Annotated in this window: 92 protein-coding genes and 1 tRNA gene; 59 read left to right on the forward strand and 34 right to left on the reverse strand. The window is 69.0% G+C overall.

From position 1 onward, the window contains the following. Positions 1-441: 441 nt before the first annotated feature. On the reverse strand, positions 442-984 hold the full coding sequence (locus AC07XP_RS13880; protein WP_159278950.1) for a hypothetical protein: 543 nt from the start codon (positions 982-984) through the stop codon (positions 442-444). Between the two features lie 123 nt (positions 985-1,107). On the opposite strand from AC07XP_RS13880, the gene AC07XP_RS13885 reads away from it, so the two are divergent. Further along, positions 1,108-2,079: a LysR family transcriptional regulator gene (locus AC07XP_RS13885; protein ID WP_062470498.1), complete on the forward strand. Its 972-nt coding sequence runs from the start codon at positions 1,108-1,110 to the stop codon at positions 2,077-2,079. 50 nt (positions 2,080-2,129) lie between these two features. Here AC07XP_RS13885 and AC07XP_RS13890 read toward each other — a convergent pair whose 3' ends face one another. Next, positions 2,130-2,303, reverse strand: coding sequence for a hypothetical protein (locus AC07XP_RS13890; RefSeq protein ID WP_167394953.1), 174 nt, complete (start codon positions 2,301-2,303; stop codon positions 2,130-2,132). Positions 2,304-2,432: 129 nt separating this feature from the next. Here AC07XP_RS13890 and AC07XP_RS13895 point away from each other — a divergent pair, with 129 nt between their 5' ends. Then, on the forward strand, positions 2,433-3,239 hold the full coding sequence (locus AC07XP_RS13895; RefSeq protein WP_495264989.1) for a metallophosphoesterase: 807 nt from the start codon (positions 2,433-2,435) through the stop codon (positions 3,237-3,239). Between the two features lie 16 nt (positions 3,240-3,255). On the opposite strand, the gene AC07XP_RS13900 is transcribed toward AC07XP_RS13895, so the two are convergent. Further along, positions 3,256-3,990 (reverse strand): GntR family transcriptional regulator, encoded by a 735-nt coding sequence (locus AC07XP_RS13900; RefSeq protein ID WP_062470492.1) that lies wholly within the window; start codon positions 3,988-3,990, stop codon positions 3,256-3,258. A gap of 297 nt (positions 3,991-4,287) precedes the next feature. Between AC07XP_RS13900 and AC07XP_RS13905 the strand changes: the two genes are divergently transcribed. From AC07XP_RS13905 to AC07XP_RS13940, 8 genes are all read left to right on the forward strand, one after another. After that, positions 4,288-5,625 carry an aromatic ring-hydroxylating dioxygenase subunit alpha gene (locus AC07XP_RS13905; protein WP_495264990.1) on the forward strand — a complete coding sequence of 446 codons (1,338 nt, stop codon included), beginning with the start codon at positions 4,288-4,290 and terminating at the stop codon, positions 5,623-5,625. A gap of 10 nt (positions 5,626-5,635) precedes the next feature. After that, positions 5,636-7,084 carry a glutamine synthetase family protein gene (locus AC07XP_RS13910; RefSeq protein ID WP_495264991.1) on the forward strand — a complete coding sequence of 483 codons (1,449 nt, stop codon included), beginning with the start codon at positions 5,636-5,638 and terminating at the stop codon, positions 7,082-7,084. Positions 7,085-7,092: 8 nt separating this feature from the next. Further along, entirely contained in the window at positions 7,093-7,416 is a 324-nt protein-coding gene (locus AC07XP_RS13915) for a 2Fe-2S iron-sulfur cluster-binding protein (protein WP_495264992.1), read from the forward strand. A gap of 97 nt (positions 7,417-7,513) precedes the next feature. Further along, positions 7,514-8,713, forward strand: coding sequence for an ABC transporter substrate-binding protein (locus tag AC07XP_RS13920; protein WP_495264993.1), 1,200 nt, complete (start codon positions 7,514-7,516; stop codon positions 8,711-8,713). A gap of 36 nt (positions 8,714-8,749) precedes the next feature. Continuing rightward, positions 8,750-9,610: a branched-chain amino acid ABC transporter permease gene (locus AC07XP_RS13925; protein ID WP_062470478.1), complete on the forward strand. Its 861-nt coding sequence runs from the start codon at positions 8,750-8,752 to the stop codon at positions 9,608-9,610. Continuing rightward, positions 9,607-10,569: a branched-chain amino acid ABC transporter permease gene (locus AC07XP_RS13930; RefSeq protein ID WP_495264994.1), complete on the forward strand. Its 963-nt coding sequence runs from the start codon at positions 9,607-9,609 to the stop codon at positions 10,567-10,569. The genes AC07XP_RS13925 and AC07XP_RS13930 overlap by 4 nt, the downstream gene beginning before the upstream one ends. Further along, positions 10,566-11,333, forward strand: coding sequence for an ABC transporter ATP-binding protein (locus AC07XP_RS13935; RefSeq protein WP_495264995.1), 768 nt, complete (start codon positions 10,566-10,568; stop codon positions 11,331-11,333). Before AC07XP_RS13930 ends, AC07XP_RS13935 begins: the two co-directional genes overlap by 4 nt. Beyond that, a complete protein-coding gene (locus AC07XP_RS13940) occupies positions 11,326-12,054 on the forward strand; it encodes an ABC transporter ATP-binding protein (protein ID WP_495264996.1) in 729 nt (242 codons plus the stop codon). Before AC07XP_RS13935 ends, AC07XP_RS13940 begins: the two co-directional genes overlap by 8 nt. A gap of 4 nt (positions 12,055-12,058) precedes the next feature. On the opposite strand, the gene AC07XP_RS13945 is transcribed toward AC07XP_RS13940, so the two are convergent. The 3 genes from AC07XP_RS13945 to AC07XP_RS13955 all read right to left on the reverse strand — a co-directional run bounded on the left by AC07XP_RS13945 (position 12,059) and on the right by AC07XP_RS13955 (position 15,358). Then, a complete protein-coding gene (locus AC07XP_RS13945; protein WP_495264997.1) occupies positions 12,059-12,409 on the reverse strand; it encodes a hypothetical protein in 351 nt (116 codons plus the stop codon). A gap of 101 nt (positions 12,410-12,510) precedes the next feature. After that, positions 12,511-13,680, reverse strand: coding sequence for an ABC transporter substrate-binding protein (locus AC07XP_RS13950; RefSeq protein WP_495264998.1), 1,170 nt, complete (start codon positions 13,678-13,680; stop codon positions 12,511-12,513). A gap of 85 nt (positions 13,681-13,765) precedes the next feature. Continuing rightward, positions 13,766-15,358, reverse strand: coding sequence for a phospholipase D family protein (locus AC07XP_RS13955; protein ID WP_495264999.1), 1,593 nt, complete (start codon positions 15,356-15,358; stop codon positions 13,766-13,768). A 96-nt stretch (positions 15,359-15,454) separates the two neighbouring features. Here AC07XP_RS13955 and AC07XP_RS13960 point away from each other — a divergent pair, with 96 nt between their 5' ends. After that, positions 15,455-16,684 carry a nucleoside recognition domain-containing protein gene (locus AC07XP_RS13960; RefSeq protein ID WP_495265000.1) on the forward strand — a complete coding sequence of 410 codons (1,230 nt, stop codon included), beginning with the start codon at positions 15,455-15,457 and terminating at the stop codon, positions 16,682-16,684. 6 nt (positions 16,685-16,690) lie between these two features. Here the strand turns inward: AC07XP_RS13960 and AC07XP_RS13965 are convergent, their stop codons facing one another. Continuing rightward, a complete protein-coding gene (locus AC07XP_RS13965) occupies positions 16,691-18,688 on the reverse strand; it encodes an alkyl/aryl-sulfatase (protein WP_495265001.1) in 1,998 nt (665 codons plus the stop codon). A 132-nt stretch (positions 18,689-18,820) separates the two neighbouring features. Between AC07XP_RS13965 and AC07XP_RS13970 the strand changes: the two genes are divergently transcribed. The 5 genes from AC07XP_RS13970 (at position 18,821) to AC07XP_RS13990 (ending at position 22,727) form a co-directional block, all read left to right on the forward strand. Then, complete coding sequence (locus AC07XP_RS13970) at positions 18,821-19,735, forward strand: LysR family transcriptional regulator (protein ID WP_495265002.1); 915 nt, start codon at positions 18,821-18,823, stop codon at positions 19,733-19,735. 50 nt (positions 19,736-19,785) lie between these two features. Continuing rightward, positions 19,786-20,295 carry a flavin reductase family protein gene (locus AC07XP_RS13975; RefSeq protein WP_495265003.1) on the forward strand — a complete coding sequence of 170 codons (510 nt, stop codon included), beginning with the start codon at positions 19,786-19,788 and terminating at the stop codon, positions 20,293-20,295. Next, positions 20,292-20,795 carry a BON domain-containing protein gene (locus AC07XP_RS13980; protein ID WP_495265004.1) on the forward strand — a complete coding sequence of 168 codons (504 nt, stop codon included), beginning with the start codon at positions 20,292-20,294 and terminating at the stop codon, positions 20,793-20,795. Before AC07XP_RS13975 ends, AC07XP_RS13980 begins: the two co-directional genes overlap by 4 nt. An 82-nt stretch (positions 20,796-20,877) precedes the next feature. Further along, positions 20,878-21,786, forward strand: a complete 909-nt coding sequence (locus tag AC07XP_RS13985; RefSeq protein WP_062470449.1) for a DMT family transporter — start codon at positions 20,878-20,880, stop codon at positions 21,784-21,786. Next, positions 21,783-22,727, forward strand: coding sequence for a glutaminase (locus AC07XP_RS13990; protein ID WP_495265005.1), 945 nt, complete (start codon positions 21,783-21,785; stop codon positions 22,725-22,727). Before AC07XP_RS13985 ends, AC07XP_RS13990 begins: the two co-directional genes overlap by 4 nt. Before the next feature lie 7 nt (positions 22,728-22,734). Here the strand turns inward: AC07XP_RS13990 and AC07XP_RS13995 are convergent, their stop codons facing one another. Then, positions 22,735-23,724 (reverse strand): NAD-dependent epimerase/dehydratase family protein, encoded by a 990-nt coding sequence (locus tag AC07XP_RS13995; RefSeq protein ID WP_495265006.1) that lies wholly within the window; start codon positions 23,722-23,724, stop codon positions 22,735-22,737. A 95-nt stretch (positions 23,725-23,819) separates the two neighbouring features. On the opposite strand from AC07XP_RS13995, the gene AC07XP_RS14000 reads away from it, so the two are divergent. Continuing rightward, complete coding sequence (locus AC07XP_RS14000) at positions 23,820-24,776, forward strand: LysR family transcriptional regulator (RefSeq protein ID WP_495265007.1); 957 nt, start codon at positions 23,820-23,822, stop codon at positions 24,774-24,776. Further along, on the forward strand, positions 24,777-25,271 hold the full coding sequence (locus tag AC07XP_RS14005) for a hypothetical protein (protein WP_070061358.1): 495 nt from the start codon (positions 24,777-24,779) through the stop codon (positions 25,269-25,271). Between the two features lie 165 nt (positions 25,272-25,436). Here AC07XP_RS14005 and AC07XP_RS14010 read toward each other — a convergent pair whose 3' ends face one another. Continuing rightward, positions 25,437-25,673, reverse strand: coding sequence for a hypothetical protein (locus tag AC07XP_RS14010; protein ID WP_495265008.1), 237 nt, complete (start codon positions 25,671-25,673; stop codon positions 25,437-25,439). Here AC07XP_RS14010 and urtA point away from each other — a divergent pair. The 11 genes from urtA to AC07XP_RS14065 all read left to right on the forward strand — a co-directional run bounded on the left by urtA (position 25,672) and on the right by AC07XP_RS14065 (position 36,933). Then, complete coding sequence (gene urtA / locus AC07XP_RS14015) at positions 25,672-26,865, forward strand: urea ABC transporter substrate-binding protein (protein ID WP_495265009.1); 1,194 nt, start codon at positions 25,672-25,674, stop codon at positions 26,863-26,865. The genes AC07XP_RS14010 and urtA overlap by 2 nt on opposite strands. Before the next feature lie 5 nt (positions 26,866-26,870). After that, the gene (gene urtB, locus AC07XP_RS14020) at positions 26,871-27,773 is read left to right on the forward strand and encodes an urea ABC transporter permease subunit UrtB (RefSeq protein ID WP_062470432.1); all 903 of its coding nucleotides are present in this window, start codon (positions 26,871-26,873) and stop codon (positions 27,771-27,773) included. Between the two features lie 3 nt (positions 27,774-27,776). Beyond that, positions 27,777-28,829: an urea ABC transporter permease subunit UrtC gene (urtC, locus tag AC07XP_RS14025; RefSeq protein WP_495265010.1), complete on the forward strand. Its 1,053-nt coding sequence runs from the start codon at positions 27,777-27,779 to the stop codon at positions 28,827-28,829. A 14-nt stretch (positions 28,830-28,843) separates the two neighbouring features. Further along, positions 28,844-29,626 carry an urea ABC transporter ATP-binding protein UrtD gene (urtD, locus tag AC07XP_RS14030; protein WP_495265052.1) on the forward strand — a complete coding sequence of 261 codons (783 nt, stop codon included), beginning with the start codon at positions 28,844-28,846 and terminating at the stop codon, positions 29,624-29,626. A gap of 17 nt (positions 29,627-29,643) precedes the next feature. Then, complete coding sequence (gene urtE, locus AC07XP_RS14035; protein ID WP_495265011.1) at positions 29,644-30,333, forward strand: urea ABC transporter ATP-binding subunit UrtE; 690 nt, start codon at positions 29,644-29,646, stop codon at positions 30,331-30,333. A 42-nt stretch (positions 30,334-30,375) separates the two neighbouring features. Then, positions 30,376-31,413 carry an aliphatic amidase gene (locus AC07XP_RS14040; RefSeq protein ID WP_095743110.1) on the forward strand — a complete coding sequence of 346 codons (1,038 nt, stop codon included), beginning with the start codon at positions 30,376-30,378 and terminating at the stop codon, positions 31,411-31,413. An 11-nt stretch (positions 31,414-31,424) separates the two neighbouring features. Beyond that, positions 31,425-32,435 carry an alpha/beta fold hydrolase gene (locus tag AC07XP_RS14045; protein WP_495265012.1) on the forward strand — a complete coding sequence of 337 codons (1,011 nt, stop codon included), beginning with the start codon at positions 31,425-31,427 and terminating at the stop codon, positions 32,433-32,435. Beyond that, positions 32,432-33,250 carry a CbbQ/NirQ/NorQ/GpvN family protein gene (locus AC07XP_RS14050; protein ID WP_495265013.1) on the forward strand — a complete coding sequence of 273 codons (819 nt, stop codon included), beginning with the start codon at positions 32,432-32,434 and terminating at the stop codon, positions 33,248-33,250. Before AC07XP_RS14045 ends, AC07XP_RS14050 begins: the two co-directional genes overlap by 4 nt. Further along, the gene (locus AC07XP_RS14055; protein ID WP_495265014.1) at positions 33,247-34,875 is read left to right on the forward strand and encodes a nitric oxide reductase activation protein NorD; all 1,629 of its coding nucleotides are present in this window, start codon (positions 33,247-33,249) and stop codon (positions 34,873-34,875) included. Before AC07XP_RS14050 ends, AC07XP_RS14055 begins: the two co-directional genes overlap by 4 nt. 66 nt (positions 34,876-34,941) lie before the next feature. After that, positions 34,942-36,096: a transporter substrate-binding domain-containing protein gene (locus AC07XP_RS14060; RefSeq protein ID WP_062470403.1), complete on the forward strand. Its 1,155-nt coding sequence runs from the start codon at positions 34,942-34,944 to the stop codon at positions 36,094-36,096. Between the two features lie 183 nt (positions 36,097-36,279). Further along, complete coding sequence (locus AC07XP_RS14065) at positions 36,280-36,933, forward strand: ANTAR domain-containing response regulator (protein WP_095948498.1); 654 nt, start codon at positions 36,280-36,282, stop codon at positions 36,931-36,933. A 6-nt stretch (positions 36,934-36,939) separates the two neighbouring features. Here the strand turns inward: AC07XP_RS14065 and AC07XP_RS14070 are convergent, their stop codons facing one another. Next, entirely contained in the window at positions 36,940-37,830 is an 891-nt protein-coding gene (locus AC07XP_RS14070) for a LysR family transcriptional regulator (RefSeq protein WP_095948497.1), read from the reverse strand. Positions 37,831-37,920: 90 nt separating this feature from the next. On the opposite strand from AC07XP_RS14070, the gene AC07XP_RS14075 reads away from it, so the two are divergent. Together AC07XP_RS14075 and AC07XP_RS14080 are read left to right on the forward strand one after the other, a co-directional pair. Then, positions 37,921-38,115, forward strand: coding sequence for a YjiS-like domain-containing protein (locus tag AC07XP_RS14075; RefSeq protein ID WP_062470397.1), 195 nt, complete (start codon positions 37,921-37,923; stop codon positions 38,113-38,115). 64 nt (positions 38,116-38,179) lie between these two features. Next, positions 38,180-39,847, forward strand: coding sequence for a hypothetical protein (locus tag AC07XP_RS14080; protein WP_495265015.1), 1,668 nt, complete (start codon positions 38,180-38,182; stop codon positions 39,845-39,847). Here AC07XP_RS14080 and AC07XP_RS14085 read toward each other — a convergent pair. From AC07XP_RS14085 to AC07XP_RS14110, 6 genes are all read right to left on the reverse strand, one after another. After that, the gene (locus AC07XP_RS14085; protein WP_495265016.1) at positions 39,828-40,412 is read right to left on the reverse strand and encodes a uracil-DNA glycosylase family protein; all 585 of its coding nucleotides are present in this window, start codon (positions 40,410-40,412) and stop codon (positions 39,828-39,830) included. The genes AC07XP_RS14080 and AC07XP_RS14085 overlap by 20 nt on opposite strands. A gap of 10 nt (positions 40,413-40,422) precedes the next feature. Next, positions 40,423-41,253, reverse strand: coding sequence for an isocitrate lyase/PEP mutase family protein (locus AC07XP_RS14090; protein WP_495265018.1), 831 nt, complete (start codon positions 41,251-41,253; stop codon positions 40,423-40,425). A gap of 25 nt (positions 41,254-41,278) precedes the next feature. Then, positions 41,279-42,376 carry a serine hydrolase domain-containing protein gene (locus AC07XP_RS14095; RefSeq protein ID WP_495265019.1) on the reverse strand — a complete coding sequence of 366 codons (1,098 nt, stop codon included), beginning with the start codon at positions 42,374-42,376 and terminating at the stop codon, positions 41,279-41,281. A 115-nt stretch (positions 42,377-42,491) separates the two neighbouring features. After that, positions 42,492-43,877 carry an L-serine ammonia-lyase gene (locus tag AC07XP_RS14100; RefSeq protein WP_495265053.1) on the reverse strand — a complete coding sequence of 462 codons (1,386 nt, stop codon included), beginning with the start codon at positions 43,875-43,877 and terminating at the stop codon, positions 42,492-42,494. Positions 43,878-43,881: 4 nt separating this feature from the next. After that, positions 43,882-45,051 carry a M20 aminoacylase family protein gene (locus AC07XP_RS14105; protein WP_495265020.1) on the reverse strand — a complete coding sequence of 390 codons (1,170 nt, stop codon included), beginning with the start codon at positions 45,049-45,051 and terminating at the stop codon, positions 43,882-43,884. A gap of 25 nt (positions 45,052-45,076) precedes the next feature. Then, complete coding sequence (locus tag AC07XP_RS14110; RefSeq protein ID WP_495265021.1) at positions 45,077-46,426, reverse strand: DUF3100 domain-containing protein; 1,350 nt, start codon at positions 46,424-46,426, stop codon at positions 45,077-45,079. Positions 46,427-46,539: 113 nt separating this feature from the next. Here AC07XP_RS14110 and AC07XP_RS14115 point away from each other — a divergent pair, with 113 nt between their 5' ends. Both AC07XP_RS14115 and AC07XP_RS14120 read left to right on the forward strand, forming a co-directional pair. After that, positions 46,540-47,517 (forward strand): LysR family transcriptional regulator, encoded by a 978-nt coding sequence (locus AC07XP_RS14115; RefSeq protein WP_495265022.1) that lies wholly within the window; start codon positions 46,540-46,542, stop codon positions 47,515-47,517. Between the two features lie 56 nt (positions 47,518-47,573). Beyond that, complete coding sequence (locus AC07XP_RS14120; RefSeq protein ID WP_495265023.1) at positions 47,574-48,032, forward strand: CopD family protein; 459 nt, start codon at positions 47,574-47,576, stop codon at positions 48,030-48,032. Here AC07XP_RS14120 and AC07XP_RS14125 read toward each other — a convergent pair. The 3 genes from AC07XP_RS14125 to AC07XP_RS14135 are packed head-to-tail and all read right to left on the reverse strand — an operon-like array spanning position 48,029 to position 50,950. Next, positions 48,029-48,490, reverse strand: a complete 462-nt coding sequence (locus AC07XP_RS14125; protein ID WP_495265024.1) for a VOC family protein — start codon at positions 48,488-48,490, stop codon at positions 48,029-48,031. The genes AC07XP_RS14120 and AC07XP_RS14125 overlap by 4 nt on opposite strands. 13 nt (positions 48,491-48,503) lie before the next feature. Then, positions 48,504-49,742, reverse strand: a complete 1,239-nt coding sequence (locus tag AC07XP_RS14130; protein WP_495265025.1) for a CaiB/BaiF CoA transferase family protein — start codon at positions 49,740-49,742, stop codon at positions 48,504-48,506. An 8-nt stretch (positions 49,743-49,750) separates the two neighbouring features. Then, positions 49,751-50,950 (reverse strand): acyl-CoA dehydrogenase, encoded by a 1,200-nt coding sequence (locus AC07XP_RS14135; RefSeq protein WP_093057036.1) that lies wholly within the window; start codon positions 50,948-50,950, stop codon positions 49,751-49,753. 184 nt (positions 50,951-51,134) lie between these two features. Here AC07XP_RS14135 and AC07XP_RS14140 point away from each other — a divergent pair, with 184 nt between their 5' ends. The 4 genes from AC07XP_RS14140 (at position 51,135) to AC07XP_RS14155 (ending at position 54,353) form a co-directional block, all read left to right on the forward strand. Then, the gene (locus AC07XP_RS14140) at positions 51,135-52,037 is read left to right on the forward strand and encodes a LysR substrate-binding domain-containing protein (protein ID WP_159279000.1); all 903 of its coding nucleotides are present in this window, start codon (positions 51,135-51,137) and stop codon (positions 52,035-52,037) included. Positions 52,038-52,124: 87 nt separating this feature from the next. After that, complete coding sequence (locus AC07XP_RS14145) at positions 52,125-52,595, forward strand: helix-turn-helix domain-containing protein (RefSeq protein ID WP_495265026.1); 471 nt, start codon at positions 52,125-52,127, stop codon at positions 52,593-52,595. Then, positions 52,588-53,325, forward strand: a complete 738-nt coding sequence (locus AC07XP_RS14150; protein WP_495265027.1) for a nucleotidyl transferase AbiEii/AbiGii toxin family protein — start codon at positions 52,588-52,590, stop codon at positions 53,323-53,325. The genes AC07XP_RS14145 and AC07XP_RS14150 overlap by 8 nt, the downstream gene beginning before the upstream one ends. A gap of 95 nt (positions 53,326-53,420) precedes the next feature. Beyond that, entirely contained in the window at positions 53,421-54,353 is a 933-nt protein-coding gene (locus AC07XP_RS14155) for an AraC family transcriptional regulator (RefSeq protein ID WP_495265028.1), read from the forward strand. Between the two features lie 35 nt (positions 54,354-54,388). Here the strand turns inward: AC07XP_RS14155 and AC07XP_RS14160 are convergent, their stop codons facing one another. Then, positions 54,389-54,895 (reverse strand): GFA family protein, encoded by a 507-nt coding sequence (locus AC07XP_RS14160; RefSeq protein ID WP_495265029.1) that lies wholly within the window; start codon positions 54,893-54,895, stop codon positions 54,389-54,391. A 114-nt stretch (positions 54,896-55,009) separates the two neighbouring features. Here AC07XP_RS14160 and AC07XP_RS14165 point away from each other — a divergent pair, with 114 nt between their 5' ends. After that, positions 55,010-55,723, forward strand: coding sequence for a 2OG-Fe(II) oxygenase (locus tag AC07XP_RS14165; protein ID WP_495265030.1), 714 nt, complete (start codon positions 55,010-55,012; stop codon positions 55,721-55,723). Positions 55,724-55,949: 226 nt separating this feature from the next. Further along, positions 55,950-57,914 (forward strand): adenylate/guanylate cyclase domain-containing protein, encoded by a 1,965-nt coding sequence (locus AC07XP_RS14170; RefSeq protein ID WP_495265031.1) that lies wholly within the window; start codon positions 55,950-55,952, stop codon positions 57,912-57,914. Between the two features lie 31 nt (positions 57,915-57,945). On the opposite strand, the gene AC07XP_RS14175 is transcribed toward AC07XP_RS14170, so the two are convergent. Together AC07XP_RS14175 and AC07XP_RS14180 are read right to left on the reverse strand one after the other, a co-directional pair. Continuing rightward, the gene (locus AC07XP_RS14175; protein ID WP_354346118.1) at positions 57,946-58,413 is read right to left on the reverse strand and encodes a YbaY family lipoprotein; all 468 of its coding nucleotides are present in this window, start codon (positions 58,411-58,413) and stop codon (positions 57,946-57,948) included. 7 nt (positions 58,414-58,420) lie between these two features. Then, positions 58,421-60,415 carry an acetoacetate--CoA ligase gene (locus tag AC07XP_RS14180; protein ID WP_495265032.1) on the reverse strand — a complete coding sequence of 665 codons (1,995 nt, stop codon included), beginning with the start codon at positions 60,413-60,415 and terminating at the stop codon, positions 58,421-58,423. Between the two features lie 100 nt (positions 60,416-60,515). Here AC07XP_RS14180 and AC07XP_RS14185 point away from each other — a divergent pair, with 100 nt between their 5' ends. Genes AC07XP_RS14185 through fahA form a run of 7 tightly spaced genes read left to right on the forward strand, consistent with a single transcriptional unit; the run spans position 60,516 to position 66,753 of the window. Continuing rightward, positions 60,516-61,295: a TetR/AcrR family transcriptional regulator gene (locus AC07XP_RS14185; protein WP_495265033.1), complete on the forward strand. Its 780-nt coding sequence runs from the start codon at positions 60,516-60,518 to the stop codon at positions 61,293-61,295. Continuing rightward, a complete protein-coding gene (locus tag AC07XP_RS14190) occupies positions 61,292-62,239 on the forward strand; it encodes an ABC transporter substrate-binding protein (protein WP_495265034.1) in 948 nt (315 codons plus the stop codon). The genes AC07XP_RS14185 and AC07XP_RS14190 overlap by 4 nt, the downstream gene beginning before the upstream one ends. Beyond that, a complete protein-coding gene (locus AC07XP_RS14195; protein ID WP_495265035.1) occupies positions 62,236-63,021 on the forward strand; it encodes an ABC transporter ATP-binding protein in 786 nt (261 codons plus the stop codon). Before AC07XP_RS14190 ends, AC07XP_RS14195 begins: the two co-directional genes overlap by 4 nt. Then, on the forward strand, positions 63,014-63,784 hold the full coding sequence (locus tag AC07XP_RS14200) for an ABC transporter permease (RefSeq protein WP_159274292.1): 771 nt from the start codon (positions 63,014-63,016) through the stop codon (positions 63,782-63,784). The genes AC07XP_RS14195 and AC07XP_RS14200 overlap by 8 nt, the downstream gene beginning before the upstream one ends. Then, positions 63,781-64,572 carry an ABC transporter permease gene (locus AC07XP_RS14205; protein ID WP_495265036.1) on the forward strand — a complete coding sequence of 264 codons (792 nt, stop codon included), beginning with the start codon at positions 63,781-63,783 and terminating at the stop codon, positions 64,570-64,572. The genes AC07XP_RS14200 and AC07XP_RS14205 overlap by 4 nt, the downstream gene beginning before the upstream one ends. A gap of 49 nt (positions 64,573-64,621) precedes the next feature. Continuing rightward, positions 64,622-65,428 carry a cyclase family protein gene (locus AC07XP_RS14210; protein WP_062470343.1) on the forward strand — a complete coding sequence of 269 codons (807 nt, stop codon included), beginning with the start codon at positions 64,622-64,624 and terminating at the stop codon, positions 65,426-65,428. Between the two features lie 2 nt (positions 65,429-65,430). Continuing rightward, the gene (gene fahA, locus AC07XP_RS14215) at positions 65,431-66,753 is read left to right on the forward strand and encodes a fumarylacetoacetase (RefSeq protein WP_495265037.1); all 1,323 of its coding nucleotides are present in this window, start codon (positions 65,431-65,433) and stop codon (positions 66,751-66,753) included. Positions 66,754-66,808: 55 nt separating this feature from the next. Here the strand turns inward: fahA and AC07XP_RS14220 are convergent. The 3 genes from AC07XP_RS14220 to AC07XP_RS14230 form a co-directional block, all read right to left on the reverse strand. Further along, positions 66,809-66,884 (reverse strand) — tRNA-Gly (locus AC07XP_RS14220). A 63-nt stretch (positions 66,885-66,947) separates the two neighbouring features. Further along, positions 66,948-67,850, reverse strand: a complete 903-nt coding sequence (locus AC07XP_RS14225; RefSeq protein ID WP_495265038.1) for an NAD(P)/FAD-dependent oxidoreductase — start codon at positions 67,848-67,850, stop codon at positions 66,948-66,950. Beyond that, a complete protein-coding gene (locus AC07XP_RS14230) occupies positions 67,840-68,301 on the reverse strand; it encodes an RrF2 family transcriptional regulator (protein ID WP_495265039.1) in 462 nt (153 codons plus the stop codon). Before AC07XP_RS14230 ends, AC07XP_RS14225 begins: the two co-directional genes overlap by 11 nt. 249 nt (positions 68,302-68,550) lie before the next feature. Between AC07XP_RS14230 and AC07XP_RS14235 the strand changes: the two genes are divergently transcribed. After that, the gene (locus AC07XP_RS14235; protein WP_159279020.1) at positions 68,551-69,027 is read left to right on the forward strand and encodes an adhesin; all 477 of its coding nucleotides are present in this window, start codon (positions 68,551-68,553) and stop codon (positions 69,025-69,027) included. Positions 69,028-69,124: 97 nt separating this feature from the next. On the opposite strand, the gene AC07XP_RS14240 is transcribed toward AC07XP_RS14235, so the two are convergent. The 5 genes from AC07XP_RS14240 to AC07XP_RS14260 form a co-directional block, all read right to left on the reverse strand. Next, positions 69,125-69,571 (reverse strand): MaoC family dehydratase, encoded by a 447-nt coding sequence (locus AC07XP_RS14240; protein ID WP_062470325.1) that lies wholly within the window; start codon positions 69,569-69,571, stop codon positions 69,125-69,127. Positions 69,572-69,581: 10 nt separating this feature from the next. Then, the gene (boxA, locus tag AC07XP_RS14245; RefSeq protein ID WP_095948536.1) at positions 69,582-70,862 is read right to left on the reverse strand and encodes a benzoyl-CoA 2,3-epoxidase subunit BoxA; all 1,281 of its coding nucleotides are present in this window, start codon (positions 70,860-70,862) and stop codon (positions 69,582-69,584) included. Between the two features lie 137 nt (positions 70,863-70,999). Next, entirely contained in the window at positions 71,000-72,427 is a 1,428-nt protein-coding gene (boxB, locus tag AC07XP_RS14250) for a benzoyl-CoA 2,3-epoxidase subunit BoxB (protein ID WP_062470322.1), read from the reverse strand. 34 nt (positions 72,428-72,461) lie between these two features. Further along, the gene (boxC, locus tag AC07XP_RS14255) at positions 72,462-74,135 is read right to left on the reverse strand and encodes a 2,3-epoxybenzoyl-CoA dihydrolase (protein WP_495265040.1); all 1,674 of its coding nucleotides are present in this window, start codon (positions 74,133-74,135) and stop codon (positions 72,462-72,464) included. Positions 74,136-74,571: 436 nt separating this feature from the next. Continuing rightward, positions 74,572-75,519, reverse strand: a complete 948-nt coding sequence (locus AC07XP_RS14260; RefSeq protein ID WP_095743079.1) for a helix-turn-helix transcriptional regulator — start codon at positions 75,517-75,519, stop codon at positions 74,572-74,574. A gap of 168 nt (positions 75,520-75,687) precedes the next feature. Here AC07XP_RS14260 and AC07XP_RS14265 point away from each other — a divergent pair, with 168 nt between their 5' ends. The 9 genes from AC07XP_RS14265 (at position 75,688) to AC07XP_RS14305 (ending at position 84,800) form a co-directional block, all read left to right on the forward strand. Further along, on the forward strand, positions 75,688-76,182 hold the full coding sequence (locus AC07XP_RS14265; protein ID WP_307582583.1) for a 4-hydroxylaminobenzoate lyase: 495 nt from the start codon (positions 75,688-75,690) through the stop codon (positions 76,180-76,182). Further along, positions 76,179-77,729 (forward strand): 3,4-dehydroadipyl-CoA semialdehyde dehydrogenase, encoded by a 1,551-nt coding sequence (locus tag AC07XP_RS14270; protein WP_495265041.1) that lies wholly within the window; start codon positions 76,179-76,181, stop codon positions 77,727-77,729. The genes AC07XP_RS14265 and AC07XP_RS14270 overlap by 4 nt, the downstream gene beginning before the upstream one ends. A 30-nt stretch (positions 77,730-77,759) precedes the next feature. Next, positions 77,760-79,313, forward strand: coding sequence for a benzoate-CoA ligase family protein (locus tag AC07XP_RS14275; RefSeq protein ID WP_495265042.1), 1,554 nt, complete (start codon positions 77,760-77,762; stop codon positions 79,311-79,313). After that, entirely contained in the window at positions 79,310-80,134 is an 825-nt protein-coding gene (locus AC07XP_RS14280; protein WP_495265043.1) for an alpha/beta fold hydrolase, read from the forward strand. Before AC07XP_RS14275 ends, AC07XP_RS14280 begins: the two co-directional genes overlap by 4 nt. Continuing rightward, a complete protein-coding gene (locus AC07XP_RS14285) occupies positions 80,131-81,306 on the forward strand; it encodes an ABC transporter substrate-binding protein (protein ID WP_062470303.1) in 1,176 nt (391 codons plus the stop codon). The genes AC07XP_RS14280 and AC07XP_RS14285 overlap by 4 nt, the downstream gene beginning before the upstream one ends. Positions 81,307-81,411: 105 nt before the next feature. After that, positions 81,412-82,284, forward strand: a complete 873-nt coding sequence (locus AC07XP_RS14290) for a branched-chain amino acid ABC transporter permease (RefSeq protein WP_062470301.1) — start codon at positions 81,412-81,414, stop codon at positions 82,282-82,284. Next, a complete protein-coding gene (locus AC07XP_RS14295) occupies positions 82,281-83,264 on the forward strand; it encodes a branched-chain amino acid ABC transporter permease (RefSeq protein WP_307582574.1) in 984 nt (327 codons plus the stop codon). The genes AC07XP_RS14290 and AC07XP_RS14295 overlap by 4 nt, the downstream gene beginning before the upstream one ends. Beyond that, a complete protein-coding gene (locus tag AC07XP_RS14300) occupies positions 83,261-84,013 on the forward strand; it encodes an ABC transporter ATP-binding protein (RefSeq protein WP_495265044.1) in 753 nt (250 codons plus the stop codon). Before AC07XP_RS14295 ends, AC07XP_RS14300 begins: the two co-directional genes overlap by 4 nt. 85 nt (positions 84,014-84,098) lie before the next feature. Beyond that, on the forward strand, positions 84,099-84,800 hold the full coding sequence (locus AC07XP_RS14305) for an ABC transporter ATP-binding protein (RefSeq protein WP_495265045.1): 702 nt from the start codon (positions 84,099-84,101) through the stop codon (positions 84,798-84,800). Positions 84,801-84,816: 16 nt separating this feature from the next. On the opposite strand, the gene AC07XP_RS14310 is transcribed toward AC07XP_RS14305, so the two are convergent. Beyond that, positions 84,817-85,728: a LysR family transcriptional regulator gene (locus tag AC07XP_RS14310; protein ID WP_495265046.1), complete on the reverse strand. Its 912-nt coding sequence runs from the start codon at positions 85,726-85,728 to the stop codon at positions 84,817-84,819. Between the two features lie 107 nt (positions 85,729-85,835). Between AC07XP_RS14310 and AC07XP_RS14315 the strand changes: the two genes are divergently transcribed. The 3 genes from AC07XP_RS14315 to AC07XP_RS14325 all read left to right on the forward strand — a co-directional run bounded on the left by AC07XP_RS14315 (position 85,836) and on the right by AC07XP_RS14325 (position 88,947). Continuing rightward, positions 85,836-86,576, forward strand: coding sequence for an SDR family NAD(P)-dependent oxidoreductase (locus AC07XP_RS14315; protein ID WP_495265047.1), 741 nt, complete (start codon positions 85,836-85,838; stop codon positions 86,574-86,576). 31 nt (positions 86,577-86,607) lie between these two features. Beyond that, positions 86,608-86,832: a tautomerase family protein gene (locus AC07XP_RS14320; protein WP_070061404.1), complete on the forward strand. Its 225-nt coding sequence runs from the start codon at positions 86,608-86,610 to the stop codon at positions 86,830-86,832. A 162-nt stretch (positions 86,833-86,994) separates the two neighbouring features. Continuing rightward, positions 86,995-88,947: a sigma-54-dependent Fis family transcriptional regulator gene (locus tag AC07XP_RS14325; protein WP_495265048.1), complete on the forward strand. Its 1,953-nt coding sequence runs from the start codon at positions 86,995-86,997 to the stop codon at positions 88,945-88,947. Here AC07XP_RS14325 and AC07XP_RS14330 read toward each other — a convergent pair. The 3 genes from AC07XP_RS14330 to AC07XP_RS14340 all read right to left on the reverse strand — a co-directional run. Next, entirely contained in the window at positions 88,944-90,158 is a 1,215-nt protein-coding gene (locus AC07XP_RS14330; protein WP_495265049.1) for a glycosyltransferase, read from the reverse strand. The two genes, AC07XP_RS14325 and AC07XP_RS14330, sit on opposite strands and share 4 nt — an antisense overlap. Then, entirely contained in the window at positions 90,155-90,802 is a 648-nt protein-coding gene (locus tag AC07XP_RS14335) for a TetR/AcrR family transcriptional regulator (RefSeq protein WP_495265050.1), read from the reverse strand. Before AC07XP_RS14335 ends, AC07XP_RS14330 begins: the two co-directional genes overlap by 4 nt. 134 nt (positions 90,803-90,936) lie before the next feature. Continuing rightward, the coding region (locus AC07XP_RS14340; RefSeq protein WP_495265051.1) for a hypothetical protein at positions 90,937-92,189 on the reverse strand (1,253 nt) is incomplete at its 5' end.

Here is a 92,189-nt window from a genome sequence, read left to right on the forward strand (position 1 = left end):
TTTCAAACCGCGTCAACTTTCGAAGACTTTCTTCACCACCCACAACCAACGCTCCTGAGAGCACCAGTCGCTTCGAAAACCAGAGGTGTTCAGCAGCGAAGCCTGCCAGTGTATGTCATTTTGGGTGCCGAAGCCAACACGAGATGAAAAGAATCTTGCAGTGAGACCGCTCCACAGCTTGCCGCGCCTTCAGGCACCGCTTGATCTCACTGCGCTCCCCAGTAGCGACTCCATCCGCCCCCTTATATATATAGAGAGGCGTACGCTCCCCTAACGAGGGTGCCATCGAGCAACTCCTGCAGCGCCTCCATGACAGCAGAGACATTCGCCAACCTGCATCGACTCAGCCCCCAATGAAAAATGCCCGTCGAGCATACGTCCGACGGGCATTTGACCCAACTCAGCTACAACCGAGCACTTCGGTGCCCGGCCCAGCCTTGCTTAGTAGTAACGCGAGCTGTTCATGCGGCGCATCGCTTCGTACAGCGTGGGCATGCGCACCTCTTGCGAACGGCGGTTCATGCGGGCCAGGGCGTCGACCTTGGCGACGGCCTGAACCGACACGACGTCCTCCGACTGCTGGCGCCACACCGCGGCTTGCAGCTCTTGCATGATGCGCGGATCGCTCTGGGCGGTCGCCAGGAAGCGGGCGTCTGCACGCGCTTGCGCACGGCGCTCTGCAGCTTCGCGCCACAGGGTGGCCAGGCTGCTCTTGCGGACCGAGCCGACGAAGAGTGCGAACAGGGCGATGGCGGCGACGCAGAACACGGTCCATGCGGCGAGCAGCGCGCCTTCGTCCCAGTTGGAGACGATCTTGTCGGCGACCACGAGCACGGCGGCCGCGAGGGCCAGCACGAACAGTGCGATCAGCGGACGGGCGCCATGGGCACCGGCGCGGGCGGCCTGGATCTGGCCGAAGAGAACTTCGGCGCGACGGACGCCGGGATGTTCGGTGGGTTGGTCAACGTGGACAAAGCTGGTCATGATGCATCCCTCCTGGGGACAAGTGGTAATCAGTGGTGGCGAACAAGGCCGATGACCTGATATTAGGGATTACCCCAGTGTTCCGCCACTTTATCTTTCTGATGTTTATCATTCATATCACTGATGGACGTCAATTTCCGCACATTCGACCTCAACCTGCTGCGCGTCTTCGATGAGGTGATGGCGGAGCGCAACCTCACGCGCGCCGCCCGCAACCTCGCGATCACCCAGCCGGCCGTGAGCAACTCGCTGCGCCGTCTGCGCGAGCTCTTGGGCGACGAGCTGGTGCGGCGTTCCGGTGCGGGCGTGGAACCCACGCCGCGCGCGCAAGCCCTCTGGCCGACGGTGCGCGACGCCTTGCGCCAGCTGCAGCACACGCTGGCGCCCGGCGAGTTCGATGCCGGCACCGCCGACACGACCTTCCTGCTGGCCATGGCCGATGCCACGGCCGCCGAACTCATGCCGGGCCTGGTGAAGATTGCGGAAGAAGAAGCCCCGGCCATCTCGCTGCGCGTGCTGCCGCTGACCACGCGCGACCCGCGCCGCATGCTGGAGCACGAAGAAGTCGACATGGCGATCGGCTACTTTCCCGCCGTGATCGCGAGCCTGGCGGCGCGCGGTCAGTCGGGGGTGGGGGTGCCGTTCGAGACCCAGCGGCTCTACCTGGGCCAATATGTCTGTGTGATGCGGCGCGGCCATCCACTGGCCAGCGCACCGCTGACGCTCGACAGCTACTGCACAGCGCGGCACCTGCTGGTGAGTTTTTCGGGGCGGCCGTACGGCTTCATCGACCAGACGCTGGGCGCCATGGGGCGCGAGCGGCGGATCGCGGTGACGGTGAACCAGTTCTTCACCGCCGGGCGCGTGGTCGCGAATTCGGACCTGCTGGCGGTGCTGCCGCGTCACTTCGTGAGCGTGACGGGCATCGAGAATCAACTGGTGGTGCGGGACCTGCCCTTCGACCAGCCGCCGGTGCACGTGGATGCCATCTGGCACCGGCGCGCCCAGCATGGGCATTCGCACGAGTGGCTGCGCACGGCGCTGTTGCGCTCGGCGGCCGCGGCGTTTGCGGGCTCGGTCCACGGGCAGGCGTGACCTGCCCTTGGATCCCGGGTGCGCCGCACGGGGCGGCGCGCGTCAGCGAATTACCTGACGACGCTGAGCCAGGCGGAAGCCGCCGCACGCAGCTCCTGCGCGTGGTGCGCACCGCGACCGGCACGGCTGTCGGCGCTTTCCATCAGCGCAGCGGCGTGGCTGGCGGGGGTCTGGCTCGGCGACGAACGGAAGAAACGGGCCACTTGGGCAAGAAGACTGAACATGACGGTGCGCGGCTTGTGGCTGCGACGGGGTTGATTAACGATGGATGTAGATTAAGGGTAATCCCTAGTAAAGCAAGCCCCAGGTTATGCATCTCACGCATAGTGCGATTCACCTAGACTGACCCGACGATGAAGCTGCAACTGCTCTCCGACCTCCACCTGGAATCCCATCCGCGTTTCCACGCCGACCCCATCCCGGGCGCCGACCTGCTCGTGCTCGGGGGCGACATCGGCTCCTACCAGGAAGGCTCCCGCCTGGCGGACACCGACTTCGGCCTGGGCCGCTTCTCGCCGCGCAAGGGCTGGCCGACGCCGGTGGTCTACGTGCCGGGCAACCACGAGTACGACAACCTCGACTTCGACGCGACGCATGCGCGCCTGCGGGCGCTGTGCGACGAGCTCGGCATCCTCTGGCTGGAGCGCGAGACGCTGGTCATCGAAGGCATCCGCTTCATCGGCACCACGCTGTGGGCCGATTTCGACGCGCTGGTCGAGCCCCGCGACGGCCTCACCGAGGCGCTCAAGAAGCGCGGCAAGGCGATGCGCGCGGCCGATTTCTACCTCGAGAAAATGGCCGGCACGCGCAACGGCAAGCCCTTCATGTCAGCCGAAATGAGAGAGCAAGCGCTCACCTGTCAGGCCTGGTTGCGTGATGCGCTGGCCCAGCCTTACGACGGCACGACAGTGGCCATCACCCATTTCGCGCCCAGCCTCGCCAGCGCCGATCCGCGCTACGGACTCACCCCCGGCACCGCGGGCTTCTGCAATTCACTCGACGAATTGCTGCCGCACGCACAGCTGTGGCTGCATGGCCATCTGCATTGCCCGTTCGATTACGTGAAGGACGGCTGCCGCGTGGTCGCCAACCCGCTGGGCTACCGCAGCAACGGCGAACAAGAGGGCTACCAGCCCCAGCTGCTGATCGAGATCCGCTGACCGGCCGTTTCGCCGGTCAGGCGGTGCGCCCCTTGGCCACGAGCCGGATGCCCGGCATGAGCTCGGCCGCGAGCTCGGGCCGCTCCAGCGCGTAGTCGAGGTTCATGCGCGCGATCTCGACGTGCTCCTCGCCGAGCGCCTGCGCCCGCGAGCCCTGGCCGCGCTCGATGGCCTGCACCATCGCGTGGTGCGTGCGGTGCGCCTGGCGCATCCACTGCTGGCCCTCCTCCATCGACGACTGCATGGGCAGCATGGCGCTGGGGGCGGCGAAGGGCTGGCCGCCGAGCATGTCCATCACGCGCTTGAGCGCTAGGTTGCCGCAGCCTTCGAGGATCAGCCGGTGGAAGCGGTCGTTCATCTCGACGTAGGCCGCGTAGTCGTCGATCTCCATGCTGGGCTTGTTGACGGCGCGGTCGCCGTCTTCCAGGCAGTCCTTCAGGTCGCGCAGCAGCTGGCGCGACACGCCGTCTTCCGCCAGCAGGCGGGCGGCAAAGCCCTCGATCACGCCGCGCACGCGGATGGCGTCGGCCACTTCCTGCGAGGTGAAGCGGCGCATCTGGTAGCCGCCGCTGGGCGACTGCTCGATGAGCCCTTCGTGCTCGAGGCTGGCCAGCGCCAGGCGCACCGGCGTGCGCGAGGCCCCGAGCTTCTCGGCCAGCGGGATCTCGGCCAGCCGCTCTCCGGGCACGAATTCGCCCTTGAGGATCAGGTCGCGCAGTTGCACGAGCACGCGGGATTGTTGGGAGTCCATCGGGAGGCGCCAGGGCAACAAGGAGAGGGATGAATGGGCGGATTCTAGGAGACCCGCCCGCCACTGCACGCAGCATAGCCAAACGGGCGCGGTTGTTGCATGCACTGCAAACAGAAGTGTGTCAAAAACACACAATCACCTCAGAGTTAACCCTATATATGACCGCTTCAAGCCCCAAAACAGGGCGAATTGGCCGATGAAAGTTTGACCTTTGTCAAAAATCACCAAGACAATGCATACAACTGCATGCAATGCCTGCAGGCCTTCTGACAAAGACCTCTCGATGGAGCCCGCACGATGATCAGCGCCGAGCAAAACGATTTCATCACCCGCGTCGGACCCGGCGCGCCCGCCGGCAAGCTGCTGCGCCGCTACTGGCAGCCGGTGGCCCTGGCCGACGAACTGGCGGGCCCGCGCCCGGTCAAGCCCGTGAAGCTCATGGGCCAGGACTTCGTGCTGTTCCGCGACGAGAGCGGCCAGCTCGGCATGCTCGACCGCGACTGCCCGCACCGCGGCGCCGACCTGGCCTTCGGCCGGCTGGAAAACGGCGGCATCCGCTGCGCCTTCCACGGCTGGCTGTTCGACGCCAAGGGCAACTGCCTGGAGACCCCGGCCGAGCCCGCCACCAGCAAGCTGTGCAGCCGCATCAAGCAGTCGGCCTATCCGGTGGTCGAGAAGGCCGGCATCGTCTTCGCGTACATCGGCGAGGGCGAGCCCCCGGCCTTCCCCGACTTCGACTGCTTCGTCGCGCCCGACACCCACACCTTCGCGTTCAAGGGCCTCTTCGAATGCAACTGGCTGCAGGCGCTCGAAGTGGGCATCGACCCCGCGCACGCCTCGTACCTGCACCGCTTCTTCGAGGACGAAGACACCTCCGAGAGCTACGGCAAGCAGTTCCGCGGCGCTTCGGCCGACTCCGACATGCCCATCACCAAGGTGCTGCGCGAGTACGACCGCCCCGACATCAGCGTGGAGCCCACCGACTACGGCTTCCGCCTGAAGGCGCTGCGCAAGCTGTCGGAAGACACCACCCACGTGCGCGTGACCAACGTGGTGTTCCCGCAGGCCTTCGTGATCCCGATGAGCGCCGAGATGACCATCTCGCAGTGGCACGTGCCCGTGGACGACACGCACTGCTACTGGTATGCCGTGTTCACCAGCTTCACGGGCCCGGTCGACAAACAGCAGATGCGCGACCAGCGCCTGAAGCTGTACGAGCTGCCCGACTACACCTCGCGCAAGAACAAGCGCAACAACTACGGCTACAGCATCGAGGAGCAGCTGACCGAGACCTACACCGGCATGGGCGACGACATCAACGTGCACGACCAGTGGGCGGTGGAGTCGCAAGGCGCCATCCAGGACCGCACGCGCGAGCACCTGGGCAGCACCGACAAGGGCATCATTGCCTACCGCCGCGTGCTGGTGAAGGCCATCGAGGCCACGCTCGCCGGCGAAACCGCGCCGATGCTCATCGACGCCGCGCAGGCCAGCGCCATGACCGGCCCGCCGTCGATCGACGGCATCGGCAAGGTGGTCGACGAAGCCGCCACCGAGGCCTACTGGCAGGACGCCGACCGCGCGCGCCGCCTGAAGTCCGACTGGGCGTCCGCACGCCTGGCCGCTACGGCCTGAGCACGCCGCCATGAGCAGCACCAACACCTTCGTCGACCGCTTCGGTCTCTGGTCGGCCGACCAGCATGCGCAGGCGCGCGAACTCGTGCGCCGCATCGACAGCGGCGAGGTGGACACCGTCCGCTTCGCCTGGCCCGACCAGCACGGCCTGCTGCGCGGCAAGACCCTGGTCGCGGGCGAGGCGCGCTCGGCCCTGTGGGAGGGCGTGAACCTCACGTCCACGCTGCTGGCCAAGGACACCTCGCACAAGACCGTGTTCCCCGTGTTCACCCAAGGCGGCGGCTTCGCCATCGAGGGCCTGCAGGGCGGCGCCGACTTCACCATCGTGGCCGACCCCGCCACCTTCAAGGTGCTGCCCTGGGCGCCGCGCACCGGCTGGATCCTGTGCGACGCCTACATGGCCGACGGCCGGCCCTGCCCCTTCGCCACGCGGCAGATCCTGCAGCGCGCGGTGACGCAGCTCGACGAACTCGGGCTGGACTTCATCGCCGGCCTCGAGGTCGAGTTCCACGTCTTCAAGCTCGAAGACGCGCGCATGGACCTGCCCGACTCGGGCCAGCCCGGCGAACCGCCGCGCGTGTCGCTGCTGTCGCATGGCCACCAGTACCTGACCGAGCTGCGCTACGACCGCGTCGACGGCCTCATGGAGCTGCTGCGCTCGCAGCTCGTGGCGCTCGGCCTGCCGCTGCGCTCGCTGGAGATCGAGTTCGGCCCGAGCCAGTTCGAGCTCACCTTCGGCCCCACGGCCGGCGTGACGCCCGCCGACACCATGGTGCTGCTGCGCAGCGCCATCAAGCAGATCTGCCAGCGCGCCGGCCTGCACGCCACCTTCATGTGCCGCCCGAAGATCCCGAACGTGATGTCCAGCGGCTGGCACCTGCACCAGTCGCTGCGCCGCAAGAGCGACGGCGTGAACGCCTTCATGCCCGAGCCCGGCGGGCGTGACCTCAGCGAGCTCGGCATGCACTACCTCGGCGGCCTGAAGGCGCACGCCTGCGGTGCGGCCGCGCTCGCCAGCCCGACGATCAACGGCTACCGCCGCTACCGCCCCTTCTCGCTCGCGCCCGACCGCGCGATCTGGGCGCGCGACAACCGCGGCGCGATGCTGCGGGTGCTCGGCGGCCCGGGCCAGAACGCCTCGCGCATCGAGAACCGCGTGGGCGAGCCGACGGCCAACCCGTACCTGTACCTCGCGTCGCAGCTGTTCTCAGGCCTGGATGGCATCCGCAACAAGACCAACCCAGGCCCCTCGGCCGATGCGCCGTACGAAACACCGGCGGAGCAACTGCCGCGCTCGCTCGGCGACGCCCTCGCCTGCCTGCGCCGCGACGAAATGCTCAACACGCAGATGGGCAAGACCTTCGTCGACTACCTGTGCCACATCAAGGAAGCGGAAATCGCCCGCTTCAACCTCGAAGTCAGCGAGTGGGAACACCGCGAGTACTTCGACATGTTCTGAGCCATTCAATGCCCACGATCCACTACATCCTCAAGGACGGCACCACGCGCGAGGTCGACGCCAAGGTCGGCGCCAGCGTGATGGAGACCGCCATCCGCGGCAACGTGCGCGGCATCGACGCCGAGTGCGGCGGCTGCTGCTCGTGCGCGACCTGCCACGTCTACGTCGACGACGCGTTCCTCGAACGGCTGCCGCCGCCCGACGACATGGAAAGCGCGCTGCTCGACGCCGTCGCGTCCGAGCGCCGGCCCGGTTCGCGCCTGAGTTGCCAGCTCAACGTGAGCACCGCCCTCGATGGCCTCACGGTGCGTGTGCCCGATACACAGGTCTGACCAACGCGTCGGGCATCATCGCCCGCTGCCAAACATCCGGTTACAAGCCAGCGGCGCCCGTGCGGCGCATTCCACTCCCACTGAAAGGCGTTTTTTCATGACGACGATGACCAAGCGAACCCTCCTCTCGACCCTGCTGCTCGCCGGCCTCGGCATGGCGGGCGCGGCCCAGGCCCAGACCACGGAGCCGCTGCGCATCGGCCTCATCGCGACCTACTCCGGCCCCTACGCCGACTACGGCCGCCAGTTCGACGCCGGCATCGCGCTCTATCTGAAGGAGCACGGCGGCAAGGTGGGCGGGCGCGCCGTGGAAATCATCAAGAAGGACACCGCCGGCCCGGCGCCCGACGCCGCCAAGCGCATCGCGCAGGAACTCATCGTGCGCGACAAGGTGAGCATCCTCACCGGCCTGGACTTCAGCCCCAACGCCTACGCCGTGGGCGCCATCGCCACGCAGGCCAAGATCCCCACGCTGGTGATGAACGCCGCCTCCTCGGCCATCACCACCAGCTCGCCCTACGTGGCGCGCCTGTCGTTCACCGTGCAGCAGGTCACCGACCCGATGGCGCGCTACATGCTCAAGCAGGGCGTGAAGGACGCCTACACCGTGGTCGCCGACTACGCCTCGGGCGTCGACGCCGAGACCGCGTTCAAGAAGGCCTTCACCGCCGGCGGCGGCAAGGTCTCGGGCGAGGTGCGCACGCCGATGAACAACCCCGACTTCTCGGCCTACGTGCAGCGCATCAAGGACGCCAAGCCCCAAGCCGTGTTCTTCTTCTTCCCCTCGGGCGTGATGCCGCCGGCCTTCCTCAAGGTGTGGAAGGAGCGCGGCATGGAGCAGGCCGGCATCAAGCTGTTCGCCACCGGCGAAGCCACAGACGACAGCTACCTGGACGCCACCGGCGACGTGGCGCTCGGCCTGGTCACCAGCCACCACTACTCGTTCGCGCACAACTCGCCGAAGAACCAGAAGTTCGTGAAGGACTTCGCCGCCGACAACGGCACCAAGCTGCGCCCCAGCTACTTCGCCGTGACCGCCTACGACACCATGGCCGCCATCGACCTGGCGCTGGCCAAGACCAAGGGCGACACCGCCGGCGACAAGTTCATGGACGCGCTCAAGGGCCTGAGCTTCGAGAGCCCGCGCGGCCCGATCGAGATCGACGCGGCCACGCGCGACATCGTGCAGACCGTCTACATCCGCAAGACCGAGCGCGCCAACGGCCAGCTGGTGAACGTGGAGTTCGACAAGTTCGAGCGCGTCAAGGACCCGGCCAAGGAAGCCGCTCCCAAGTAAGCCAACGCCAGCCAGCACGCAGCAAGCAGGAAATTCATGGGCATCGTGATCTTCGATGGAGTGGCCTACGGCATGCTCCTGTTTCTCATCGGCGTGGGCCTGTCCATCACGATGGGACTCATGAATTTCGTCAACCTCGCGCACGGCAGTTTCGCGATGGTGGGCGGCTACGCGGCCAGCGTGCTCATGAACCAGTGGGGCCTGGGCTTCGGGCTCTCGCTGGCGGCCGCCTTCGTGGCGGCGGCGGTGGTGGGCGCGGTGCTGGAGTTCGTGTTCTACCGGCGGCTGTACCGCGCGCACCCGCTGGACCAGGTGCTGCTGTCGATCGGCGTGGTGTTCGTCTCGATCGCCGCGTTCACCTACTTCTTCGGCCCGACGATGCAACCCTTCACGCTGCCGAAGGCGCTCGAGGGCCAGGTGTCGTTGCTGGGCCTCGAAGTGGGCCGCTACCGCCTGTTCCTGATCGGCTGCGGCGTGGCCGTGCTGGTCGCGCTGCTGCTGGGCCTGGGCAAGACGCGCTACGGCGCGATGGTGCGCGCCGCCGTCGACAACCAGCGCGTGGCGGGCGGCACGGGCATCCACGTGCAGCGCCTGTTCTTTCTGACCTTCTCGCTGGGCTGCGGCCTGGCGGGCCTGGGCGGCGCGCTGAGCCTGGGCATGCTGGGGCTGGAGCCGTCGTTCCCGCTCAAGTACCTCGTCTACTTCCTGATGGTGGTGTGCGTGGGCGGTGCGGGCACCGTCACCGGCCCGTTCATCGCGGCGCTGCTGGTCGGCATCGTCGACGTGGCGGGCAAGTACTACCTGCCTGAAACGGGCGCCTTTCTCATCTACGTGTTCATGATCGTCATGCTGCTGGTGCGCCCGAACGGCATCGTCGCCAAGAAGGGGCTCGCATGAAGCCGCTGAGCCTGTCCCCCGCGCAACTGCGCGTGGCCGAAATCGCCTTCTGGCTCGCGCTCGCCTCGAGCTTCTTCCTCCTGCCCGACAAGCTCACGCTGATGAGCCAGATCATGATCTTCGGGCTCTTCGCCGTGTCGCTGGACATGGCGCTGGGCTACGCAGGCATCCTCACCGTGGGCCACGCCGCCTTCTTCGGCGCGGGCGCCTATGCGGCCGGCCTGCTCGCCAAGTACGGCTGGAGCGAGCCCTTCACCGGCCTGGCGTTCGCGCTCGCCGTGTGCGGCCTGCTGGGCTACGTGCTGAGCTACCTCGTGGTGCGCGGCGCGGACCTCACGCGGCTGATGATCACCATCGGCGTGTGCGTGCTGCTGTTCGAGCTGGCCAACCGGCTCTCGGGCATCACGGGCGGCACCGACGGCCTGCAGGGCGTGGTGATCGCGCCGGTGCTCGGCCTGTTCGACTTCGACCTCTACGGCAAGACCGCGTTCGGCTATGCCTTCGGCGTGGTGCTCGCGATGTTCCTGCTCGTGCGGCTGGTGCTGCGCTCGCCCTTCGGCCTGGCGCTGCGCGGCATCCACGACAGCCGCAAGCGCATGACGGCCATCGGCTCGCCGGTGGAAGCGCGCCTGCGCATGGCCTACGCGATGTCGGCCGCGGTGGCCGGCGTGGCGGGCGCGCTGCTGGCGCAGACCACGCAGTTCGTGGGCATCGAATCGATCAGCTTCAACCGCTCGGCCGAGGTGCTGATCATCCTCGTGCTCGGCGGCACCGGGCGGCTGTACGGCGGCCTCATCGGCGCCATCGTCTACATGCTGGTGCACGACTGGTTCGCCGACATGAACCCGCAGTACTGGATGTTCTGGCTCGGCATCTTCCTGATCGCGGCCGTCATGCTCGGACGCGGCGGGATCATGGGCGCGCTCTCGCGCGTGGTGCGCACGGGGAAGGCGCAATGACCTCGACCACCACGCACGCGCTGCGCACGCAGAACCTGGGCATCCGCTTCGGCGCCTTCCAGGCCGTGAGCGAGGTCAACCTGTCGCTCGAACCCGGTGCGCGGCAGGCGCTGATCGGGCCCAACGGCGCCGGCAAGACCACGCTCATCAACCTGCTCACGGGCGTGTTCAAGCCCACCAGCGGCCAGATCCACCTGGGCCCGCGCGACATCACGCGCCTGCCCGGCGACAAGCGCGCCCGCATGGGGCTGGCGCGCACCTTCCAGATCAACACGCTGTTCCCCAGCCTCACGCCGCTCCTGTCGGTGGTGCTGGCCATCAGCGAGCGCGAAGGCCTGGGCGCCACCTGGTGGCGGCCGCTCAAGGGCTGCACCGCCGTGTTCGACGAAGCGCATGCGCTGCTGGCCACGCTGAAGCTCGACGCCCTGGCCGACGTGCCCGTGGCCGAGCTGGCCTACGGCAAGCAGCGGCTGCTCGAGATCGCGCTGGCGCTCGCCGCCAAGCCCCGCATCCTGCTGCTCGACGAGCCCGCCGCCGGCGTGCCGGAGGACGAGAGCGGCGAACTCTTCGAAGCCATCGCGGCGCTGCCGGCGGACATCAGCGTGCTCTTCATCGAGCACGACATGAAGCTCGTGTTCCGCTTTGCGCGCCGCATCTCGGTGCTGGTGGGCGGACGCATCCTCACCGAAGGCACGCCCGCCGAAATCGGCGCCGACCCGCGCGTGCGCGAGGTCTACCTCGGAAGCTCGCACCACCATGGCTGAATCCGCCGCACTGGCCTTCGACCGCGTCACCGCCGGCTACGGCAACGCCGTGGTCCTCGACCGCCTCGACTTCTCGCTGCGGCCCGGCGAAAGCCTGGCCATCCTCGGGCGCAACGGCGTGGGCAAGACCACGCTGCTCGAAACGCTGATGGGCAACACCCGCGTGATGCAAGGCGCGATCCGCTGGCAGGGCGCCGACATCACGCGCTGGCCCGCGCACCAGCGCGTGCGCGCGGGGCTGGGCTGGGTGCCGCAGGAGCGCGAGGTGTTCCCCTCGCTCACGGTGGAAGAAAACCTCACGGTGATCGCCCGCCCCGGCAGCTGGACCTTGCAACGGGTTTATGAGTTCTTTCCGCGCCTGCGCGAGCGGCGCGGCAACTACGGCAACCAGCTCTCGGGCGGCGAGCAGCAGATGCTCGCCATCGGCCGCGCGCTCATGACCAACCCGAAGCTGCTGCTGCTCGACGAGCCCATGGAAGGCCTCGCGCCGATCATCGTGGAAGAGCTGGCCGCGGCGATCCGGCGCCTGTGCGAGTCGGAAGGCCTGGCCTCGATCGTGGTGGAGCAGCACCCGGTGCTGGCCCTGGACATGACGCACCAGGCGATCGTGCTGGAGCGCGGCACCGTCGTGCATGCGGGCCCGAGCGCGGCGCTGGCGGCCGACAAGGACTTGCTCGAAGGCCTGCTGGGCGTCGACATCGCCGAGGCGCCGGCCGGCTGAACCGTCAGGCCAGCAGGCCGATCCGCCGGGCACCGACAAAGAAACGCCACGACGCCAGCCCCCCGGCGATGAGGCTCACGCCCCACGACAGCCACACGCAGGTGTACAGGATGAAGGCCAGGCCGACGTCCACCACGGGCGCCAGGAAGGTCGTGTCCTTGCCGAACAGCACGTGGGTGCCCAGGCCCCACCACACGAAGTACGGCAGCGCGGCCAGGCACAGGCCGTAGACGAGGCTGGCCACCAGCGGGCCGAGATGCTCGCGCAGCACGGCCCAGCGCACGAGGAAGAACAGGGCCAGGTCCAGCAGCACCAGGGCCAGCAGGCCGAGGCCCAGGATGAGTTCGAGGGTCATGGCCGCACTGTAAGCATGCCGGCCCGCGACAGGGCCGTGCGCGCGCCGGCGTACCGGCAGGCGCTACCGCGCGCCGCAGCACGCGGTACGCCTCGACCGCATCAGCTCAGCATCTGCCCGCGGCTGCCGATCACGGCCACGTCCACGAACTGGCCGCCTTCGCGGTTGGAGCGGCCGTAGTTGATCTTCACGCCGCCCAGGTCGAAGTTCTCGATGCTCGCCATGCCGCCGAGCACGGCGGCGCGCGTCGGCGCGGGGCCGGCGCGGCGCAGGCCCTCGGCCAGCACGGCGGCGTTCATGTAGCCCTCCAGGCTGGTGAGCGAAAAATCCTTGGTGCCGTTGGCCACCATGTCGGCCTGGTAGCGGCGCACGATCTCGAACTTGGTCGAGTACGGCGACGGCACCACGATCACGAAGCCCAGGCCGCGTGCCAGGTCGCCCATGGCCGACAGCGCGCTGGCCGTGATCGACAGGCCGTAGGCCGAGCTGCTGTTGCCCGCGCCGCGCAGCGCCTTCAAAAACACCGGCGCCGTGCCGGCCAGGCCGACCACCACCACCTGCGGCTTGGCCTTGGCGATGGCCTCGGCGGCCGGGCCCACTTCCATGCTCGTGGTGTTGGGCGTGGTGGCGATCACCGCCGGCTCCAGCTTGGCCTTGGTCAGCGCGTTCTTGAACGCCGCCAGCACCGACTGGCCCAGTGGGTCGTTCGAATGCACGAGGCCGATGCGGGTCTGGCCCAGCACGGCGGCCGTGCTCACCAGCTTGTCGACCTCCTGGTCGTAGTTGGCGCGCACCCAGAAGGTGTTGGGCGAGGTCTTCTTGCGCAGCGCGATGGTGCCGGTGATCGGGCCGACCACGGCCATGCCGGGCACCGCGTCCATCACCTCGGCGGTCTGGCGCGTGCCCAGCGGGTGCACCAGCGCGAGCACCGAGCCGTCTTTTTCGAAGGCCAGCGCGTTGGCCTTGGCCACCTCGGGCTTGAAGGTGTCGTCGGCCATCACGAGCTCGACCTTGCTGCCGTGGATGCCGCCGGCCTTGTTCAGCGCGTTGAAGAACGCGGTGGAGCCCTGGTACAGCCCCTGGCCGTTGGCCTTTTCGACGCTGCTGTTGTCGAAGGTCGTCCCGATGCGGATCGCACGGTTCTGCGCGAACGCCGGAAATCCCAGCCCGACGCCGGCCGCGGCGGCCGTCGTGGCGGCCAGCCCGGAAAGAGCGCGGCGGCGGCTGGTGGAAAGCGGCGCGGTCGACTCGCGCGGCACGGGGACGGTCATGATCAAAGCCTCCAATAGTCGGTGACAAAAGTTCACATTTCAAACAGAAATGTAACGCACCTCACTGGATCGGTCATGACAAACCCTAGAGCAGCTCCTCGCCCACGATGGGTAAAAGCAACCAGTTCTTGAAGCGCAGCCAGAGGAATTCGCCCGGTTCGTCCTCGTGCACGATGTCCCCGCCGGCATCGTCGTATTCGAGCCACTGCACGCGCCGACCGCCCGGCGCGAGCCGCAGCCGGTAGCCCAGGTTGACGCGCTCGCCGTTCATGAGCTTGTCGTAGTCCTGCACCAGCCGCGGGCTGTCGATCACCAGCCCCATCTCGGTGTTGACGGCGGCCGAGCGGTGGTCGAGGTTCATCGAGCCGACGAAGAAGCGCTCGTCGTCCACGATGGCCAGCTTGGCATGCAGCCGGCTGATCGACTTGCCGAAGTCGCCGAAGCGCCCCGAACGCCCGGTGAGCGTAGGCGCAATCTCGTAGATGGTGACGCCGATCTTCAGCATGTCGGCGCGGTAGCGCTCGTAGCCCGCATAGGCCAGCGGTTCGTCGGTGGCGCCCAGCGAGTTGGTGACCACCGTGATGCGCCCGCCGCGCTCGATGGTCGCCTTCATCATCGCCATGCCGCGCGCGCCCGGAATGAAGTACGGCGAGCCGATCTTCACTTCGTGCTTCGCCGCCTGGATCACGCCGAGCGCGCCCTCGGTCACGCTGCCGCCGTAGGCCGCCTCGGCCTTGCGCGTGATCTTGTCGGGGTCGTCCACGAACAGCGTGGCCGGGGCCCAGTAGCGGTCGATGCGGCCGGTGGTGAGCTGCTCGCCGAGCGGCGACTTGTTCAGGATGTCGCGCTGGCGCATGGGCACGTCGGGCACGGCCGCGCGCGCCAGGGTGTCGAAGCGCCGCTGGGCTTCTTCCACCGGCACGCGCCGCGGCGCGATGCGCTCGATGGGCCAGGCGTGCTCGCTGTTCCAGTAGCGGTCGAAGCCCTCGGACATGCGGCGCACGATCGGCCCGCTGGAGAGCACGTCCATGTCGATGAAGTTCGCCGCCGTGCTGCGCATGAAGTACTCGTTGGCGATGTTGCGCCCGCCCGAGACGGCGAAGCTGTTGTCGGCCACCAGCAGCTTGTTGTGCATGCGGTGGTTGATGCGCCCGAAGTCGCCCAGCGAGAACAGCAGCCGCGCAGCCAGCGAGCCGGCGCGCGAAGGCAGCGGGTTGAACAGCCGCACCTCGATGTTCGGGAAGGCCGAGAGGCTGCTGAACACCTCGTCCTCGCCCGCCGTGTACAGGTCGTCCACCAGCAGCCGCACGCGCACGCCGCGCGCGGCGGCCTCGCGCAGTTCCTTGAGGAACAGCAGGCCGACGTCGTCGTTGCTGATCAGGTAGTACTGCACGTCGAGCGACTTCTGCGCGTGCCGCGCCAACGAGATGCGCGCGTCGAACGCAAACGCCGCCTCGGGCAGCAGCCGGAAGCCCGACAGCCCCGCCGCCCCGCCCGGCAGCGCGTCCTGGGCGGCCAGCCGGCCCAGGTCGGTGTCGGCCACGTCGGTGATCGCGTTCGTGAGCACCGGGTGCGGCGGCGGCGGCGGCAGGCTGGCGCAGCCCGCGAGCCAGGCGAGGGCCAGCCCGCTCGACACCAGGGCGACGAAGCGACGAAGGCGGAACAGGGCGGCGGCCATGGGTCGCACTGTAGCGCCGCAGAGCCCGGCCGGGGCGGCATGCCGCCCTATGATCAACGGCACACACGGCAGCCAACGAAAAGAAGGAAAAAACGCGTGCTCAATGGGTTGTGGCTGGGGTTCTTCGGGATGGCGGCGCTCGCAGCGCTGGGACGGTGGCTCGTCGGCGGCGACCCGACCGTGTTCGCGGCGCTGGTCGAAAGCCTGTTCGCGATGGCGCGGCTGGCCGTCGAGGTGATGGTGCTGCTGTTCGGCACGCTCACGCTGTGGCTGGGCTTCCTGCGCATCGCCGAAACCGCCGGCCTCGTCGGCTGGCTCGCGCGCCTGCTCGGGCCGCTGTTCCGGCGGCTGATGCCGGGCGTGCCGGCCGGGCACCCCGCACTCGGGCTCATCACGATGAACTTCGCGGCCAATGCGCTGGGGCTGGACAACGCCGCCACGCCGATCGGCCTGAAAGCCATGCGCGAGCTGCAGCGCCTGAACCCCGACCCCGTGACGGCCACCAACGCGCAGATCCTGTTCCTGGTGCTCAACGCCTCGTCACTGACCTTGCTTCCCGTCACCATCTTCATGTACCGGGCGCAGCAGGGCGCGAGCGACCCGACGCTGGTGTTCCTGCCGATCCTGCTGGCCACGAGCGCCTCGACGCTGGTGGGCCTGCTGTCGGTGGCGGCGGTGCAGCGCCTGCGGCTGTGGGACCCGGTGGTGCTGGCCTACCTGGTGCCCGGTGCGCTGCTGCTGGGCGGCTTCATGGCGCTCTTGGGCACGCTGTCGGCGGCGGCCATCGCCTCGCTGTCGTCGCTGCTGGGCAACCTCACGCTGTTCGGCGTGATCATCGTGTTCCTGGCGGCCGGCGCGATCCGGCGCGTGAAGGTCTACGAGGCCTTTGTCGAAGGCGCGAAGGAAGGCTTCGACATCGCGAAGCACCTGCTGCCCTACCTCGTCGCGATGCTGTGCGCGGTGGGCGTGCTGCGCGCCTCGGGCGCGCTCGACTTCGCGCTCGACGGCCTGCGCTGGCTGGTGCAGGCGGGCGGCTGGGACGCGCGCTTCGTCGACGCCATGCCCACGGCGCTCGTCAAGCCCTTCTCGGGCAGCGCGGCCCGCGCCATGCTCATCGAGACCATGAAGACCCAGGGCGTCGACAGCTTCCCCGCGCTGGTGGCCGCCACCATCCAGGGCAGCACCGAAACCACGTTCTACGTGCTGGCGGTGTACTTCGGCGCCGTGGGTATCCAGCGCGCGCGGCACACCGTGGCCTGCGCGTTGCTGGCGGAGCTGGCGGGGGTGGTGGCTGCGATTGCGGTCTGCTACTGGTTCTTCGGCTGAGCCTGCTTACTTGCGGGGCTCGACCACCGGGAACATCAGGTCGAAGTTGTCGAGCATCCCGAACAGCTCGCCCAGCTTCGCCCGGTTGCCGTCGATCTTCACGAGCCCCGACTGCACGGCCTCCGGAAAGGTCGTCTGCTTCAATGTGATCGCATCGAGCGTCGCCCGACTCAATGTGACGGTGGCGTCCGCACCCGCCGCCTGCTGGTTCTTCACGTGCGTGAGCGCCGAGTTCTCCAGCGTCAGCACGAACTTCTGGTTCGAATCGGTGAAGTTCCAGTTGACCACCATCGTCTTGCCCTCCGCCTTGGCCGCGTCGAGCCGCACGCCGAGGTAGTCGAAGAAAAGTTCGTTGCTCACGGCCTTGAGCGTGTCGCCGTTCGCGCTGCTGCCGCCCGGGATCTTCGGCACGCCGTTGCGCAGTTCCATCGCGCCCACCAGGTAGGCGCTGCGCCATGTGCCCGCTTCCGACTGGTAGCCCAGCTGTTCGAGCGCGTCAGCGCCGAGTTCGCGCGCCGCGCGGTTGGCCGGGTCGGCGTACACCACCTGGCTCATCGCGCTGGCCACCCAGCGGTACTCGCCCTTCTTGAAGTCTTCGCGGGCGCGCGCCACCACCGCGTCGGCGCCGCCCATGTACTCGACCGTCTTCTTCGCCTGCGCCACCGGCGGCAGCGGGTTCAGGTTGGCCGGGTTGGCGTCGTACCAGCCCAGGTACTTCTGGTAGACCGCCTTCGCGTTGTGGCGCAGCGTGCCGTAGTAGCCGCGCGTGGACCACTCCTGCTCCAGGCTCGCGGGCATGCGCAGCGTCTCGGCGATCTCGGACGCCGTGTAGCCATGGTTCAGCAGGCGCAGCGACTGGTCGTTGATGAACTTGTACATGTCGCGCTGCTTCTTCAGCAGGTCGACGATGCGTTCGCGCCCCGTGGTGGGCCAGTGGTGCTGCGCGATGAGCACGTCGGTCCTGTCGCCGAAGGCCACGCGGGCCTCGTCGATGTACTTGGCCCACAGGTTGCCGTCGCGGACCTCGGCGCCGCGGATCGTGTACAGGTTGTGCATGTTGTGCGTCACGTCCTCGGCCATGTTGAGCACACGGAACTGCGGCATGTACATGAGCATCTCGGACGGCGCCTCCGAGCCCGGCACCAGCTGGAACACGATCTGCACGCCGTCGATGGTGCGCTCCTCGGTGGTCTTCTCGATGGTCGAGGTGGGCGCGATCAGCGTCACGCTGCCGCGCGCCAGCGCCTTGCCCAGGCCGGTGTCGACCTGCCCGCGCGCGCCCGGCGGCAGCAACGTGCCGAACTGGTACTGCGAGCGCCGGTTCATGGCGTTGCCCGCCAGGATGTTCTCGGCCACCGCCGACTCCATGAAGCCCGAGGGAGCGATCACCTGCACCTTGCCCGCGGCCACGTCGGCCTCGCTGACCACGCCCTTCACGCCGCCGAAGTGGTCGGCGTGGCCGTGCGTGTAGATCACCGTGCCGACCGGCTTCTTCGGTCGGTGCTGGTAGTACAGCTCGAGCGCGGCGCGCGCGGTCTCGGCGGCCAGCAGCGGATCGATCACGATCAGCGAGGTGTCGCCTTCGACGATGGTGACGTTCGCCAGGTCGAAGCCGCGCACCTGGTAGACGCGGTCGGTCACCTTGAACAGGCCGTGGATGGCATTGAGCTGCGCCTGCCGCCACAGGCTCGGGTTGACCGTGTCGGCCGCCTCGTTCGCCTTCAGGAAATCGTAGGGCTTCATGTTCCAGACCGGGCGCGGGCCGCTGCCGCTCACGAGGGCGTCGGGCACGGTGCCGATGAAGCCGCGCATCGCGTCCTCGAAGTCCTGCCTGTTCGCGAAGGGCAGCGCCTTCGCCATGTCGGCGTTGGCCTTCAGCGTGACGGGCTCGGCCGCCTTGGGCGCGACCACCGGCTGCGCGGTGGCGGTGAAGGCACAGGCCCAGGCGACGAGGGCCAGGGAGAAGCGGGCGGAAGGCGCGGAAGCAGAAGCAATGCGGGTCATCGATGTCTCGGGGTTGTTGTCTGTCGAACGACGGGGCACGGGAAAGCACGGGGAGGCCGTGGCCGATTCTCGGAAGCACCCAACCCATTGGCAAATGCAAAATGTGCGCTTGCTTTTGAACCAAAACGCAAAATGCAGCTGCGCCACCTTCAGCACCTGATCGCCCTCGCCGAGCAAGGCAGCTTCGGGCGTGCCGCGCAGGCCGTGCACCTGTCGCAGCCCGCGCTCTCGCGCAGCATCGACGCGCTGGAGCAGGCGCTGAAGGCGCGCCTGGTCGACCGCGCCTACGGCACCGTGCGCTTCACCCAGGCCGGCGAGCTGGTGCTGGCGCGGGCCCGCGAGCTGGTCGCCGACGCGCGGCAGATCCAGCGCGAGGTGCAGCAGCTCGAAGGCCTCACGCTCGGCAGCCTCAATGTGGGCCTGGGCCCCTTCGCGGCCGGCCTGCTGGGGCGCGCGGCGCTGTCGCTCATGACGCAACGCCACCCGCAGCTGCTGATGCGCATGGAAGTGGCCGACACCCCCACCCTGAGCGAGCGCCTGCACCGGCGCCAGATCGACCTGTTCATTGCAGACACCCGCGACCTGAAGAAGCAGCCCGGCCTGAAGCTGGCGCGGCTGCCCAACGTGCCGGTGTCCTTCTTCGTGCGGCCCCGGCATCCGCTGCTCAGGCAGCCGGCGCCGGTCACGCTCGAGCAGCTCATGGACTACCCGGTGGCCGGCCCCAACCTGCCGGCCGAGGTGGCCGCGCATTTCGACCGGCAGATCCGCCGCACCGACCGCGGCGTGTTCAACGTGACCTGCGACGACGCCGACACGCTGCGGCACCTCGCGCTCACGGCCCACGCGGTGATCCTCGCGCCCCACGCGCCCGGCCTCACGCCCGAGACTGCCGCGCTCGCGCCGCTGGCCGTGGCGGGCCTGTCGCGCATGCGCACCCACTACAGCCTGGTGACGCTGGCGGGCCGCACGCCCTCGGCCGCCGCCACGGTCTATACCCGGCTGGTGACCGAGTTGCTCGGGCCGGTTCAGCAGCCCGCCAGAGCCTGAGCCAAAATGGCCCCTTCTCCGCCGTTCACCGCCTTGCCGTCCGTTCTCCCGTGACCACCTCCCGCCGGGCCCAGCCCCCCACCTTCTCGCCCGGCGAATTCCGCAAGGCACTCGGCATGTTCGCCACCGGCGTGACCATCGTCACCGCGCGCGCGGCCGACGGCAGCCTGGTCGGCCTCACGGCCAACTCGTTCAACTCGGTGTCGCTCGCGCCGCCGCTGGTGCTGTGGAGCCTGGCGCGCGCGGCGGCGTCGATGTCGGCGCTGCGCGCCGGCTCGCACTACGCGGTCAACATCCTGGCCGCCAACCAGAAGGCGCTGGCGGAGCGCTTCGCCACCAAGAACATCGACCGCTGGGCCGACGTGGCCTACACCGACGGCCTGGGCGGCGCGCCGGTGCTGCAGGGCGCGGCGGCCAGCTTCGAGTGCTTCAACCGCAGCCGCTACGACGAAGGCGACCACGTGATCTTCGTGGGCGAGGTGGAGCGCTGCATGCACGACCCCGACGCCTCGCCGCTGCTGTTCCACGGCGGGCGCTTCTACACCGAGCACCCGTTGTGAAACGCCCCGCGCTGCTGGCCGTCCTGCTGCTCGCCGCGCGGATCGCCACGGCGCAGGGCACCACTGAGCCATCGCCGCTGCGGCAGAACTGGTTCGACGACCCCTTCTTCCAGGTCACCGCGGGCCTGCCGGCCTGCCCCATGCCGCAGGGCCCCTACTACACCGCCGAGGAACGCCGCGCGCAGACCCACTCGCGGCTGGAGCGCGGCACCAGCTGCTGGCTCGCGGGCAAGTGCACCGACAGCAACGCCTACCGCTACGACAAGCCGCTCGCGCCGAAGGTGCGCGCCGCGCTGCTCGCGGTGCCGGGCGTGCGCCGCAGCAGCGTGTGGGTCACGGTGCAGCGCCGCTGGGTCTACCTTCAGGGCTGCGTGCCCGACGCGGCCCTGGCCCGCAAGCTCGAACGCGCGGCGCGCACCGTGGCCGAGGTCGAGACCGTGGTGCCCGACCTGATGGTGGGCACGCGCGGCAAGCCGCCCTACCCGCTGGCCGGGCACTGAGCGGCGCCGCACGGGTTCTTCGCCGGCGCGATACGATCATCGGATGAATTCCGCGGCCCGTGCCGCCACCGATTGACCGCGAATGATCCAGCGCAAGACCCACCTCGACTCCCTGGCCATCGGCCTGCTCATCGTCTGCTGCGCGTTCTGGGGCCTGCAGCAGATCCTCATCAAGACCACCGTGACCGAGGTGCCGCCGCTGTGGCAGGCCACGGTGCGCATGGTCGGCGCGGTGGCGCTGCTGTGGCTGTGGTGCGCGGTGCGGCGCGTGCCGCTGTTCGAGCGCGACGGCACGCTGTGGCCCGGGCTGCTGGCCGGCCTGCTGTTCGCGGGCGAATTTGCCGGCATCTACCTGGGCCTGCAGCACACCAGCGCCTCACGGCTCACGGTGTTCCTGTACACCGCGCCCTTCTGGGTCTCGCTGCTGCTGCCGCGCTGGGTGCCGGCGGAGCGGCTGCGCGGCTTCCAGTGGCTGGGCCTGTTCATCGCGTTCGCGGGCGTGGTGCTGGCCTTCAGCGAAGGCTTCGGCCACATGAGTTCGTCGCAGCTCATCGGCGACGGCATGGCGCTGGCGGCCGGCATGCTCTGGGGCCTGACCACGCTCACGCTGCGCACCACGCGCCTGGCCACGGCCAGCGCCGAGAAAACGCTCTTCTACCAAGTGGCCGTGACCGCCGCCGTCTGCCCCCTGCTGTCGCTCGCGCTGGGCGAAACCTGGGGCTTCTCGTACTCCGCCTGGGCCTGGACCTCCATCGGCCTGCAGACGGTGGTGGGCGCCTTCGCCAGCTACCTCACCTGGATGTGGCTGCTGCGGCACTACCCGGCGACGCAGATGTCGTCCTTCACCTTTCTCACGCCGCTGTTCGCGCTGATCTTCGGCGTGGCGCTGCTGAAGGAGCCGCTCACGCTGCAGCTGGTGGTGGCGCTGATCGGCGTGGCGCTGGGCATCGTGCTGGTGAACCGGCGGCCTGCGGTACAACGCCCGGCATGAGCAAGAAACTCCACCGATTCCAGCCCGTCCTCGACGAGATCGTCGCCACCCTGCGCCTGCAGCTCGGCCAGGGCGGCACCGTGGCCAGCTACATCCCGGCGCTGGCGCGCGTCGATGCGCGGCAGTTCGGCATTGCGCTGCGCACCTGCGACGGCGAGGAAGCCGGCGCGGGCGACTTCGAGACGCCCTTCTCCATTCAAAGCGTGTCCAAGCTCTTCACGCTCACGCTCGCCATGCAGCGCATGGGCGACGCGCTGTGGGAGCGCATCGGGCGCGAGCCCTCGGGCAACCCCTTCAACTCGCTGGTGCAGCTGGAGAACGAGCAGGGCAAGCCGCGCAACCCCTTCATCAATGCCGGCGCCATCGCGGTGGCCGACCGGCTCGTGAGCCAGGCCAAGGCCAAGGGCGGCAGCGCCAAGGCCGACATCCTCGCGCTCATGAGCAGCCTGTGCGGTGAGCGCATCGGCTTCGACGATGAAGTGGCGCAGTCGGAGGCCGACACGGGCTTTCGCAACGTCGCGCTGGCCAACTTCATGAAGAGCTTCGGCAAGATCGACAACGATGTGGCCGAGGTGCTCGACACCTACTTCCACCAGTGCGCGCTGCGCATGAGCTGCCGCCAGCTCGCACGCGCCGCCGCCTTCCTGTGCCGCGACGGCGCGCACCCGATCGCCGGCGAGCCCGAGGTCACGGGCGAGCGGCAGACGCGCCGCATCAACTCGCTGATGCTCACCTGCGGCACCTACGACGCGGCCGGCGACGTGGCCTTTTCGATCGGCCTGCCCTGCAAGAGCGGCGTGGGCGGCGGCATCGTCGCGGTGGTGCCCGACACGCTCACGCTGTGCGTGTGGTCGCCGGCGCTCGATGCGACCGGCAACTCGCTGCTGGGCATGAAGGCGCTGGAGATGTTCGTGGCGCGCACCGGGCTGTCGGTGTTCTGACGCACGTTCAGGCCGCGACGGCCACCGGCGCCACGGGCAGGCAGCCCATGCCGCCGAGCGCGGCCTCCACGGCTTCCTCGAGCGGCGTGTGCGGCTCGCGCCCCAGGAAGGCCACCAGCTTCGCGTTGTCCATGCCCACGGGCGTGCGCCACAGGTAGCGCATCTCGCGCAGTTCGCGAAAGGTGACGACGAAGGGCGAGGCCAGCGCCAGCAGCCACCACGGAAAGGCCGACACGCGCACCTGGGCGCCGGTGCGCCGGGCCACCACCTTGCGGATCGCGTCGCTCATGCGCGTGCCGTCGGCGTCCCAATGGCCGGCCATGTGAAAGCGCGCGAAGGGCGCGAGCCGGTCGCGCCGCGCCAGCAGCTCGACCATGGTGCGGGCCACGTCCGGCAGGTACGACCACTGGTGGCCCACACCGGGGTCGCCGGGGCAGCTGACGGCCCGGACGGGCTGGCCCGCCTTCACCAGCCCCTGCGAGAACCAGTTGTTGCCCGCCTTCGGGCCGAAGAAGTCGCCGGCGCGCACGATCAGCACGCGCGCGCCCTCGCGGCTGGCGTCTTCGAGGCGCTTTTCCATCTCGACGCGGATCGCGCCCTTGGCGGTGAGCGGACGCTGCGGCGAATCTTCGGCCAGCAGCGGGAAGGCATCGGGGCCGAAGTTGTAGACCGTGCCGGGCAGCACGACGGTCGCGCCCTCGGCCTTCGCGGCGGCGAGGGTGCTGTCGAGCATCGGCAGCACCAGCTCCGACCAGCCGCGGTAGCCCGGCGGGTTGACCGCATGCACGATGACCGAACAGCCCTTCGCGGCCCGCCGCACGGCCTGCGCGTCCATCGCATCGCCGGCCAGCCAGGTGATGCCCTCGCGCTTTCCTTCGACCGCGCCGCGCTTCAGGGCGCGCACCTCCCAGCCCGCATCGCACAGCTGGCGGGCCACCTCGCCGCCGATGCCGCCCGTGGCGCCGAGCACCAGAACCGTGTTGTCGTTGCGTGCCATGAAATGCTCCTGAACAGTGATCGATGGATGAATTCTGGGCAGGATGGGGTTCGAATGGAATTGCCGAACATGCACCACCGGCCATACATTTCCGTATGACCTGGAACATCAGCTGGGAGCTGTACCGCTCCTTCCTCGGCGTGCTGCGCGAAGGCTCGCTCTCGGGCGCGGCGCGCGCACTCGGCATCACGCAACCCACCGTCGGACGCCACGTGGCGGCGCTCGAAGAAGCGCTCGGCGTGGTGCTCTTCACCCGCTCGCAGGTGGGCCTGCTGCCCACCGAAGTGGCGCTCGCCCTGCGCACGCACGCCGAGGCCATGGAAAGCACCGCCGCCTCGCTGCAGCGCGCGGCCAGCAGCCAGGGCGACGGCGTGCGCGGCGTGGTGCGGGTGTCGGTCAGCGAGGTGGTCGCGGTGGAGGTGCTGCCGCCCGTCGTGGCGCGGCTGCGCGAGGCACACCCGGCGCTGAAGGTCGAGCTGGTGTCGACCAACCGCGTGCAGGACCTGCTGCGGCGCGAAGCCGACATCGCCGTGCGCATGGTGCGGCCCCGGCAGGCGCAGCTGGTGGCGCGCCGCATCGGGAACATCGAGCTGGGCTTCCATGCGCACACCAGCTACCTCGCGCGCCACGGCACGCCGCGCACGCCCGACGACCTGGCGACGCACGCGCTCATCGGCTACGACCAGCCTTCGGCCTTCGTGCGCGAGGCGATCAAGTCGTTCAAGTCGGTCACGGGCTTCACGCGCGATGCCTTTGCGCTGCGCACCGACAGCGACCTCGCGCAGCTGGCCCTCATCCGCGCGGGCGCGGGCATCGGCGTGTGCCAGGTGGGCCTGGCCAAGCGCGACGCCGCGCTGGTGCGCCTGCTGCCGCGCGCGCTCTCGCTGAAGCTCGACACCTGGGTCACGATGCACGAAGACCTGCGCCACAGCCCGCGCTGCCGCGTGGCCTTCGATGCGCTGGTCGAGGGCTTGCAACAGTACGTGGGCGCGGCGGCGGCCCCCGCGCCCCGGGCGACAATGCCCCGCGCAAGACCCAAAGCTTCTCCCTGAATGACGACGACCGATTCCCCCGACCACCTCCCCCTGCAGGAACCCCGCCTCTGGCGCGACGACCTCTGGACCGCCCGCATCATCAAGAACGAGGAAGACGACGGCTGGGCCGTCGAGATGACCCGCCACGGCGACCCCGAGCCCGCGCTCGTCGGCCCCTGGACCATGGGCCGCGACAAGAAGAACCCCAAGCCGCTGGACACCCCCGCCTTCCACACGCTGGTGAAGACCGCCGCCGAGGTGATCCGCCGCCACGAACAGCAGCTGCACGCCACGCTCAACAAGAGCGTGACGGTGACCGCGCGCAACGACCAGCGCGTGCGCGTGGCGCTGTCGATCGTGCCCGACGAAGACAACCCCTCGGCCACGCTCACGGCGTATGACGATGCCGACGACTCGGAACTGGCGAGCGTGAACGTGTCGCCCGCGTTCCGGCTCACGACCTCGAGCGCGACCGCGTGGATCGAGTCGGACTACGCACGCCCGCGCAGCTGATCTGTTCAGGCGCTGCGCGCGAATAGCACACGCGCCGCCCTTTCGCCAATTAGCGAAAGAGCGTATGTTCACGCCGGGGTGAGTTGAGAAGAATCCGCCCCAACGAGCAATCGTTCCCAGTCATACGACGCCCGCTGCCAGTGCTGCCAGCGAGGTGTCGGGCAATTAAGCCCGAATCGGTTTCACCACCGGTTCGGGCTTTTTTGTTTTTTCGGTCGCAACAACGCCTTTTTCAAACGGATGCGCGTCATCCGGTGGCGCAGCTTTGCCCGAAGAAAAAGCACTGGCAGCACAGCGCTCGTTTGCAGGGGCCGCGCGGCGGGAGGAGACACCCAAAACGCGGTTCCGAAGGTCGGATGTTCCTGATGACTCGCACAAAACCAAAGCAAAGGAATTTGACATGACGAACGCTTTCAACCGCCGCCAGATCGTGAAGACCGGCGGCTCGATGATCGTGCTGGGCGCCGCCGGCGGCGTGGCCGGCCTGGCCCGCGCGCAGGACGGCACCACCGTGAAGCTCGGCCTGCTGCACTCGCTCTCGGGCACCATCGCCATCGCCGAGGCCTCGCTGGTCGACGCCGAGAAGCTGGCCATCGAGGAGATCAACGCCGCCGGCGGCGTGATGGGCAAGAAGATCGAGGCCGTGGTCGAGGACGGCGCAAGCGAGAACTCGGTGTTCGCCGAGAAGGCGCGCAAGCTGCTGGAACGCGACAAGGTGGCGGCCATCATCGGCTGCTACACCTCGGCCTCGCGCAAGGCGCTGCTGCCGGTGCTCAACCAGGCCAAGGGCCTGCTGTTCTACCCCACCTACTACGAGGGCCAGGAGCAGGACAAGCGCGTGTTCTACCCCTCGCAGGAAGCCACGCAGTCGGTGATCGCGGCGGTGGAATGGATGGCGCGCGAGAAGGGCAAGAACTTCTTCCTCGTCGGCTCCGACTACATCTACCCGCGCACCTGCAACAAGATCGCCAAGCCCGCCATCGCGAAAGCCGGCGGCAAGGTGCTCGGCGAGGAGTACGCGCCGCTGGGCCACACCGAGTTCTCGTCGATCATCAACAAGATCAAGGCCGCCAAGCCCGACTGCATCTACAGCACGGTGGTGGGCGGCTCCAACGTGGCCTTCTACAAGCAGCTGCGCGCGGCGGGACTCGATGGCGCCAAGCAGGTGCTGCTCTCGACCGTGGTGTCCGAGAACGAGATCGATGGCATCGGCCGCGACAACGCCGCCGGCTACTACGCCTGCATGGGCTACTTCCAGAGCATCAAGTCACCGGCCAACGAGAAGTTCGTGAAGGCCTTCAAAGCCAAGTACGGGCAGGACCGCGTGATCGGCGACCCGATGGAGGTGGCCTACAACAGCGTGTACCTGTGGAAGCTGGCGGTGGAAAAGGCCAAGTCCTTCGACGTCGACAAGGTCACGACCGCCGCCGCGGGCGTGGAGATCGAGGCGCCCGAGGGCACGGTGCGCATCCACGCCACCAACCACCATGTGTGGAAGAAGGTGCGCGTGGGCCGCGCGCGGCCCGACGGGCAGTTCGACATCGTGTGGGAATCGCCGCAGCTGGTCGAGCCCAACCCCTTCCCGAAGGTCTGAACGCGATGAACTTCGACATCGCGGTGATGCAGGTGTTCAACGGCGTGAGCCTGTTCACCATCCTGCTGCTCATGGCCATCGGGCTGGCCATCGTGTTCGGCCTGATGGGCGTCATCAACATGGCGCACGGCGAGCTGATGGCGCTGGGCGCCTACATGACCTACCTGGCGGCGCGCTTCTTCGCGCACTACGCACCGGGCTTCATGGACCTGTACCTGTTCGCCGCGATTCCGTTCGCGTTCGCCGTGACCTTCGCGTTCGGCTATGTGCTGGAGCGGGGCTTCATCCGCTTCTTCTACGACCGGCCGCTGGACACCCTGCTGGCCACCTGGGGCCTGAGCCTCATGCTGCAGCAGGCCTACCGCTCGATCTTCGGCGCGCAGGAAGTGAGCGTGCCGCTGGCCTCGTGGCTGGCGGGGGCGTGGGAGCCGACGGCGGGCATCCAGCTGCCGCTGAACCGCATCTTCATCGTCGGGCTCACGGCCCTGGTCGCGGTCGGCGTGTACCTGCTGCTGTACCGCACGCCGTGGGGGCTGAAGGTGCGCGCGGTGACGCAGAACCGCGCCATCGCCGGCGCGGTGGGCATCGACACGCACCGCGTCGACGCGATGACCTTCGCGCTGGGCTCGGGCCTGGCGGGCATCGCGGGTGCGGTGTTCACGATGATCGGCTCGACCAACCCCGGCACGGGCCAGCTGTACATCGTCGACTCGTTCATCGTGGTGGTGTTCGGCGGCGTGCAGAGCCTCATCGGCACCGCGCTCTCGGGCTTTGCCATCGCGCAGTCGCAGACCTGGCTCGAGTACCTCATGAGCGGCTCGATGGCCAAGGCCACGATCCTGCTGCTGGTGATCGCGGTGCTGTACTTCCGGCCCAACGGCCTGTTCGCCACGCGGTCGAGGAGCTGAGGCATGCACGGTCTTTCTCCTCAACGCAAGCGCGACCTCGGCGCGCTGCTCGCGGTGCTGGTGCTGCTGGCGGTGGTGCTGCCGCTCACGCTCGATGCGTTCCGCCTGAACCTCGTGAGCAAGTACCTGGCCTTCGCGTTCGTCGCGGTGGGCGTGGTGCTCACCTGGGGCTACGGCGGCGTGCTGAGCCTGGGCCAGGGCATGTTCTTCGGGCTGGGCGGCTACATGATGGCGATGTTCCTCAAGCTCGAAGCCTCCGCACCCGAGCTGCCGGACTTCATGGTGTGGAGCAGCGTCGAGCAGCTGCCCGCGTGGTGGCAGCCCTTCCACTCGCTGGGCTGGACGGTAGCGGGCATCCTCGTGATTCCTGCGGTGCTGGCCTACGTGTTCTCGTACGCGATCTTCAAGCGGCGCGTGAGCGGCGTGTACTTCGCGATCGTCACGCTGTCGCTGGCGCTCACGCTCACGGTGGTGGTGGTCGGCCAGCAGGGCGACACCGGCGGCGCCAACGGCATCACCGATTTCCGCACGCTGCTGGGCTGGGACATCGCGGGCGATGAAGCCAAGCGCACGATGTACTTCGTCGAGGTGGCGGCCATCGCGCTCGTGATGATGGTGTCGCTCGCCATCGTGCGCAGCCGCTTCGGCAAGCTGCTGATCGCCATCCGCGACAAGGAAGACCGCGTACGCTTCAGCGGCTACAACACGGCACACATGAAGGCCTTCGTGTTCGCGGTGGCCGCCGTGCTGTCGGCCATCGGCGGTGCGTTCTACAGTCTGCAGGTGGGGCTCATCGCACCGGGCGTGATCGGCGTCGTGGCCTCGGTCGAGATGGTGATCTACGCAGCGGTCGGCGGGCGGCTGTCGATCCCGGGCGCGGTGATCGGCGCGCTGCTCATCGGCTTTCTCAAGTCGTACCTGTCGGAGACCTTCCCCGAAGGCTGGCTGTACGTGCTGGGCGCGGTGTTCATCCTCGTGGTGTGGGCGATGCCGAACGGGCTTGCGGGGCTGGGCGAAAAGCTCGTGCGCCGCCGTACCTCGGAGGTGGCGCCATGAACGCCACGATGACGATGCCCAACGGCGGACTGCCGCAGGCCGCCTCGGCGGTGCCGCCGTCGAGCGAGCAGATCCTGCGCATCGAGGACCTCACCGTGTCCTTCGACGGCTTCAAGGCCGTGGACGGGCTGAGCCTGTCGGTCGAGCGCAACGAGCTGCGCGTGATCATCGGCCCCAACGGCGCCGGCAAGACCACGCTGCTCGACATGGTCTGCGGCAAGACCAAGCCCAGCGCGGGCCGCGTGCTGTTCAACGGCCAGGACCTCGGTCGCCTGAACGAGTACGAGATCGTGCGCGCCGGCGTGGGCCGCAAGTTCCAGACGCCCTCGGTCTACGAAGACCTCACGGTGCTGGAGAACTTCGAGATCTCGCTGCCGCGCATGCACGGCCTGCTGCAGTCGCTGACCTTTCGCCGCACGCCCGCCGTGCGCACGCGCATCGACGCGATGGCCGAGCAGGTCTTCCTGGCCGATCGCCTGGGCCACCGCGCCGGGCAGCTCAGCCACGGGCAGAAGCAGTGGCTCGAGATCGGGATGCTGCTCATGCAGGAGCCCGAGCTGCTGCTGCTCGACGAGCCCGTGGCCGGCATGAGCCCGCGCGAGCGCGAACAGACCGGCGACCTGCTGCGGCGCATCTCGGCCGGCAAGTCGGTGGTCGTGATCGAGCACGACATGGACTTCGTCAAGCGCATCGCGCACCGCGTCACGGTGCTGCACCAGGGCAAGTTGCTGAGCGAAGGCACGGCGGCCGAGGTGCAGGCCGACCCGCGCGTGATCGACGTGTACCTCGGCCATTGAGCGAAGGAGAAATTCACATGCTCGAAGTCTCCGATCTCAACGTGGCGTATGGCGAATCGCACGTCATCCGCGATGTGTCGCTGCGCGTCGCGCCCGACGAAGCGGTCGCCATCATGGGCCGCAACGGCATGGGCAAGACCACCTTGCTGAAGTCGCTCATCGGCCTCTTGCCCGCGCGCGGCGGCCACATCCGCCTGGGCGGTGCCGAGCTCACGACGCTGCCCAGCTACCAGCGCGTGGCGCAGGGCCTGGCCTTCGTGCCGCAGGGGCGCATGGTGTTCCCGTTCCTCACGGTGGAGCAGAACATCCTGTCGGGCGCCGCAAGGTCGGGCCACCGCACGGTGCCCGACTACCTCTACACCTTCTTCCCCGTGCTCAAGGACATGAAGCAGCGCAAGGCCGGCAACCTCTCGGGCGGCCAGCAGCAGATGCTGGCGATTGCGCGCGCGCTCATCTCGGAGCCGAAGGTGCTGATCCTCGACGAACCCACCGAGGGCATCCAGCCTTCGATCATCAAGGAGATCGCGCAGACGCTGAACGTGCTGCGCGCCGAGCGCGGCTTCGCCGTTGTGGTGTCGGAGCAGGTGCTGAGCTTCGCGCTCGACCTGGCCGACCGCTTTCTCGTCATCGACCGGGGCCGCATCGTGCACGACGAAGCGCGCGCGAGCCTCGACCAGGACAAGGTCCGATCTTTTCTGACCGTGTAGCCCTTCCTCTTTTTCTTCAACCACCCCTTCAGGAGCAGCGTCATGAGACATGGTGATATTTCGAGCAGCAACGATTGCGTCGGCGTCGCGGTCGTCAACTACAAGATGCCCCGCCTGCACACCAAGGCCGAGGTGCTGGACAACGCACGCAAGATCGGCGAGATGCTGGTCGGCATGAAGAAAGGCCTGCCGGGCATGGACCTGGTGATCTTTCCCGAGTACTCCACGCACGGGATCATGTACGACGCCAAGGAGATGTACGACACCGCCTCGGCCATCCCCGGCGAGGAGACCGCGATCTTCGCGGACGCCTGCCGGCGCGCCAACGTGTGGGGCGTGTTCTCGCTCACCGGCGAGCGCCACGAGGAGCATCCGAACAAGGCGCCCTACAACACGCTGATCCTCATGAACAACCAGGGCGAGATCGTCCAGAAGTACCGAAAGATCATGCCGTGGGTGCCCATCGAGGGCTGGTACCCGGGCGACTGCACCTACGTGAGCGAAGGCCCCAAGGGCATGAAGATGAGCCTCATCATCTGCGACGACGGCAACTACCCCGAGATCTGGCGCGACTGCGCGATGCGCGGGGCCGAGCTCATCATCCGCTGCCAGGGCTACATGTACCCGGCCAAGGAGCAGCAGATCATGGTCTCCAAGGCCATGGCCTTCATGAACAACACCTACGTGGCGGTGGCCAACGCGGCCGGCTTCGACGGCGTGTACTCGTACTTCGGCCACTCGGCGCTCATCGGCTTCGACGGCCGCACGCTCGGCGAATGCGGCGAGGAAGAGATGGGCATCAACTACGCCGAGCTGTCGATGGGCCTGATCCGCGACGCGCGCAAGAACGGCCAGTCGCAGAACCACCTGTTCAAGCTGGTGCACCGCGGCTACACCGGCACCATCAACTCGGGCGACGGCGACAAGGGCGTGGCGGCCTGCCCCTACAACTTCTACACGCAGTGGATCAACGACCCCGAGGGCACGCGCGAGAGGGTGGAGTCGTTCACGCGCACCACCGTCGGCACGCCCGAGTGCCCAATCGAGGGCATCCCGAACGAACCGGCCAAGCACCGCTGAAGCGCCGCCCCATGGACCACGACATCTTCGACCTCGGCGATGTCGCGCTGCAGCGGGGGGCCACCCTGCGCGGCGCGAAGCTCGCCTACAAGACCTACGGCACGCTCAACGCACAGAAGAGCAACGCCATCGTCTATCCGACCTGGTACTCGGGCCAGCACTATGACAACGAGTGGCTCATCGGCCCCGGCATGGCGCTGGACCCGGCGAAGTACTTCATCATCGTGCCCAACATGCTGGGCAACGGCCTCTCGTCCTCGCCGAGCAACACGCCCGAGCCGTACAACCTGGCGCGCTTTCCGAACGTCACGCTCTACGACAACGTGACGCTGCAGCACCGGCTGGTGACCGAGCAGTTCGGCATCGAACAGCTCGCGCTGGTGGTGGGCTGGTCGATGGGCGCGCAGCAGACCAACCAGTGGGGGTGCCTGTACCCCGAGATGGTGAAGCGCATCGCGCCCTTCTGCGGTTCGGCGAAGACGGCGCCGCACAACATCGTGTTCCTCGAAGGCGTGAAGGCCGCGCTCACGGCCGACGCGGCCTGGAACGGCGGCTGGTACACCACGCCGCCGACGCGCGGGCTGCGCGCGGTGGGCCGCGTGTACGCGGGCTGGGGGTTGTCGCAGCCCTTCTACATGCAGCAGCTGTGGCGCGAGCTGGGCTTCAGCTCGCTCGAGGACTTCCTGGTCGGCTACTGGGAAGGCTTCTTCCTGAAGAAGGACGCCAACAACCTGCTGGCGATGCTGTGGTCTTGGCAGCACGGCGACATCAGCGACAACCCGGTGTTCAAGGGCGACTTCAAGAAGGCACTGGGCGCCATCCAGGCGCGCGCCATCGTGATGCCGGCCGAGCGCGACCTGTACTTTCCGGTGGCCGACAACGAGTGGGAGGTATCGCACATGCCGAACGCCGAGTGCCGCCCGATCCCGGGCGTGTGGGGCCACTTCGCGGGCGGCGGCAGCAGCCCTGTCGACACCCGCTTCATCGACAACGCCCTGCAGGAACTGCTCGCCACGCCATGAACGCTCCCGTGCACGATCCGCTCGCCGCGTACCGCATCGAGGCCGAGCCCTTCTACCGGCCCGCAAGCAATGAGGTGGCGCTGTACAGGCACGCCTACCGCCACCGCATGCCGCTGATCCTGAAAGGGCCGACGGGCTGCGGCAAGACGCGCTTCGTGGAGCACATGGCGTGGTCGCTCGGGCGGCCGCTGGTCACGCTCGCGTGCAACGAGGACATGACGGCGTCGGACCTCGTGGGCCGCTACCTGCTCGATGCGAACGGCACGGCCTGGCACGACGGGCCGCTGACGCTCGCGGTGCGCCACGGCGGCATCTGCTACCTCGACGAGGTGGTGGAGGCGCGGCAGGACACCACCGTGGTGATCCACCCGCTGACCGACGCGCGCCGCATCCTGCCGCTGGACAAGAAGGGCGAGCTGGTGCACGCGCACCCCGACTTCCAGCTCGTGGTGTCGTACAACCCCGGCTACCAGAGCAGCGCGAAGGACATGAAGCCGTCGACGCGCCAGCGCTTCGCGGCGCTGGAGTTCGACTACCCCGACGGCGCGCTCGAAGCAGAGATCGTCGCGCACGAGGCCGGCGTCGACATCGAGCTCGCCGCGAAGCTGGTGGCCATTGCGCACTGCTCGCGCGAACTCAAGCACCGCGGGCTCGACGAGGGTGTGTCGACGCGCATGCTGATCTACGCGGGCGTGCTGATCCGCGACGGCGTGTCGCCGCGCGACAGCTGCGACATGACGATGACGCGCGCCCTCACCGACGACCCCGACATGGCGAGCGCGCTGCAGGGCTTTGTCGAGGCGCAGTTCGGATGAACGACGGGCACGGCGCCCTCTCGCTGCTGGCGCGCGGGCTGGCCGGCGTCGATGTGGACGTGCAGCCGCGGGCCGGCACGCGCGCGGTGCTCACGGGGCGCCGGCTGCTGCTGCCCGAGGGCGACGAAGCCGTGCCCCTGCACCGCGCGATGGTCGCGCATGCGGTCGCGCACCTGTGCCACTCGACGCCTGCGCGGCCGGCGCGCACGCTCAAGCCGATGGGCATCGCGGTGGTCTCGGCCCTTGAAGACGCGCGTGTCGAGCGGCTGCTGTGCCGCGACTTTCCCGGCCTGCACGGCTGGTTCGTCGCCGCGCTGCCGCCCGCGCCCGATCCGCTCGACCTGCGCTTTGCCGCGCTGGTCGCGCGCATGGACCGCGTGCTGCTGCGCGCCGAGGCGCAGGACGACAACCACTGGGTGAACAAGGCACGCCGCCTGTTCGACGAGACGGTCGCCCGCGCGGGGCTGGAGGACTACGACGCCTTCCGTGCCATCGCCTCGATCCTCGCCAACGACCTCGGCCAGATGCGCGTGCGCTTCGAGCCGCAGGACTACGCCGTGCCCGCGCCCTGGCGCGACGACAACAGCTACCTGTGGGATTTCGGCGAGGCCGAGACACCGCCCGACGAAGCCATCGCGCTGCAGCAGACCGGCGCGCGGCCACCGCCACCTTCCGATGCACCGAACGAAGGCAGCGAAGCGCCACCCGAAGGCATCGCCGACATGGAACTCGGCCGCTACACCTACCCCGAATGGGACCGCACGCAAGAGCGCCTGCGGCCCGACTGGTGCACGGTGATCGAGAAGCTGCCTGCGTGGCAGGGCCTGGGCGCTGCGGGTACTTCGGGAGCAGCGGGCAACGAGCGCATCGTGCCGCTCGCCCTGCCCCGCGCGCGCCACCTCGACCGCACGCACCGCCTGCGCCGCCAGTGGGAAGGCGACGACATCGACCTCAACGCGGCCATCGAGGTGCTGGTCGATCGCCGCCTGCGCCTGCGGCCCGATGCGCGGCTGTTCATGCGCCCCGGCAAGGGGCCGCGCCCGTCGAGCGTGCTGGTGCTGCTCGACCTCTCCGAGTCGGCCAACGACGCGGGCCACGGCGCCGTCTCGCTGCTCGACCTGGAGAAGCAGGCCGCTCTGCTGCTCGCCGCCTCGAACGCACGCGGCATCGACCGGCTCGCCATCCACGGCTTCTCGTCGAACACGCGCGCCGAGGTGTACTACTACCGCCTGCTCGAGTTCGGCCAGCCGCTGGCCGCGCCCTCGCGCGCGATGATCGGCGCGGTGCGCGGGCGCTACTCGACGCGCATGGGCGCCGCGCTGCGCCATGCGGCCTCGCACCTGCAGGCCGAGCCGGCCGGGCCGCGCGCGATCCTGCTGGTGACCGACGGCGCGCCCTCGGACATCGACGTGCACGACCCGAAGTACCTGATCGAAGACGCCCGCCAGGCCGTGGCCGAGGCGCGCGACGCCGGCGTGCGCAGCGCCTGCATCGCGGTGGACGGCGCGGCCGATGCGTACGTGCGGCGCATCTTCGGCTGGCGCAACTATTGCATCGCCGACGACGCGCGCAGCCTGCCCGCGCGGCTGGCCCGCATGAGCACGCGGCTGGCCGCCGCCCATTGACCGACCGCATGAAGAAAGCCAGGGAGGAGCACACAATGAGGGCCCACACATCCAGGAGACACCCCAGTGGCTGACAGGGACCCTCTACGCGTCGGCATTCTGTATTCCGAGACCGGCGTCACCTCGACCATCGGCCTGTCGCAGCTGCAGGGCGCGCTGCTGGCCATCGAGGAGATCAACGCGGCCGGCGGCGTCGACGGCCGCGAGCTCGTGGCCGTGCGCTACGACCCGCAATCGAACCCCGTGCGCTACGCCCAGCTGGCCGAGCGGCTGATCGTGCAGGACCGCGTGAACGTGCTCTTCGGCTGCTACATGTCGAGCAGCCGCAAGGCCGTGATCCCGGTGATCGAGAAGTGGAACAAGCTGCTGTTCTACCCCACGCTGTACGAAGGCTTCGAGTACTCGGGCAACGTGATCTACACCGGCGCGGCGCCCAACCAGAACAGCGTGCAGCTGGCCGAGTTCATGACCACGAACTTCGGCGCGCGCGTGTACCTGATCGGCTCCGACTACATCTACCCCTACGAGTCGAACCGCATCATGGGCGAGCTGGTGATGCAGCGCCCCGGCAGCGAAAAGCTCGGCGAGCGCTATGTGGCGCTGGACGCCACCGAGAAGGACTACCGCGCGATCATGGACGACATCCGCGACAAGCGGCCCGACTTCATCTTCTCGACGGTGGTGGGCGATTCCACCGCGAGCCTGTACCGCGCCTATGCCGAGGCCGGCTTCGACCCGAAGACGATGCCCATCTCGAGCCTCACGACCTCGGAGGCCGAGATTTCGCAGATGGGCCCCGGCGTGGCCACGGGCCATTTCACGGCGGCGCCGTATTTCCAATCGATCGATTCGCCCGCCAACCAGCGCTGCCTGGCGCGGCTGCGCGCGCGCTTCGGCGACGGCTGCGTGCCCAACCTGTGCTGGGAGGCCTCGTACTTCCAGATGCACATCTTCGCCAACGCCTTCCGGCAGGCGGGCACCGACGGCATCGCGGAGATCCTGCCGCACATCCTGGGCAGCGAGTTCGATGCGCCGCAGGGCCGCGTGAAGATCGACCCGACCAACCACCACACCTGCCTGTACCCGCGCATCGGCCGCGTCGACGCACACGGGCAGTTCACCATCGTGCGCCAGGCGACGCGCCCGGTGTACCCGGACCCGTACCTCGTCACCCACTCGCTGGGCGACTGGACGGCGCGGCTCGATGCGCTGGAGCTCTAGGATGAACCGGCAGCGGTCGTTCATCGGCGAGCCCCGGCAGCGTGTCCCCGTGCGCAGGACACCGGGTGCTTCCCGCAGCGAAATCAAGGAGGAGGCGAAGCCGGGGGACATTCGCGGAGGGAAGCACCCGGTGGCCTGCGCACACGCCCCGGACAACAGCAGCCCCCAACGAAAGCGCTGACCGTGGACAGCACAGCCCCCAAGCGACACACCCTGCGGGTGACGCCACCGCAGCTCAAGGAGCTGCGGCTGCTGAAGATCGCGGTGATCCACCCCGACGACGCAGACGGCCGGCAGCTCACCCAGCAACTGCAGCGCATCGGCTGCCAGGTGCAGGCCTTCTGGCCGCCCGTGCAGCACCTGCCCGAGGGCATCGACGTGGCCTTCATGGCCGTGCAGCCCGACTTCATCAACCTGCGCTTCGAATGGACCCAGAGCGAGGACGCCCCCGCCGTCATCGCCGTCGTGACCTACGAGAACCCGACCATCGTCGAGGCCGTGCTCGAGATTCGCGCCAAGGCCGTGCTGCCGTCGCCGGTGCGCTCGTTCGGCCTGCTGTCGGCGCTGGTGGTCGCGCGCGAAGCCCACAAGGAAAGCCGCTCGCTCGCGCGGCGCCTGCGCAAGACCGAGGCCAAGCTGCTCGGCGTGCGCCAGCTGGCCGAGGCCAAGAGCATCCTCATGAAGACGCACGACGTGTCCGAAGGCCAGGCCCACGACCTGATCCGCGAACAGGCCATGAGCAAGCGCACCACCATGGAAGACATCGCCGCGGCCATCGTCAACGCCAACGAGATCCTCTCGCTGGGCACGCGCGGCCCCAAGCCCGGGCCGGGCTGACGGCCCTCAGAGCTGGCGGAACGCCGTCAGCACCTTCAGCACGCTCTGCGTGGCGCCGTCGAGCGTGGCGTGCGGGCGGTGCGCGATGCCCAGGCGGCGCGTGAGCTTCGGCGTGACCGGCACGATCTGCATGCGCTCGTTGAGCGCCGCATCGGTGGTCTGCTGCAGCGGCAGCAGCGCCGCGCCATAGCCCGCCGCCACCAGGCTGCGGATCGCCGCGTCGTAGTTGAGCTCGATGCGCGCGCGCGGCGCAAAACCGGCCGCGGCAAACCACTCCATCGACAGCCGGTACATGTGCGTGGTCGCGTCGTTGAAGATCAGCGGCTGCGTCGCCAGCCAGGCCGGCGTGGCGCGCTTGGGCGCCTTCCAGCGCGGCGGCACGAAGGCCATCATGGGCTGCGTGCGCCATGGCGTGACCACCAGCTCGCGCTGCGGCGGCTGCGGCATCGCGACCAGGCCGATGTCGAGCGTGCCCGCCGCCAGCCGCGCCATCGCCTCGGCCGAGCCGAGGATGCTCACCTCGACGTCGATGCCCGCATGGCCCACGCCCAGCGCCTCGAGCACCTGCGGCAGCAGGTCGACCACCACGCCGGTGGAGGTGCCCAGCCGCACGCGGCCCGTGCGGCCCTCGGCCTGGCGCTTCACGGCCTCCACCGCCTCATCGGTGTCGCGCAGCAGCTTGCGCCCGCGCTCGACCAGCGCCGCGCCGGCCGCGGTGGGCGTGACGCGGCGGTTGCCACGCACCACCAGCTGCGCGCCCAAGCGCGATTCGAGCTCGCTGATGTGCAGGCTCACGGTGGGCTGCGCCAGGTGCAGCGCCTGCGCCGCCGCCGAGAAGGTGCCCAGGTCGGCGATGGCGATGAGGGTGCGCAGTTGGTCGAGGTTGAGCTGTCGCATCAGGAATGCTGATTGAAGATGTCAGAAATCTCAACTTCCACAATAGCACGCGCCGCCGGAAGATGAGCGCTCCCCTACCAGGAGCCCACCGTGACCGCGCCGAAGCCACCGTCTTTTCATCAACGCCTGCTGCACGCCCTGCACAACTGGCGCCGCCGCGCCGTGACACGCCGCCGCGCCCGCGACGACGTGCTGCTGCTGGCCGGCATGAGCGACCACGACCTGCGCGACCTGGGCATCGGCCGCAGCGAAGTGCCCGAGCTGGTCGACCGCAGCCGCTACTGACCCGCTGGACCTCGCCTGCGGTTTCTTCAGGAAGCCGCAGGCAATTTGAGGTTCAATCCGGGGCGTGCCCTCCACCGCCTCCCCTGCCCTTCTTTCCATCGAACTCACCTCGCCGCAGTCCGTCGACGGACGGCGCGCGGCCTTCCAGTCGCTGTGGCTGCTGGTACGCATGCAGCACGCCCATGCCCATGGCGGCGGCAGCGGTGTCGTGCGGCTGGCCGACCTGCGCGGCGAGGTGTCCGACGCCAGCACGCTGCGCATGGTCGTGAGCCGTGCGTTCCGCGACTTCAAGGCCTGGGGCCTGGAGGTCGGCTGGGGCGAAGACCTGCAGCGCGAGCCGCGCTTTCTCAACGCCGAGCGGCGCAGCCAAGGGCCGTTCTGGTTGCCGGCTTCTGAAGCGAAGCGCCTCCGCCTGCTCGTGGACAACCGACCGGCCACCGCCGCCGAGGTGGCGTCGTTCCTCGGCCTGCGCGCCCGCAAGGCGCAGGCCGTCGGCACGATCACGCCGCCCGACGCCGTGCACCTGCAGGACGCCGCCTTCTGGAAGCAGCTGGTCGCCTCGCAGCAGGCCGCGCGGCAGGGCCGGCTGATGTCGCCGGTGGCAGGCGGAAATGGCAACGGCAGCGCGCTCGAGTCCATCCGCCTGGCCGGCACGCTGGCCGCGAGCGACTTCCAGCGCGCGCTGGTCACGCTCAACGAGGCGATGCTGTGGCGCCGGCTCGGCGACAACGAACAGGCGCGCCGGCGGCTGCAGGCGCTCAAGAAACAGCGGCTCGCGCACCACGTGGCGGGCAACGACTACCTGGGCGCGATGGAGTGCATCGTCTCGGCCTGGTGCGCCTACACCGCGCGCGACCTGCCGCTGGCGCAGTCGCTGCTGGGCGGCATGGCGCAAGACCCGGCGCGCGCGCTGGTGCTGCGCCACCATCCCGACGTGCGCTTCGAGTGGTGCAACCTGTGGGCGCTGGCCTGCCGCTCGCGCGCCCTCGCGCTGGCCGCCGACGACCGCCCGGCCGCGGCGGCGCTGGCCGAAGAGTCGCTGCAGCGCTTCGGCGAAGCGCTGGCCGCGGCCTTCGAGTCGCACTCCTTCGATGCCGCGCAGCACGTGGCGGCCAACATGGGCATGGCCGCATGGCTGTTCGACCGCGTGGGCCTGGGCGACCTGCCGGCGCTCGCACACGACGGTCACCGGGCCGACACCACGCGCCGCGCAGTGCAATGGATCGCCTTCAGCGAATGGCTGTGCGGCCACACCGACGGCCAGGGCCGCTCGGCATGGAACGCCATCTACCTGATGCGCATCGCGCGCGGCCACTGCCGGCCCGACGCGCAACCCACGCTCGCGCAGTTCCGCGCACAGAAGCCGCTCGACCCGGCCGCCATGTCGAAGCTCGCGGGCCCGCTCGCCGACGCCTTCGACACCGCGAACTGGCCCGCACGCTGGGTCGACGTGGCGCAGGCGCGGCTGGCCGACCACCAGGCCGGGCGACGCCGCTACCCCGGCCTGCAGCAGGGCAGCCTGCTGTTCGAGCACGCGTGGTACGCGGCGCATGCGGGCGACCTGAAGGCGGCCGAGCACTCGCTGGGCCTGCTGCGCGAGGTGCTGCCGCAGCTGGTGCCGAGCGACCGCGCCTACTTCACCGAGTCGTGGAACGATGCGCTGCCGGCCGAGCTGGTGCTGGAGGCGAAGCCGCCGAGGAGGCCGTCCGCCCCTAAAAAGAAGGCGCGCTGAGCGCCTGCTGCACGCGCTCGCGCAGCACCGGCAACACGTCGTTCTCGAACCACGGGTGGTGCTGGAACCACGCGGTGTTGCGCGGCGACGGATGTGGCAGCGGAATGAAGCGCGGCGCGTAGTCGGCGAAGGCCTCGACGGTTTCCGTCACGCCGCCGCGCGCGGTCTTGCCGAGGAAGTGGCGCTGCGCGTACTGGCCGATGAGCAAGGTCAGCGCGACGTGCGGCATCTGCGCCAGCAGGCGGTCGTGCCACAGCGGCGCGCACTCCTTGCGCGGCGGCAGGTCGCCGCTCTTGCCACGGCCCGGGTAGCAATAGCCCATGGGCACGATCGCGATGCGCGTCGCGTCGTAGAACACGTCGCGGTCGATGCCGAGCCAGCGGCGCAGCTGGTCGCCGCTCTTGTCGTTCCACGGCACGCCAGTCTGGTGCACCGTGAGGCTGGGCGCCTGGCCGACGATCAGCAGCCGCGCGCTCGCACTGGCCTGCACGATCGGGCGCGGCCCAAGCGGCAGATGCGCCTCGCATGCGCGGCAGGCGCGGATTTCGGCGAGCAGCGCATCCACGACGTTGGAGCTAGTCGGCGAACGGACGGAAGAAGGCGTTCAGCTCGGTGCCCGGCGTGGCATCGGCAAAGCCGTCGAAGCGGCCCTGCTCGGCCAGCGTGCGCGCGGCGCGGATGAAACCGCCCCAGGCCGCGCGCGCCATGCCGCCGCCCACGCTCACGCGGCGCACGCCGAGCGCGGCGATGTCCGCCATCGTGAGCTCGCTGGTCGCGCCGACCAGCAGGTTGACCGGCTTGGGCGCGACGGCGGCCACCACGGCGGCGATCTGCTCGCGCGTCTTGATGCCGGGCGCGTAGAGGCAGTCGGCGCCGGCCTCGGCGTACGCGCGCAGGCGCGCGATGGCGTCGTCGAGGTCGGGGCGGTTGGCAAAGAAGTTCTCGGCGCGGCCCACGAGCAGCGTGTCGCCGCCTGCCGCGTCGATGGCCCGGCGCGCGGCGCGCAGGCGCTCGACCGCGACGTCGATGGGGAACAGCGGATCGTCGGGGTTGCCCGTCGAGTCCTCGATCGACAGGCCCGCCACGCCGGTCTCGACCGCGAGGCGCACGCTCTCGGCCACACCCTGCGCGTCGGTGGCGAAGCCGTTCTCGAAGTCGGCGTTCACCGGCAGGTCGGTGGCGGCCACGAGTTCACGCAGGTGCGCCAGGATCTGGTCGCGCGACAGGGCGCCGTCGGCATGGCCCTGCGACCACGCGAAGCCCGAGCTGGTGGTGGCCAGCGCCTGGTAGCCCAGGCCTTCGAGGTAGCGCGCGCTGCCGGTGTCCCAGGGGTTGGGAATGACGAAGCAGCCTTGGGTATGAAGCGCGCGAAAGTCGGCGCGCTTCTGCGCGATGGAGCGGGTCATGAGAGCCTCATCTTTCCTTCGGGGTTCAGGGAGGGGTTGCGGCCACCGGTGCAGCCGCGAGGATGTGTGCCGCGAGCACGGCGAACTGGTCGGTGCGGACCTCGCTGCGTTGGAACCAGCCCTTGCTGTTGTCGACACGGTGCACCACGACGAGGTCGCGCTTGCGATCGACCATCATGAACTGGCCGCCGGCGCCCACGGCCAGGAGCAACTGATTGGGCCCGCGCTGCCAGAACGGAAAGCCCTTGAGCGGCACCCACCACAGATAGCCATAGCCGCTCCAGCCGGGTCCGACGGTCGTGTACGAGGTGGTGCTTTCGGTCACCCAGCCGGCCGGGACGATGCGCTTGTCGTGCCACATGCCGTCGCGCGCCATCAGCAGGCCGATGCGGGCCAGGTCGCGCGCCGACAGATGCATCACTTGGGCCGGGTGCTCGGAGCTGCGTTCGAGCCGGGACTCGGTGTCCTGCGGGTAGCGGAAGTCCTGGAACTGCAGCGGTTCGGCCAGGTCGGTCTTCAGCGCCTCGAAGACGCTGCGTCCGGTGCGGCGTTCGAAGACGGTGCCCAGCACGTTGGCGTCCCAGTTGTTGTAGTACCAGAACTCGCCCGGCGCATGGCTGCCCCGGGCCGGTCGCTCGGCCTTGGCCTGGGCGGTCTCGTAGGCGGCCGGATGGTAGACCCCCGAGCGCAGCTGCAGCAGCTGCCGCACGGTGGCCGTGCGTTCGGTGTCGCTGAGCCCGTCCTTGTCGCCGATGCCGAGCTGGCCCAGCGTCTGGTCCAGGTCGATCTCGCCGCGGCCGACGTGAATGCCGTAGAGCACGCTCTGCACGCTCTTGCGCACCGAGGCCAGGTTCATCGGCTTGTCGATGTCGCCGTAGGCATGCACGAGCACGCCCTTGTCGATCACGAGGTAGGCGTCGGACTTGATCGATGCGGCAAACGCATCGGCCACCTTGAGCTTCGCTTCGGACCAGTGGCTCGGTTCAGCCGCGCTCGGGGTGGCCCACTGCGCGGCGGGGAACACGCCGGCCGCGGGCACGGCGTGCGCGGCGCACAGCAGCAGCACGGCAGACAGCGCGGTGCGCAACACGCCGGGCAAGAGACTGCGCGGAAGACCGGCCATGGGCATCTCGACTCCTGAAAGTCGTGCGCCTTGGAAACGACGTGGGAACCTGGGGGCTGCGGGGCCCGGCGCGACGAGCCTCGCATTCTGACGCAGCGACGCCGGCCTTGCTGCCTCAGCACTCCACCACGTTGACCGCAAGCCCCCCCAGCGAGGTCTCCTTGTACGTGGACTTCATGTCCTCGCCGGTCTGCTTCATGGTGCGGATCACGGCGTCGAGCGACACGTAGTGGCTGCCGTCGCCGCGCAGCGCCATGCGCGAGGCGTTGATGGCCTTCACGGCGCCCATCGCGTTGCGCTCCACGCAGGGAATCTGCACCATGCCGCCGACCGGGTCGCAGGTCAGGCCCAGGTTGTGTTCCATGCCGATCTCGGCGGCGTTCTCGACCTGCGCGGGCGTGGCGCCGAGCACGGCGGCGAGCGCGCCGGCCGCCATCGAGCAGGCCACGCCGACTTCGCCCTGGCAGCCGACCTCGGCGCCCGAAATCGAGGCGTTGGTCTTGTAGAGCATGCCGATGGCCGCAGCGGTGAGCAGGAAGTCGACGATGCCCTCGTCGCTGGCCTGCGGCACGAAGCGCTGGTAGTAGTGCATCACGGCGGGCACCACGCCGGCCGCGCCGTTGGTGGGCGCGGTGACGACACGGCCGCCGGCCGCGTTCTCCTCGTTCACCGCCATCGCGAAGGCGTTGACCCAGTCCATGGCCGCGAGCGGATCGGCGGCGCCGGCCTGCGCCAGCAGCTCGCGGTGCAGCTCGGGCGCGCGGCGGCGCATGCGCAGCGGGCCAGGCAGCGCGTGCGCGGCGAGCGGGTTGTCGATGCCGAAGCCGCGCTGCACGCACTGCTGCATCACGCCCCAGATGCGCAGCAGGCCCGCGCGCACCTCGGCCTCGGGCCGCCACACGCATTCGTTACGCAGCACCAGCGTGGCCACGGAGATGCCGTGCGCGCGGCACTGCGCCATGAGTTCGTCGCCGGTCGTGAAGGGATGCGGCACGGCCGCCGCCGCCGCTGCCGTTTGCGCCACCGCCTGCCCGCCCTCGACGACGAAGCCGCCGCCGACCGAGAAGTAGGTGCCTTCGGCGAGCACCGCGCCGTCGGCCGCGAAGGCCGTGAAGCGCATCGCGTTCGGATGCTCGGGCAGCGACTCTTCGCCGCGAAAGGCGATGTCGCGCACGCGATCGAAGGCGATGGGCGTGGTGCCCAGCAGCGCGAGCTGGCCGGTGCGGCGCAGCGCGTCGAGGCGCGGCTGCACGGTCTCGGGCCGCACGGTGTCGGGGGCGTCGCCGAAGAGGCCGAGGATCACGCCCTGGTCGGTCGCGTGGCCGTGGCCGGTGGCGCCGAGCGAGCCGAACAGGTCGACGTGCAGCCGCGCCACCTGCGCGAGCAGGGCGCGCCGTTCGAGCGATTGCGCGAACAGCAGCGCGGCGCGCATCGGCCCGACGGTGTGCGAACTGGACGGGCCGATGCCGATCTTGAAGATGTCGAAGGCGGAGAGCATCAGCGCATCATGCGACCGGAAGCTGCTGTTTGACCAGCGCCACCCAGTAGGCCGCACCGAGCGGCAGGATGTTGTCGTTGAAGTCGTAGTACGGGTTGTGCACGTTCGGGTCGTTCGGGCCCTCGCCCGCGCCGATGCCGATGTAGGCGCCGGGGCGCTTTTGCAGCATGAAGGCGAAGTCTTCCGAGCCCATGGCGGGCGGGATGTCGGTGTGCACCTGCTCGAGGTCGACCAGGCTGGCCGCCGCCGCGATGGCCGCGTCGGTCTCGGCCGGCGTATTCACCACGCCGGGGTAGCCGCGGCGGTACTCCAGCGCCACCTTGGCGCCGTGCGTGGCGGCCACGCCGTCGCAGATCTGCTGCATCGCCGCCTGGGTCTTGTCCTGGATGGCGGCGTCGAGGGTGCGCACGGTGCCGCGCAGCACCACGGTTTCGGGAATGACGTTCCAGGTGTCGCCGCCGTGGATCTGCGTGACGCTGACCACGGCCGCGTCGGTGGCGCCGGTGCGCCGGCTCACGATGGTCTGCAGCGCGTTGATGAGCTGGGCCGAGATCACCACCGAGTCGATGCCGGTCTCGGGCATGGCGCCGTGGGCGCCCTTGCCGGTGATGACGATCTCGAAGGTGTCGAGAAAGGCCGTCATGGTGCCCTTGCGGATCGCGAAGCGCCCGCGCGGCAGGCTCGGAAAGTTGTGCATGCCGTAGACGGCGTCGGCCGGGAACTGCTCGAACAGGCCCTCTTCCACCATCACGCGGCCGCCGCCTTCGTTTTCCTCGGCAGGCTGGAACACGAAGTGCACCGTGCCCTGGAAGGGCTTGTGGCGCGACAGGTGCTCGGCCGCGCCCAGCAGCATGGCCGTGTGGCCGTCATGGCCGCAGGCGTGCATCTTGCCGACGCACTTCGAGGCGTGCGGCTGCGTGCCCAGCTCCTGCATGTTGAGCGCGTCGAGGTCGGCGCGCAGCGCGATGCTGGGGCCCTCGCCGTTCTTCAGCGTGCCGACCACGCCGGTGCCGGCCAGGCCGCGGTGCACGGGCAGGCCCATGAGCATCAGCGCGTTGGCCACCACGTTGGCGGTGCGGTGCTCTTCGAAGGCGGTCTCGGGGTTGGCGTGGATGTCGCGGCGCCAGCTGAGCATGCGGGCACGGGTGTCTTCGGCAATCTCGGGGTCGCGGTACATGGCGTGAATCTCTCGTGGGATGAAATCAGTGGAAGAACTCGGCGATGAACGTGGCGCCGAGGAAGGTGCCGGCGGTGGCGGTGAGCGACACCACCACGATGCGCCAGCCGAGGCGGCGGAACACCGGCAGGTCCTTGGCGACCGAGAAGCCGGCCAGCGCCAGCACCGGCGTGGTGAAGGCCAGGAAGTTGAGCTTGGCGGTGATCGCGATCAGCGCGTCGGAGAAGGGGAACAGGCCCGGGATGCCGACCACGGTGGCCACCACCGAGAGCACCAGCACCATCGGCAGGCGCGGCACGAAGCGCTTGATGGCTTCGACGGCGCCGGCAATCGCCACCACGGCGAGCACGCCTTCGAGCGACACCAGCACCGGCACCTTGTAGGTCACGGCATTGCCGATGAGCACGCCGCCGCCCACCACCAGCCAGGCCAGCAGCGTGTCGCGCAGCGAGGTCGGCGCGGCGTGGGCCACGTCGGCGCTCGAGACGTTCGCGCCCGCGTCGACGGCGGCGCCCTGTTGTGCGCCATGCTTCGAGAAGCGGCCCAGCACCGGCTCCAGCTTGCCATAGAGCCACGAGCACAGCGGCAGCGACAGGAACAGCGTGAAGTAGAAGCCGGCCACGGTGGTCAGCAGGTTCGATGCGGCGGCAATCGCCGTGAGTTGCGGCAGCATCTCGGCCGGGCTCTGCGCGGCGATGGCGCCCAGCGCCGCCGCCATCAGGCTGCCCGAGCCCACGCCGGCGCCCATGGCCAGCGAGCGCGGATCGAAGATGTGCAGGCTGGCGATGAAGCCCGCCAGCACCGCGATGAAGAGCGCGCCCAGCACGGTGCCGGTGATGTACTCGGCCAGCACGCCGCGGCCTTCGGGCGAGGCCATGCCGTACTTCTCGCCGATGATCACGAGGTTGCCCTCGCGGCCCACCGAGAAGGTGGCGCCCACGGCCTCGCGCTTGATGCCCAGCAGCAGCGCCAGCGGCAGGCCCAGCGCCAGGGTGCCCAGCGCATGGCCGAACTCCTGGAACAGCAGCGCCCAGCCGGCCTGCTTGACCTGCGGCAGCGCGGCGCCGACCGTGAGGCCCAGCTTCACCACGAACAGCAGCAGGCCCGCGTTGAGCAGGCCGCCGGCCAGCGACTGCTGCGCCGTGGCCACGCGCACCACGCCCGGCACGCGCCGGTGCGCGATGCCCCAGGCGGCGGCCATGAGCAGTGCCCACAGCATCGGCAGCAGCACCACCTTGCCGGGGCCGACGCTGAACTGCGTCGGGCCGATGAGTTCGGCCACGGCCACGAGGACCAGGGTGACGACGAGGAGCTTGAGTTTGCCGGCGGCGGTGGACGGCGCGACGGCTGCAATCGTGGAGGCGGCGGAGGTCATGGGTGGAGGGTGTTCGAGGGGTGCCGGCGAGTTTCAGGCGGCGAGCCTCTTGCATCAATGACCGCAAATAAGGATATTCGTTGCATTGAATGCAACACTCGGAGACGACCGCCATGGACGACAAGCTCGACACCCGCCGGGTGCGCTACTTCATGCAGGTGCTCGACAGCGGCTCGGTGCGCGGCGCGGCCGACGTGCTCGACATGGACCCGTCGGCCGTGAGCCGCGCCATCGGCATCCTGGAGACCGAGTGCGGCCTGCCGCTGCTGGAACGCCACGGACGCGGCGTGGTGCCCACCGACGCGGGCCAGCTGCTGGCCGGCTACGTGCGAAGGCAGCAGGGGCAGAAGCAGCACCTGCTGGCGCAGATGGACAGCATCCGCAAGATCGAGAGCGGCCACATCGACATCGTGGCCGGCGAAGGCTATGTCGACTGGCTCATGCGGCACAGCCTGCGCATCTTCATGGCCAGCCACCCGAAGATCACGGTGAACCTCGATGTGGCCAGCACCGACGAGATCGTGCGCCGCGTGATCGAGGAACGTGCCCACATCGGCATGCTGTTCCAGCCGCCGAAGGACGAGCGGCTCACCTCGCACCAGTCGCACGCGCAGCCGATCCAGGCCATGGTGCTGGGCTCGCACCCGCTCGCGCAGCTCGATCGCCCGCTGAAGCTGGCCGACCTGCTGCCCTACCCCGGCGCCACGCTGCACCGCAATTTCGGCGTGCGCCAGCACATCGAGGCGGCCGAGATCAGCGAGGGCGTGCGACTGCCCGCGCTGCTGACCACCACCTCGTTCAGCGCGCTGGGCCACTTCGTGTCGGCGGGCCTGGGCTACACGCTGGGCACGCGCATCTCGCTCACACCCAATGCCGACCACCCCTCGCTGGTCGAGCTGCCGATGAAGAACCCGCTGCTGTCGCAGGGCCGTTCGCACATCGTGTCGCGCCACGGCCGCCTGCTGCCGCCGGCCGCGGCGACGCTGCTGCGCCAGGTGGTGGCGGACATGAAGCGCTATGCCGATTCGATCGCGGGCACGGGCATCGGCAAGCCCCGCGCGAGCATGCGCGGACGCGGCGCGACAGGTTGAAGGGCATGGGGGCTTGCGTTGCGTGCGCGCACGGTTCGGTGTTCTGATCGGACCCCATGTCCTACCTCGCTCCCCTCTTCATTCACCTGCTGTGCGCCGCCTTCTGGGTCGGCGGCATGGCCGTCATGCACTTCGCCGTGCGCCCCGCCGCCGTCGCCACGCTGGAGCCGCCGCTGCGCCTGCGCATGATGGCCGCGACGCTGCGGCGCTTCTTCATCGGCGTGGACGCGTCCGTCACGCTGCTGTTCGTGACCGGCATCGGTTTGGTCCACGCGACCGGCGGCTTTCGCGCCGTGCACTGGCGCGTCGAGGCCATGATGGGCATCGCGCTCGTGATGGCGGCGATTTACGTCTACATCCGCGCTTCGGTGTTCCGCGCGCTGCGCCGCGCGGTGGACGACAACGCCTGGCCCGTGGCGGCCGCGCGGCTCAACACCGTGCGCCAGCTGGTGACGCTGAACCTCGCGCTGGGCGTGGTGGTGTTCGGGGTCGCGGTGATGGGGCGCGGCGCTTAGGCCGCAGGGCCCTTCAGTTCCACGCCATTGCCATCGGGATCTTCGAGGTAGATCGAAGGCCCGTTGCCCTCGGCCCCGAAGTTGTTCTGCACCTCGCCCTGCACCGACACGCCGTGCCGCGCCATGCGCGCGCGGATCGCGGCTTCGTCGAAGGGCTCGATGCGCAGGCACAGGTGATCGACGTTGCGCCCCTCGCGCCCGGCCAGCGCGCCGCCCTGGCGGCCCAGCTTGCCGTCGTGCGTGACGAGGTCGATGAGGCTGCTGCCGGCGCGCAGGTGCACGAGGCCGAGGTCGTCGCGGCGTTTCTCGAGCGTGCAGCCGAGCACGTCGCAGTAGAAGGCCATGGACCGCGCGGCGTCGCGCACGCGCAGCACGACGTGGTCGATGCGCAGCACCGCGAACGGGGCTGCATCGGCAGCGGCTGCTTCAGGAGAAGACGGGGCGGGCGGGCGCGTCATGCCCGCCAGTGTGTCAGACCACCCCGGCCGCGCGCAATGCCTCGAAGCGCGAGGCGTCGACGCCCATCTCGGCCAGCACCTCCTGCGTGTGCTGCCCGAGCGCGGGCGGTGCGCGGCGCAGCACCGGCGGCGTGGCCGTGAGGCGCAACGGGCTCGCCACGCCGGTGATGCTGGCGATGCCGTCGCCGGCATCGCGCGGCAGCGTGACGGCCAGGCCGCGCGCCTGGACCTGCGCGTCGTCGAAGGCCTGCGCGATGTCGTTGATGGGACCGCAGGGCACGGCCTTGTCTTCGAGCAGCGCGACCCAGTCGGCGGTGGTGCGGGTGCGCGTGAGTTCTTCCATCATCGGGATCAGCACGCCCCGGTGTTTCACGCGCAGCGTGTTGGTAGCAAAGCGCTCGTCAGCGGCCCATCCGGCGTGGCCGGCGGCTTCGCAGAAGCGCGCGAACTGGCCGTTGTTGCCGATGGCCAGCAGCATCGAACCGTCTTGCGTCGGAAAGTCTTGATACGGCGCGAGGCTCGGGTGCGTGTTGCCCTGGCGACCCGGCGCCTTGCCCGTGTTGAGAAAAGCGCTCGCCTGGTTGGCGAGGATGGCCATGCCCACGTCGAGCAGCGCCATGTCGATGTGCTGGCCTTCGCCGGTGCGGTCGCGCACCTGCAGCGCCGCGAGGATGGCGGTGCTGGCGTACACGCCGGTGAAGAGATCGGTGAGCGCCACGCCCACGCGCAGCGGGCCACCGCCGGGCTCGCCGTCGGGGCGGCCGGTGATGCTCATCATGCCGGTCATGGCCTGGATCATCAGGTCGTAGCCGGCGCGCTCGGCGTAGGGGCCGTCGTGGCCGAAGCCGGTCACGCTGCAATAGATGAGGCGCGGGTTGGCCGCGCGCAGGCTTTCCTGGTCGAGGCCGTACTGCTTCAGGCCGCCGGTCTTGAAGTTCTCGACCACGATGTCGGCCTGCGCCGCCATCTGCTGCAGCAGCGCCTGCCCCTCGGGCGTGGCCATGTCGATGGTGACCGAGCGCTTGTTGCGGTTGCAGGACGTGAAGTAGCTGGCCTGGTCAGTGTCGTGGCCGCTCGCGTCCTTCACGAACGGCGGGCCCCAGGTGCGCGTGTCGTCGCCGACGCCGGGGCGTTCGATCTTGACGACGTCGGCGCCCAGGTCCGCGAGGATCTGCGTGCACCACGGGCCCGCGAGCACGCGGGACAGATCGAGGACCTTGATGCCGTCGAGTGCTGCGGGCTTGGTGCTCATGCGTCTGATCAGTTCGCGAACGCTGCGATGCCGGTGATGGCGCGGCCCAGGATCAGGGCGTGGATGTCGTGCGTGCCTTCGTAGGTGTTGACCACTTCCAGGTTCACCAAGTGGCGTGCCACGCCGAACTCGTCGCTGATGCCGTTGCCGCCCATCATGTCGCGCGCCATGCGGGCGATGTCCAGCGACTTGCCGCAGTTGTTGCGCTTCATGATCGAGGTGATCTCGACCGCGGCGATGCCTTCGTCCTTCATGCGGCCCAGGCGCAGGCTGCCTTGCAGGCCCAGCGTGATCTCGGTCTGCATGTCGGCCAGCTTCTTTTGAATGAGCTGGTTGGCGGCGAGCGGGCGGCCGAACTGCTTGCGGTCCAGCGTGTACTGGCGGGCGCGGTGCCAGCAGTCTTCGGCGGCGCCGATGGCGCCCCACGAGATGCCGTAGCGGGCGCTGTTCAGGCAGGTGAACGGGCCCTTGAGGCCTTGCACTTCGGGGAACGCGTTTTCTTCAGGGCAGAACACGCCGTCCATCACGATTTCGCCGGTGATGCTGGCGCGCAGGCCGACCTTGCCGTGGATGGCGGGGGCGCTCAGGCCCTTCATGCCCTTTTCGAGCACGAAGCCGCGGATCGGGCCGACGGTGCCGCTTTCGCTGACTTCCTTGGCCCACACCACGAACACGTCGGCGATGGGCGAGTTGCTGATCCACATCTTCGAGCCGCTCAGCGAGTAGCCGCCCGGCACCTTCTTGGCGCGCGTGGCCATGCTGCCGGGGTCGGAGCCGTGGTCGGGTTCGGTCAGGCCGAAGCAGCCGATCCATTCGCCGGTGGCGAGCTTGGGCAGGAACTTCTGCTTTTGCGCTTCGGTGCCGAATTCGAAGATCGGCACCATCACCAGCGAGCTCTGCACGCTGGCCATCGAGCGGTAGCCCGAATCGACGCGCTCGACTTCACGGGCGATCAGGCCGTAGGCCACGTAGTTCAGGCCGGGGCCGCCGTACTGCTCGGGGATCGTCGGGCCGAGCAGGCCGAGCGCGCCCATTTCGCGAAAGATGGCGGGGTCGGTTTCGCCGGTGCGGAAGCCCTCGATGACGCGGGGCGCCAGGCGCTCCTGGCAGTAGGCGTTGGCCGCGTCGCGGATCATGCGTTCTTCGTCGGTCAGCTGCTGGTCGAGAAGAAGGGGGTCGTCCCAGTGGAATTGCGCTTTGGCGGCCATGTGGATGTCTCCGGAAAAGGAAGAAGAAACAAAAGAAGGGGAATGCGGTCGATCGTAGCCACGCAGGAGGCCCGGCGCAAACGATGAATCCTCACCCAGATATGCGTTCAACGCACATCTTGAGAGATACATCTTGTTGATTTACTGGTGAAACCAGGACGCCAGTCATACACTCCCGGCATACATGCGCCGCAAGATCCCGCCCCTGCAAACCCTCGTGTGCTTCGACGCCGCCGCGCGCCACGAGAGCTACACGCGCGCCGCGCAGGAACTGGCGCTCACGCAGAGCGCGGTGTCGCGCCAGGTCGGGGCGCTCGAGGCCTTCCTGGGCGTGGCGCTGTTCCGCCGCACGCGGCACGGCGTGGCGCTCACGGCCAGCGGCGCCGCCTACGCGCGCCAGATCGCCCGCCGCCTGGAGGCCATGGAGCGCGACACGCTCGACGCCATGGCACACCAGGGCGAAGGCGGGTCGCTGTCACTGGCGGCGGTGCCCACCTTCGCCACGCGCTGGCTGGTGCCGCGCCTGCGCGGTTTTGCGGCGCTGCAGCCCGACGTGGTGGTGCACATCGAGACGCGCACCCGCCCCTTCCTCTTTGCCGACGCGGAGTTCGACGCCGCGCTGTACGCCGGCACGCCCGCGCAGGTCGAGAACTGGGCCGGCACGCGCGCACTGCTGCTCATGCATGAAGACGTGGTGCCCGTGTGCAGCCCTTCATTGCTGCCTCACGGCAAGGCCGTGTCGCCCGAAGCCATCGCACAGATGCCGCTGCTGCAGCAGAGCACCCGCCCCGACGGCTGGCGCCAGTGGTTCGACGCGCAGCAGGTCGACGCGCCCACCGCCCGCGGCGGCCCGCGCTACGAGCTGTTCTCGATCCTCGCTGCGGCGGCCTCACACGGGCTCGGGGTCGCGTTGATGCCGACGATGCTGGTGGCCGACGAACTGGCGCGCGGCGAGCTGGTGGTGGCCTGCCCGCGGGCGCTGTCGGGGGAGCGCAGCTATTACCTGGTGACGCCGGAGCGGGCGGATCAGCGGCCGTTGCTGAAGTTGTTCAGTGATTGGCTGTTGGGGCAGGCGCGCGAAGGTTGAAGCAGCCAAAAATGTATCTCACACTAGACATTTCATTAGTTTTGCCTAATATGAGATACACATATGCCATCCACCGCCCCGCCAACCTTGGACAGAGCCAACCGACGCCTTGAAGCGTTCGGCCGGCATATCCATGCCCGTCGGAAGTCGCTCAGGATCAGCGCCACCACGGCCGCCGAAGCGGCGGGCATGTCGCGCATGACGCTGCATCGCATCGAACGCGGCGAGCCCTCCGTCACGATGGGGGCCTACATGAACGCCCTGGCGGCATTGGGTCTGGATGTCGAAGTGACGGCACCGGTCGCAGGCACCGCCAAAGAGATGGCGACGCCGGCGCCTTCGCGCACGCCGACGCAGACCGTCCGGGTGGGCGACTTCGCGCAGTTGCGCCGCCTCGCCTGGCAATTGCCCGCGGACGCGGAACTCACCCCCGAAGAGGCCTGGGGCACCTACGAACGCAACTGGCGCCACGCCGATCCGTCCGCGCTCGAGGACAACGAACGCCAGCTGCTGGCCGAACTGGCCCGCCTGCTGGGCCGGAAGCCGCTGGATGTTTGAGCGCGCCCACCATCGCCAGGTGGCCGAGGTGCTCGCGGCGCTGAATGCGCCCCTGCTGGCGGACAACCATTGCCTGTTCGGCGGCGGCACCGCCATCGCGCTGCGCCATGGCGAATACCGCGAGTCGGTGGACATCGACTTCCTCGTGTCCGATGTGGCTGGCTACCGCTGCCTGCGCCAGCTCGCCACCGGCAGCGAGGGACTGCGCGCGTTGGCCCGGGAAGGCGCGACCTTGCAGCAGGTCCGCGAGGTGCGCGCCGATCAATACGGCATCCGAAGCGCCGTTCGCGTGGGCGAGACGGACATCAAGTTCGAGATCGTGCTCGAGGCACGCATCGCACTCGAAGCTCCCGGCGCTGCAGACCGCATCGACGGCATCGCCACCCTCACGCCGCTGGACATGGCGGCGAGCAAGCTGCTCGCCAACTCCGACCGCTGGGCCGACGACAGCGTGTTCAGCCGCGACCTGATCGACCTGGCCATGATGCAGCCCGGCAAGCCCCTGCTGCAGCGCGCGGCAGGCAAAGCGCGGCTCGCCTACGGCGACAGCATCGATGCCGATCTTGCGAAGGCCGCCGATGCGCTGCTGGAGCGGACCGGACGCATGGAGCGATGCATGCACATGCTGCAGATGACCGCGATTGCGCCGGCCTTGCTGCGCAAGCACATCAAGGCCCTGCTGCCGCGAGCGCCACGCGCGCCGCGCGCGAAGCGCAACCCCGGCACTTGAGAGACACCCGCTGCGATGTACGACCAGCGGCCGTTGCTGAAGCAGTTCAGTGATTGGTTGCTCGCGCAGGCCCGCCAAGGTTGAGAATGCGCGCCATGCCGCGCGACAGCCGCTCCGAGTACGAATGGCGCATGCACAAGGTGCTGACGCACATCGACGACCACCTGGACGAGGCACTCGATCTCGCGGCGCTGGCCGACGTGGCGCATTTCTCGGCGTACCACTTCCATCGCCTCTTCGCAGCCTGGGCCGGCGAGACGCTGGGCGACTACATCCGGCGCCGCCGCGTGGAGGTGGGTGCGCTGCGGCTCGCGACACAGCCGCGCCTGTCGGTGCTCGAGGCGGCGGTGTCGGTGGGCTTCGGTTCAGGCGAGGCGTTCACCCGCGCGTTCCGCGCGCATTTCGGCAGCGCGCCCAGCGCGTGGCGTGCATCGCACGACTGGTCTTTGCCCTGCGACGACCCCTCACGCAATAGCAATCCTGATCAGATCGCCCTGCACGGCTTCACGAAGAATGGATCTCCATCGCGCAACGCCGCGCATCATCAGGAGCCACCCGTGAATGTCCAGCTGATCACCCGCTCTCCCGTCACCATCGCCTACCTGCGCTACACCGGTCCGTTCGGCGCGCCGGTGGGCGCGTTCTGGGCCGAGAAGGCCGCGCCCTGGATCGGCGCACACCAGCTGTGGTCGCATGCGCGCTACGGCATCAGCCACGACGACCCGAGCATCACCGCGCCCGAGCACTCGCGCTACGACGCCTGCGTGGAAGTGCCCGACGATTTCGTGCCCGATGGCGGCTTCCAGAAAACGGTGCTGCCGGGCGGACGCTATGCCGCGCTGAGGTTCCAGGGCCTGCCCGAAGAGATCAACGACGCATGGACGCGCCTCATGCGCGACTGGCTGCCCGCGAGCGGCTTCCAGTTCGACAGCCGGCCCGCGTTCGAGTACTACGCGCCCGACATGGCCTTCGACGAGAAGACGAGTGCGTTCGAATGCGACATCTGCATTCCGATCGCGCCGCTCTGAAAGGCGCGGGCTGGCAACTGGCCAGCGCGGCGTGATCAGCCCTTCGCGGGCCGGGCGCCTTCCCGCGCATAGGCTTCGATCATCGCCGGAAAGGCGTCCATCGCAGGCAAGGTGCCGAAGCTGTGCTTCGCGGGCGTCGTGGCCCACGGCAACTTCTCGTCGGTCCAGGTTTCCGCAAAGGGCGCGACCCATTCGTGCCGGTCGAGCATGGTGGCGCGCAGGTTGACGAAATAGTCCATGCCCTCGGTGCGCGTGAACATCCAGCTCTTGCAGTGCGGGCAGAAGAAGTGGTGCGACTCGTCGCCGTGCAGGCCGCCGATGACGGGTTCGCCCGACACCACTTCGAAGCCCGGCGCGGGGATGGCCAACGACAGCGAGAACGCACTGGCGCTCATGCGCTGGCAGCCGGTGCAGTGGCAGGCCATGGCCAGCAGCGGCGGTGCGGTGATGCGCAGGCGCACCTGGCCGCAGCGGCAGCCGCCGGTCCAGGGGAGTTGCCAGTCGCTGGCGGTGTCTTGAGGGGTGTGGTTCTGGGTGCTCATGGAATGCTTTCTAGCTGGGTCTTCGGGATGATCGCTCAAGCCGGCCCCTGCCCCACCGAAACCCGCGTCCGAAAACGGCGAGCCCGCATCCCGCCACCGCGCGACACTGCCCGCATGAGTTCTTCCGTCGCCACCCGCATCCACGCCCTCGACTGGCCCCGCATCGATGCCGACCTCGCCGCGCGCGGCTGTGCCGTCACCGGGGCGTTGTTCACGCCCGCGGAATGCGCCGCGCTCACGGCCATGTACGACGAGGGCGCGCGCTTTCGCAGCCGCGTGGTCATGCAGCGCCACGGCTTCGGCCAGGGCGAGTACCAGTACTTCGCGAACCCGCTGCCTTCCAAACTCGTGGCGTTTCGCAGCGCGCTGTACGAACGCCTCGCGCCGCTGGCCAATGCCTGGGCCGCGGCCATGGGCCAGCCGGCCGACTACCCGCCGGACCACGCGGCCTACCTCGCACGTTGCCATGCGGCGGGCCAGTTGCGCCCCACCCCGCTGCTGCTGCGCTACGGCGAGGGCAACTACAACTGCCTTCACCAGGACCTGTACGGCGACCTGCAGTTTCCGCTGCAGCTCACGGTGCTGTTGAGCCGGCCCGGCGAAGACTTTACGGGCGGCGAGTTCGTGCTGACCGAGCAGCGCCCGCGCATGCAGTCGCGCGCCGAGGTGGTGTCGCTCGCGCAGGGTGAGGCCGTGATCTTCGCGGTGAACCAGCGGCCCGTGGCGGGCACGCGCGGCAGCTACCGCGTGACGATGCGCCACGGCGTGAGCCGCGTGCGCAGCGGGCAACGCCACACGCTGGGCCTGATCTTTCATGACGCGCGCTGAATAGAACGAACGTCCGTTCGCAATCAAGCCCTCGGGCGCAGCAACATCGCACCAAGCGTGCAAAGTTGCACACATGTACCAAATACAGGCGAAAATCCCGCGCGCATCCGGGGGATTGCCAGGATGGCCGGCGCACACGATCGGCCCCGCAACACCCTCCGGACGCCGGACCACGACCTCGTGAGGAGGAGCCGGGGTCCGTTCCGAGTTGTCGTCAGGGAGCTGTATGTACAAGGAATCGTCCGGGCCTCCGGATGGGACGGGTCGCCCGTCTTTCGCGCACGTCACCACGCCGGTGCCACCATCCCCGTCCCCTTCCACCGCCGAGAGTCCCCCGCCCAGACGCCCGCGTCGCTTCCGGGTCGATGTCGGCTCCATCGTCAGTGCCGTGGCGCTCGCGCAGTCGCTGCTGCTGGTCACGCTGGGCTACTGGGGCTCGCAGCGGCTGGTGACGACGATCGGCACCTCGGCGCACAAGTCGAACCACGACCGCACTGAAGACAAGGTGCTGGCCTTCCTGGCCAAGGCCGAGTCGGCCGTCGGCGCGATCGGCAGCTCGCCCAGCCTCACGCCCGCGGGCGAGAACGTGGACCGCACGGCCGAGCTCCTGTGGACGCTGCTGCAGCAATCGCCCGAACTCGACAGCGTCTACGTGGCGAACGTCGAGGGCAAGATGCTGATGGCGCTGCGCTACCCCGTGCCGGCCATCCGGCACATCGCGCGCGGCGACGGCTTCACCACCGAGACCTGGCAGTACAAGCTGCCGCTGGGTTCCGAGGCCGACGTGCAGCAACGCTTTGCCACGCAGCGCGTGGAGGCCTACCGCAGCAACTACAACCCGACGCAGCGCAGCTGGTTCGTGCAGGCGCGCAAGACGCAGGGTCCGGTCTGGACCATCCCCTACGTGTTCGCCGCCGCGCAGGAACTGGGCGTGACCTACGCGCTGCCCAGCCAGCGCCGCCAGGCCGAGGGCAGCCCGCAGGCGATGGTGGTGGCGGGCGACGTGTCGCTGGGCCGGCTGTCGGAGTTCGTGCGCCTGTTCAGCCGCAACGGCAACGGCAACAGCGCGCTGCTGAGCGCCGACCACAAGGTGCTCGCGCGCAGCGACATGCCGGGCGTGCTGCACACGCTGGAAGCGCCCACGGGCGCGCTCGGCGCACTGAACGCACAGATGGTGGCCGACGGCATCGCCGGCAGCGGCAGCGACAAGGCCTTCGCCTTCAGCCACGAGGGGCGGCGCTACCTGGTGCAGGCCTCGCGCATTCCCGCCACCGGCTGGCAACTCGTCAGCTGGGTGCCCGAAGACGTGCTGCTGGGTGGCCTGCGCCGCGCGGTGGCGTGGTCGCTGCTGCTGGCGCTGGTGTTCCTGGGGCTGGCGCTGTACATGTCGCTCAAGCTCTCGAAGCTGGTGACGGCGCCGGTCGAGAACCTCTCGCGCATCGCGCACCGCATCGGCCGCCTCGAGCTCGACGACCTGCCGCGCGAGCCCAGCCGCGTGCTCGAGATCCAGCACCTGGACCAGGCGCTCGACGATTCGGCGCGCAGCCTCAAGGCCTTCAGCAAGTTCGTGCCGGTGGACGTGATCAACCAGCTGGTGGCGCAGGGCCACGCGCTCGCGCCCAACGGCTCGCCGCGCCAGGTGACGGTGATGTTCACCGACGTGGAAGGCTTCACGTCGATCTCCGAATCGATCGCGGCCGATGTGCTGGTGCGCCAGCTGACCGAGTACTTCAACCTCGCGGCGGCGGTGTTCGCGCGCCACGGCGGCGTGATCGACAAGTTCATCGGCGACGGCATCATGGTGCTGTGGGGCGCGCCGGCCGACCTGGAAGACGCCGAGTACAAGGCCTGCTGCGCCGCACTCGAGCTGCACGCCGAGATGCATCAGCTCAACCGGCAGTGGGCCGAACAGGGCCTGCCCGAGTTCCGCACGCACATCGGCATTCACACGGGCGTGGTGGTGGCGGGGGTGCTGGGCTCGAACGACCGACTGTCGTACACGGCGTTCGGCGACGTGGTGAACGTGGCCAGCCGCATCGAAGGCGCGAACCGCCAGCTGGGCACGCGCATGCTGATCTCGGAAGTCACCTACGCGGCCCTGAATGGCCGGCTGGCCACGCGGCGCATCGAAGAGCTGGTGGAACTGCGCGGCCGGCAGACGCGCATGGTGCTCCACGAACTGCTGACCTGATCCGCGCGAGCCTGTCGCGCGGATCGGTCGATCAGCGCGAGGGGCGCGGCGGCGGCGGTGGCGTGGCCACGCGCACCAGCATCAGGTTGGCGCTGGTGCCGTTGCCCTGCGTGAGCACCGAGTACTGCGTGTCGTTGATGAACAGCAACTGCTCGCCGCGCGTGATGCGTGCCGCCACGGCGTAGCGCATGCGCGGGTCGATGCGCGCGGCATCGACGCTGAGCTCGAAGGCGAAGGGCGGCTGCTTGCCGTTGGCGGGAATGCGCTGCTCGGCGAGCACGACCGAGGGCGCGTCCATGCGCGACACGTCGAGCAATTGCACGCGCACTTCGGCCGCGGGGTCGAGCGCGATGCGCTCGCGGTAGGCCACGGTGCCCGTCACGCGCAGCGGTGCGGCGGCGGGCTGGGCCGGCGTGCCGGGCGAGCCGCCCGCGCAGGCGCTCAGGACGGAGGCGCCGGCAACGGCGGAGAGCATGAGGAGGCTGGTGCGTCTTTTCATCGCCCCATTATGCGGAGGCCCGCTGCGCGGCGAAAGCCACATACCAGTCCAGGCTGCCGGGGTTTGCCATCGCCTCGCGGTTCACGACCTTCTCGATGGGCTGGCCCAGCAGCAGCTTCTTGATCGGCAGCTCCTGCTTCTTGCCCGAGAGCGTGCGCGGAATCTCGGCCACCTGGAAGATGTCGTTGGGCACGAAGCGCGGCGACAGCGAGGTCTTGATCGCACTGTTGATGCGCGTGCGCATGGCGTCGTCGAGCGCCACGCCGGGGCGCAGCACCACGAACAGCGGCATGTAGCTGTCGCGGCCCAGGTATTCGAGGTCGACCACCATCGAGTCGAGCACCTCGGGCAGGCCTTCGACCGCGCTGTAGATCTCGCTGGTGCCCATGCGCAGGCCCTGGCGATTGATGGTGGCGTCGCTGCGGCCGTAGATGATGCAGCCGCCGTCGCTACCGACCTTGATCCAGTCGCCGTGGCGCCACACGCCCGGGTAGGTGTCGAAGTAGCTCGACACATAGCGTGCATTGCCTTCGTCGCCCCAGAAGTACAGCGGCATCGACGGAATGGGCTGCGTGCACACCAGCTCGCCGACCTCGCCGATGACCGGTTGGCCCTGCTCGTTCCAGGCCTCGACCGCATGGCCGAGTTCGCGGCACTGCATCTGGCCCGGCACTTCGGGCAGCTCGCGGTTGCCGCCGACGAAGGCGCCGCAGAAGTCGGTGCCGCCGGAGATGTTGCACCACCACACCTCTTTCGAGCCCGCGTCGAGGATCTGCTGCGAGCCCCAGCGCTGCACCTCGTCGGGCAGCGGCGAGCCGGTGCTGCCGAGCGCGCGCACGCGCGACAGGTCGCCGCAGTCTTTCGCGACGAGGCCGGCCTTCATGCAGTTGGTGAAGTAGGCCGCACCCGCGCCGAAGAAGGTGACGCGGTGCTTCGCGACGAAGCGCCACAGCACGCCCCAGTCGGGCTTGTCCTTGCTGCCCGCCGGGTTGCCGTCGTAGATGCAGATGGTGGCGCCGAAGGCCAGGCCCGAGAGCTGCGAGTTCCACATCACCCAGCCCGTGGAGCTGTACCAGTGGTAGCGCTCGCCGAAGTTGTTGGCGCCGTAGCTCGCGCCCACGTCGTTGTGCAGGCCGCAGGCGTGCATGGTCAGCAGGATGCCGCCCTGCCCGTGCACGATGGGCTTGGGCAGGCCGGTGGTGCCGCTCGAATAGACGATCCAGATCGGGTGGTCGAAGGGCAGCCACTCGGGCTCGAAGGCTGCGACTTCGGCGTCGTCGCGCGCGATGGCCTGCTGCCATTCGACGTCGTGCGCCACCGCGTTCGCAGCAAAAGGCGACTGCACGAGCAGCAGCTTCTGCACGCTCGGCAGCTGGCCGCGCAGCTCCTGCAGCACGGTGCTGCGATCCAGCGGCTTGCCGCCGTAGTGCACGCCGTCGACCGCGATCAGCAGCGTGGGTTCGATCTGGCGGAAGCGGTCGGCCACGGCGGCCGTGCCCATGTCGGGCGCGCACACGCTCCACACCGCGCCGATGCTGGAGCACGCGAGAAACGCCACCATGGTCTCGGGCACGTTCGGCATGTAGGCAGCCACGCGGTCGCCGCGGCGCACGCCGAGCGACTTCAGCGTGAGCGCCACCGAGGCCACCTGTCGGCGCAGCTCGGGCCACGACAGCTCGCGCACCTCGCCGCGTTCGTTGTCGCTCACGATGGCGGGCAGGCCGGCTGCATGGGCCGCATCGGCGTGGCGCAGCACCTCGCGCGTGTAGTTGACCTGCGCGCCGGGAAACCAGCGCGCGCCGGGCATGCGGCGTTCGGCGAGCACCGCGGTGTGCGGCGTGGGCGAGCGCAGGCCGGCGTAGTCCCAGATGCTCTGCCAGAAGGCATCGAGGTCGGTGACGGACCAGCGCCACAGCGCGTCGTAGCTGTCGAAGGCCAGGCCGCGCGTGTCGCGCAGCCAGTTCTGATAAAGGCGGATCTGGGGGATGTTGGGAGCGGGCATGCCACGAGCGTAGCGCCGCGAACGGCCGTGCTCAATGAGGGTTGACCTCAGGGTTTGTACGTGTGTTCAACATTTTTGTACAGCCGTTCAATACGCCCCCATGAACGCTCGCACACCGCCGGCCCGCAAACGCAGCGCCTCTCGAGGCTCAGGCACCTCAGGCGCCCCGACCGTCGCGCCCGAGGCCGTGCGGCCCGACCGCCGCCAGGCGATCCTGCTGGCGGCCGAAAAGCTCTTCGCGCAGCACGGCTACCACGCGGTGACGATCCGCCAGATCGCCGAAGAAGCCGGCGTGCCGCTCGCGCTGGTGGGCTACTACTTCGGCCCGAAGCACGAGCTGTTCCACGCGATCTTCGAACACTGGAGCCACAGCATCGAGGAGCGGCTGGCGCGCCTCGCGGCCGTGACCATCGACCCCGACGACGCGCGCACGCTGCCGCGCATCATCGAGGCCTTCACCGCGCCCGTGCTGGCGCTGCGCGCGAGCACCGAGGGCGAGTACTACGCGCTGCTGGTGGCGCGCGAGCTGTACCACGCGACTGAAGAAGCCGACCGCGTGCTGCGCGGCTACTTCGACCCGCTGGCCGAGGCCTACATCGACGCGCTGCACGTGGCGCTGCCGCACGCCACGCGCAGCCAGGTCGCATGGGGCTACCAGTTCGCGCTGGGCGCGCTGCTGCACCACCTGACCGACAGCCGCATCGAACGGCTCTCGCGCGGCGAGAACACACGCGCCGACCCGGCCGTGGCGCCGATGCTCGTGAACTTCATCGCCGGCGGCCTGCGCGCCGCGCTGCCGAAACCGAAAGCTACAGCCAAGGCCGCCGCCGCCAAGCCCTCACGCACGAAAAAGACCATCCCCAGGAGACCCCAGCCATGATGAAAAGACGCATCCTGCTGTCGGCGCTCGCGGCCGCATCGGCCACCGCCTCGTTGCCTTCGCGCGCCCAGCAGGCGCACCCGAAGATCGTGTTCGGCTACACCGCGGTGACCGACTTCGCCTCGGTCTTCGTGGCGGCCGAAGAGGGCTACTTCAAGAAGCGCAACCTCGACGTGGAGCTGAAGTTCATTCCGCTGAACTCCACCATCCCGGCCGCACTGCAGTCCGACTCGCTGCAGATCGGCGGGCCCACGCCCTCGGTGTTCCTGCAGGCGGTGGACGGCGGGCTCGACCTGGTGCTGGTGGCCGGCGGCGGCCTCACCTCGAAGACGATCACGGGCTTTGGCCTCGTGGCGCGCGCGGGCTCGGGCATCAAGAGCGCGCAGGACTGCGTGGGCAAGAAGATCGGCGTGCCGGGGCTCGGTGCCTTCCTGCACGTGACCTTCCGCGCGTGGCTGAAGGACAGCGGCGTCGACTACCGCAAGGTCAACTTCATCGAGGCCGCGTTCCCGCAGCATGCCGACCTGCTGCGCGGCGGCTCGGTCGACGCGGTGGTGTCGGCCGACCCGTTCATGAGCCGCATCACCGAGAGCGGCGCGGGCTACGTGGCCTCGTACTACTCGACCTTCCTGCCGGAGAACAACCAGACCATCGTGCACGCGGCCAAGCGCGAGTGGGTGGCGAAGAACCCCGCCACGGCGCGCGCCTTCCGCGAGGCGCTGGTCGAGGCCGGCGCCTTCATCCAGCAGCAGAAGAACGACGCGAAGGTGCGCACGGCGATCGGCAAGTACATCAAGCTGCCGCCCGAGGTGCTGGCCAAGGTGCAGGTCTCGCCGCCCGGCCCGGTCGTCACCGACAAGCAACTGGGCTACTGGACCGGGCTCATGAAGGAGCAGGACATGCTCAAGACGAACATCGACGTTGCGAAGCTGATCGCCAAGTGAGCGCGGCCGCCGATTCCTTCCTGCGCTTCGACGGCGTCACCATCCGCCTCGGCGGGCGCGAGATCCTGTCGCCCACCTCGTTCGACGTGGCGCGCGGCGAGTTCGTCTGCATCGTCGGCCCGAGCGGCTGCGGCAAGACCACGCTGCTGCGCGCGGCCAGCGGCCTTGTCACCGCGAGCGCCGGCGAGGTGCGGCGCAAGGGCGTGCCGATGACGGCGCCTTCGCGCGAAGTGGCCTTCGTGTTCCAGGACTACGGCCGCGCGCTGCTGCCGTGGCGCACGGTGGAAGGCAACGTGAGCCTGGCGCTCGAAGCGGCCGGCGTGCCCACCGCCGAGCGCGCGCCGCGCATTGCCGACGTGCTCGGCAAGGTCGGGCTCGCGAAGCACGCGCACAAGTTTCCGGTGCAGCTGTCGGGCGGCATGCAGCAGCGTGCGCAGATTGCTCGCTGCCTTGCGCAGAAGCCCGAGCTGATGATGATGGACGAGCCCTTCGGCGCGCTCGATGCGCTCACGCGCCAGAGCCTGCAGGACGAGCTCGCGCGGCTGGTGCGCGACGACGGGCTCACGGTGCTGTTCGTCACGCACGACCTGGAAGAAGCCATCTACCTCGGCGACCGCGTGATCGCGCTGCAGGCCAATCCCGGGCCGGGACGGCCGAGCCTGGCGCGGATGATCGACGTGAAGATCCCGCGCCCGCGCGACCAGCTGACGACCAAGGAGCATCCGGAGTACCTGCAGTTGCGGCGTGAGCTGTTCGCTTTCATCGAGCAGGGCCATGACTGAAGGCCGCCTCTTTCGCTGGTTGCGGCCGTGGGTGTTTCCCGCGCTGCTGGTCGGTGCCTTCGAGTGGTACGCGCGGCGCGCGGCGGCGTTGGGCAGCGATGCGCTCGCACCACCGAGCGCGGCGGCCAAGGCCTTCGTCGGCGCGGCCATGGACGGCTCGCTCTGGCAGGCCACGGGCTTCACGCTCGGCACGGCGGCACTCGGCCTGCTGTTGGGTGCGGTGCTCGGCATTGCATTCGGGCTGGTGCTCGGGCTCTCGCGCCGCGCGGCGCAGCTGGGTGCCGTCTCCATCGAGGTGCTGCGCCCCGTGCCTTCCGTCGCGCTGATCCCGCTCGCGATGCTGGGCTTCGGTTTCGGCGTGCGCATGGAAGTGGCCATCGTCGCCTTCGCCACCTTCTGGCCGCTGCTGGTGCTGGTGCAGTCGGCGGTGCAGCAGATCGAGCCCCGGCTGCTCGAGGTGAGCCGCGTGCTCGGGCTGTCGGCGCGCGAACGTGCCTTCAAGATCGTGCTGCCGGCCATCGTGCCTCGCCTGTTCGTCGCGCTGCGCCTCGGTGTGGCGGTGGCGCTGGTGGTGGCCGTGACGGTCGAGATCGCCGCGAACCCGCACGGCATGGGCTACGCGATGATGATCGCGCAGCAGAGCTTCGACCCCGCACTGATGCTCGCGTGGCTGGGCTGGATCGGCGTGGTGGGCTTCGCGGTCAACGCGGGCATGGTGCGCCTGCAGGCCATGGTCGCGCGACGCATGGGGGTGCAGCCATGAACAACCGCAACGGCCGACTGGGCATGGGGTGGCTGGGGTCGGTGGGCGTGCTGCTCGCACTGGTCGCGCTGTGGTGGGTGGCGAGCAACGCAGGCTGGGTCAGCCGCGTGTTTTTGCCGACGCCGCAGGCCACGTTCGCGAGCCTGCTCGAAGGGCTCAATCTCTCTGCGGGCAACGATGGCAACGGCGAACTGCTGGCCTTCACGCAGGCCACGGTCGGCCGCATGGTCGAAGGCTGGCTGCTGGCCTCGCTCTTCGGCGTGCTGCTGGGTGCGGCCATCGGCGTGTCGCCCGCGGTGCGCGCATGGGTGCAGCCGACGCTGGAGTTCATCCGCCCGCTGCCTGCGTCGGCGCTGCTGCCGCTGGCCATTTCGATCTTCGGGCTGAACCCCGGCATGGTGCTGTTCGTGGTCGCCTTCGGCGCGATGTGGCCGGTGCTGCTGGCCACGGTGCACGGCTTCGCGGCCGTGGAGCCGCGCCTGTCGGAGGTGGCGCGCTGCCTGCAGATGTCGCGCACCGCGTACATCTGGAAGATGGGCCTGCCCAATGCCATGCCCGACATCCTGGCCGGCATGCGGCTGGCGCTGACCATCGCGCTCATCGTCGCGGTGGTGGGCGAAATGATCGCCTCGCAAAGCGGCCTGGGCCAGGCCATCCTGCTGGCGGCGCGCGCCTTCCGCGCCAGCGATCTGTTCGCCGGCATCGTGCTGCTCGGGCTCATCGGCTTCGTGAGCAACGCGCTGCTGGCCTTTGCAGAGAAGCGCCTGCTGCGCTGGCAGCAGCCCTGACCGATTCGATCGATTCCTTCAAAACCTACACCCCACAAGGAGCCTCGCCATGCCACGCAAGTTCGTCGACCTGTCGATCTTTCTCGAAAACGACGTGCTGTCCGATCCGCCGGCCTTCGCGCCGAAGATCCAGTACTTCACGCACGACAACACCTTCGAGCAGATCGAGCCCTTCTTTCCCGGCCTGAAAAAGGAAGACCTGCCCGACGGCGAAGGCTGGGCGGTGGAGCTGGTGCAGCTGTCCACGCACAACGGCACGCACCTCGATGCGCCGTATCACTTCCACTCGACCATGGACAAGGCGCTGGGCGAGAAGAAGCCCGCCATCGCCATCCACGACGTGCCGCTCGAATGGTGCTTCCAGCCCGGCGTGAAGCTCGACTTTCGCCACTTCGCCGACGGCTACGTGGTCACGGCCGCCGACGTCGAGGCGGAGTTGAAGCGCATCAACCACACGCTGAGCCCGCTGGAGATCGTGGTGGTCAACACGCGCGCCGGCTCGCGCTACGGCAACCCCGACTATGTGTCGGCCGGCGCGGGCATGGGCTACGAAGCCACCATGTACCTGCTGGAACGCGGCGTGCGCCTCACGGGCACCGACGCGTGGAGCTGGGACGCGCCCTTCGTGCACACCGCCAAGAAGTACGGCGAGACGCACGACGCCTCGCTGATCTGGGAAGGCCACAAGGCCGGGCGCGACATCGGCTACTGCCACATCGAGAAGCTGCACAACCTCGAGGTGCTGCCGCCCACGGGCTTTTTCATCAGCTGCTTCCCGCACAAGATCCGCGGCGCCTCGGCGGGCTGGACGCGCGCGGTGGCGATCTTCGATGACGCGCTGATGGCGTCGGTGTGAACATGATCGAACTCAACCACACGCACGACGCCGGCGCCCGCAGCTGGGTCGCCTCGGCCAATGTCGCGGGCAGCGACTTTCCGATCCAGAACCTGCCGTATGCGATGTTCCGCCGCACCGGCAGCCCCGAGCCGTTTCGCGGCGGCGTGGCCATCGGCGACCAGGTGCTCGACCTCGCGGCGCTGGCCGCGGGCTCGCACGTCGACGGCCTGGCGCTCGATGCGGCGCGCGCCGCCGCCCTGCCCGCGCTGAACGATTTCTTCACGCTCGGCCCGCCCGCCTGGCAGGCGCTGCGCCATGCGGTCTTCGCGCTGCTGCACAGCGACGCGCCGGCCGCGACGGCGGACGACCTGCGCGGCTGCCTCGTGCCGCAGGCCGAGGTCGAATACACCGTGCCCGCGCGCATCGGCGACTACACCGACTTCTACACCTCGATCGACCACGCGCTGAACATCAGCCGCCTGATGAACCCCGACGGCGACGTCACACCCAACTTCCGCTGGGTGCCGACCGCGTACCACGGGCGCGTGTCGACCATCGGCGTGAGCGGCCAGCGCTTTCACCGGCCGATGGGCCAGGCCATGGCGCCCGGCGCGAAGGCGCCGACCTACCAGGCCTGCGCGCGGCTCGACTACGAGCTGGAGCTGGGCGTGTGGATCGGCCAGGGCAATGCGCAGGGCGAGGCGATTCCGCTCGCGCGCGCGGAGGAACACATCTTCGGCCTCTGCCTGCTCAACGACTGGTCGGCGCGCGACATCCAGTTCTGGGAAATGGCGCCGCTCGGGCCCTTCCTGGCGAAGAACTTCGCCACCACGATCTCGCCGTGGATCGTCACGATGGAAGCGCTGGCGCCCTACCGTCAGGCATGGACGCGGCCCGAGAACGAGCCGCAACCGCTGGCGTACCTGGAGAGCAGCGCGAACCGCGAAGGCGGCGCGCTCGACATCCGCCTGGAGGTCTGGCTCGAAAGCGAAAAGGCGCGCGCGCAGAAGACCGGGCCGTCTCGCCTGTCGGGCACGAGCTTCCGGCACCAGTACTGGAGCATTGCGCAGATGGTGGCGCACCACACGGTGGGCGGCTGCAGCCTGAACCCGGGCGACCTGTTCGGCAGCGGCACCATCTCGGGCCCTGGCGAGGGCGAGGCCGGCGCGATCATCGAGCTGACGCGCGCGGCGCAAACCCCGGTGACGCTGGCCAGCGGCGAGACGCGCGGTTTCCTGGAAGACGGGGATGCGGTGATGCTGCGCGGCTGGTGCGAGAAGCCCGGCCATGCGCGCATCGGTTTCGGCGAGAGCCGGGGGACCGTGCTGCCGGCGCGAGGTTGAAAGCGACGCGCCAATGAAAAAGGCCACCTGGTGAGGTGGCCTTTTTCATGCGATTTGGAGCGGGAAAAGAGTCTCGAACTCTCGACCTCAACCTTGGCAAGGTTGCGCTCTACCAACTGAGCTATTCCCGCGTGAGCCTCAGATTATAGGGTGGTTTGAGGCGGTTTGCCACCTTCCCCCGAAAAAATTTGAAATCAGGCCCCGAACACCAGCGCGCGGTGCATCGACACCCCGGCGAACAGCCCGTCGGCCGAGGCCAGCGTGGCGTTGGAAAAAGCCATCGCCACATCGCCCGCCGCGTACACGCCGGGCACCGTGGTCGTCTTCATCGCATCGACGCGCAGCACCGGGCCCGTGGGGCCGTCGTCGAACGCGCAGCCCAGTTGCTCGGCCAGCGGACTGGTCGGCCGCGTGTGCGGCGCCACGAACAGCGCCTCGATCGGCACGCGCCGGCCGTCGTCCAGGCGCACGGCCGCCAGGTCCGTCCCCTGCCCTTCGAGGCCGGCGATGCGCCCGGGCTCCACGGCCACGCCGCGTGATTGCAGCCGGGCGCGTGCCTCGGCATCCGGCCCTGCGTCGCCATTCAGGAAGAGCGTGGTCGGGCCCCACTCGGCGATCAGCAGCGCGTGGTCCGGCGGGTGCGCGCTGTGAAAGAGCACGCCCAGCGGGCGATCACCGAACTCGTAGCCGTGGCAATAAGGACAGTGCAGCACGCTTTGGCCCCAGCGTTCGCCGAGGCCCGGAATGTTGGGCAGGCCGTCCTGCACGCCGAAGGCCAGCAGCAGCTTGCGTGTCGACAGCTGCTCCCCGTTGTTCAACAAGACCGTGAAGCCCTCCGCGCCATCGGCCGTTGCCGCAGTCGCCATGCCCTCGACGAAGGTGACCGATGGATAGGCAAGCAGCTTGTCGCGCGCATCGGCAATCATCTGCAGCGGCGGCATGCCGTCCTGCCCGAAGAAACCGTGCGAGGCCGCGGCGAAGCGGTTGCGCGGCGCGCCCGCGTCGACCACGCAGACCTTCCTGCGTGCGCGCGCCAGTTGCATGGCGGCGGAGAGGCCGGCAAAGCTGCCGCCCACGATGAGTGCGTCATGGCGCATGTGCGATGTCCTTCGCGGTGAAGCCGCCACCCGTCATGCGGCGATGAAAGTCCCTGGAGAGATCGGCCAGCGTGATCCCGTTGAGCCGCCGCAACAGCAGCGCCTCGGCCTCCTGGCAGGCGCCGTCGAGCGCCGCGTTCACCGCCTGCTCGACGATGCAGCCCGGGCTCTCGGTGCGGTTGCCCATGGCCAGCAACGCAGGCGCGCCGACGGCGTTGTGGATGTCGCCCAGCGTCACCGAACTCAACGAGCACGACAGCACCCAGCCGCCGCCATGCCCCTTGGCCGAGCTGACGAAGCCGGCCTGCCGCAGCCCCGCCATGAGCCGGCGCACGACCACGGGGTTGGTCTGCATCGCCGCGGCGAGCGCCTCGGAGGTGATGGGGGCGTCCAGCTCGGCCATGTGCAGCAGCACGTGGAGCACGCCGGAAAGCTTGCCGTCTCGTTTCATGCAACATTATGAGTTGCATGTTTTCGATGACGTGGCGCATCGCGCCAAGAAACCCCGGATCGGGCGGGGATTTGCAAACGCCGCCCTAACGCACGGGCCCCCGATTCCGCCGACGGCCGATTCCCACAGCGTCGAGCGAACGCGCCGCACATGGCGACAACCTGACGGCCCGTCATGGTTGCCCCCGAATCGATCGAACCCCGGTCGGTTCTGCAAACCGTGACTCAGCAACGAAAGGAACTGTCACTCATGACTACACATGCAACCAACCGCATCTTCATCGGCGCCATGCTGGCGGGCCTGCTGGCCCTCGGCGGGACGGCCCAGGCGCAAGGCGTCGGGGTCGGCGTGGGGGTCAACGCCGATGTGAAGGCCTCGGGCAGCACCGGCGCGACGCCACAAGGCGGCGCAGCAGGCGCACGCACGCAGACCGGTGCGTCGGCCGATGCCAACGCGGACACCTCCACCTCCGGCGCGACCGGCGGCGTGGGCAATGCCGTCGGTGGCGTGCTCGGCACGGCCACGGGTGCGGTCGGCGGTGCCACCGGCGCCGTGGGCGGCGCGACGCAAGCCGTCGGCGGTGTGACCAACACCGTGGGCAGCACCGTGAACAGCGCGACCGGTGCCGCTGGCGCCGTGGGCGGCGCCGTGAAACCGGCCACGGCCGGCGCCAAGGCGAGCGGCAAGGCCCAGGGCTCGGGCGCGGTCGACCTGCACAAGAAGTAAGCAGGTCCAAGCTGCAGCGGCCGGACGCGGCTGTTGCAGCGCATCGCTCCGCAAGTAATCAAGCCCGCAGCGCTAAAGCGTTGCGGGCTTGTGTCGTTCAGAGGTCGGGGGCAGGCAGCTTGAAGAGGCTGGTGACTTCGGTGTCGAGCACCACCAGCGCGCGCTGGTTGAACAGCCGCCAACGCCAGCGCAGGATGCCGAGCGTGGGGCGCTTCTCGGAGCGGCGCACCTCGATCACGTCGGCCACGAGCCGCAGCGCATCGCCGGGGCGCACGGGGTTCGGCCAGCGCACGTGTTCGAGCCCGGGCGACGCGAACGATTCGGAGCCGGCCAGCGCCGCCTCGACCACCAGCCGCATCGCGATGGAGCAGGTGTGCCAGCCGCTCGCGATGAGCCCGCCGAAGGGGCTGCCTGCCGCCGCCTCGGCGTCGGTGTGGAACCACTGCGGGTCGTAGGCCCGCGCGAACTGCACGAGTTCGGCTTCGGTGAGCACATACGGCCCGGCCTCGATGACCTGGCCTGCGTGGAAGTCGGCGAACTGCATCCGCCGCAGCTTAGTACGTTTCGAGGTGCAGGCGGCCTTCGCGCTTGAGTTGCGCGCCGACGGTGTCCCAGTCGAGCCCCGCTTCCTTTGCCACATCGCGCAGTGCGAGCACCACGCCCTCTTCCATGCTCTTCAGGCCGCACACGTAGAAGTGGCTGGCGCCGTCTTTGAGCAGCGCGGCCAGGTCGGCGGCGCGTTCGCGCATCAGGTCCTGCACGTAGCGCTTGGGTTGGCCCGGCGTGCGCGAGAACGCGAAGTTGATGTCGATGAAGTCTTTCGGCAGCGACTGCAGCGGGCCGAAGTACGGCAGCTCCTGCTGCGTGCGCGCGCCGAAGAACAGCATGAGCTTGCCGCCTTCGAACTTGCCGCTCTTGCGCAGGCGCCGGCGCCATTCGGTCATGGCGCGCATGGGCGCGCTGCCGGTGCCGGTGCAGATCATCACGATGTGCGACTTGGGGTGGTTCGGCATCAGGAACGAGGCGCCGAAGGGCCCCACCACCTGCACGGTGTCGCCCACCTTGAGGTCGCACACGTAGTTGGAGCACACGCCGCGCACCGGGTCGCCCTCGTGGTCCTCGGTGACGCGCTTCACGGTGAGCGAGACGTTGTTGTAGCCGGGCCGCTCGCCGTTGCGCGGGCTGGCCACCGAGTACTGGCGCGCATGGTGGCGCTTGCCGATGGCATCGACGCCCGGCGGCACGATGCCGATCGACTGGCCTTCGAGCACCGGGAACGGCACCACGCCGAAGTCGAGCACGATGTGGTGGGTCTCGCTGTCAAAGCCCGCTTCGGTGCAGTTGAAGTTGCCCACCACGGTGGCGGTGGTCGGCGTCTTCGGCGGAAAGAGGTTGGTGTAGGCGTGCGCGGCCGACCAGGGCGGCACGCTGGCGCCGTACTGCGCGGAATTGAAGGCGGGCTCGGTGCCCTGCACGGCGGCCTGGGCCTGCGTCTGGGCAGGCACTTCCGCGGCGTCGGCCGCAGCGCCGGACACGCCCGCCGCCTCGAGTTCTTCGGGCGAGAGCTCGGCGGGGAGTTCTTCCCACGTGAGCTGTTCTTCGATGGTGTACGCACGCACCAGCGGCATGGTGCGCCAGTTGTCGATCGAGCCCGTGGGGCACGGCGAGATGCAGGCCATGCAGCCATTGCAGACGTCCGCACGAACGACATAGTTGTTGTCGTCGTGCGTGATCGCGTTCACGGGGCAGGTCGCCTCGCAGGTGTTGCAGCGGATGCAGATCTCGGGGTCGATCAGGTGCTGCTTGATGACCCCGGCTTCAACGACCATATCCATCGTGTTCTCCTTTTTCACCCGGGCCCCTTTCGCGAAGCACCGCGGAACCGGCTTTGCCGGGCCGCAGGTGCTGCCCCCGGCAAGGGGGTTGGCGAAGCGACACGAAGTGCGCGCAGCCTGGGGGTGTACCTAATTCTTCAGCCGAAACGCACGTACTCAAAGTCGACAGGCTGGCGATTGATGCCCATCACCGGCGGCGAGATCCAGCCTGCGAACTTGCCCGGCTCGATCACGCGGCCCATCAACGATGCCACGAAAGCGAAGTCTTCGGAACTCGGCAGCCATTCGTCGCGCTTGGCGGCCCATTCGATGTCGTTCACCACGCGGCCCTCGGGCGACATCTTGATGCCGGCGAGTGCGCCGATCTGGCGGTTGAAGGCCTTGTGCGGCACGACCAGGCGGGTGGGAATGCCGGCCTTCTCGAGCACCTTGTTCCAGCGGCCGACGCCGGCCACGGAGTCCTTGATGAAGTCGTCGCGCAGCACTTCGTTCAGGGCGTTGAGCATCGGCACGTCCTTCTCGACGAGCTGGCCGTCCTTCACCTCGAGCACCTTGTAGGTCTGGCCCTTGAGCACGTGGTCGTCGTCGCGCTTGCCTTCTTCGTAGCGGCCCTTCAGGCCCGAGCTGTAGAAGATGGCGGCGTTGCTCGACTGGTCGGCGCCGAACAGGTCGATGGTCACCGAGTAGTGGAAGTTCAGGTAGCGCTGGATGGTGCCCAGGTCGATGCAGCCGGCGGCGCGGATCTTCTGCGCGTCGTCGGTCTTCAGCTCGTTCATGACCTGCGCGGTGCGCGCGATGACGCGCGACACGCCGCTCTCGCCCACGAACATGTGGTGCGCCTCTTCGGTCAGCATGAACTTCGTGGTGCGCGCCAGCGGGTCGAACGCGCTCTCGGCCAGCGCAGCCAGCTGGAACTTGCCGTCGCGGTCGGTGAAGTAGGTGAACATGAAGAACGCGAGCCAGTCGGGCGTCTTCTCGTTGAAGGCGCCCAGGATGCGCGGGTTGTTGGCATCGCCCGAGGTGCGCTGCAGCAGCGCGTCGGCCTCTTCGCGGCCGTCGCGGCCGAAGTGCTTCTGCAGCAGGTAGACCATGGCCCACAGGTGGCGGCCTTCTTCGACGTTGATCTGGAACAGGTTGCGCAGGTCGTACATCGACGGCGCCGTGAGGCCCAGGTGGCGCTGCTGCTCGACCGACGCGGGCTCGGTGTCGCCCTGCGTGACGATGATGCGGCGCAGGTTGGCGCGGTGTTCGCCGGGCACGTCCTGCCAGACCTTCTCGCCCTTGTGGTCGCCGAAGTGCACTTCGCGGTTGGCGTCGCCCGGGTTCAGGAAGATGCCCCAGCGGTAGTCGCGCATCTTCACGTGGCCGAACTGGGCCCAGCCCTGCGGGTCGACGCTCACGGCCGTGCGCAGGTACACCTCGTGGTTGGTGGAGCCCTCGGGGCCCACGTCGTCCCACCAGTTGATGAAGTTGGGCTGCCAGCCTTCGAGCGCGCGCTGCAGCGTGCGGTCTTCGCCGAGGTTGACGTTGTTGGGGATCTTCTCGCTGTAGTTGATCGTGCTCATCGTTGTTCCTTGGGTTGTGCGGACTGCTCTGTGCTCAAACGCGGTTCAGGTCGAAGCCGGCTTTTTGACCGGTGCCGTAGACCTTCAGCGCGCCCTTCTCGCCGACGGCGTTGGGGCGGTTGAAGATCCAGTTCTGCCAGGCCGTGAGGCGGCCGAAGATGCGGGTGGCCATGTTCTCCTTGCTGGCGAAGCGCAGGTTGGCTTCGAGGCCGGTGAGTGCGTCGGGCGACATGGCGGCGCGCTCTTCGATGGCGATGCGGATCTCGTCGTCCCAGTCGATGTCGTCGGGCGCGGCGGTGACGAGGCCGAGCTTCACGGCTTCGTCGGCGTCGAGCGCCTGGCCGGCGGCGGCGCGCGCAGCTTCGAGCGGTGCGGCCTCTTCGTAGAAGCGGCGCTGCAGGCGGCTCTGGTCGTTCACCATCGGGAAGAAGCCGAAGTTGAATTCGTTGAGCGTGAGCTTGGGTGCGCGCGCGGCGTCGTCGGGCAGCGCGAGCATGTAGGTGCGGTCGGCCGCGAAGGCCAGCTCGGCCAGCGTGCCGGCGAAGCATGAGCCGGCTTCGACCAGCGCGAAGAGGCTGCGCGACGACACATCCAGGCGCGCCAGGGTGCGGCGCAGCGCGCCGATGGTTTCGCGCACCAGCCAGTGGTCCTTGTTGGCGAACATCACGGCATCGGAGGCGAGCACGGCGGCGGCGTCGCCTTCGGTCTTGAGCAGCCAGGTGCCGACGTCGAGTTCGTTGGTGCGCAGGTTGAGGATGGCGTCGTCGAGCTCGCGGCACACGGCCAGCGGCCACCAGGCGGCGCCTGCGGCTTCGATGGCGGCGATGTCGGCCGGCTGCGCGCCGGTGGGCGCCTTCACGGTGATCGTCGCGGTGCGCTTGCTGCGGTCGATCTGCACATTGACGTTGGCATACGCGATGCCGTCGGCGCTGTCGGTGCGCTCGACGCGGGTCAGGGCCACGCCCTTGGCGCCGGCGGGGCGGTCGCTGCCGGCGGCGAGTTGGGTGGCGCGTTCCTGCACGGCGGCCGGGAACTGCGCGGGCTTGGCCACGGCATCGACCAGGCGCCAGTCGACCGCGCGCTGGCCGCGCACGCCTTCGACGCTGGTGCAGAAGATGTCGGCGAGGTCATGACGCACGTGGCGCTTGTCGGTCACGCGGGTCAGGCCGCCGGTGCCGGGCAGCACGCCGAGCAGGGGCACTTCGGGCAGCGAGACGGAAGAAGAGCGGTCGTCGACCAGCAGGATTTCGTCGCAGGCCAGTGCCAGCTCGTAGCCGCCGCCGGCGCAGGCGCCGTTCACGGCCGCGAGGAACTTCAGGCCCGAGTGCTTCGAGGTGTCTTCGATGCCGTTGCGCGTCTCGTTGGTGAACTTGCAGAAGTTCACCTTCCAGGCGTGGCTGGAAACGCCGAGCATGAAGATGTTGGCGCCGGAGCAGAAGATCCGGTCCTTGCCGCTGGTGACGATCACGCTGCGCACTTCGGGGTGCTCGAAGCGGATGCGGTTGAGCGCATCGTTCAGCTCGATGTCCACGCCCAGGTCGTAGCTGTTGAGCTTGAGCTTGTAGCCGGGGCGGATGCCGCCGTCTTCCGCGATGTCGAGCGTGAGGCGCGCAATGGCGCCGTCGAAGCTCAGCGACCAGTGGCGGTACTGGGCGGGTTCGATGCGGTAGTCGACGCGCTGGGGCGCCTGGAGCGTGGTGTCGGTCATGCGGAAGTCTCCTGTGGGGCTGTGTTCAGAAAACCGTGAACAGGAATAATAATGCACTTCCTTGTTCCGATGACATGCATCATGCTGCATGCAAACAGGCAAGTCAATGCCTGTTGTGCTTTTTTTCAGATTTCAGGCGGATGAGGGATCAGGGGGCGTGCGCAGGACACCGGGTGCTTCCCTCCGCGAATGTCCCCCGGGCTTCGCCCTCCTCCTTAATTTCGCTGCGGGAAGCACCCAGTGCCCTGCGCACGGGGGCACGCGGTCGGTTCACGGCCGATCAACAACTGCTCTGAAACGCTCACGCCGATGGGGTGCCTTGCGCAGCGAAATCAAGGAGGAGGCCGCAGGCCGGGGGACATTCGCGGAGCAAGGTACCCCGTCGGCGGGAGCGTCGCCCTGAACAGCGAACGCCCCAACGCCAGCAAGCGAAAACTCAGGCCAACCCCATCGACTGCCGGGCAACCGCACGCAGCGCCTGAAAGCTCTGCGGCAACGTCTTCCCACTGGTATCGACCGACAGATCGGCCTTCGAATAGAAGGCAGCGCGGCCATTCAGGATGCGCCGCAGGTCTTCCATGGCTTCCTTGCTGGCCGCCATCGGGCGGGTGTCGCCCTGGGCGGCCACGCGGCCCATGTGCTCCTCGGGCGCGGCCTGCAGCCACACGGTGGTGCAGTGGGCGAGCAGCTCGTTGAAGGTGGCTGGGTCGGACACGATGCCGCCGGGCGTGGCGATGACCACCTCGCTGTAGATCTGCACTGCTTCTTCCAGCGCGCGGCGCTCGTAGCGGCGGTAGGCGTTGGTGCCGTACAGGTCGTGGATTTCGCGCACGCTGCAGCCCGCCAGCTTCTCGATCTCGCGGCTCAGTTCGATGAACGGAATTTCGAGGTCCTCGGCCAGCATCTGCCCCAGCGTCGACTTGCCCGCGCCGCGCAGCCCCACGAGCGCGATGCGCCGGTGCCGCGCCGGGTCGACCGAAGCCGTGCCCAGCATCTCGCCGAGCGCCACGCGCACGCGGCGCAGGTCGGCCTCACTGCGGTGCTCGAGCAGTTCGCGGATCAGCAGCCACTCGGGCGAGCTGGTCGTCACGTCGCCCACCAGCTCGGCCAGCGAGCAGTGCAGCGCCCCGGCCACCTGCTGCAGCACCAGGATCGATGCGTTGCCGATGCCGTATTCCAGGTTCGCCAGGTGGCGCTCCGACACGTCGGCCGACAGGGCCACCGCCTTGCGCGTGAGGCCGCGCTGCGCGCGCAGATTGCGCACGCGGTCGCCCAGCGCCACCAGCAATGGGTTCTTGGCCTCCCCGGCCACGGCGGCGCCGTGGTTGTTGCCGGTGCCGCCCTCGGGCGCGGTGGCCAGCACCGCGTCTACATGCTCGTTCATGCCATTCCTCGTTCTTCGCCGGGATTGTGCGCGCTCAGGGTAAACACCATAGATGCACTATATTGCTTGACACCTGTTGTCTCGCTGCTTATTGTTCGATCACACGCAAGATACTGCACACGCAGACTTCCTGCAAGAAGACGATAGTTCATCCGTTCGAGGCCCACGATGTCCGACACCCCCACGCCCGCCACCGGCAAGGCGGCATTTCACCAGCTGATCGCCGACCTGACCGCCGAGATCGCCGGCCAGCCACTGGACGCCACGCTCGACCAGTGGCTCAACGCCACCCACGGCGCCGGCAGCGCCCGCTTTGCGCAACTGCGCCAGGCCTGCATCGGCGGCGTCGCCGAAGGCTGGCTGTGCGATCGCGAAGGCGGCGGCATCAAGTACGGCCGCGTCTTCAAGGCCGAGGACGCATTGCACCGCTTCTCGGTCGACGTGGTCGACATGCAGGACCTCGCCGGCCCGCACCACACGCACCCCAACGGCGAGATCGACCTGATCATGCCGCTGGACGACACCCCCGCCGCCACCTTCGACGGACGGCCCGCGGGCTGGTGCGTCTACGGGCCCGGCACCGCACACCGCCCGACCGTGGCCCAGGGCCGCGCGCTCGTCCTCTACCTGCTGCCCGAGGGGCAGATCAAGTTCACCGCATGACCGACCTCCTTTCCAACCACGTCGCCGGCCGCTGGCAAAGCGGCACGGGCGCCGGCACGCCCCTGTTCGACCCGGTGCTCGGCACCGAACTCGCGCGCGTCGACGCCACCGGCCTCGACCTGCCCGAAGCCTTCGCCTTTGCGCGTGAACAAGGCGGCCGCGCGCTGCGCGCCCTCACCTACCGCCAGCGCGCCGGCCTGCTCGCCGCGCTCGTGAAAGTGCTGCAGGCCAACCGCGACGCGTACTACGAGATCGCCACCGCGAACTGCGGCACGGTGAAGAACGACTCGGCCGTCGACATCGACGGCGCGATATTCACGCTCGGCCAGTACGCCAAGTGGGGCGATGCGCTCGGCGACGTGCGCGCGCTGCGCGACGGCGAGGCCGTGAAGCTCGGCAAGGAGCCGGTGTTCCAGTCGCAGCACCTGCAGGTGCCGACGCTGGGCGTGGCGCTGTTCATCAACGCCTTCAACTTCCCGTCGTGGGGCCTGTGGGAAAAGGCCGCGCCCGCGCTGCTGTCGGGCGTGCCCGTGATCGTCAAGCCCGCCACGGCCACCGCCTGGCTCACGCAGCGCATGGTGAAAGATGTGGTGGACGCGGGCGTGCTGCCGGCCGGTGCACTGTCGGTCATCTGCGGCAGCTCGGCCGGCCTGATGGACCAGCTGCAGCCCTTCGACGTGGTCTCGTTCACCGGCTCGGCCGAGACGGCCGCCGTGATCCGTTCGCACCTGGCCGTGGCCGAGCGCTCGGTGCGCGTGAACATCGAGGCCGACAGCCTCAACAGCGCCCTGCTGCTGCCCGGCGCCGCGCCCGGCAGCGAGGCCTTCAACCTCCTCGTGCGCGAAGTGGTGCGCGAGATGACGGTGAAGTCGGGCCAGAAGTGCACCGCCATCCGCCGCATCCTGGTGCCGGCCGAGGTGTACGACGCAGCGGCTGAGGCCATCGGCGCGAAGCTCGCGGGCGTCACGGTCGGCAACCCGCGCAACGACAACGTGCGCATGGGTTCGCTCGTGAGCCGCGCACAGCTGAACGCGGTGCGCGACGGCCTCGACGCCCTGGCCGCGCAGACCACCGTGCTGCACGACAGCAGTAACAAGCCCCTCATCGACGCCGACCCCGCCGTGGCCGCCTGCATCGGCCCCGTGCTGCTGGGCGCGCGCGACGCCGATGCGGCGCAGCGCGTGCACGACGTGGAAGTGTTCGGCCCGGTCGCCACGCTGCTGCCCTACAACGACCTGGCGCACGGCATCGCGCTCGCACACCGGGGCCAGGGTTCGCTCGTCACCTCGCTGTACGGCAGCGACGATGCCGCGCTGGCCCAGGCCGCGCTGTCGGTCGCACCGAGCCACGGGCGCGTGCACGTGATCACGCCCGAGGTGGCGCAGGCCCACACCGGCCACGGCAACGTGATGCCGATGTCGATGCACGGCGGCCCCGGCCGCGCGGGTGGCGGCGCCGAACTGGGCGGCCTGCGCGCGCTCGATTTCTATCACCGCAGGAGCGCGGTGCAGGCGAGCCCCGGCGTGCTCGCCGCCCTCGGCCTCTAGCGCCACGCACAGGCCCCAAGGAGACACACGATGAACAGCAGCCTGCCCGCACGATTCAACTTTGCCGAACACCTGTTCGCCCTCAACCGCGGCCGCGCCGCACGCACCGCCTACATCGACGACCGCGGCACGCTGAGCTACGGCCAGCTCGAAGACCGCGCGCGCCGCCTGGCCGCCGCGCTGAAGGCCGCGGGCATCCGCCGCGAAGAGCGCGTGCTGCTGCTCATGCTCGACGGTAACGACTGGCCCGTGAGTTTCCTGGGCTGCCTCTACGCGGGCATCGTGCCCGTGGCCGTGAACACGCTGCTCACGCCCGACGACTACGCCTACATGCTCGACCACAGCCGCGCGCAGGCGGTGCTGGTGTCGGGCGCGCTGCTGCCGACCTTGCAAGATGCGATGGCGCGCGGCGGCCATGAAGTGCAGACGCTGCTCGTGTCGCAACCGACGGGCGCGCTGCCCGAAGGCGCGCAGGAATTCGAAGCCGCGCTCGCCGCCGCCGAGCCCCTGCCCGCACCGGCACCCACCGCGTCGGACGACCCCGGCTTCTGGCTCTATTCCTCCGGCTCCACCGGCAAGCCCAAGGGCACGGTGCACACGCACGCCAACCTGTGGTGGACCGCCGAGCTCTACGGCAAGCCCGTGCTCGGCCTCACCGAAGGCGACGTGTGCTTCTCGGCCGCCAAGATGTACTTCGCGTACGGCCTGGGCAATGCGCTGACCTTCCCGCTGTCGGTGGGTGCCACCGTGGTGCTGATGGCCGAGCGCCCCACGCCTGACGCCACCTTCCGCCGCTGGACCGAGCACAAGCCCACGGTGTTTTTCGGCGCGCCCACCGGCTTCGCGGGCATGCTCGCCTCGCCGAAGCTGCCGGCGCGCGAAGCCGTGGCGCTGCGCATGTGCTCGTCGGCCGGCGAGGCGCTGCCCGGCGAGATCGCACAGCGTTTCAAGGCGCACTTCGGCTGCGAGATCATCGACGGCATCGGCTCCACGGAGATGCTGCACATCTTCATTTCCAACCGCCCCGGCGACGTGCGCTACGGCACCACCGGCAAGCCGGTGGATGGCTACGAAGTCGAGCTGCGCGGCGAGGACGGCCGCCCCGTGCCCGACGGCGAGGTGGGCGACCTGTACATCCGCGGCCCGAGCTCGGCACTGATGTACTGGTGCAACCGCGAGAAATCGCGCGACACCTTCCAGGGCGGCTGGACCAAGAGCGGCGACAAGTACACGCGCGACGCCGACGGCTACTTCACCTATGCAGGCCGCAGCGACGACATGCTCAAGGTCAGCGGCATCTACGTCTCGCCCTTCGAGGTCGAGGCCACGTTGATGCAGCACCCGGCTGTGCTCGAGGCCGCCGTCATCGGCAAGGACGACGCCGACGGGCTCACGAAGACCAAGGCCTTCGTGGTGCTGAAAGACGGCGCCGCCGCCACCGAGGACGAACTCAAGGCCTTCGTGAAGGAGCGCCTGGCGCCCTACAAGTACCCGCGCTTCCTGGAGTTCGTGAGCGAGCTGCCGAAGACGGCCACCGGCAAGATCCAGCGCTTCCGGCTGCGCGAACGCGAGAAGCAGGCATGAGCACGCCCACGGTTGCCACCGACTTCGCCACCATCGACTGGCGCGGGCGCACCGTGCGCATCGAGTGCCGGTGGATCGCCCCCGAACGCGGCGCCGATGCCCCGCTCATCGTGTTCCTGCACGAAGGCCTGGGCTCCGTCGCGATGTGGAAGGACTTCCCCGCCCAGGTCTGCGAAGCCGCCGGCGCGCGCGGGCTCGTGTTCTCGCGCCCCGGCTACGGCCGTTCCACGCCGCGCGCCGAGGACGAGATCTGGGACGTCGACTTCATGCACCGCCAGGCGCACGAGGTACTGCCCGCGCTGTTCGCCGCGCTGAAGCTCGGCGACGAGAAGCCGTGGCTCTTCGGCCACAGCGACGGCGGCTCGATCTCGCTGCTGTACGCCTCGCGCTTCTCCGACAAGGTCGCGGGCCTCGTGGTGCTGGCGCCGCACATCTTCGTGGAAGACAAGACCGTCGCGAACATCGAGATCGCACGCACCGCCTACCGCACCACCGACCTGCCTGCCAAGCTCGGCCGCTACCACGACAGCGCCGACTCGGCCTTCTGGGGCTGGAACCGCATCTGGCTGCACCCGCCCTTTCGCGACTGGAACATCGAGGCCGAGCTGGCCACCATCCGCTGCCCCGTGCTCGCGGTGCAGGGCATCGACGACGAGTACGGCACGCTTGCGCAGATCCGCGACATCGCCCCGCGCGTCGGTGGAGTTTGCGAGCTGCTCGAAATCCCTGAATGCGGGCATTCCCCGCATCGCGATCAGCCGGATCGTGTCATCGTCGCGACCGCTTCTTTCATCACCAACAACAGGAGACAGACACCATGACGAACCTTCGCACCGCGCGCCTGGCGCTCACGGCCATCGCCCTCGCCGCCCTGGCCTCCGCGGCCGGCGCACAGGGCACGGCAAAGCTCAAGGTCGGCCTCATGCTGCCCTACAGCGGTACCTACACCGCCCTGGGCGTGGCCATTGAAAACGGCTTCAAGCTCTACGTGGAACAGCAGGGCGGCAAGCTGGCCGGCCGCGAGATCGAATACTTCAAGGTCGACGACGAGTCCGACCCCGCCAAGGCCACCGACAACGTCAACAAGCTCATCAAGCGCGACAACGTCGACGTGATCGTCGGCACCGTGCACTCGGGCGTGGCCATGGCCATGGCCAAGGCCGCCAAGGAAAGCGGCACCGTGCTCATCGTGCCGAACGCCGGCGCCGACGCGGTGACGGGCCCCATGTGCGCGCCCAACATCTTCCGCAGCTCGTTCAGCAACTGGCAGCCGGCCTACGCCATGGGCGAAGTGGCGGCCAAGCAGCAGGGCAAGAAGAAGGTCATGACCATCACCTGGAAGTACGCGGCCGGCGAAGAGTCGGTCAACGGCTTCAAGGAAGGCTTCGAGAAGAACGGCGGCAAGGTCGACAAGCAGCTCACCCTGCCCTTCCCCAACGTGGAGTTCCAGGCGCTGCTGACCGAGATCGCGGCGGCCAAGCCCGATGCGGTGTACGCCTTCTTCGCGGGCGGCGGCGCGGTGAAGTTCGTCAAGGACTACCAGGCCGCCGGCCTGAACAAGACCATCCCGCTGTACGGCCCCGGCTTCCTGACCGACGGCACGCTCGACGCGCAGGGCGAATCGGCGCAAGGCATGCTCACCACGCTGCACTACGCCGACGGCCTGAACACCCCGCGTGACAACGCTTTCCGCGTGGCCTACGCCAAGTCGTTCAAGCTGCAGCCCGACGTGTACGCGGTACAGGGCTACGACGCCGCGCAGATGCTGGGCGTGGGCCTGAATGCCACCAAGGGCGACATCTCGAAGAAGGCCGAGTTCACGGGCGCGATCGAGAAGGCCAAGATCGACAGCCCGCGCGGCACCTTCACGGTGAGCAAGTCGCACAACCCGGTGCAGGACATCTACCTGCGCAAGGTCGAAGGCAAGGAAAACAAGCTGGTGAGCACCGCGATCAAGGGTCTCTCCGATCCGGCCCGCGGCTGCCGGATGTAAGCAGGGCCACGGGCCTTCGGTTCTCTCTCGTTCCCTCGCGGCCCCGATCCATTTCACGGGGCTGCGAGCCGCCTTGCGGCAACCACAACCAACTGGGATCTCACGGTGGATTTCGGAACCTTTCTCGTGCAGTGCCTGAACTCCGTTCAGTACGGCCTGCTGCTCTTTCTCGTGGCCTCGGGGCTGACGCTGATCTTCGGGATCATGGGCGTCATCAACCTCGCGCACGGGAGCTTCTACATGATCGGCGCCTACATGGCGTTCTCGCTGGCGCCGCTGTTCGGCGACCAGTTCCTGCTGATGCTGGTGGCCGGCGTGGTGCTGGCCGCGATCTTCGGCTACGTGCTGGAGTGGGCCTTCTTCAGCTACCTCTACCAACGCGACCACCTGCAGCAGGTGCTCATGACCTACGGGCTCATCCTGGTGTTCGAGGAACTGCGCTCCATCTTCGTGGGCAACGACGTGCACGGCGTGAAGGTGCCCGCGTGGCTGGACGGCAGCTTCGCGCTGGGCAACGTCATGAGCTACCCGTGGTATCGCCTGTTTGCATCGGCGGCCTGCATCGTGCTGGCCGTGGGCCTGTACTACGTGGTGAACCGCACGCGCCTGGGCATGATGATCCGCGCCGGCGCCAGCAACCGCGACATGGTGCGCGGCCTGGGCATCGACGTGAAGCGGCTGTACCGCATCGTGTTCGCGGCCGGCGTGGCGCTGGCGGCGCTGGCCGGCATGATCGCCGCGCCGATGTCCTCGGTGTACCCCAACATGGGCGCGAGCGTGCTCATCATCTGCTTCGTGCTGGTGGTGATCGGCGGCATCGGCTCGATCACCGGGGCGCTCGTGGCCTCGCTGCTGGTGGGCTTCGTCGATACCTTCGGCAAGGTGTTCTTCGCCGACCTGGCGGGCATCGGCATCTACCTCTTGATGGCCATCGTGCTGATCTGGAAGCCCGAAGGCTTGATGGGGAGGCGGCCATGAGCCCCGTGGTTGCATCCGCACCTTCGTCGCCGCGGCGTGGCGCCTTCATCGTGCCCGTGCTGTGCGCCATCGCGCTCGCCGTGGCCGGCCCGCTGCTGGGCAACTATGCGTCGGACTTCATCGTCAAGGTGATGATCCTGTCGATCTTCGCGCTCAGCCTGGAGCTGCTCGTGGGCATGACCGGGCTCGTGAGCCTGGGCCATGCGGCCTTCTACGGCATCGGCGCGTACGTCACCGTGCTGGCCTCGGGCAACGAGGGCGGCAACTTCGCAGTGCTGCTCGTGCTGTCGATGGGCGCGGCGGCGCTGTATGCGCTCTTCGTGGGCGCGCTGAGCCTGCGCACGCGCGGCGTGTACTTCATCATGGTCACGCTGGCCTTTGCGCAGATGGCCTTCTTCGTGTTCCACGACACCAAGGTCGGCGGCGGCAGCGACGGCATCTACCTGTACGTGCGCCCGGCCCTCGGCGCGCTCGACATGGAAAACCGCACGGTGCTGTTCTACGTGGTGCTGGCGGCGCTGGTGTTCACCTACGGCCTGCTGGCGCTCATCCGCCGCTCGCGCTTCGGCGCGGCGCTCGCGGGCATCCGCGTGAACGAGCAGCGCATGCGCGCGGCGGGCTTCGCGGTGTACGGCTACAAGCTCGCGGCCTTCGTGCTCGCGGGCGCGCTGGCCGGGCTCGCGGGCTTTCTGCTGGCCTCGCGCGACGGCGTGGTCAACCCTGAGCTGATGGCATGGCACAACTCGGGCGAGGTGCTGCTGATGGTGATCCTCGGTGGCCTCGGCCACCTGCGCGGCGCGGTGATCGGCGCCGTGGCCTTCACGCTGCTGAAGGAAATCTTCTCCACCCACGCCGTGATGGGCCCGCTGGCCGACCACTGGCAACTCACGCTGGGCATTGCCATCATCGTGTTCGTGGCGCTGCTGCCCAAGGGCCTGATCGGCCTGGTGCAGCGCCTGTCGCCGAAGGGAGGCGCATGACCACCGCACTGCTGTCCGTGGACAAGCTCACGCGCCGCTTCGGCGGCCTCACGGCCGTCAACGCCGTCACGCTCGACCTGCACATCGGCGAGGTGCATGCGGTGATCGGCACCAACGGCGCCGGCAAGTCGACGCTCATCAACATGCTCTCGGGCGAGATCGAGGCCTCCGAGGGCCGCATCGCCCTGGACGGCGTCGACATCACCGCGCGCGCGCAGTCGCGCCGCGCCCGCGACGGCGTGGGCCGCAGCTACCAGCGCACCACCATCTTCCCGGAGTTCACGGTGCACGAGAACTGCCGCCTCGCCGCGCAGGCCGCCACGGCAAAACCGTGGGCGATCTGGCAGTCGTCGCAGCGCTGCGCCACGAGCAACGCCTCGGCCGACGCCGCGCTCGAAGCGGCGGGCCTCACGGCCGAAGCCCGGCGCGTCGCCGGCACGCTGAGCCACGGCGCGCAACGCCAGCTCGAAGTGGCGATGTGCCTGGCCACCCACCCGCGCGTGCTGCTGCTGGACGAACCGCTCGCCGGCATGGGCGCGGAAGAGACCGACCGCATGCTCACGCTGCTCGCGCGGCTGAAAGCCACGCACGCCATCCTGCTGGTGGAGCACGACATGGACGCCGTGTTCCGCATCGCCGACCGCATCACGGTGATGGTGAACGGCACCGTCATCGCCACGGGCAACCCACAAGAAATTCGCGAGAACCCCGAGGTCCGCACCGCCTACCTCGGCGAGGAGAAGCATTGATGCCCCCACGCTCATCACTTCGTGTATTCGCTGCCCCCCGAGGGGGCGCAGGCCTCCCTTGGGGCGGCCCGGCGGGAGGCCTGAGATGCTGATCGTTCGCGACCTCAACACCTACTACGGCAACAGCCACATCCTGCGCGGCGTGCACGCCGGCATTCCGGCGGCGACCTCCGTCGGCCTGCTCGGGCGCAACGGCATGGGCAAGACCACGCTGATCCGCACCATCATGGGCTACGTGCGCCCCGCGTCAGGCGAAGTGCAGGTCGACGGCCGCACCGTCACCGGCCTGCCGCCCGAGAAGATGGCACGCCTGGGCATCGGCTATGTGCCCGAAGGGCGCGGCATCTTCCCGAACCTGTCGGTGCGCGAGAACCTCGTGATGAGCGAACGCGCCGGCATCGACGGCCAGCGCGCCTGGACCTTCGACCGCGTGATGGCCACCTTTCCGCGCCTGTCGGAACGGCTCACGCACGGCGGCCAGCAGCTGTCGGGCGGCGAGCAGCAGATGCTCTCCATCGGCCGCGCGCTCATGACCAACCCGCGCCTCTTGATCCTCGACGAGGCCACCGAAGGCCTCGCCCCACTGATCGTGGCCGAGATCTGGCGCGTGATCAGCGAGATCCGCGCGACGAGCATCGCCACGCTGATCGTCGACCGCGACTACCGCAAGGTGCTCGCGCACACGGACCTGGCGGTGGTGATGGAGAAGGGGCAGATCGTGCGGCATGGGGCGTCGGCGGATCTGCTGGCCGAGCCGACGGTGCTGGAGGAATTGCTGGGCGTGTGAGCATGCGTGGCGGGCGTCACCCGGTCCGCTGCGCCATCAGGAAATCGATGAACACCCGCATGCGCAGCGGCACGTGGCGCCCGTCCGGGTACAGCAGCGTGTAGGGCCGCGAGCGACCAGCGAAAGGTTTCAGCACCTCGACGAGCGCGCCGTCGGCCAGTTCCTTCTCCACGACGAAGCGGTAGGTCTGGAACAACCCGGCGCCGCTTTTCGCGAGCGTGACGCCGCCAAGCACGTCGTCGGAGCAGCTGTAGGCGCCGTCCGCGAACACTTCGCGGTCCTTGCCGTTCTCCTTGAAGAGCCACGAAATGCGGCGGCCGCTGCTGGGCAGCTCGAACTGGATGCACTCGTGCGCGGCGAGATCGTCCAGCGTGCGGGGCGTGCCGGCCCTCCGCAGGTATTTGCGCGTGGCGACCACGACCAGGTCCGCATCCTCGAGGTGCCGCGCGATCAGCGTGGAGTCGGGCTGGGCGCGCACGCGCACGGCCATGTCGTAGCCCTCTTCCACGAAATCGATGTTGCGGTTGCTCAGGTGCACGTGCAGCCGGATGTCGGGAAAGCGTTCGCGAAACGCCGGCAGCAAGGGCAGGATGCGGTGGTGGCCGTAGGTGGTCGGCACGCTGATGCGCAGCGTGCCCGAAGGCAGCGCCTGCTGGCCCATCACCTCGCGCTCGGCCTCGGCGAGCTGCGCCAGCGCCTGTCGGCACTGCGCAAAGTAGACACGGCCCGCGTCGGTGAGCCGCACGCTGCGCGTGGTGCGCACGAAAAGCCGCAATCCCAGCCGCTTCTCGAGCCGGGAGATCGATCGGCTCACGGCCGCCGGCGTCACACCGGCAGCGAGTGCCGCCGAGGTGAAGCCGCCGCTCTCCGCCGCGAGGCAGAACAACTCGATGCTGCCCAGAAGGATGTCGCCGAACTGCCGCTGCATGGATTGATTACCTTGTGTATCAGGTGAAGTGCGAGTCTAGTGATTTATCTGTTTCGCTGTCATCAATACAGTTCTCCCCACGTCATCAACTTCCCTGGAGAACCGACATGCAGGACAACTCTTCCCCCACCGTGGTCATCACCGGCGCCTCGAGCGGCATCGGCCAGGGCCTTGCGCAGGCGTACCTCGCGCGCGGCTTCAACGTGGTCGCGAATGCCCGCACCGCCGAGCGGCTCGCAGCCGCCGCGAAGCAGCTCGGCAACCCGGCGCGCCTTCTCGGCGTCGCGGGCGACATCGGCCGCCGCGACACCGCGCAGCAGCTCGTCGACCGCGCCGTGGAGCGCTTCGGCCAGGTCGACGTGCTCGTCAACAACGCGGGCATCTTCAACGCGAAGCCTTTCGTCGACTACACCGAAGACGAACTCGACCAGCTGGTCGCCACGAACCTCAAGGGCTTCGTCTACGCCTCGCAGGCCGCGGCGAAGCACATGGTCGCGCGCCGCCAAGGACACATCGTGAACATCACCGCGAGCATCGCGCTGCAGCCGAACCAGCAGGTGCCGGCCGTGTTGCCGGTGCTGATCAAGGGCGGCATCAATGCCGCGACGCGCGCGCTGGCGCTCGAACTCGCACCGCACAACGTCAAGGTGAATGCGGTGGCACCCGGCATCGTGGACACGCCGCTGTACACGCCCGAGCAGCACGGCTTCCTCAACGGCCTGGCGCCCGCCGGCCGCATCGCGACCGTGCAGGAGATCGCCGATGCGGTGCTCTACCTCACGAGCGCCGATTTCACGACCGGCGTCGTGCTGCCCGTGGATGGCGGCATGAGCACCGGCAAGTGGTAATCACCTCAGTCATTCACCCAAGGAGCACACCATGCCTTTCATCAACCTGAAGATCACCCGCGACGGCGTCACGCGCGAACAGAAAACCCAGGTCATTGCCGAGTTCACGGAAACGCTCGAACGGGTGCTGAAGAAGCCGCCGGAATGGACGCACATCGTGATCGAGGAGATCGACACCGACGACTGGGGCTTCGCGGGCCTGACGACCACCGAGTACCGCAAGCGGCTGGCCGAGCGTGCGAAGCCGCCGCAGTGAAGCAATGGCGGCGGATCGCGCGGCATTGCCCTCGATGTGAGGGGGAGTAACACGTCCGTTCCACCGGGTTTCACCTCTGTCCTGCGACAGCGCGACAGCCGAATCATGTCCGGCTGCGCAGCCCCTCCCCGTGCCGCGCCCACTCCACGCACGAGGCTGCGCATGACGTCCCTGCAATCGCGCCACATCGACAACGTCTATTCGATCGCCACCGGCACGGCGCTGCGGGCCGATCCGGCGGCGAGCCTGGTGCACAAGTCGTGGGCGCGCTGCGTGCGCGACCACGGGCTCGATCCGTCGCGGCCGACGCCCGCGCGCATCCTGCCGGCGCAGGAGGTGCGCGCGCACCAGCAGCAGCTCGAGCACTTCCTGCGCGCCGCGCGTGCGGGCATGGAAGACATCTACCGCCGCGTGGCCGAGCTGGGCTACATGGTGCTGCTGACCGACGCCGAGGGCATCACGGTCGACTACATCGGCAACCCGGCCTGGGACGACCAGCTGCGCCGCGCCGGCCTGTACCTGGGCGCCGACTGGAACGAGGCGCACGCCGGCACCTGCGGCGTGGGCACCTGCCTCATCGAGCGCCAGCCGATGACCTGCCACCAGACCGAGCACTTCGATGCCACCCACATCGGGCTCACCTGCACGACGGCGCCGCTGTTCGACCACAGCGGCAAGCTCACGGCCATCCTCGACGTGTCGGCGCTGCGCTCGCCCGAGGCGCGCGAGAGCCAGCACCTGGTGCGGCACCTGGTGTCGATCTACGCGCGGATGATCGAGGATGCCGACTTCCTGCGGCACTTTCGCGGCCACTGGATCCTGCGGCTGGGCAGTGCCTTCGGGCTGGTCGACGTGGCGGGCGAAGTGATGCTGGCCTTCGACGAAGGCGGCACGGTGGTGGGCGCCAACGGGGGCGCGCGCGAAGTCCTCTCGGGACGCCAGCAGCCACTGCTGGGCAGCGCCGTGTCGGAGCTGCTGCACCTGCCGATGGACGCGATCTGGCGCCTGGGCAACGGCGGCGCGTCGGCCCTGCCGTTTGCGCACACGGTGCTGCTGCCCGGCGGCGGCGAGTACCACGCCTCGCTGATCGCGCCGCGCCTGCGGCGCTCACCAGTCACGACGCCCGCATCGCCGCCGCCCCAACCTTCGGACCGCCTGCCGCCGCTCGAGCGCATCGCGGGCGACGACGACCCCGCGATGCAGCAGCTGATCGCGCAGGCGCGCCGGCTGGTGGACCGCGGCATCCATGTGCTGGTCGAGGGCGAGACCGGCAGCGGCAAGGAGGTGCTGGCGCGCGCGCTGCATGGCGCGAGCCGGCGTGCGGCGCTGCCCTTCGTGGCGGTGAACTGCGCGGCCATTCCCGATTCGCTGATCGAGAGCGAGCTCTTCGGCTACACGCCCGGCAGCTTCACGGGCGGCCGCGCCAAGGGCATGAAGGGCCTGATCGCGCAGGCCGACCGCGGCACGCTGTTTCTCGACGAGATCGGCGACATGCCGATGGCGCTGCAGACGCGGCTGCTGCGCGTGCTGTCCGAAGGCGAGGTGCTGCCGCTGGGCGCCGAGTCGCCGCAGCGCGTGGACCTCGCGGTGGTGGCGGCCACGCACCGCGACCTGTCGGCGCTGGTCGCGGCCGGGCGCTTTCGCGAGGACCTGTACTACCGCCTGTGCGGCGCGGTGCTGAAGCTGCCGCCGCTGCGCGCACGGCGCGACCGGCGCTACCTGATCGAGGCGATGTTCCATGAAGAGGCAGCGGCGATGGGCTCGACGGCGCGGCTGTCGGAAGCGGCGATGCTGCGGCTGATGGCGCACGACTGGCCGGGCAACCTGCGCGAGTTGCGCAATGTGCTTCGGCTGGCGCTGGCGCTCTGCACGGGAGCCAGCATCACGCCCGAGGAGCTGCGCCTGGCGCCGCATCGGCCGTCGCTCGACCGCTGTGACACATCACCCACGCCTGCAGACGACGAAGACAGCGCCGCCGACGCCACGCGCCTGCTCGACGCGTTGCAGCGCCACCGCTGGCATGTGGCGCGGGCCGCGCAGGCGCTCGGCATCAGCCGCGCCACCGCGTACCGCCACATGAAGCGCTTCGGCATCGTGGCGCCGCAGCGCGGCTAACGCCTCAGGATTCGCTCGATCGCGCGCACGGCCGTGCCCAGGCCGTCTTCCGCGCGCATGCGTTCGCCCAGCGCCCCGGCCCGTGCGCGCACCTGCGGGTCGTGCGCGAAGGCGATCCCGCGCGCCAGGTCGTCGGCGCTGAACCGAGCACCCGCCACGGCGGGCGGCGCGACACCCGCCTGCGCGAGGTGATGCGCCCAGAACGCCTGGTCGCCCGCGAAGGGCACGACCACCGACGGCACGCCCGCGCGCGCGGCCGAGTGGCTGGTGCCCGAGCCGCCGTGGTGCACCACCAGCGCCATCTGCGGAAACAGCCAGTCGTGCGGGGTGTCGCCGATGACGTGGAAATTCGGCGGCAGCTGCTGCACATCGAGGCCGCTCCATCCGGGGTGCAGCACCGCGCGCCGGCCGGCCATGCCGTCGATGAGGGCCGCGAGCAGCCGCGCCTTGTCGAAGCCCGTCATGCTGCCGAAGCCGATGTAGACGGGCGCCTCGCCGGCCGCGAGGAAGTCGCGCAGCGCCGCCGGCGGCTGCCAGTCGGGCGTGGGCGCGAGCCACTGGCCGCACACGGCGGCGTTGGCGGGCCAGTCGGCGGGGCGCGGCAGCAGGCTCGGCGAATAACCGTAGAGCACGGGGTGCGTGGTCCACAGGCGGCGGCGCGGCGGCAGGCCGCAGACCTCGGCCCGCGCGGCATTCACGGCCGGCCGGAAGGCGCGCCAGAGCAGCCCGTTGACGAGGTGGTGGCTCGCGCGGTTCAACAAGCGCGGCACGCGCGCGGGCGGCAGGAAGGGCGAGGCGAACGCGGCCGTCGGCGTGAGCGGGAACATGCCCGCGCCGATGGCCGGCACGCCCAGCGCCTCGGCCGCCGACAGGCCCACGAAGGCCGCGAGCCCCGCGCAGACGATCGCGTCGCAGCCCTGCGCGGCCTCGATGGTCTGGCGCAGCCAGGGCGTGGCGTTGGCATTGGCGATGTCCGCGAGCGCCTTGGCGGCCGCGGCCGGCTTGTCGCCTTGCGCGATGACGCCGCCGAGCGCCTGCCGGATGTCGCCGGCCAGCGCCTGCGAACGCACGCCGAGCCGTTCGGCCGCGCCGAGCGTGGTCGCGTCCGCCAGCAGCACCGATGCATGGCCCGCGTCGTCCAGTGCGCGGCACAGCGCGGCGAGCGGGCGGGCGTCGCCCTCGGTGCCGTAGGTGAGCACGGCGAGTTTCATGGGGCGCGCCTCCTTGCAGCAGGTGGCTTCGGGGCCGTGCGCGCGCCGCCGAAGAAGAGGTCGACGACCACGGCGAACTCATCGCGCAGCACGAGGCCGGGCAGCGTGAGCCAGCGCATCAGCGCGCCGAAGTACAGGTGGTGCAGCAGGCTCGCGAGGTGCGCGGCCGGCACATCAGTGCGCAACGTGCCGGCCTGCTGGGCGGCGGCGATGAGCGCCTCGAACAGCCCCGACAGGTCGCGCGGCGTGCTGCGGTCGCCGCCGCCGAGTTCGCTCTCGATGTTGAGGAAGCGAAAGCGGAAGTAGTCGAGCAGGTAGGCCCGGTAGCGCTCGGACCATTCGGCCGAGGCGTCGAGCAGGCCGGTGAGCTGCGCCGTGAAGCCCGCCTTCGGGTCGATCGACGCATGCAGGCGCTGCGCATCGACCACGAGTTCGAGGTGCACCCAGTGCGCCAGGATCGCTTCCTTGGTCGGGAAGTGGTTGTAGAGCGTGCCCTTGGCCACGTCGGACTGCTGCGCGATCTGCTCCATGGTCGTCGCGTCGTAGCCCTGGGCTTCGAACAGGCGCATGGCGGTGGCGGCGACGTGGTCGAGCGTCTGGGTGCGGCGGCGCTCGCGGCGGCCTGGCGGTTCTGGTTCGGTCACGGTTCGGGGCCCTTGAATTTGAACGTCGTTCAATTTTATACGTCGTTCAACTTTCCATGCATCGCCGTCGCGTCGCGCATGAAAAAGCCCGCGACGCCGGTCACGGCGCGCGGGCGTCTGGGGTCAGCGTGGGGTTACTGGATCACGCCGATGTGCAGGTAGCCGCGCGTCGGCGACGAAGGCCCCCGCGTGCCGATCAGAACGTCGAGCTTGCTCGAACGCATAGCGAAATACTGCTGGGATGCATCCGCACGATCGAAGGCAATCCGCATGCCGGCAGGGGAGTCGACGATCGCGCTCAACGTCAACGACTTGGTGATCACCGGTCCAGCGGACGCCGTCAACGAATACAGCCCGGTCGACACGGTCGAGAGATTGATGTCCCCGTCCGTGGCCCAACCGGAGGCGTTGAAGTTCGCGTAGGTCGCGGCGGCGGGCACACCGATGGCCATCACCTGATTGGCCAAGGCTGTCGACGTGCCAGCGCTCAGGTAGATCTTTTCGCCTTCCACCATGGCGATGCCGAACTTGCCGATGACCGCGCCACTGGCGTCCTTCAGCGTCCACAGACCGGCTTCCGTGTCGGCCGCGACCGCCGTGGTCGCCACACTGCTGCTCGGGCAGTTCTCGATGCGATAGATCTTCTGGTCGACGCACTGCTTCATTACCGTGCCGCCATCGGAAATCCGGATCTGCGCGATCGCGGATTCGCGGTCTGCGCTCGTGTAGTCGACGCGCGCGCGGTCGTACGTGCCGTCCAGCTTGGCCTGCGTGGTGACAAAGGCGCGCGTTGCGATGAACGGCGCATTCTTGTAGGTCACCGGTGACGAGAAGGGCACGGCGAACGGGAACCCGCCGGCGAAGCTGTCCTTCAGTGGCAGGAAGGTCGCGTTGTTGACGCCGGTGATGCGGCTGTTGGTAAAGACCCAGCCGGTACCGTTCGCGCTGAAGGTGCCCGAGGTCTTGTCGCCCGCCGCATCGGTCAGGTCGTAGGTCTTCGCATCGAAGTCGATGTGCAGCTTCTGGCGCGAGCCGTTGGCGGCAAACACCATGTAGTCGCCGTTGTCGTAGTTGCCGGTCTGGATGGCGAAGCTCACCTGCTTCGTGCGCCCTTCCGAGGCGGAGGCCACGAGGTTGTAGCCGGCGGCGTCGGTCTTGCTGCTGTTGGCAAACCGCGTGACCCACTGCGTGGCACCGGTGTCGACGTCGAGGGTGAGGGTGGCCGTGCCGCCACCACCGCTGGCGGCCCAGCCGACGCTGTCGCTCGCCTTGACCACCACCTCCTGGCCCGGCAGCACGCTGTACTTGCCCGAACCGTCGGGCGTGGCGACGTTGCCTGCGATCTCGACGGTGAGCTTCAGCTCTGCCGCTGGGGGTGGCGTGGGGG

Source organism: Variovorax sp. GW531-E2, from assembly GCF_059423125.1.

Bases quoted from the DNA above. Each gene is read 5' to 3' on its own strand.
- AC07XP_RS13940 (WP_495264996.1), top strand. From the start codon at position 11,326: ATGGCTGAATCCGCCGCACTGGCCTTCGACCGCGTCACCGCCGGCTAC.
- AC07XP_RS13915 (WP_495264992.1), top strand. From the start codon at position 7,093: ATGCCCACGATCCACTACATCCTCAAGGACGGCACCACGCGCGAGGTC.
- AC07XP_RS13965 (WP_495265001.1), bottom strand. From the start codon at position 18,688: ATGACCCGCATTGCTTCTGCTTCCGCGCCTTCCGCCCGCTTCTCCCTG.
- AC07XP_RS14310 (WP_495265046.1), bottom strand. From the start codon at position 85,728: ATGCAGCGGCAGTTCGGCGACATCCTTCTGGGCAGCATCGAGTTGTTC.
- AC07XP_RS14225 (WP_495265038.1), bottom strand. From the start codon at position 67,850: ATGCGCCATGACGCACTCATCGTGGGCGGCAGCTTTGCCGGCCTCTCC.
- AC07XP_RS14005 (WP_070061358.1), top strand. From the start codon at position 24,777: ATGACGACGACCGATTCCCCCGACCACCTCCCCCTGCAGGAACCCCGC.
- boxA (WP_095948536.1), bottom strand. From the start codon at position 70,862: ATGGATATGGTCGTTGAAGCCGGGGTCATCAAGCAGCACCTGATCGAC.
- AC07XP_RS14210 (WP_062470343.1), top strand. From the start codon at position 64,622: ATGCCACGCAAGTTCGTCGACCTGTCGATCTTTCTCGAAAACGACGTG.
- AC07XP_RS14260 (WP_095743079.1), bottom strand. From the start codon at position 75,519: ATGAACGAGCATGTAGACGCGGTGCTGGCCACCGCGCCCGAGGGCGGC.
- AC07XP_RS14070 (WP_095948497.1), bottom strand. From the start codon at position 37,830: ATGCGACAGCTCAACCTCGACCAACTGCGCACCCTCATCGCCATCGCC.
- AC07XP_RS14190 (WP_495265034.1), top strand. From the start codon at position 61,292: ATGATGAAAAGACGCATCCTGCTGTCGGCGCTCGCGGCCGCATCGGCC.
- urtE (WP_495265011.1), top strand. From the start codon at position 29,644: ATGCTCGAAGTCTCCGATCTCAACGTGGCGTATGGCGAATCGCACGTC.
- AC07XP_RS13895 (WP_495264989.1), top strand. From the start codon at position 2,433: ATGAAGCTGCAACTGCTCTCCGACCTCCACCTGGAATCCCATCCGCGT.
- AC07XP_RS13910 (WP_495264991.1), top strand. From the start codon at position 5,636: ATGAGCAGCACCAACACCTTCGTCGACCGCTTCGGTCTCTGGTCGGCC.
- AC07XP_RS14325 (WP_495265048.1), top strand. From the start codon at position 86,995: ATGACGTCCCTGCAATCGCGCCACATCGACAACGTCTATTCGATCGCC.
- AC07XP_RS14180 (WP_495265032.1), bottom strand. From the start codon at position 60,415: ATGCCCGCTCCCAACATCCCCCAGATCCGCCTTTATCAGAACTGGCTG.
- AC07XP_RS13885 (WP_062470498.1), top strand. From the start codon at position 1,108: ATGGACGTCAATTTCCGCACATTCGACCTCAACCTGCTGCGCGTCTTC.
- AC07XP_RS14125 (WP_495265024.1), bottom strand. From the start codon at position 48,490: ATGACGCGCCCGCCCGCCCCGTCTTCTCCTGAAGCAGCCGCTGCCGAT.
- AC07XP_RS14160 (WP_495265029.1), bottom strand. From the start codon at position 54,895: ATGAGCACCCAGAACCACACCCCTCAAGACACCGCCAGCGACTGGCAA.
- AC07XP_RS14135 (WP_093057036.1), bottom strand. From the start codon at position 50,950: ATGGCCGCCAAAGCGCAATTCCACTGGGACGACCCCCTTCTTCTCGAC.
- AC07XP_RS14010 (WP_495265008.1), bottom strand. From the start codon at position 25,673: ATGTCAAATTCCTTTGCTTTGGTTTTGTGCGAGTCATCAGGAACATCC.
- fahA (WP_495265037.1), top strand. From the start codon at position 65,431: ATGATCGAACTCAACCACACGCACGACGCCGGCGCCCGCAGCTGGGTC.
- AC07XP_RS14050 (WP_495265013.1), top strand. From the start codon at position 32,432: ATGAACGCTCCCGTGCACGATCCGCTCGCCGCGTACCGCATCGAGGCC.
- AC07XP_RS14055 (WP_495265014.1), top strand. From the start codon at position 33,247: ATGAACGACGGGCACGGCGCCCTCTCGCTGCTGGCGCGCGGGCTGGCC.
- AC07XP_RS14175 (WP_354346118.1), bottom strand. From the start codon at position 58,413: ATGAAAAGACGCACCAGCCTCCTCATGCTCTCCGCCGTTGCCGGCGCC.
- AC07XP_RS14115 (WP_495265022.1), top strand. From the start codon at position 46,540: ATGGACGACAAGCTCGACACCCGCCGGGTGCGCTACTTCATGCAGGTG.
- AC07XP_RS14170 (WP_495265031.1), top strand. From the start codon at position 55,950: ATGTACAAGGAATCGTCCGGGCCTCCGGATGGGACGGGTCGCCCGTCT.
- AC07XP_RS14105 (WP_495265020.1), bottom strand. From the start codon at position 45,051: ATGTACCGCGACCCCGAGATTGCCGAAGACACCCGTGCCCGCATGCTC.
- AC07XP_RS14095 (WP_495265019.1), bottom strand. From the start codon at position 42,376: ATGGCCGGTCTTCCGCGCAGTCTCTTGCCCGGCGTGTTGCGCACCGCG.
- AC07XP_RS14230 (WP_495265039.1), bottom strand. From the start codon at position 68,301: ATGAAACGAGACGGCAAGCTTTCCGGCGTGCTCCACGTGCTGCTGCAC.
- boxC (WP_495265040.1), bottom strand. From the start codon at position 74,135: ATGACCGACACCACGCTCCAGGCGCCCCAGCGCGTCGACTACCGCATC.
- AC07XP_RS13950 (WP_495264998.1), bottom strand. From the start codon at position 13,680: ATGACCGTCCCCGTGCCGCGCGAGTCGACCGCGCCGCTTTCCACCAGC.
- AC07XP_RS13985 (WP_062470449.1), top strand. From the start codon at position 20,878: ATGATCCAGCGCAAGACCCACCTCGACTCCCTGGCCATCGGCCTGCTC.
- AC07XP_RS14185 (WP_495265033.1), top strand. From the start codon at position 60,516: ATGAACGCTCGCACACCGCCGGCCCGCAAACGCAGCGCCTCTCGAGGC.
- AC07XP_RS13920 (WP_495264993.1), top strand. From the start codon at position 7,514: ATGACGACGATGACCAAGCGAACCCTCCTCTCGACCCTGCTGCTCGCC.
- AC07XP_RS13945 (WP_495264997.1), bottom strand. From the start codon at position 12,409: ATGACCCTCGAACTCATCCTGGGCCTCGGCCTGCTGGCCCTGGTGCTG.
- AC07XP_RS14130 (WP_495265025.1), bottom strand. From the start codon at position 49,742: ATGAGCACCAAGCCCGCAGCACTCGACGGCATCAAGGTCCTCGATCTG.
- AC07XP_RS14090 (WP_495265018.1), bottom strand. From the start codon at position 41,253: ATGACCCGCTCCATCGCGCAGAAGCGCGCCGACTTTCGCGCGCTTCAT.
- AC07XP_RS14295 (WP_307582574.1), top strand. From the start codon at position 82,281: ATGAGCCCCGTGGTTGCATCCGCACCTTCGTCGCCGCGGCGTGGCGCC.
- AC07XP_RS14275 (WP_495265042.1), top strand. From the start codon at position 77,760: ATGAACAGCAGCCTGCCCGCACGATTCAACTTTGCCGAACACCTGTTC.
- AC07XP_RS14320 (WP_070061404.1), top strand. From the start codon at position 86,608: ATGCCTTTCATCAACCTGAAGATCACCCGCGACGGCGTCACGCGCGAA.
- AC07XP_RS14140 (WP_159279000.1), top strand. From the start codon at position 51,135: ATGCGCCGCAAGATCCCGCCCCTGCAAACCCTCGTGTGCTTCGACGCC.
- AC07XP_RS13935 (WP_495264995.1), top strand. From the start codon at position 10,566: ATGACCTCGACCACCACGCACGCGCTGCGCACGCAGAACCTGGGCATC.
- AC07XP_RS13930 (WP_495264994.1), top strand. From the start codon at position 9,607: ATGAAGCCGCTGAGCCTGTCCCCCGCGCAACTGCGCGTGGCCGAAATC.
- AC07XP_RS14205 (WP_495265036.1), top strand. From the start codon at position 63,781: ATGAACAACCGCAACGGCCGACTGGGCATGGGGTGGCTGGGGTCGGTG.
- AC07XP_RS13900 (WP_062470492.1), bottom strand. From the start codon at position 3,990: ATGGACTCCCAACAATCCCGCGTGCTCGTGCAACTGCGCGACCTGATC.
- AC07XP_RS14305 (WP_495265045.1), top strand. From the start codon at position 84,099: ATGCTGATCGTTCGCGACCTCAACACCTACTACGGCAACAGCCACATC.
- AC07XP_RS13890 (WP_167394953.1), bottom strand. From the start codon at position 2,303: ATGTTCAGTCTTCTTGCCCAAGTGGCCCGTTTCTTCCGTTCGTCGCCG.
- AC07XP_RS14300 (WP_495265044.1), top strand. From the start codon at position 83,261: ATGACCACCGCACTGCTGTCCGTGGACAAGCTCACGCGCCGCTTCGGC.
- AC07XP_RS14315 (WP_495265047.1), top strand. From the start codon at position 85,836: ATGCAGGACAACTCTTCCCCCACCGTGGTCATCACCGGCGCCTCGAGC.
- AC07XP_RS14240 (WP_062470325.1), bottom strand. From the start codon at position 69,571: ATGCAGTTCGCCGACTTCCACGCAGGCCAGGTCATCGAGGCCGGGCCG.
- urtD (WP_495265052.1), top strand. From the start codon at position 28,844: ATGCCCAACGGCGGACTGCCGCAGGCCGCCTCGGCGGTGCCGCCGTCG.
- AC07XP_RS14330 (WP_495265049.1), bottom strand. From the start codon at position 90,158: ATGAAACTCGCCGTGCTCACCTACGGCACCGAGGGCGACGCCCGCCCG.
- urtC (WP_495265010.1), top strand. From the start codon at position 27,777: ATGCACGGTCTTTCTCCTCAACGCAAGCGCGACCTCGGCGCGCTGCTC.
- AC07XP_RS14285 (WP_062470303.1), top strand. From the start codon at position 80,131: ATGACGAACCTTCGCACCGCGCGCCTGGCGCTCACGGCCATCGCCCTC.
- AC07XP_RS14110 (WP_495265021.1), bottom strand. From the start codon at position 46,426: ATGACCTCCGCCGCCTCCACGATTGCAGCCGTCGCGCCGTCCACCGCC.
- AC07XP_RS14155 (WP_495265028.1), top strand. From the start codon at position 53,421: ATGCCGCGCGACAGCCGCTCCGAGTACGAATGGCGCATGCACAAGGTG.
- AC07XP_RS14150 (WP_495265027.1), top strand. From the start codon at position 52,588: ATGTTTGAGCGCGCCCACCATCGCCAGGTGGCCGAGGTGCTCGCGGCG.
- AC07XP_RS13990 (WP_495265005.1), top strand. From the start codon at position 21,783: ATGAGCAAGAAACTCCACCGATTCCAGCCCGTCCTCGACGAGATCGTC.
- AC07XP_RS14040 (WP_095743110.1), top strand. From the start codon at position 30,376: ATGAGACATGGTGATATTTCGAGCAGCAACGATTGCGTCGGCGTCGCG.
- AC07XP_RS14280 (WP_495265043.1), top strand. From the start codon at position 79,310: ATGAGCACGCCCACGGTTGCCACCGACTTCGCCACCATCGACTGGCGC.
- AC07XP_RS14045 (WP_495265012.1), top strand. From the start codon at position 31,425: ATGGACCACGACATCTTCGACCTCGGCGATGTCGCGCTGCAGCGGGGG.
- urtA (WP_495265009.1), top strand. From the start codon at position 25,672: ATGACGAACGCTTTCAACCGCCGCCAGATCGTGAAGACCGGCGGCTCG.
- AC07XP_RS14000 (WP_495265007.1), top strand. From the start codon at position 23,820: ATGACCTGGAACATCAGCTGGGAGCTGTACCGCTCCTTCCTCGGCGTG.
- AC07XP_RS13955 (WP_495264999.1), bottom strand. From the start codon at position 15,358: ATGGCCGCCGCCCTGTTCCGCCTTCGTCGCTTCGTCGCCCTGGTGTCG.
- AC07XP_RS13995 (WP_495265006.1), bottom strand. From the start codon at position 23,724: ATGGCACGCAACGACAACACGGTTCTGGTGCTCGGCGCCACGGGCGGC.
- AC07XP_RS13925 (WP_062470478.1), top strand. From the start codon at position 8,750: ATGGGCATCGTGATCTTCGATGGAGTGGCCTACGGCATGCTCCTGTTT.
- AC07XP_RS14165 (WP_495265030.1), top strand. From the start codon at position 55,010: ATGAGTTCTTCCGTCGCCACCCGCATCCACGCCCTCGACTGGCCCCGC.
- AC07XP_RS14200 (WP_159274292.1), top strand. From the start codon at position 63,014: ATGACTGAAGGCCGCCTCTTTCGCTGGTTGCGGCCGTGGGTGTTTCCC.
- AC07XP_RS13970 (WP_495265002.1), top strand. From the start codon at position 18,821: ATGCAGCTGCGCCACCTTCAGCACCTGATCGCCCTCGCCGAGCAAGGC.
- AC07XP_RS14235 (WP_159279020.1), top strand. From the start codon at position 68,551: ATGACTACACATGCAACCAACCGCATCTTCATCGGCGCCATGCTGGCG.
- AC07XP_RS14120 (WP_495265023.1), top strand. From the start codon at position 47,574: ATGTCCTACCTCGCTCCCCTCTTCATTCACCTGCTGTGCGCCGCCTTC.
- AC07XP_RS14265 (WP_307582583.1), top strand. From the start codon at position 75,688: ATGTCCGACACCCCCACGCCCGCCACCGGCAAGGCGGCATTTCACCAG.
- boxB (WP_062470322.1), bottom strand. From the start codon at position 72,427: ATGAGCACGATCAACTACAGCGAGAAGATCCCCAACAACGTCAACCTC.
- urtB (WP_062470432.1), top strand. From the start codon at position 26,871: ATGAACTTCGACATCGCGGTGATGCAGGTGTTCAACGGCGTGAGCCTG.
- AC07XP_RS14270 (WP_495265041.1), top strand. From the start codon at position 76,179: ATGACCGACCTCCTTTCCAACCACGTCGCCGGCCGCTGGCAAAGCGGC.
- AC07XP_RS13905 (WP_495264990.1), top strand. From the start codon at position 4,288: ATGATCAGCGCCGAGCAAAACGATTTCATCACCCGCGTCGGACCCGGC.
- AC07XP_RS13880 (WP_159278950.1), bottom strand. From the start codon at position 984: ATGACCAGCTTTGTCCACGTTGACCAACCCACCGAACATCCCGGCGTC.